The organism is Rhodococcus sp. NPDC003322 (assembly GCF_053589555.1).
Genome location: NZ_JBSFSC010000003.1, coordinates 630,781 through 745,571 on the forward strand (window position 1 = coordinate 630,781; position 114,791 = coordinate 745,571).

At 69.9% G+C, this 114,791-nt stretch carries 101 protein-coding genes and 1 pseudogene (2 of these 102 only partly in view); 57 read left to right on the plus strand and 45 right to left on the minus strand.

Going from position 1 to position 114,791, the window contains the following annotated elements; genetic code table 11:
• From ACWDUM_RS15190 to ACWDUM_RS15205, 4 genes are all read right to left on the minus strand, one after another.
• On the minus strand, positions 1-508 hold the 5' portion of the coding sequence (locus tag ACWDUM_RS15190; RefSeq protein ID WP_450134596.1) for an amino acid ABC transporter permease. It extends 386 nt beyond the left edge of the window; only the first 508 of its 894 coding nucleotides appear in the window; its start codon is at positions 506-508; the stop codon falls past the left edge of the window.
• Positions 505-1,185: an amino acid ABC transporter permease gene (locus tag ACWDUM_RS15195; RefSeq protein ID WP_450114325.1), complete on the minus strand. Its 681-nt coding sequence runs from the start codon at positions 1,183-1,185 to the stop codon at positions 505-507. Before ACWDUM_RS15195 ends, ACWDUM_RS15190 begins: the two co-directional genes overlap by 4 nt.
• A gap of 69 nt (positions 1,186-1,254) precedes the next feature.
• Positions 1,255-2,088 (minus strand): glutamate ABC transporter substrate-binding protein, encoded by an 834-nt coding sequence (locus ACWDUM_RS15200; RefSeq protein WP_450114326.1) that lies wholly within the window; start codon positions 2,086-2,088, stop codon positions 1,255-1,257.
• A 52-nt stretch (positions 2,089-2,140) separates the two neighbouring features.
• The gene (locus tag ACWDUM_RS15205; RefSeq protein WP_450134751.1) at positions 2,141-2,869 is read right to left on the minus strand and encodes an amino acid ABC transporter ATP-binding protein; all 729 of its coding nucleotides are present in this window, start codon (positions 2,867-2,869) and stop codon (positions 2,141-2,143) included.
• Positions 2,870-3,176: 307 nt separating this feature from the next.
• On the opposite strand from ACWDUM_RS15205, the gene ctaD reads away from it, so the two are divergent.
• From ctaD to ACWDUM_RS15230, 5 genes and pseudogenes are all read left to right on the plus strand, one after another.
• Positions 3,177-4,910: an aa3-type cytochrome oxidase subunit I gene (gene ctaD, locus ACWDUM_RS15210; protein ID WP_450114327.1), complete on the plus strand. Its 1,734-nt coding sequence runs from the start codon at positions 3,177-3,179 to the stop codon at positions 4,908-4,910.
• Between the two features lie 193 nt (positions 4,911-5,103).
• Positions 5,104-5,529, plus strand: a pseudogene (locus ACWDUM_RS15215) (group III truncated hemoglobin); the annotation flags it as partial.
• Between the two features lie 61 nt (positions 5,530-5,590).
• Positions 5,591-7,117, plus strand: coding sequence for a tRNA (N6-isopentenyl adenosine(37)-C2)-methylthiotransferase MiaB (miaB, locus tag ACWDUM_RS15220; protein WP_450114328.1), 1,527 nt, complete (start codon positions 5,591-5,593; stop codon positions 7,115-7,117).
• Complete coding sequence (locus ACWDUM_RS15225) at positions 7,114-7,683, plus strand: Rv2732c family membrane protein (RefSeq protein ID WP_450114329.1); 570 nt, start codon at positions 7,114-7,116, stop codon at positions 7,681-7,683. The genes miaB and ACWDUM_RS15225 overlap by 4 nt, the downstream gene beginning before the upstream one ends.
• A 44-nt stretch (positions 7,684-7,727) precedes the next feature.
• Positions 7,728-8,378, plus strand: coding sequence for an IMPACT family protein (locus tag ACWDUM_RS15230; RefSeq protein ID WP_450134597.1), 651 nt, complete (start codon positions 7,728-7,730; stop codon positions 8,376-8,378).
• 64 nt (positions 8,379-8,442) lie between these two features.
• Here ACWDUM_RS15230 and ACWDUM_RS15235 read toward each other — a convergent pair whose 3' ends face one another.
• Positions 8,443-9,798, minus strand: coding sequence for a DUF349 domain-containing protein (locus tag ACWDUM_RS15235; protein WP_450114331.1), 1,356 nt, complete (start codon positions 9,796-9,798; stop codon positions 8,443-8,445).
• A 220-nt stretch (positions 9,799-10,018) separates the two neighbouring features.
• Here ACWDUM_RS15235 and ACWDUM_RS15240 point away from each other — a divergent pair, with 220 nt between their 5' ends.
• The 9 genes from ACWDUM_RS15240 (at position 10,019) to ACWDUM_RS15280 (ending at position 19,977) form a co-directional block, all read left to right on the plus strand.
• Entirely contained in the window at positions 10,019-10,756 is a 738-nt protein-coding gene (locus ACWDUM_RS15240) for a class III extradiol dioxygenase subunit B-like domain-containing protein (protein WP_450134598.1), read from the plus strand.
• A complete protein-coding gene (gene miaA / locus ACWDUM_RS15245; RefSeq protein ID WP_450134599.1) occupies positions 10,744-11,739 on the plus strand; it encodes a tRNA (adenosine(37)-N6)-dimethylallyltransferase MiaA in 996 nt (331 codons plus the stop codon). Before ACWDUM_RS15240 ends, miaA begins: the two co-directional genes overlap by 13 nt.
• Positions 11,736-12,602 (plus strand): TrmH family RNA methyltransferase, encoded by an 867-nt coding sequence (locus ACWDUM_RS15250; protein ID WP_450114334.1) that lies wholly within the window; start codon positions 11,736-11,738, stop codon positions 12,600-12,602. The genes miaA and ACWDUM_RS15250 overlap by 4 nt, the downstream gene beginning before the upstream one ends.
• A gap of 80 nt (positions 12,603-12,682) precedes the next feature.
• Positions 12,683-13,555 carry a diaminopimelate epimerase gene (gene dapF, locus ACWDUM_RS15255; RefSeq protein WP_450134752.1) on the plus strand — a complete coding sequence of 291 codons (873 nt, stop codon included), beginning with the start codon at positions 12,683-12,685 and terminating at the stop codon, positions 13,553-13,555.
• Positions 13,556-13,616: 61 nt separating this feature from the next.
• Entirely contained in the window at positions 13,617-15,059 is a 1,443-nt protein-coding gene (hflX, locus tag ACWDUM_RS15260; protein WP_450114385.1) for a GTPase HflX, read from the plus strand.
• Between the two features lie 53 nt (positions 15,060-15,112).
• Positions 15,113-16,216, plus strand: coding sequence for a hypothetical protein (locus ACWDUM_RS15265; RefSeq protein WP_450134600.1), 1,104 nt, complete (start codon positions 15,113-15,115; stop codon positions 16,214-16,216).
• 93 nt (positions 16,217-16,309) lie between these two features.
• The gene (locus tag ACWDUM_RS15270; RefSeq protein WP_450134601.1) at positions 16,310-17,647 is read left to right on the plus strand and encodes an alpha/beta hydrolase; all 1,338 of its coding nucleotides are present in this window, start codon (positions 16,310-16,312) and stop codon (positions 17,645-17,647) included.
• 77 nt (positions 17,648-17,724) lie between these two features.
• Entirely contained in the window at positions 17,725-18,735 is a 1,011-nt protein-coding gene (locus ACWDUM_RS15275) for a PHP domain-containing protein (RefSeq protein WP_450134602.1), read from the plus strand.
• Between the two features lie 63 nt (positions 18,736-18,798).
• On the plus strand, positions 18,799-19,977 hold the full coding sequence (locus ACWDUM_RS15280; RefSeq protein WP_450134753.1) for an alpha/beta hydrolase: 1,179 nt from the start codon (positions 18,799-18,801) through the stop codon (positions 19,975-19,977).
• A 43-nt stretch (positions 19,978-20,020) separates the two neighbouring features.
• Here ACWDUM_RS15280 and ACWDUM_RS15285 read toward each other — a convergent pair whose 3' ends face one another.
• Positions 20,021-20,659, minus strand: coding sequence for a pyridoxamine 5'-phosphate oxidase family protein (locus tag ACWDUM_RS15285; protein ID WP_450134603.1), 639 nt, complete (start codon positions 20,657-20,659; stop codon positions 20,021-20,023).
• A 166-nt stretch (positions 20,660-20,825) separates the two neighbouring features.
• Here ACWDUM_RS15285 and ACWDUM_RS15290 point away from each other — a divergent pair, with 166 nt between their 5' ends.
• Entirely contained in the window at positions 20,826-22,115 is a 1,290-nt protein-coding gene (locus ACWDUM_RS15290) for a uracil-xanthine permease family protein (RefSeq protein ID WP_450114339.1), read from the plus strand.
• A gap of 7 nt (positions 22,116-22,122) precedes the next feature.
• On the opposite strand, the gene ACWDUM_RS15295 is transcribed toward ACWDUM_RS15290, so the two are convergent.
• A complete protein-coding gene (locus ACWDUM_RS15295; RefSeq protein WP_450134604.1) occupies positions 22,123-23,004 on the minus strand; it encodes an AraC family transcriptional regulator in 882 nt (293 codons plus the stop codon).
• A 162-nt stretch (positions 23,005-23,166) separates the two neighbouring features.
• Between ACWDUM_RS15295 and ACWDUM_RS15300 the strand changes: the two genes are divergently transcribed.
• From ACWDUM_RS15300 to ACWDUM_RS15310, 3 genes are all read left to right on the plus strand, one after another.
• Positions 23,167-24,294, plus strand: a complete 1,128-nt coding sequence (locus tag ACWDUM_RS15300; protein WP_450114341.1) for an NDMA-dependent alcohol dehydrogenase — start codon at positions 23,167-23,169, stop codon at positions 24,292-24,294.
• 105 nt (positions 24,295-24,399) lie between these two features.
• The gene (locus ACWDUM_RS15305; RefSeq protein WP_450134605.1) at positions 24,400-25,812 is read left to right on the plus strand and encodes an aldehyde dehydrogenase family protein; all 1,413 of its coding nucleotides are present in this window, start codon (positions 24,400-24,402) and stop codon (positions 25,810-25,812) included.
• Between the two features lie 206 nt (positions 25,813-26,018).
• Positions 26,019-27,161 (plus strand): acyl-CoA dehydrogenase family protein, encoded by a 1,143-nt coding sequence (locus ACWDUM_RS15310; RefSeq protein WP_450114343.1) that lies wholly within the window; start codon positions 26,019-26,021, stop codon positions 27,159-27,161.
• 76 nt (positions 27,162-27,237) lie between these two features.
• Here the strand turns inward: ACWDUM_RS15310 and lexA are convergent, their stop codons facing one another.
• A complete protein-coding gene (gene lexA, locus ACWDUM_RS15315; RefSeq protein WP_450134606.1) occupies positions 27,238-27,963 on the minus strand; it encodes a transcriptional repressor LexA in 726 nt (241 codons plus the stop codon).
• Between the two features lie 467 nt (positions 27,964-28,430).
• Between lexA and ACWDUM_RS15320 the strand changes: the two genes are divergently transcribed.
• Both ACWDUM_RS15320 and nrdR read left to right on the plus strand, forming a co-directional pair.
• The gene (locus ACWDUM_RS15320) at positions 28,431-28,943 is read left to right on the plus strand and encodes a LysM peptidoglycan-binding domain-containing protein (RefSeq protein WP_450134607.1); all 513 of its coding nucleotides are present in this window, start codon (positions 28,431-28,433) and stop codon (positions 28,941-28,943) included.
• Positions 28,944-29,106: 163 nt separating this feature from the next.
• The gene (nrdR, locus tag ACWDUM_RS15325) at positions 29,107-29,622 is read left to right on the plus strand and encodes a transcriptional regulator NrdR (RefSeq protein ID WP_450114346.1); all 516 of its coding nucleotides are present in this window, start codon (positions 29,107-29,109) and stop codon (positions 29,620-29,622) included.
• An 82-nt stretch (positions 29,623-29,704) separates the two neighbouring features.
• Here nrdR and hrpA read toward each other — a convergent pair whose 3' ends face one another.
• A complete protein-coding gene (hrpA, locus tag ACWDUM_RS15330; RefSeq protein WP_450134608.1) occupies positions 29,705-33,613 on the minus strand; it encodes an ATP-dependent RNA helicase HrpA in 3,909 nt (1,302 codons plus the stop codon).
• Positions 33,614-33,706: 93 nt separating this feature from the next.
• On the opposite strand from hrpA, the gene ACWDUM_RS15335 reads away from it, so the two are divergent.
• Both ACWDUM_RS15335 and ACWDUM_RS15340 read left to right on the plus strand, forming a co-directional pair.
• Entirely contained in the window at positions 33,707-34,387 is a 681-nt protein-coding gene (locus tag ACWDUM_RS15335; protein WP_450134609.1) for a Pr6Pr family membrane protein, read from the plus strand.
• Complete coding sequence (locus tag ACWDUM_RS15340) at positions 34,384-35,610, plus strand: aminotransferase family protein (protein WP_450134610.1); 1,227 nt, start codon at positions 34,384-34,386, stop codon at positions 35,608-35,610. The genes ACWDUM_RS15335 and ACWDUM_RS15340 overlap by 4 nt, the downstream gene beginning before the upstream one ends.
• 35 nt (positions 35,611-35,645) lie before the next feature.
• On the opposite strand, the gene ACWDUM_RS15345 is transcribed toward ACWDUM_RS15340, so the two are convergent.
• A complete protein-coding gene (locus tag ACWDUM_RS15345; protein WP_450134611.1) occupies positions 35,646-35,909 on the minus strand; it encodes a hypothetical protein in 264 nt (87 codons plus the stop codon).
• Between the two features lie 17 nt (positions 35,910-35,926).
• Between ACWDUM_RS15345 and ACWDUM_RS15350 the strand changes: the two genes are divergently transcribed.
• Positions 35,927-36,613, plus strand: coding sequence for a hypothetical protein (locus tag ACWDUM_RS15350; protein ID WP_450134612.1), 687 nt, complete (start codon positions 35,927-35,929; stop codon positions 36,611-36,613).
• A 476-nt stretch (positions 36,614-37,089) separates the two neighbouring features.
• The gene (locus ACWDUM_RS15355) at positions 37,090-37,665 is read left to right on the plus strand and encodes a transglycosylase family protein (protein ID WP_450134613.1); all 576 of its coding nucleotides are present in this window, start codon (positions 37,090-37,092) and stop codon (positions 37,663-37,665) included.
• Positions 37,666-37,699: 34 nt separating this feature from the next.
• Here the strand turns inward: ACWDUM_RS15355 and ACWDUM_RS15360 are convergent, their stop codons facing one another.
• Positions 37,700-38,374, minus strand: a complete 675-nt coding sequence (locus ACWDUM_RS15360; RefSeq protein ID WP_450134614.1) for a PhzF family phenazine biosynthesis protein — start codon at positions 38,372-38,374, stop codon at positions 37,700-37,702.
• Between the two features lie 208 nt (positions 38,375-38,582).
• Here ACWDUM_RS15360 and ACWDUM_RS15365 point away from each other — a divergent pair, with 208 nt between their 5' ends.
• Together ACWDUM_RS15365 and ACWDUM_RS15370 are read left to right on the plus strand one after the other, a co-directional pair.
• Entirely contained in the window at positions 38,583-39,512 is a 930-nt protein-coding gene (locus ACWDUM_RS15365) for a LysR substrate-binding domain-containing protein (RefSeq protein ID WP_450134615.1), read from the plus strand.
• Between the two features lie 233 nt (positions 39,513-39,745).
• Positions 39,746-40,924 (plus strand): acetyl-CoA C-acyltransferase, encoded by a 1,179-nt coding sequence (locus tag ACWDUM_RS15370; RefSeq protein WP_450114358.1) that lies wholly within the window; start codon positions 39,746-39,748, stop codon positions 40,922-40,924.
• A 61-nt stretch (positions 40,925-40,985) separates the two neighbouring features.
• Here ACWDUM_RS15370 and ACWDUM_RS15375 read toward each other — a convergent pair whose 3' ends face one another.
• On the minus strand, positions 40,986-41,741 hold the full coding sequence (locus tag ACWDUM_RS15375; RefSeq protein WP_450134616.1) for a LysR substrate-binding domain-containing protein: 756 nt from the start codon (positions 41,739-41,741) through the stop codon (positions 40,986-40,988).
• A 54-nt stretch (positions 41,742-41,795) separates the two neighbouring features.
• On the opposite strand from ACWDUM_RS15375, the gene ACWDUM_RS15380 reads away from it, so the two are divergent.
• From ACWDUM_RS15380 to ACWDUM_RS15390, 3 genes are all read left to right on the plus strand, one after another.
• Positions 41,796-42,230, plus strand: coding sequence for a DUF5997 family protein (locus tag ACWDUM_RS15380; protein ID WP_450134617.1), 435 nt, complete (start codon positions 41,796-41,798; stop codon positions 42,228-42,230).
• Between the two features lie 132 nt (positions 42,231-42,362).
• On the plus strand, positions 42,363-43,160 hold the full coding sequence (locus tag ACWDUM_RS15385) for a hypothetical protein (protein WP_450134618.1): 798 nt from the start codon (positions 42,363-42,365) through the stop codon (positions 43,158-43,160).
• Between the two features lie 166 nt (positions 43,161-43,326).
• Positions 43,327-43,965, plus strand: coding sequence for a LysM peptidoglycan-binding domain-containing protein (locus ACWDUM_RS15390; RefSeq protein WP_450134619.1), 639 nt, complete (start codon positions 43,327-43,329; stop codon positions 43,963-43,965).
• Between the two features lie 11 nt (positions 43,966-43,976).
• On the opposite strand, the gene ACWDUM_RS15395 is transcribed toward ACWDUM_RS15390, so the two are convergent.
• The 4 genes from ACWDUM_RS15395 to ACWDUM_RS15410 all read right to left on the minus strand — a co-directional run bounded on the left by ACWDUM_RS15395 (position 43,977) and on the right by ACWDUM_RS15410 (position 50,112).
• The gene (locus ACWDUM_RS15395) at positions 43,977-45,398 is read right to left on the minus strand and encodes a cytochrome P450 (protein ID WP_450134620.1); all 1,422 of its coding nucleotides are present in this window, start codon (positions 45,396-45,398) and stop codon (positions 43,977-43,979) included.
• 35 nt (positions 45,399-45,433) lie between these two features.
• The gene (locus tag ACWDUM_RS15400; protein ID WP_450134621.1) at positions 45,434-47,938 is read right to left on the minus strand and encodes a DEAD/DEAH box helicase; all 2,505 of its coding nucleotides are present in this window, start codon (positions 47,936-47,938) and stop codon (positions 45,434-45,436) included.
• Between the two features lie 43 nt (positions 47,939-47,981).
• Positions 47,982-49,019, minus strand: a complete 1,038-nt coding sequence (locus ACWDUM_RS15405) for an alpha/beta fold hydrolase (protein ID WP_450114365.1) — start codon at positions 49,017-49,019, stop codon at positions 47,982-47,984.
• A gap of 130 nt (positions 49,020-49,149) precedes the next feature.
• On the minus strand, positions 49,150-50,112 hold the full coding sequence (locus tag ACWDUM_RS15410) for a proteasome assembly chaperone family protein (protein WP_450134622.1): 963 nt from the start codon (positions 50,110-50,112) through the stop codon (positions 49,150-49,152).
• Positions 50,113-50,355: 243 nt separating this feature from the next.
• Here ACWDUM_RS15410 and ACWDUM_RS15415 point away from each other — a divergent pair, with 243 nt between their 5' ends.
• Complete coding sequence (locus ACWDUM_RS15415) at positions 50,356-51,090, plus strand: sensor domain-containing protein (protein WP_450134623.1); 735 nt, start codon at positions 50,356-50,358, stop codon at positions 51,088-51,090.
• A gap of 106 nt (positions 51,091-51,196) precedes the next feature.
• Positions 51,197-52,249 (plus strand): DUF4192 domain-containing protein, encoded by a 1,053-nt coding sequence (locus ACWDUM_RS15420; protein WP_450134624.1) that lies wholly within the window; start codon positions 51,197-51,199, stop codon positions 52,247-52,249.
• Between the two features lie 21 nt (positions 52,250-52,270).
• Here the strand turns inward: ACWDUM_RS15420 and ACWDUM_RS15425 are convergent, their stop codons facing one another.
• From ACWDUM_RS15425 to ACWDUM_RS15435, 3 genes are all read right to left on the minus strand, one after another.
• Positions 52,271-53,305, minus strand: a complete 1,035-nt coding sequence (locus tag ACWDUM_RS15425; RefSeq protein WP_450134625.1) for a phosphatidylinositol-specific phospholipase C — start codon at positions 53,303-53,305, stop codon at positions 52,271-52,273.
• A gap of 149 nt (positions 53,306-53,454) precedes the next feature.
• Entirely contained in the window at positions 53,455-54,444 is a 990-nt protein-coding gene (gene galE, locus ACWDUM_RS15430; protein ID WP_450134626.1) for a UDP-glucose 4-epimerase GalE, read from the minus strand.
• Between the two features lie 6 nt (positions 54,445-54,450).
• The gene (locus tag ACWDUM_RS15435) at positions 54,451-55,134 is read right to left on the minus strand and encodes an iron dependent repressor, metal binding and dimerization domain protein (protein ID WP_450114388.1); all 684 of its coding nucleotides are present in this window, start codon (positions 55,132-55,134) and stop codon (positions 54,451-54,453) included.
• A gap of 154 nt (positions 55,135-55,288) precedes the next feature.
• Here ACWDUM_RS15435 and ACWDUM_RS15440 point away from each other — a divergent pair, with 154 nt between their 5' ends.
• Both ACWDUM_RS15440 and ACWDUM_RS15445 read left to right on the plus strand, forming a co-directional pair.
• Positions 55,289-56,569, plus strand: a complete 1,281-nt coding sequence (locus ACWDUM_RS15440; protein WP_450134627.1) for an acetoin utilization protein AcuC — start codon at positions 55,289-55,291, stop codon at positions 56,567-56,569.
• A 1-nt stretch (position 56,570) separates the two neighbouring features.
• Entirely contained in the window at positions 56,571-59,255 is a 2,685-nt protein-coding gene (locus tag ACWDUM_RS15445) for a bifunctional acetate--CoA ligase family protein/GNAT family N-acetyltransferase (RefSeq protein WP_450134754.1), read from the plus strand.
• Between the two features lie 133 nt (positions 59,256-59,388).
• Here the strand turns inward: ACWDUM_RS15445 and ACWDUM_RS15450 are convergent, their stop codons facing one another.
• The 3 genes from ACWDUM_RS15450 to ACWDUM_RS15460 all read right to left on the minus strand — a co-directional run bounded on the left by ACWDUM_RS15450 (position 59,389) and on the right by ACWDUM_RS15460 (position 62,390).
• Positions 59,389-60,357: a sigma-70 family RNA polymerase sigma factor gene (locus tag ACWDUM_RS15450; RefSeq protein ID WP_450114372.1), complete on the minus strand. Its 969-nt coding sequence runs from the start codon at positions 60,355-60,357 to the stop codon at positions 59,389-59,391.
• Positions 60,358-60,510: 153 nt separating this feature from the next.
• The gene (locus tag ACWDUM_RS15455; RefSeq protein ID WP_450114373.1) at positions 60,511-61,992 is read right to left on the minus strand and encodes a DUF7782 domain-containing protein; all 1,482 of its coding nucleotides are present in this window, start codon (positions 61,990-61,992) and stop codon (positions 60,511-60,513) included.
• Between the two features lie 35 nt (positions 61,993-62,027).
• Positions 62,028-62,390: a DUF3099 domain-containing protein gene (locus ACWDUM_RS15460; protein ID WP_450114374.1), complete on the minus strand. Its 363-nt coding sequence runs from the start codon at positions 62,388-62,390 to the stop codon at positions 62,028-62,030.
• Positions 62,391-62,470: 80 nt separating this feature from the next.
• Between ACWDUM_RS15460 and ACWDUM_RS15465 the strand changes: the two genes are divergently transcribed.
• Positions 62,471-62,707, plus strand: coding sequence for a DUF3039 domain-containing protein (locus ACWDUM_RS15465; RefSeq protein ID WP_450114375.1), 237 nt, complete (start codon positions 62,471-62,473; stop codon positions 62,705-62,707).
• Here the strand turns inward: ACWDUM_RS15465 and ACWDUM_RS15470 are convergent.
• The gene (locus tag ACWDUM_RS15470) at positions 62,680-63,963 is read right to left on the minus strand and encodes a YihY/virulence factor BrkB family protein (protein ID WP_450134628.1); all 1,284 of its coding nucleotides are present in this window, start codon (positions 63,961-63,963) and stop codon (positions 62,680-62,682) included. The genes ACWDUM_RS15465 and ACWDUM_RS15470 overlap by 28 nt on opposite strands.
• A 218-nt stretch (positions 63,964-64,181) precedes the next feature.
• Between ACWDUM_RS15470 and ACWDUM_RS15475 the strand changes: the two genes are divergently transcribed.
• The gene (locus ACWDUM_RS15475) at positions 64,182-65,912 is read left to right on the plus strand and encodes a DEAD/DEAH box helicase (protein ID WP_450134629.1); all 1,731 of its coding nucleotides are present in this window, start codon (positions 64,182-64,184) and stop codon (positions 65,910-65,912) included.
• A gap of 157 nt (positions 65,913-66,069) precedes the next feature.
• Here ACWDUM_RS15475 and ACWDUM_RS15480 read toward each other — a convergent pair whose 3' ends face one another.
• Positions 66,070-66,270, minus strand: coding sequence for a DUF7455 domain-containing protein (locus tag ACWDUM_RS15480; protein ID WP_450115915.1), 201 nt, complete (start codon positions 66,268-66,270; stop codon positions 66,070-66,072).
• Positions 66,271-66,496: 226 nt separating this feature from the next.
• Between ACWDUM_RS15480 and ACWDUM_RS15485 the strand changes: the two genes are divergently transcribed.
• From ACWDUM_RS15485 to ACWDUM_RS15495, 3 genes are read left to right on the plus strand one after another with little or no spacing between them, the layout of a single operon-like run.
• Positions 66,497-66,829: a DUF952 domain-containing protein gene (locus ACWDUM_RS15485; RefSeq protein WP_450134755.1), complete on the plus strand. Its 333-nt coding sequence runs from the start codon at positions 66,497-66,499 to the stop codon at positions 66,827-66,829.
• 39 nt (positions 66,830-66,868) lie between these two features.
• Positions 66,869-67,351, plus strand: coding sequence for a cation:proton antiporter regulatory subunit (locus ACWDUM_RS15490; protein WP_450115916.1), 483 nt, complete (start codon positions 66,869-66,871; stop codon positions 67,349-67,351).
• A 3-nt stretch (positions 67,352-67,354) separates the two neighbouring features.
• Positions 67,355-68,575 carry a cation:proton antiporter gene (locus ACWDUM_RS15495; RefSeq protein ID WP_450115917.1) on the plus strand — a complete coding sequence of 407 codons (1,221 nt, stop codon included), beginning with the start codon at positions 67,355-67,357 and terminating at the stop codon, positions 68,573-68,575.
• A 4-nt stretch (positions 68,576-68,579) separates the two neighbouring features.
• On the opposite strand, the gene ACWDUM_RS15500 is transcribed toward ACWDUM_RS15495, so the two are convergent.
• Both ACWDUM_RS15500 and ppgK read right to left on the minus strand, forming a co-directional pair.
• Positions 68,580-69,935, minus strand: coding sequence for an RNA polymerase sigma factor (locus tag ACWDUM_RS15500; RefSeq protein ID WP_450134630.1), 1,356 nt, complete (start codon positions 69,933-69,935; stop codon positions 68,580-68,582).
• A gap of 121 nt (positions 69,936-70,056) precedes the next feature.
• A complete protein-coding gene (gene ppgK / locus ACWDUM_RS15505; protein WP_450134631.1) occupies positions 70,057-70,821 on the minus strand; it encodes a polyphosphate--glucose phosphotransferase in 765 nt (254 codons plus the stop codon).
• Positions 70,822-70,962: 141 nt separating this feature from the next.
• On the opposite strand from ppgK, the gene ACWDUM_RS15510 reads away from it, so the two are divergent.
• Positions 70,963-71,796, plus strand: a complete 834-nt coding sequence (locus ACWDUM_RS15510; protein ID WP_450134756.1) for an inositol monophosphatase family protein — start codon at positions 70,963-70,965, stop codon at positions 71,794-71,796.
• A 47-nt stretch (positions 71,797-71,843) separates the two neighbouring features.
• Here ACWDUM_RS15510 and cei read toward each other — a convergent pair whose 3' ends face one another.
• Positions 71,844-72,527, minus strand: coding sequence for an envelope integrity protein Cei (gene cei, locus ACWDUM_RS15515; RefSeq protein WP_450115920.1), 684 nt, complete (start codon positions 72,525-72,527; stop codon positions 71,844-71,846).
• Positions 72,528-72,993: 466 nt separating this feature from the next.
• Here cei and ACWDUM_RS15520 point away from each other — a divergent pair, with 466 nt between their 5' ends.
• Positions 72,994-73,296 carry a DUF4193 domain-containing protein gene (locus ACWDUM_RS15520; RefSeq protein ID WP_387469245.1) on the plus strand — a complete coding sequence of 101 codons (303 nt, stop codon included), beginning with the start codon at positions 72,994-72,996 and terminating at the stop codon, positions 73,294-73,296.
• Between the two features lie 165 nt (positions 73,297-73,461).
• Here ACWDUM_RS15520 and ACWDUM_RS15525 read toward each other — a convergent pair whose 3' ends face one another.
• Positions 73,462-73,926: a DUF3093 domain-containing protein gene (locus ACWDUM_RS15525; RefSeq protein ID WP_450134757.1), complete on the minus strand. Its 465-nt coding sequence runs from the start codon at positions 73,924-73,926 to the stop codon at positions 73,462-73,464.
• Between the two features lie 90 nt (positions 73,927-74,016).
• Here ACWDUM_RS15525 and dut point away from each other — a divergent pair, with 90 nt between their 5' ends.
• On the plus strand, positions 74,017-74,514 hold the full coding sequence (gene dut / locus ACWDUM_RS15530; RefSeq protein WP_450134632.1) for a dUTP diphosphatase: 498 nt from the start codon (positions 74,017-74,019) through the stop codon (positions 74,512-74,514).
• On the plus strand, positions 74,514-75,335 hold the full coding sequence (locus ACWDUM_RS15535) for a DUF3710 domain-containing protein (protein WP_450134633.1): 822 nt from the start codon (positions 74,514-74,516) through the stop codon (positions 75,333-75,335). The genes dut and ACWDUM_RS15535 overlap by 1 nt, the downstream gene beginning before the upstream one ends.
• On the opposite strand, the gene ACWDUM_RS15540 is transcribed toward ACWDUM_RS15535, so the two are convergent.
• Positions 75,332-76,045, minus strand: a complete 714-nt coding sequence (locus ACWDUM_RS15540) for an alpha/beta fold hydrolase (RefSeq protein WP_450134634.1) — start codon at positions 76,043-76,045, stop codon at positions 75,332-75,334. The genes ACWDUM_RS15535 and ACWDUM_RS15540 overlap by 4 nt on opposite strands.
• 139 nt (positions 76,046-76,184) lie before the next feature.
• Between ACWDUM_RS15540 and ACWDUM_RS15545 the strand changes: the two genes are divergently transcribed.
• Both ACWDUM_RS15545 and ACWDUM_RS15550 read left to right on the plus strand, forming a co-directional pair.
• A complete protein-coding gene (locus ACWDUM_RS15545; RefSeq protein ID WP_450115924.1) occupies positions 76,185-76,562 on the plus strand; it encodes an OB-fold nucleic acid binding domain-containing protein in 378 nt (125 codons plus the stop codon).
• Positions 76,563-76,634: 72 nt separating this feature from the next.
• The gene (locus ACWDUM_RS15550; RefSeq protein WP_450134635.1) at positions 76,635-77,333 is read left to right on the plus strand and encodes a DUF3159 domain-containing protein; all 699 of its coding nucleotides are present in this window, start codon (positions 76,635-76,637) and stop codon (positions 77,331-77,333) included.
• Positions 77,334-77,537: 204 nt separating this feature from the next.
• Here the strand turns inward: ACWDUM_RS15550 and ACWDUM_RS15555 are convergent, their stop codons facing one another.
• The 3 genes from ACWDUM_RS15555 to ACWDUM_RS15565 form a co-directional block, all read right to left on the minus strand.
• Positions 77,538-79,079 (minus strand): MFS transporter, encoded by a 1,542-nt coding sequence (locus ACWDUM_RS15555; RefSeq protein ID WP_450134636.1) that lies wholly within the window; start codon positions 79,077-79,079, stop codon positions 77,538-77,540.
• Positions 79,080-79,164: 85 nt separating this feature from the next.
• On the minus strand, positions 79,165-79,827 hold the full coding sequence (locus ACWDUM_RS15560) for a potassium channel family protein (protein ID WP_450115926.1): 663 nt from the start codon (positions 79,825-79,827) through the stop codon (positions 79,165-79,167).
• 67 nt (positions 79,828-79,894) lie between these two features.
• The gene (locus tag ACWDUM_RS15565; RefSeq protein ID WP_450115927.1) at positions 79,895-80,560 is read right to left on the minus strand and encodes a potassium channel family protein; all 666 of its coding nucleotides are present in this window, start codon (positions 80,558-80,560) and stop codon (positions 79,895-79,897) included.
• Between the two features lie 178 nt (positions 80,561-80,738).
• On the opposite strand from ACWDUM_RS15565, the gene ACWDUM_RS15570 reads away from it, so the two are divergent.
• The 4 genes from ACWDUM_RS15570 (at position 80,739) to ACWDUM_RS15585 (ending at position 86,259) form a co-directional block, all read left to right on the plus strand.
• Positions 80,739-82,745: an APC family permease gene (locus tag ACWDUM_RS15570; RefSeq protein ID WP_450134637.1), complete on the plus strand. Its 2,007-nt coding sequence runs from the start codon at positions 80,739-80,741 to the stop codon at positions 82,743-82,745.
• Positions 82,742-84,010, plus strand: a complete 1,269-nt coding sequence (locus ACWDUM_RS15575) for a class I SAM-dependent RNA methyltransferase (protein ID WP_450134638.1) — start codon at positions 82,742-82,744, stop codon at positions 84,008-84,010. The genes ACWDUM_RS15570 and ACWDUM_RS15575 overlap by 4 nt, the downstream gene beginning before the upstream one ends.
• A 180-nt stretch (positions 84,011-84,190) precedes the next feature.
• Positions 84,191-84,679, plus strand: coding sequence for a MarR family winged helix-turn-helix transcriptional regulator (locus tag ACWDUM_RS15580; protein ID WP_450134639.1), 489 nt, complete (start codon positions 84,191-84,193; stop codon positions 84,677-84,679).
• Positions 84,676-86,259 (plus strand): MDR family MFS transporter, encoded by a 1,584-nt coding sequence (locus tag ACWDUM_RS15585; RefSeq protein WP_450134640.1) that lies wholly within the window; start codon positions 84,676-84,678, stop codon positions 86,257-86,259. The genes ACWDUM_RS15580 and ACWDUM_RS15585 overlap by 4 nt, the downstream gene beginning before the upstream one ends.
• Before the next feature lie 51 nt (positions 86,260-86,310).
• On the opposite strand, the gene ACWDUM_RS15590 is transcribed toward ACWDUM_RS15585, so the two are convergent.
• Genes ACWDUM_RS15590 through glsA form a run of 3 tightly spaced genes read right to left on the minus strand, consistent with a single transcriptional unit; the run spans position 86,311 to position 89,995 of the window.
• The gene (locus tag ACWDUM_RS15590; RefSeq protein ID WP_450134641.1) at positions 86,311-87,147 is read right to left on the minus strand and encodes an ABC transporter permease; all 837 of its coding nucleotides are present in this window, start codon (positions 87,145-87,147) and stop codon (positions 86,311-86,313) included.
• On the minus strand, positions 87,144-88,109 hold the full coding sequence (locus ACWDUM_RS15595) for an ATP-binding cassette domain-containing protein (protein ID WP_450134642.1): 966 nt from the start codon (positions 88,107-88,109) through the stop codon (positions 87,144-87,146). Before ACWDUM_RS15595 ends, ACWDUM_RS15590 begins: the two co-directional genes overlap by 4 nt.
• Positions 88,110-88,150: 41 nt before the next feature.
• A complete protein-coding gene (glsA, locus tag ACWDUM_RS15600) occupies positions 88,151-89,995 on the minus strand; it encodes a glutaminase A (RefSeq protein WP_450134643.1) in 1,845 nt (614 codons plus the stop codon).
• 283 nt (positions 89,996-90,278) lie between these two features.
• Between glsA and dxs the strand changes: the two genes are divergently transcribed.
• The gene (gene dxs / locus ACWDUM_RS15605; protein WP_450134644.1) at positions 90,279-92,243 is read left to right on the plus strand and encodes a 1-deoxy-D-xylulose-5-phosphate synthase; all 1,965 of its coding nucleotides are present in this window, start codon (positions 90,279-90,281) and stop codon (positions 92,241-92,243) included.
• A gap of 41 nt (positions 92,244-92,284) precedes the next feature.
• Here dxs and ACWDUM_RS15610 read toward each other — a convergent pair whose 3' ends face one another.
• The 4 genes from ACWDUM_RS15610 to ACWDUM_RS15625 form a co-directional block, all read right to left on the minus strand.
• On the minus strand, positions 92,285-93,730 hold the full coding sequence (locus ACWDUM_RS15610) for a sugar porter family MFS transporter (RefSeq protein ID WP_450134645.1): 1,446 nt from the start codon (positions 93,728-93,730) through the stop codon (positions 92,285-92,287).
• 174 nt (positions 93,731-93,904) lie between these two features.
• The gene (locus ACWDUM_RS15615; protein WP_450115937.1) at positions 93,905-94,969 is read right to left on the minus strand and encodes an alpha/beta hydrolase; all 1,065 of its coding nucleotides are present in this window, start codon (positions 94,967-94,969) and stop codon (positions 93,905-93,907) included.
• 262 nt (positions 94,970-95,231) lie between these two features.
• Positions 95,232-97,337 (minus strand): 3-hydroxyacyl-CoA dehydrogenase NAD-binding domain-containing protein, encoded by a 2,106-nt coding sequence (locus tag ACWDUM_RS15620; protein ID WP_450134646.1) that lies wholly within the window; start codon positions 97,335-97,337, stop codon positions 95,232-95,234.
• A complete protein-coding gene (locus ACWDUM_RS15625) occupies positions 97,338-98,558 on the minus strand; it encodes a thiolase family protein (protein ID WP_450134647.1) in 1,221 nt (406 codons plus the stop codon).
• A 275-nt stretch (positions 98,559-98,833) separates the two neighbouring features.
• Between ACWDUM_RS15625 and ACWDUM_RS15630 the strand changes: the two genes are divergently transcribed.
• A complete protein-coding gene (locus tag ACWDUM_RS15630; RefSeq protein ID WP_450134758.1) occupies positions 98,834-99,595 on the plus strand; it encodes an SGNH/GDSL hydrolase family protein in 762 nt (253 codons plus the stop codon).
• 21 nt (positions 99,596-99,616) lie between these two features.
• Here the strand turns inward: ACWDUM_RS15630 and ACWDUM_RS15635 are convergent, their stop codons facing one another.
• Complete coding sequence (locus ACWDUM_RS15635) at positions 99,617-101,314, minus strand: serine/threonine-protein kinase (RefSeq protein WP_450134648.1); 1,698 nt, start codon at positions 101,312-101,314, stop codon at positions 99,617-99,619.
• 242 nt (positions 101,315-101,556) lie between these two features.
• Here ACWDUM_RS15635 and ACWDUM_RS15640 point away from each other — a divergent pair, with 242 nt between their 5' ends.
• On the plus strand, positions 101,557-102,351 hold the full coding sequence (locus ACWDUM_RS15640) for a thioesterase family protein (RefSeq protein WP_450134649.1): 795 nt from the start codon (positions 101,557-101,559) through the stop codon (positions 102,349-102,351).
• Here the strand turns inward: ACWDUM_RS15640 and ACWDUM_RS15645 are convergent.
• Positions 102,329-102,802: a hypothetical protein gene (locus ACWDUM_RS15645; RefSeq protein WP_450115942.1), complete on the minus strand. Its 474-nt coding sequence runs from the start codon at positions 102,800-102,802 to the stop codon at positions 102,329-102,331. The genes ACWDUM_RS15640 and ACWDUM_RS15645 overlap by 23 nt on opposite strands.
• Positions 102,803-102,888: 86 nt before the next feature.
• A complete protein-coding gene (locus tag ACWDUM_RS15650) occupies positions 102,889-103,653 on the minus strand; it encodes an oxygenase MpaB family protein (protein ID WP_450134759.1) in 765 nt (254 codons plus the stop codon).
• Positions 103,654-103,903: 250 nt separating this feature from the next.
• On the opposite strand from ACWDUM_RS15650, the gene ACWDUM_RS15655 reads away from it, so the two are divergent.
• Positions 103,904-104,527 carry a TetR/AcrR family transcriptional regulator gene (locus ACWDUM_RS15655; protein WP_450134650.1) on the plus strand — a complete coding sequence of 208 codons (624 nt, stop codon included), beginning with the start codon at positions 103,904-103,906 and terminating at the stop codon, positions 104,525-104,527.
• 1 nt (position 104,528) lies between these two features.
• On the opposite strand, the gene ACWDUM_RS15660 is transcribed toward ACWDUM_RS15655, so the two are convergent.
• The 3 genes from ACWDUM_RS15660 to ACWDUM_RS15670 form a co-directional block, all read right to left on the minus strand.
• Positions 104,529-105,815: an HRDC domain-containing protein gene (locus ACWDUM_RS15660; protein WP_450134651.1), complete on the minus strand. Its 1,287-nt coding sequence runs from the start codon at positions 105,813-105,815 to the stop codon at positions 104,529-104,531.
• Between the two features lie 11 nt (positions 105,816-105,826).
• Complete coding sequence (locus tag ACWDUM_RS15665; RefSeq protein ID WP_450134652.1) at positions 105,827-107,272, minus strand: WS/DGAT/MGAT family O-acyltransferase; 1,446 nt, start codon at positions 107,270-107,272, stop codon at positions 105,827-105,829.
• Between the two features lie 66 nt (positions 107,273-107,338).
• Positions 107,339-107,914 carry a DUF3000 domain-containing protein gene (locus ACWDUM_RS15670; RefSeq protein ID WP_450115971.1) on the minus strand — a complete coding sequence of 192 codons (576 nt, stop codon included), beginning with the start codon at positions 107,912-107,914 and terminating at the stop codon, positions 107,339-107,341.
• Positions 107,915-108,220: 306 nt separating this feature from the next.
• Here ACWDUM_RS15670 and hemE point away from each other — a divergent pair, with 306 nt between their 5' ends.
• The 5 genes from hemE to ACWDUM_RS15695 form a co-directional block, all read left to right on the plus strand.
• A complete protein-coding gene (gene hemE, locus ACWDUM_RS15675; RefSeq protein ID WP_450134653.1) occupies positions 108,221-109,318 on the plus strand; it encodes a uroporphyrinogen decarboxylase in 1,098 nt (365 codons plus the stop codon).
• The gene (locus ACWDUM_RS15680) at positions 109,315-110,667 is read left to right on the plus strand and encodes a protoporphyrinogen oxidase (RefSeq protein ID WP_450134654.1); all 1,353 of its coding nucleotides are present in this window, start codon (positions 109,315-109,317) and stop codon (positions 110,665-110,667) included. The genes hemE and ACWDUM_RS15680 overlap by 4 nt, the downstream gene beginning before the upstream one ends.
• 4 nt (positions 110,668-110,671) lie before the next feature.
• Positions 110,672-111,367, plus strand: coding sequence for a hydrogen peroxide-dependent heme synthase (gene hemQ / locus ACWDUM_RS15685; RefSeq protein ID WP_450134655.1), 696 nt, complete (start codon positions 110,672-110,674; stop codon positions 111,365-111,367).
• Between the two features lie 158 nt (positions 111,368-111,525).
• Positions 111,526-112,656, plus strand: coding sequence for an endonuclease/exonuclease/phosphatase family protein (locus ACWDUM_RS15690; RefSeq protein ID WP_450134656.1), 1,131 nt, complete (start codon positions 111,526-111,528; stop codon positions 112,654-112,656).
• Between the two features lie 53 nt (positions 112,657-112,709).
• Positions 112,710-114,791, plus strand: partial view of a molybdopterin-dependent oxidoreductase gene (locus ACWDUM_RS15695; RefSeq protein ID WP_450134760.1) — the 5' portion only. Its footprint extends 195 nt past the window's final position; the window shows 2,082 of its 2,277 coding nt (coding positions 1-2,082); its start codon is at positions 112,710-112,712; its stop codon lies off the right edge, out of view.

Here is a 114,791-nt window from a genome sequence, read left to right on the forward strand (position 1 = left end):
TCCCGGCGCGCACGATCTCGGCGATCACCGAGCCGTTGTAGAGCGTCAGACCCGTCACCACCGCGGCGAGCGCCAGGTACTTCGCCTTGAACACCTGGTAGTCGGCGAACACCTGATAGGCGAAGATCATCAGGATCAGCACCGGGATGGCGCGGAACAGTTCGACGACGAAACCGCACACCGTCCGGACGATCCGGTGGTCCGACAGTCGGCCGACGCCGAGGAGCACACCGAGGATCAATGCGAGCACGATCGAGATGGCCGCGGCGGTGAGCGTGCCGCGGATGCCCGGGAGGAGGTATGTCGTCCAGGACGTCGTCTCGGTGAACGGACTCCACTTCTCCGCCGTCAACTGGCCCTTGGCGTCGAGCGCCCGGTACACCAGATAGCCGACGGCGACGAGGAGCGCCGCCACGGCCACCGAGGCGAGCCGGTGGAGCGTGCGGGCGCGGGGTCCTGGGGCGTCGTAGAGGACGGTCGCCTGAGGGGTTGCTGTCGCCCGGGTCACCGTGCCACCTCCATCCGCTTGCCGAGATAGCCGAACAGCAGACCCATGGGCAGGGTCAGGATCACGAAGCCAAGCGCGAAGATCCCGCCGACCACGAAGATCGCCGCCTCGTTCTCGATCATGGTCTTCATCAGCAGCGACGCCTCCGCCACTCCGATCACCGACGCGATCGTGGTGTTCTTGGTCAGCGCGATCAGGACACTGCCGAGCGGGGCGATCACCGTCCGGAAGGCCTGCGGCAGCACGATCAACCGCAGGTTCTGCCCGAACGTCAGGCCCAGCGACCGGCCCGCCTCGGCCTGGCCGACGTGCACCGTGTTGATGCCTGCGCGGAGCGACTCGCACACGAAGGCCGCCGTGTACACGGCCAGTCCGAGGACGGCGAGTCGGAAGTTGTTGTCCACCAGCGAGGTCGGAGAGTTCTCCGGGGCCAGCCGCACACCCATCGTCTGGTACAGGCCGAACGAGCAGAAGAGGATGATCAGCGTCAGCGGGGTGTTGCGGAAGACGGTCACGTAGGCCGTGCCGAGCCAGCGGGCCACCGGGACGGGGGAGACCCGCATCGCGGCGAGCACCGTGCCGATGACGAGTGCGCCGACCGCGGACAGCGCGGTCAGTTCGATCGTCGTCCAGAACGCGGAGATCAGCTGATCCCCGTACTTGCTGAGCAGGTCCACGTCACTCCCGGGTGCGGCGGCGACGGCCGCGGCCCGGGCATCTCGCCCGGGTCCGCGGCCGTCGGGTGGTCAGTAGCGGTTGACGGTGGGGGGCGCGGGGATCGGGTAGCCGGACGGTCCGACGTTCTTCTCCAGCGCCGCCTGCCAGGAGCCGTCGGCGATCATCGCCTCGATGGCGTCGTTGATCTTGGCGCGGGTCTCGTCGTCACCCTTGGCCAGTCCGACGCCGTAGTTCTCGGTGGTGAACTGGTCGCCGACGACCTTGAGCTGGCCGGGATACTGGGCGGCGTAGCCGGCCAGGATGATCGCGTCGGTGGTCACCGCGTCCACGGCACCGTTGCGCAGCGCCTCGACGCACGCGGAGTAGGTGTCGAACTCCTGCAGCTGCACCTCGTTGGCGTAGGTGTCCTTGACCTTCTGCGCCGGGGTGGAGCCGGTCACCGAGCACAGCTTCTTGCCGCCGTTCAGCGACTCGGGGCCGGTGATGTCGGTGTTGTCGGAGCGCACCAGCAGCGACTGCCCGGTGGTCAGGTACGGGCCGGCGAAGTCGACCTTCTCCTTGCGGGCGTCGGTGATCGAGTAGGTCGCCACCACGTAGTCGACCTCGCCGTTCTGGATCAGCGTCTCGCGCTGCGCGGACGGGGACTCCTTGAAGGTGATCCCGGACGGCTCGACGCCGAGCTTGCCCGCCACATAGGTGGCGACGTCGACGTCGAAACCGCTGAACGTGCCGTCGGGGTTGCGCAGCCCGAGACCGGGCTGGTCGAACTTGATGCCGACCGTGAGCGTTCCCGATTCGGCGCTCTGGCTGGCGCTCTTCTCCTCGTCGCCGCCACAGGCGGTCGCGACGACGGCGACGGCGAGCACTCCGACCCCGACTCGTAGCGCGCGGGTGATCCTCATGTGTTCCTCTCCTTCGGGTCGAGCAGTGGAATTTCGGCGGTGGTCAGTGTGGTCAGTGGCCGAGGATCTTCCCGAGGAAGTCCTTGGCGCGTGGCGATTTCGGTGCGGTGAAGAAGGTGTCCGGGTCGGTGTCCTCGACGATCTGGCCGTCGGCCATGAACAGCACCCGGTCGCCGGCCTTGCGTGCGAACCCCATCTCGTGGGTGACCACGAGCATCGTCATGCCCTCCTTCGCGAGGTTGGTCATCACGTCGAGGACCTCGCTGACCATCTCGGGATCGAGCGCGGAGGTCGGCTCGTCGAACAGCATCACCTTGGGGTTCATCGCCAGCGCGCGGGCGATCGCCACCCGCTGCTGCTGACCGCCCGACAGCTGTGCGGGGTACTTGTCGGCCTGGTTGCCGATCCCGACCCGGTCGAGCAGCTCCACGGCCCGGGCCCTGGCGTCGGTCTTGCTCATCTTCCGCACCTTCACCGGGGCGAGCATGACGTTCTCCAGGATCGTCTTGTGCGCGAACAGGTTGAACGACTGGAACACCATCCCGACGTCGGCGCGCAACGCGGCCAGCGCCCTGCCCTCGGCGGGCAGTTCCCGGCCGTCCACCGCGATGGTGCCCTCGTCGACGGGTTCGAGCCGGTTGATCGTGCGGCACAGCGTCGACTTCCCGGACCCGGAGGGCCCGACCACGATCACCACCTGGCCGGTGGGGACGTCGAGGTTGATGTCGCGGAGAACGTGCAGGTCGCCGAAGTGCTTCTGCACCCCGGTCATCGAGATCATCGTCGGGGAGATGGCGGTCGGCGCGCCCGCGCCCGATACGCCCGCGTTCGTCATAGTGATGGACCCTAGGTGCTGGGCTGGACGAACCCCAGTCTTTGTGTCGACTCGGCCGGTCGGCGTAATGGAACTTTTACCAAGGCAACGAATCGACGCCCGATCCTGCGATCCCTCACGGAACCCGTCGCGAGTCGTTGCGACGGGTGTTTACTGGTTCGAATACGAACAAAGCCTGCCGAGGGGGCTCCATGACGTACGCGAACGCCGAGATCGACCAGATCCACCAGGGCCGCGGATCGGGGTGGCCGGCATGACCGCGGTGTCCCCGAAGCCGAACCTCGAGGCGTCCCGGCCGTTCCCGGCGCGGCTCGGGCCCAAGGGCTCGTACGTCTACCGGATGGTCACCACGACCGACCCGAAGATGCTCGGGGTGCTGTACCTGGTCACGTCGTTCGCGTTCTTCCTCGCCGGCGGTCTGATGGCCCTGCTGATGCGCGCGGAGCTCGCGGTGCCGGGGATGCAGTTCCTGTCGAACGAGCAGTTCAACCAGCTGTTCACCATGCACGGCACGGTGATGCTGCTGCTGTACGCGACGCCGATCGTGTTCGGCTTCGCCAACTACATCCTGCCGCTGCAGATCGGCGCGCCGGACGTCGCGTTCCCGCGGTTGAACGCGCTGAGCTACTGGCTGTACCTGTTCGGGGCCCTCATCGCGATGGCCGGTTTCGTCACCCCCGGTGGCGCCGCCGACTTCGGCTGGACCGCCTACAGTCCGCTCACCGACGCCGTGCACGCGCCCGGTGTCGGCGCCGACATGTGGATCATGGGTCTGGCGGTCGCCGGTGTCGGCACGATCCTCGGTGGCGTGAACATGATCACCACGGTGGTGTGCCTGCGGGCCCCCGGGATGACGATGTTCCGGTTGCCGATCTTCACCTGGAACATCCTCATCACGATGATCCTGGTGCTGCTCGCGTTCCCGATCCTCACGGCCGCACTGATGGGAGTGTTCGCCGACCGACACCTCGGTGCGCACGTGTTCGATCCCGCCAACGGCGGAAACATGTTGTGGCAGCACCTGTTCTGGTTCTTCGGTCATCCCGAGGTGTACATCGTCGCGCTGCCCTTCTTCGGCATCATCACCGAGGTGATCCCGGTGTTCAGCCGCAAGCCCCTCTTCGGATACAGCGGGATGGTGTTCGCGACGATGTCGATCGCCGCCCTGTCGATGGCGGTGTGGGCGCATCACATGTACGCCACCGGCGCGGTGCTGCTGCCGTTCTTCTCGTTCATGACCTTCCTGATCGCCATCCCGACCGGCGTGAAGTTCTTCAACTGGATCGGCACCATGTGGCGCGGCCAGCTGACATTCGAGACGCCGATGCTGTTCTCGGTCGGCTTCATCGTGACCTTCCTCTTCGGCGGTCTGTCGGGCGTCGTGCTCGCCAGCCCGCCGCTCGACTTCCACGTCACCGACTCGTACTTCGTGGTCGCGCACTTCCACTACGTGCTCTTCGGCACCATCGTGTTCGCCACCTACGCCGGCATCTACTTCTGGTTCCCGAAGATCACCGGGCGGATGCTGGACGAGCGGCTCGGCCGGTGGCACTTCTGGCTCACGTTCATCGGCTTCCACACCACCTTCCTGGTGCAGCACTGGCTCGGCGCCGAGGGCATGCCGCGTCGCTACGCGGACTACCTGCCCTCCGACGGGTTCACCACACTCAACGAAGTCTCCACGATCGGCGCGTTCATCCTCGGGGCCTCGACGCTGCCGTTCCTGTGGAACGTCTTCAAGAGCTACCGCTACGGCGAGGTCGTCACGGTCGACGACCCGTGGGGCTTCGGCAACTCGCTCGAATGGGCCACGTCCTGCCCGCCGCCGCGGCACAACTTCACCGAACTGCCCCGGATCCGCTCCGAGCGACCGGCGTTCGAGCTGCACTACCCGCACATGGTCGACCGGATGCGCGCCGAGGCCCACGCCGGGCGCGCCCACGGGTCGACCGCGGTCGCCGAGGTCGCCGCCGGCTCCGCCGACTGAGACAGGAGACCCGCCATGCAAGGCAATCTGCCCGACCTGCCGTACTACGGACTGGACTGGGAGATGTTCTTCCCGACCAACCTGTACGTTGCATTCGTCAAATGGTGGAATCCGCTCTGAGCGTCCGGTGGCGGCGGTCGAGCGGTGGTGTCCGGTGCCGGTGCACGCCGCGGTCCGGGGAAGGGCGACGCCCGTGGCCGGTGACCTCACGACCCGCGCCGAGATCGACGTGCTGCTCCGCCGCTTCTACGGCCGCGCCCTGGTCGACGAGTTGCTCGCGGAACCGTTCACGGAGGTGCGCGAACAGGGACTCGAGTCGCACCTGCCCGTGATGTGCGACTTCTGGGAAACGATCCTGTTCTCCGCAGGCACGTACCGGGGCAGTCTGTTCCGGATCCACCGGCAGGCGTACGAACGGCACCCGTTCGACGGCGCGCATTTCGACCGCTGGCTGCTGCTCTGGCGCGAGGCGGTCGACGAGCTGTACACCGGGCCGGTCGCGGACCGGGCGAAGCTGCAGGGGCAACGGATCGCCACCGCGATGCACCGCCGGCTGGCGGGTCTGCCCAGCCTCGCGGCCGAGGCGGTCCGGACCGGGGCGGCGGCGATGCCGACCGGGGTGGTCGAGGCGGTTCCGGACGCGGTGAGGGGTGCTCCCGGTCAGGCCGTACCCTGGTGGGGTGGACACGATCGACCCCGAGACCTCGACAGCACCCCGTAGCTACGAGGTCCGCACCTTCGGCTGCCAGATGAACGTGCACGACTCGGAGCGGCTGTCCGGTCTGCTCGAGGACGCCGGCTACACCAAGGCCGTGCCCGGCACCGACCCCGACCTGCTGGTGTTCAACACCTGCGCCGTCCGGGAGAACGCCGACAACAAGCTGTACGGCACCCTCGGTCACCTGCGCCCGACGAAGGACGCGCACCCGGGCATGCAGATCGCCGTCGGTGGCTGCCTGGCCCAGAAGGACCGCGACACCGTGGTCAAGAAGGCGCCGTGGGTGGACGTGGTATTCGGTACCCACAACATCGGATCGCTGCCCGCCCTGCTCGACCGGGCGCGGCACAACCAGCAGGCCGAGGTCGAGATCCTGGACTCGCTCGAGGCGTTCCCGTCGACCCTTCCCGCCAAGCGGGAATCCGCCTACGCCGGCTGGGTGTCGATCTCCGTCGGCTGCAACAACACCTGCACGTTCTGCATCGTGCCTGCGCTGCGCGGCAAGGAGGTGGATCGCCGGCCCGGCGACATCCTCGCCGAGGTACAGGCCCTGGTGGACGAGGGCGTGCTGGAGGTGACCCTGCTCGGTCAGAACGTCAACGCCTACGGCGTCTCGTTCGCCGACCCGGAAGCGCCGCGGGACCGAGGCGCGTTCGCGAAGCTGCTGCGCGCCTGCGGCGACATCGAGGGCCTCGAGCGGGTCCGGTTCACGTCTCCGCATCCCGCGGAGTTCACCGACGACGTGATCGAGGCAATGGCCGCCACCCCGAACGTGTGCCCGCAGCTGCACATGCCGCTGCAGTCCGGCTCGGACCGTGTCCTGAAGGCGATGCGGCGGTCGTACCGCAGCACGAAGTTCCTCGGCATCATCGAGAAGGTCCGTGCGGCCATGCCGCACGCCGCGATCACCACCGACATCATCGTCGGCTTCCCAGGCGAAACCGAGGAGGACTTCCAGGCCACCCTCGACGTCGTCAGGCAGGCGCGGTTCACCAGCGCCTTCACCTTCCAGTACTCCAAGCGTCCCGGGACCCCGGCCGCGGAGATGGACGAGCAGCTCCCGAAGGAGGTCGTGCAGGAACGCTACGACCGGCTGATCGAGTTGCAGGAGCAGATCACCCTCGAGGAGAACCAGAAGCTGGTCGGTGTCGAGGTCGAGCTGCTGGTCGCCGCCGGTGAGGGCCGCAAGAACGCGGAGACGCTGCGGATGAGCGGTCGCGCCCGCGACGGCAGGCTGGTGCACTTCCGTCCCGAGGGCCGGCTGGACGGGCAGGTCCGTCCCGGCGACGTGATCACCACCGTCGTCACCGGCGCCGCGCCGCACCACCTGATCGCCGACGGTCCGGTGCTCGGCCACCGGCGGACCCGGGCCGGCGACTCGCACGAACGCGGCATCACCCCGAAGACCCCGCCGATCGGGGTCGGCCTGGGACTCCCGCAGATCGGCGCGCCCGCGCCGCTGCCGACCGTGACCGGATGTGGAGCATGAGCAACAACGAGCCCGACCCCATCGAGCAGTACCGCAAGGACATCGACGCCGCCGAGAAGAAGGTGGCGCGCGAGATCGACCCCGGCATGCGGGCCCTCGTCGTCGCGGTCGGCATCCTCGCGTTGATGGCGACGTTCGCGTTGCCGCACACCGGGGGAGCGAAGGGCTGGGACGTCCTGGTCGGCAACGACGCCGCCCTGGCCGAGGACATCGCCCTCCCGTCGCGGGTGTTCGTCTGGCTGACGCTGGTGTTCGGGATCGTGTTCGGCATGCTCGCGCTGGTGACCCGGCGCTGGGTCCTGGCGTGGATCTCGGTCGCCGGATCGGCGGTGGCCAGCGTGTTCGGCATGCTGGCGATCTGGTCCCGGCAGACCCTCGACGCCTCCTCACCCGGTGGTGGGCCCGGCATCGGCCTGATTCTCGGGTGGGTCCTGATCATGGTGTTGACCTTCCACTGGGTGCACGTGGTGTGGCAGCGCACCGCGCTCCAGCTGGCGGCCGAGGAGGAACGGCGTCGCAAGACCGCGGAGGGTGACCAGAACAACCTCATCTGGGGGGATCGCTGACGGTCCCCGGGCGGGAGTGACGTCGGGCTCGAGGGAGTCGAATCGTGCCTTTCACCCTGCCCGCGGGAGCCGACGTGGTCGTGGAGACCGAGGTCAGGCATTCCCGCTTCATCGCGGCGCTGCGGCGTGTCGACAGCCCGGCCGAGGCGCAGGACTTCCTGGAGGATCAGCGGCGCCTGTATCCCGACGCGCGGCATCACTGCTGGGCCTACGTCACGGGCAACGAGCAGTCGGATCGGGCCGAGCGGTCGGGTGACGACGGCGAACCCGGTGGCACGGCCGGGGTGCCGATGCTCCAGGTGCTCCGGGCTCGGGAGCTGGTGGACGTCGGGGTGGTCGTGACGCGCTACTTCGGCGGGATCAAGCTCGGCGCGGGCGGGCTTGTGCGTGCCTACTCGGGTGCAGTGGCCGCCGCGGTCGACGCGGCTGCCGGGTCGTCACGGTGGCTGAGCCGGGAACGCCTCGAACTGCTGTCCCTCGAGGTCGGCCACGACACCGCGGGCCGGGTCGAGGCGGACCTGCGGGGGCGCGGGGTTGCGGTTGTCGACACCGAGTACGGCGCCAGGGTCACCTTCACTCTCGCGACCCGGGATCCCGAGCACCTGGCGGCCGCAGTCGCGGAACTCACCGCCGGCGCGTCGGAACTCGTCCCGGCGGGCGTCCGCTGGGTGGATTCCGAGCTGCCGCGCCGGTGAGTGAATCTCTCCCCAGGGGGCCCACCCGACCGGGGCGAGATTCACTCACGGACGGCGGTGCCGTCTATCGGTCGCTGACGGCGCCCTCGGCGGCGTCGGCCCATTCCCGCCACTGCTGGGCCTGGGCGAGAGCCTTCTCGGCATCCTTCGTCTTGCCTGCCGCGGTGGCCTTCGCGGCCTGCTCCTCGAACTGCGCGACTCGCTCCCGGAACTGGGCGGCACGTGCCATCGCCTCCGGGTCGGTGCGCCGCCACTGCGAGTCGGCGGCGTCGCGGACCTTCTTCTCGATGGCGTGCAGCCGGCCTTCGAGATCGTGCATCTTCTCGCGGGGGACCTTGCCGATCTCGTCCCACTTCTCCTGCAGGTCCCGCAGGGCGGCGCGGGCGCCGTCGAGGTCCTTGGCCGGGTCGATGTGGACGCTGCCGAGCAGTGCCTCCTTGGCGGTGGCGTTCTCCTCGAACTCGGCGTCCCGCTCGGACGCGGCGGCGTTGCGGTTGCCGAAGAACACGTCCTGTGCCGCCTTGAACCGCTTCCACAGCGCGTCGTCCGCCTCGCGCGGTGCGCGTCCGGCGGCCTTCCACTCGGTGAGCAGATCGCGGAACGCGGATGCGGTCGGACCCCAGTCGGTCGAGTCCTTCAGCTCCTCGGCGCGTTCGCAGAGTTCTTCCTTGCGGGTCTTCGCCGCGGCGCGCTCGCGGTCGAGTTCGGCGAAGTGGGCGCCGCGCCGGCGGTTGAACGCCTCACGGGCCTTCGAGTACCGCTTCCACAGCGCGTCGTCGAGCTTGCGGTCGACACCGCGGATGGACTTCCACTCCTCGAGGATCTCGCGGAGCCGGTCGCCTGCGGCCTTCCACTGGGTGGATTCGGCGCCGATCCGCTCGGCCTCGGCGGCCAGTTCCTCCTTGCGGTGGGTGTGCTCCTCGCGTTCGTGTTCGCGTTCGGCCTTCTCCGCCTCGGCGGCCTCCTGAGAGCCGGCGATGACGGCGTCCAGGCGCTTGGCCAGGGCGTCGATGTCGCCGATGACGGCCGCGGTCGGGAGGGACTCGGCCAGCGCGGCCGCCGCGGTGCGGGTCCGGCGCGCGTCGCCGGAGCCGGAGGTCAGGCGGGCTTCGAGCAGGCTCACCTCGGTGGCCAGGTCGTCGTAGCGGCGGCCGAAGTGGGCCAGCCCCTCGGCGGCGTCGCCGGCCTGCCACGACCCGATCTGGCGCTCGCCGTCCGCGGTCGTGACCCAGGCGGTGCCGTCCTCGTCGACGCGTCCGAATCGGCTCGGATCGCTCGGCGGCGTCACCGCCGGTGCGTGCACGGCGGCGGGGGCAGCGGGTTTCGCGGGACCGGGTTTCGCGGCGCCCGGCTTGGGGGCGCCCGGCTTGGGAGCGCCCGGCTTCGGGGCGCCGGGCTTGGGTGCGCTGCTGTCGGTCATGACTCCTCATCTCTGCCGCGCGTCACGGCTGCCGCTGCCTCGTTCGTCGCACGCCGATCCTCACGTCTGCGCGCGCTGGTCCCATTCAACCCGGAACAAGGTGTCAGGACCATTGAAACAGCTTGGACCGCGAGAGTAGGGATTGCGCGGGATGCGGCGTGCGCGCAAAGGACGGATCTGGTGGTGGAACCGTGACGGGTGGCGACTACCGTTGGCCGGTGTGTTCACCGCCGCAGCCCTGGTCTCCTCCCCGCCCCTGCTGATTCCCGAACTCGCGGGCGCGGCGGCGACGGAGACCGCCGACCTGCGTGCCGCCACCCTCGATGTCGCCGGTGAGCTGGCCGGACTCGCTCCGACGTGGACCGCGATCGGGGTCGGAGCCACGGAGGCCGAGGTTCCCGCCGCGGCACGCGGCACCTTCCGCGGGTACGGCGCCGACGTGCGGGTGGCCCTGGGGGCGGCCGGCGAGCAGGGCGTCGCCGATCCGAATCTGCCGCTCGCCGCGCTGATCGCCGGCTGGCTGCGCGGGGCCGTCCGCTCGGCAAATCCAGGGGCGCCGGGCACCGAGATCGAGACGATCCTGGTCGCCCCCGACACGTCTCCGGTGTACTGCGCCCAACTCGGTGCCCGGTTGCGGAAGCAGCTGGACGCCGACCCGCGCCCGCGCGCTGTCCTGGTCGTCGCCGACGGTGCGAACACGCTGACCCCGAAGGCGCCCGGCGCCTACGACGACCGCGCGCCCGTCGCGCAGGCCGAGCTCGATCACGCGCTCGCGGAGGGCGACGTCGAGTACCTCGCCCAGCTGGACCCCGTCGCCTGTGCCGATCTCGGCATCGCCGGCCGCCCCGCCTGGCAGGTCCTGGCCGCGCTGTTCGGCGGCACGCCGAGGAAGTGCCGCACCGACTACCAGGGCGCCCCGTACGGCGTCGGCTACCACGTGGGGCTGTGGCTGCCGTGACCGACACCTCGAGGCCGATCGCGGTCGTCGGTCCGACCGCGACCGGAAAGTCCGATCTCGGGCTCGCCCTCGCGCAGCGGCTCGGCGGCGAGATCGTCAACATCGATGCGATGCAGCAGTACCGGGGCATGGACATCGGCACGGCCAAGCTGCCGGTCGCCGAGCGGCGGGGCATCCCGCACCACCAGCTCGACGTCCTCGACGTCACCGAGACCGCCACGGTCGCGCGGTACCAGCAGTCCGCCCGCGCCGACGTCGAGGCGATCCTGGCCCGCGGCGCGGTGCCGGTGATCGTGGGCGGGTCGATGATGTACGTGCAGTCGCTGCTCGACGACTGGGCGTTCCCGGCGACCGACCCGCAGGTCCGCGCGAAGTGGGAGGCGGTGCTCGCCGAGCGGGGGGTGGCGGGCGTGCACGCGGAACTGACGCGGGTCGACCCACAGGCCGCCGCGACGATCCTGCCCACCGACGGCCGCCGGATGGTGCGCGCCCTCGAGGTGGTCGAGCTGACCGGGCGCCCGTTCGCCGCGTCGGCCCCCACGATCGGGGAGCCGCGGTGGGGGACGCGCGTGATCGGAGTCGACCGGGACACCGCCGAGCTCGACGAGCGGATCGAGCTGCGGACCCGGCTGATGTTCGAGTCGGGACTCGTCGAGGAGGTCGAGACGCTTGTCGCGGCAGGCCTGCGGGAGGGGGTCACCGCGCCGCGGGCGATCGGCTACGCGCAGGTACTCGCGGCGTTCGACGGCGAGTACGACCTCGACGAGGCCCGGATGCGCACCCTGATCGGCACCCGCCGGTACGTGCGCAGGCAGCGGTCGTGGTTCCGGCGGGACCAGCGCGTGCGGTGGCTGGACGCGGCGAGGCCGGACCTGGTCGACGCGGCCCTGACCGTCGTGCAGGCACCGCCCGTCGTGGAGGCACCGCCCGTCGTGGAGGAGTTGTCGAGCGTGGATGAACAATCGGTCGTGGAGGATCAGTGACGAAGAAGACGGCGCGCCGGACGCCGGGTGGGCAGCCCCGGGTGACGGTGCGCAATGCCCGGTTCCAGCAGTGGCAGTCGTACCTGACCACCCGGGCGAAGCGGACCAAGGCAGGCCGGTTCCTGATCCAGGGCGTCCGGCCGCTGACCCTGGCACTCGACCACGAGTGGCCCGTCGAGACGCTGCTGTTCCGCGTCGACGGCCCGCCGCTGTCCGAATGGGCCCGCGGCGCCCTCGAGCGGTGGTCGGGTGAGACGGTCGGCGTCGCGGGCGAACTGCTTGCCGAACTGGGTGAGAGGTCGGAGTCGGCGCCGGAGCTGATCGCGGTCGCGAAAACCCGGACGCGACCGCTGTCGGCGCTGACATTGCGCCGCGGTGAGCGGGCGCCGCTACTGGTGGTGTTCGACCGGCCGTCGTCGCCCGGCAACCTGGGTACTCTGATCCGCAGCGCCGACGCGTTCGGGGCGGACGCGGTGGTGGTCACCGGGCACGCCACGGACCCGTTCGACCCGCAGTGCGTGCGCGCGTCCACCGGTTCGTTGTTCGCAATGCCGGTGTTCACCGCCGCCGACCCCGACGAAGTGGTCGCCTTCCGCGGCCGCCAGAAGATGGAGATGCAGATCGTGGGCACCGACGAGCACGGCGCTGTCACGATCGCCGACCACGACCTGAGAGGTGGAACGATCCTGGTGATCGGTAACGAGACCCGTGGCATGAGCGCCGCCTGGCGCGGCGCCTGCGACGTCACCGTCAGCATTCCGATCGGTGGTGCCGCGAGTTCCCTCGGCGCGCCGTCGGCCGGTGCGGTGTGCCTGTACGAGGTCACGCGACAGCGGATGACCGCGGTGGGGGGCACCCGATGAACATCGCCGATCACCTGGCTGCGCGGATGAGCCTGTTCGGGGCGGCGGCGACGATGCCCGGCGTGGGTCGCACGGCCGCCATGCAGTTCAGCAAGGGCCACGGGACGGAGAACGACTTCGTCCTGCTGCCCGACCTGGAGGCGACGATCGACCTGACCGAGGCGCGGGTGTCGACGCTCTGCGACCGACGCAGCGGGCTCGGCGCCGACGGGTTGCTGCGGGTCGCGCGGGCGGGCGTGCTGAAGGAGGCCGGGGTGCTGGACGCCCTGCCGAAGGGTGTCGGCGTGGACGACTGGTTCATGGACTACCGCAATGCCGACGGGTCGATCGCCGAGATGTGCGGCAACGGGGTCCGGGTGTTCGCGCACTTCCTGCGCGCGTCAGGGCTCGAACTCGCCGACGAGTTCGTCGTCGGATCCCGGGCAGGTGCGCGCCCGGTCGTGGTGCACGGCCTCGACGGCGCGACCGCCGACGTGACCGTCGACATGGGCGTGGTCAAGGAACTCGGGACCTCCACCGCCACGGTCGCGGGCACCGAGTTCAGCGGTCTCGGCATCGACGTCGGGAACCCGCACCTGGCGTGCGTGGCCGAGGACCTGACCGCCGAGTCGCTGGCGGCACTCGACCTGACGGTCGCCCCCGACTTCGACGCCGACTTCTTCGAGCACGGCGTGAACATCGAGATCCTCACCGCGCTCGCCGACGGCGCCGTGGACATGCGGGTGTACGAGCGCGGGGTGGGGGAGACCCGTTCCTGCGGCACCGGAACCGTCGCCGCGGCGGCCGCGGCGCTGCGCGCCGCAGGCAGGTCCGAGGGCGAGGTCGAGGTCCGGGTACCCGGCGGCGAGGTGCGTGTCGCCGTCAAGTCGGGCAAGGCGACCCTGCGGGGGCCGTCGGTCCTGGTCGCCTCCGGCAGCCTGGACGAGACCTGGTGGTCGTCTCTCGGCGGGTAATGCGGATGCACCGCGGGGGCCGTCCGTGGGACGATGGCGGGGTATGACGAATTCAGACGAAATGACTCACGACACCGACCACCACGATGATCGGCCCGCCGGTGTTTCCGGCCACGATCCGTCGGTGGGTGAGATGCAGCTCGACGAGCGCAGCGCGCTTCGCCGAGTGTCGGGCCTGTCCACCGAGCTCACCGATGTCACCGAGGTCGAGTACCGGCAGCTGCGCCTCGAACGGGTGGTGCTGGTGGGGGTCTGGACCTCCGGCACCGCCACCCAGGCCGAGGCCAGCATGGCCGAACTCGCCGCTCTCGCGGAGACCGCCGGATCGGAGGTCCTCGAAGGCCTCGTCCAGCGCCGCGACAAGCCGGACGCGGCCACGTACATCGGGTCGGGCAAGGCCGGTGAACTGCGCGAGGTGGTTCTCGCGACCGGCGCCGACACCGTCATCGCCGACGGCGAGCTCACTCCCGCTCAGCTCAATGCGCTGGAGAAGGTCGTCAAGGTCAAGGTGATCGACCGCACCGCCCTGATTCTCGACATCTTCGCCCAGCACGCCACGTCCAGCGAAGGCAAGGCGCAGGTCGCGCTGGCGCAGATGCAGTACATGCTGCCGCGGCTGCGCGGCTGGGGCGAGTCGATGTCGCGACAGGCGGGCGGCCGCGCCGGCAAGGACGGCGGCGTGGGAACGCGCGGGCCGGGCGAGACGAAGATCGAGACCGATCGGCGGCGGATCCGTGAGCGGATGGCGAAGCTGCGCCGCGAGATCAAGGAGATGAAGGGTGCCCGCGACACCAAGCGCACCCGGCGGCTGCGCAGCGACATCCCGTCGGTCGCGATCGTCGGATACACCAACGCGGGCAAGTCGAGTCTGCTCAACGCCCTGACCGGCGCCGGCGTCCTGGTACAGGACGCGCTGTTCGCGACCCTGGATCCGACGACCCGCAAGGCAGAGTTCCCGGACGGCCGCGAGTACGTGCTGACCGACACCGTCGGATTCGTCCGCCACCTGCCGACCCAGCTGGTCGAGGCGTTCCGGTCGACGTTGGAGGAGGTGGCGGACGCCGACCTGCTGCTGCACGTCGTCGACGGTTCCGATCCGCTGCCGACCGATCAGATCAAGGCGGTCCGGGAGGTCATCACCGAGGTCCTGCGGGAATCGGACGCCCCGGCACCGCCGGAACTGCTTGTGGTCAACAAGATCGACGCCGCCGACCCGATCACCCTCACCCAGCTGCGCGGCCTCCTGCCGGGCGCGCGGTTCGTCTCCGCCCGGACGGGGGAGGGCATCGAGGATCTGCGGGCCACCCTCGCGAACCTGGTGAGTCCGCCGGAGGTGGAGGTCGAGGTCCTCGTGCCGTACACGCGCGGCGATCTGGTGGCCCGAATTCACTCGGATGGGCGAATTCTCGGCTCAACCCACGAGGTGGAGGGCACACTGATCCAGGCGAAGGTGCCGCCGGCGCTGGCCTCCGCCCTGGAACAGTTCCGTCACAGCGCCGCGTGAGTACCGCGACGGCACCGCCGTCGGAACCCCGCGACGCTGAGGAGAACTCGAGGATGACCGGATCGAACGCCGCGGTGCGGAGACGGATGGCGGCGCTCGCGCTGACGGTGGTGGGGTCGGCGATCCTGACGGCGGCCCCGGCCACCGCCCAGGGTTCGGGCGGCTCGACCGGATCGTCGACGGGGTCCGACGCCGTCGACGCGACGTTCGAGACGCTGTGTACGCCAACCGAGTCCGGCCTCTCCGAGATATCCGGTCTGGCTGCCACCGGCGACAGGATCCATGCGATCGGTGACAGTGGCACCGACGACAGGGTGTGGGTGCTCGACAACCAGTGCCAGGTCATCGACACGGTGCCGGTGCCACCCACCCCGGTCGACGTCGAGGACATGGCCCTGTCCGACGGTCGGCTGTGGCTCTCGGACACCGGCGACAACAACAAGGTGCGCCAGCAGGTGTCGCTGACCGACGTGGACCCTGCAACCGGCGCCGGTGCCATGCACCTGCTCACGTACCCCGACGGCCCGCACGATGCGGAGACGCTGCTCGTCGGCAGGGACGGCCGGCCGGTGATCGTCACCAAGGAGGTGCTCGCGGCCAGCGGGATCTACCGCCCGGCCGGCGGCGCCACCCTCGACCAGCTCGGTCCGGGACCGGCGCCGCTGGAGCGCGTCGGACAGCTCGCCTACGCGCCCACCGACACACCCGGCAGCCCGATGCCGGTCGCGGGGTCGATCCTGATCACCGGCGGCGCGGTCAGCGCCGACGGTCGGGTCGTCGCGGTCCGCACCTACACCGACATCTACCTCTACCCGGCGCCCGACGGCGACATCGTGGCCGCGCTGACAACCGCGACGCCGGTGCGCGTCCCGATGCCGAACCAGCCGCAGGGCGAGGCGATCGCGTTCACGCCGGACGGCGACCTGCTCAGCGCGTCCGAGTCGAACGGCGGTGCGCTGCCTCCGATCCAGATACTGCGCGGGGCGACCGCGCTGGTGCCGCTGCCCGCAGTGCAGCCCCTCATGCAGCCGGTCGCGCAGCCGGTCGCGGCGAGCGCGGGCGGCACGAACACCGGCGCGGTGGTTGCGGCGGGCGTCGGGGTCGGCGCCGCCACGCTCGGAGCCGCCGTGTTGTACCGGGCCCGCCGAGGAGCCTGAACCCGAAACCGGGTCCGCTGCGGTTCGTCCCACCTGCCCGAATCGTCCGCTGTCCGATTCGTTTCGGGGCACCGACCGGCGGATACTGGCGCGGTGCCCGACACTCACGTCCTGCTGCGGTCGCTGTCGCGGCTGTCGCTGATCGGCCCGACGGCCACGGTTGCCGTCACGGTCGCCGCTACGTTTGCGGTCCTTGCGCTCCTCGGGCTCGCGCGCCGGTTGCCGCGGCGGGAACTGCGCCGCGCCGCCGTCGCGGCCCCTCTGGGCGTGGTGATGGTGCTGTCCGCGGTGTGGGCGGCCGGCCGTCCACTTCCGTTGCAGCTCAGCGGTGTCGGGGTCACAGCGGTCGTGCTGGGTGTCACCGGGATGTGCGTGGCGGTCGCGACGGCGGTGTCCGCCGGCTCACGTCGAGTCCTGGTGACTGCGGTGGCGGCTCTTGCGGCCGTGACACTGGCGGGGTCCGCGGTCGCGGTGGTGAACCGGGACAGCGGGCGTTACCCGACCGCGGGTTCACTGCTTGGCCACCGCGCGCCGGCGGCGGTGCGCTACGTCGATTTCGGTGAGGTGCCCGGACCGCAGCAGCGGGTGCAGGCAGGTACCCCGGTGTCGCGGGTCTGGAAGCCGCCGCTGCGCGCCGCCCGGGACGGACTGCTCACGCACGCGCAGATCCCCGGCGGGCGTTCCGGTTTCGCGGCCCGGCCCGCGCTCGTCTACCTGCCGCCGGCATACCTGGACTCGCCGCGGCCGCTGCTGCCGGTGCTGGTGCTCGTCGCCGGTAACCCCGGCCGACCCGAGGACTGGCTCGACATGGCGTTGGCCGAGACGGTGTCCGCATTCGCGGCGGCCCACGACGGGCTGGCGCCGGTGGTGATCGTGCCCGACGCGCTAGGCGGCGACGACGCGCTACCCCTGTGCCTGGACTCACGGCTCGGCAACGTCGAAACCTACCTCGCGGTCGACGTTCCGGAATGGGCGCACACGCAGCTGCAGGTCAGTGCCGACCCCCGGTCGTGGGCGATCGGGGGCTACTCCTACGGTGGCACCTGCTCGGTGCAGCTGGCCGTCAACCGGCCCGACGTCTACCCGACCTTCCTCGACATCTCCGGGCAGGACGAACCGTCCCTCGGCGACCACGCGGAGACGGTTGCCGCGACCTTCGGCGGCGACGAGTCCGCGTTCGCGGCGGTCAGCGCCCGGGACGAGCTGGGACGAGGCGCGGCTCCGGACATCGCGGGGGTGTTCGTGGCGGGTGCGGACGACGACGAGTACGGACCGCAGCAGCGCCGCATGTACGCCGCGGCCCGGGCTGCGGGCCTGGACGTGCGCTACTACGAACTGCCGGGTCCGCACAGCGGTGACGTGTGGGCGCCGGCCTTCGCAGGCGAACTGGGCTGGATCGCGGCTCGTACCCACCTGGTCGCCGACTCCTGAACCACCGCGCGGCAATGTTCTGCCGGACCGGCTCGGCGCGGTGGCAGTCGGGCCGGCGATGCCACAGGATGGACGGCATGGACCCCGTCGAGGCGTTGCGGGAGATCGCGTACTGGCTCGAACGCGGGCGGGCGGAGACGCACCGGGTGCGGGCCTACCGCCGCGCGGCGGACATCGTCGAGGAGCTGTCTCCGCAGCAGCGGGACCGGCTCGGCCGCACGGACACCTGGACGGCCCTCTCCGGCATCGGGCCGAAGACGGCGGCGGTGATCGCGCAGGCGTGGTCCGGGCAGGTGCCGGCGTACCTCACCGAGGTCGAGAACGCCGCCAAGCAGATCGGGGAGGGCGGCCGCGAGCTGCTCGCCGCGCTTCGCGGCGACCTGCACACCCACTCCGACTGGTCGGACGGAGGCAGCCCGATCGCCGAGATGATGCATCGTGCCGCCCTGATCGGGCACGACTACTGCGCGCTGACCGACCACTCGCCGCGGTTGACCGTCGCCAACGGGCTGACCGCCGAGCGGCTGCGCCGCCAACTCGACGTCGTCACCGAACTCAACGCGGAGCTCGCCCCGTTCCGGATCCTGACCGGGATCGAGGTCGACATCCTCGACGACGGCAGCCTCGACCAGGATCCGGACCTGCTCGCCGAGCTGGACGTCGTGGTCGCGAGCGTGCACTCGAAGTTGGCGATGGAGTCCGACGCGATGACCCGGCGGATGGTGCGGGCGGTCGCGAATCCGCTCGTCGACGTGCTCGGGCACTGCACCGGCCGGCTCGTCGAGGGCGGGCGGGGTACCCGGCGCGAGTCCACGTTCAACGCGGAGGTGGTGTTCGAGGCGTGCAGTCGGTTCGACACCGCCGTCGAGATCAACAGCCGTCCCGAACGCCGCGACCCGCCGTCGCGGCTGATCCGGCTCGCCCTCGAACGCGGCTGCCTGTTCGCGATCGACACCGACGCGCACGCGCCCGGCCAACTGGACTTCCAGGGTTACGGCTGCGAGCGCGCGCAGGCCTGCGGAGTGCCGGCGGACCGGATCGTGAACACCTGGCCTGCGGACGAGCTACTGTCCTGGACAGTCGCCTGACCGAATGCCGGGTGACCCTGGTGCCGGTCGCGTCCGGTGACGGCCCCGCCGCGAGAAGGAGCAATCGTGACCGGATCCACCCGCGCTCGTGCCCTCGGCCTCACGCTCGCGGTCGCCGCCGCGCTGTTCGGCGCCGCGCCCGCCCACGCCGTGCCGGAGGCCGCCGCGCCCGGCACCGTCACCTCGACGGCCGCGCTACCGCAGGATCTCTGGTACCCCGGAACCGCCCACGCGGAGAAGCTCACCTACTGGACCACCGGCGCGAACGGTGAGCCCGCGCTCAGCACCGGCGCCGTCTTCCTGCCCGCCGGGCCGGTGCCCGAGGGTGGCTGGCCGGTGATCTCGTGGGCGCACGGCACCGTCGGACTCGGTGACGACTGCGCACCGTCGGTGGCGGGACCGGCTGCCCGCGACCGCGACTTCGCCTACCTGGGGACCTGGCTGTCCCAGGGCTACGCGATCGTCGCCAGCGACTACGCCGGCCTCGGCACACCCGGCACGATGCCCTACCTGGACGGCAAGGCCGAGGCGCACAGCGTCGTGGACATGGTCAAGGCCGGCCGCAACGCACAGCCCGGCCTGTCGAACAGGTGGGTGACCATCGGCCAGTCGCAGGGTGGCGGCGCCGCCATCACGACCGCGCGCCACGCCACCGAATTCGGCGGGCCCACGCTGGACTACCGCGGCGCGGTCGGGACCGGCGTGCCCGCCTACATCGAGAACATCGTCGCGCTCGCCGGGCCGGGGGTGCCGCCGGTCGCGCTGCCCGCAGGCCTCACCGCGTACGCGCTCTACATCCTCGCGGGCCTGAACGCCGCGCACCCCGAGGCGAGCATCCCGTCGCTGCTCAGCGACGAGGGCAGGTCATGGATGGCGAGGGCCGAGACCGAGTGCATCGGGCCGTTCGAGGAGTCGGTGCGCGGCCTGGTGCTCGGGTCGTTGTTCGTGAAGCCGCTCTCGTCGATCCCGAACGTGCACGGACTGCTCACCGACTACATGGGCATTCCCGAAACGGGCTACGACCAGCCGTTCTTCATCGGTCAGGGCCTGCGGGACACCGACATCATCATGCCCTCGACGCTGCAGCTCGGCGCCACGCTCGCCCGTAACGGGGAGCCGGTGACGTTCAAGACCTACCCGACGGACCACAGCGGCACCATGGCCGCGTCCCTGGCCGACACCGTGCCGTTCGTGCGGGAACTCTTCGACGGCACGCCGCCCGCACCGTCGTTCGGCAGCTGACCCTCCGGTCGGCGACCGCGGCGACCGACCGGCGTCGCGGACGTCAGGCCGACGCCGCCGGTGTGACCCGAGGGATCTCGGCGCTGGTGGCCTTCGCGTCGAAGTAGTCGCCGCCCTTGCGGCGGGTGTCGTCGGTGCCCCAGTCCCGTGTCCGTGCCACCGGTGCCATCTGCGGTATGTGCTTGCGGCAGTGGATGTACGCCTCCTCCACGTCGACGACCACCCAGAGTTCGGGGGCGCGTCCACCGGTGTGGTCTTCGGGAAGGTCGGGCACCTGTGCACGCAACTCCGGATCGTCGACGATGCGGGCGCGGCCGTTGACGTGCAGGCCGATGAGGTCGCGCACGAAGTCGATCATCAGGATGCCGACGTGGGGATTCTCCCGAATGTTGCCGAGGCTGGCCATCACCCCGTTGCCGCGGTACTCGGGATAGGCCAGGGTGTGCGCGTCGATGACATGGATGAATCCCGGTGCTCCCGCGCGAAACGACGAATCGCATTCCCCCCGCGCATCCGAGGTCGCGACGAACATCATCTCCTGGCGGCACGTGAACTCGATCATCTCCGGGTTCAGGTGTGCGAGGACCTGATCGGAATAGAACCGTGCCGCGCGTTCGACGGTGCCGTACTCGCGCTGCAGTTCATGTTCGCCGACACTCCCCACCGTGTCACGAATGGTCATGAAACTCCTCGGAACGCTCGGACCCCGCAGGCGCCGGGTGTGGACGCGACAACGCTAGCCGGGCCGTGGACCTGCCGCAGCGGTTCGTCCTTTGCCCACGACGCACGGCGTGTCCGCCGTCGACCTGGCCGTTTCTCGGTTATCGCCCCGTGACAGAATTTGCGTCGTGACCAAGCGAGAAACGGCCCCCGCACGCACCGCCGGACTGGGGTGGAGCCTGCACGGAGATGGCAAGACGATCACCGACGGAGCCGTTGTCGCGCCCGACGAACGACTCAGTTGGCCCCGAACGGTGGGCATCGGGATGCAGCACGTGATCGCCATGTTCGGGGCGACGCTGCTGGTGCCGACGATCACCGGGTTCCCGGTCACCACGACGCTTCTGTTCTCGGGCATCGGCACCGCGCTGTTCCTGCTGATCACCCGCGGACGGGTGCCCAGCTACCTGGGGTCGTCGTTCGCGTTCATCGCCCCGCTCACCGCCGCCGCCGCGGACGGGCCCGCCGCCCAGCTCGGAGCGGTCATGTCCGTCGGCGTGGTGCTGATGCTCGTCGGCCTGGCGGTGAAGCTCGCAGGAGCACGCGTGCTCGACGCGGTGATGCCGCCGATCGTGACCGGAGCCGTGGTCATGCTGATCGGCCTGAACCTGGCCCCGGCGGCGGTCGGGTCCTTCGAGGCCCAGCCGCTGATCGCCGCCGTCACGCTGGTCGCGGTCCTCGTCGTCACCGCGATCGGTCCCGGACTGCTCGGCAGGCTCGGCATTCTTGCGGGCGTGGTGATCGGCTGGGTGTTCGCCGCGGTCACCGGGGGCCTCGCGGAGGACAGGGTGGACGCGTTGCGGGAGGCGGCGTGGATCGGCGTTCCGCACCTGCACGGACCGGAGTTCCGCTGGTCGGTGATCGCGCTCGCGTTGCCCGTCGTGATCGTCCTGATCGCCGAGAACGTCGGTCACGTCAAGGCGGTCTCCGCGATGACCGGACGCAACCTCGACTCGATTGCCGGTGACGCGTTGTTCGCGGACGGCCTCGCGACCACCCTCGCCGGGGCAGGCGGCGGATCGGGCACGACGACCTACGCCGAGAACATCGGCGTGATGGCCGCGACGCGCGTCTACTCGACCGCCGCGTACTGGGTCGCCGCGGCGACCGCGGTGGTCCTCGCGTTCTCGCCGAAGTTCGGTGCCCTGGTGTTCACCGTGCCCGACGGCGTGATCGGCGGCGCGACGCTGGTGCTGTACGGCCTGATCGGCATCCTCGGTGTGCGGATCTGGTCCGACGCGAAGGTCGACTTCACCGATCCGGTGAATCTGACCGTGGTGGCGGCCGCGCTGGTGGCCGGGATCGGCGACCTGACCCTGTCGATCGGGTCCGTCGAACTCGGTGGCATCGCCTGGGGTTCGGTGGGCATCCTCGTCGGCTACCCGCTGATGCGGGCGCTGGCCAGGTGGCGCCGCTGACGGCACCTCACCCGCGCACTCGGTCACCGGCCACGTCCTCGAGCGTCAGGTCCAGTGACGACCGGTCGAGCAGGTGTGCGCGCACCCGCGCGGCCACGCCTGTGTGGTGCAGTCGTTCGGCGCGGATCCGCTCGCACTGCGCGACCAGCAGTTGTGTGGTGTGGGTGTTCGCCATCGGTGGGACCTGGTCGAGATACGCCGCGTCCAGGACCACCTCGCTGCGTGGGTGCCCGAAGGTGACCGGCACGCGGAAGTAGTCGTCGTACACCGCGGTGGAGCCGGGTTCGTCTGTGGCGAGCCGGATCTCGCGCAGCGGCACCTGGTCGCGGCCGGGGAAGATGTCCCGGTGGATCTGCAGGACGGCGGCCATGTCGCGTTCGACGAGGAACCGCCGGATGTCCTCGGGCACGTCGTCCGCCTCGAGGGTCAGCACGTAGCGGTCGTCGGCGTCGATCCGGGCCGTCATCGTGGTGAACGCGAACGTGAGCAGCGCGAAGTGGAGGCCGCGTTCGACGGTCTCGCGCGCGGACGCGGATGCGGTGAAGAGGAATCCGAGGTAGCCGTACGCGGTCAGGCGGTAGAGCCGGCCCAGTTCGACGCCGACGCCGGGCCGGTTGCCCATCGCGGCCACCAGGTTCCGGATCACCGCCACCTCCTGGCACGCCTCGACGAGGATTTCGGGGTCGGTGAGCGCCGCCGCATCGATTCGCGTGCCCCGCAGCAGCGTCTCGACCGGAATGCCCTTGGCGTGGGCCCATTCGCACATGATCGCGACGGACACCACGGTGCGTGGGTGGTCCCACGGGTCGGTGATGGCCGCGATCACCCTGTTCGAGGCCTGCGCCGGTTCCGGTGAGAGTTCGCGCCGGACGGCGGCCCCGGGGATCATTCCGCCAGTTTCACCGACCGTGGTCGCTCCGTCAACGAGGCCGAATCGGGGGTTGGTGGCCGGAACGGTCGCGTTGTGGCCTCGACTGTCCTGGCCGATTCGGAGTGCGCGCTCTACGGTGTCGAACAGGTGAGCCAAGTCACAATCGAACGGAGGCGTTGCATGAAGGTCAAGGCTGCGGTCGTCGAGGAAGTCGGTGCACCCTGGAAGATCTCCGAGGTCGAGTTGGGGGATCCGGTCGCCGGTGAGGTACAGGTGAGGCTCGCCGCATCGGGGCTGTGTCACTCGGACGCGCACGTGGTGGCCGGAAGCAGTCCGGTGCCGTTCATGCCCGTCCTCGGCGGCCACGAGGGTGCCGGTGTGGTCACCAAGGTCGGGCCGGGCGTCAGCGGGATCGAGGAGGGCGACCACGTCGTGCTCGCGTTCATCCCGGCGTGTGGCACCTGCCCGTCGTGCGCGACCGGTCTGCAGAACCTGTGCGACGAAGGCGCCGGGCTGCTGACCGGACAGTCCATCGCGGACAAGACCTTCCGCGTCACCAGGGACGGCCGGCCGGTGATCCAGATGTGCCTGCTCGGCACCTTCGCGCCCTACGTGACGGTCAGCCAGGCATCGGTCGTCAAGATCGAGAAGGACATCCCGCTGGAGACCGCGGCTCTCCTCGGGTGCGGCGTGTCCACCGGCTGGGGGTCGGCGACGGAGATCGGCAACACCCGACCCGGGGACACCGTGGTCGTGATGGGCGTCGGCGGTGTCGGCATCAACGCGGTCCAGGGCGCCAGGTTCGCCGGTGCACGCTTCGTGATCGCGATCGATCCCGTGGACTTCAAGCGCAAGAAGGCACTCGAGTTCGGGGCCACCCACACCTACGCCTCCGTCGCGGAAGCGGCCGCCGAGCTGCCCGAACTCACCTGGGGCGCAATGGCGCAGGTCTCGATCATCACCGTCGGTGAGATCAAGGGCGAACACATTCAGCAGGCTCTGAGCCTGACCGGGAAGGGCGGCCAGGTGGTCGTCACCGGCATGGGTGACTTCAGTCAGTCGACGGTCGATCTCAACCTGTTCGAGCTGACTCTGCTGCAGAAGCGTGTGCAGGGCGCGATCTTCGGCGGCGTCGGACCCCGCACCCAGATACCCAAGCTGCTCGACCTCTACCGCACGGGGCAGCTCAAGCTCGACGAACTCGTCACCACCCGGTACCGCCTCGAGGACATCAATCAGGGCTACCAGGACATGTTCGACGGCAAGAACCTGCGCGGCATCGTCGTCTACTCGGACGACGACCGCTGAGTCCGACGACCGCTGAGCTCGGCGACCACCGAGTTCCGACGAGGGCCGAGCCCCGATCGGCCGCCACCCCCCAGTACAGACGCAGAGAAGCCGGAGCACCTCCCGATGCAGATCCACGACAAGAACTACATCGACGGCAAGTGGACCGTCTCGAGCGGAACGACGCGGATCCCCGTGACGAATCCGGCCAACGACGAGGTGATCGCCGAGGTCGTCGCGGGCACCCGCGCAGACGTCGACGACGCCGTCGCGGCCGCCCGGGCCGCGTTCCCGGCCTGGGCCGCGACGCCGGTGGCGCAGCGCGCCGATCTCCTCGCCGCCGTCGCAGGCAAGCTGGTCGAGCGTGCGGAGGAGATTGCCCGCACGATCTCCACCGAGATGGGATGCCCGATCGCGGTGTCCCGGGCGATTCAGATTCCGCTGCCGATCAACAGCTTCGCCGAGTCCGCGAACATCGTGCGCGACTACCGGTTCGAGAGCGAGTACCGCGGATCCACGATCGCCCGCGAACCGTTCGGTGTGCTCGGAGCGATCACGCCGTGGAACTATCCGCTGCACCAGATCGCGCTGAAGGCCGCGTACGGTCTCGCCGCCGGGAACACCGTCGTCGTCAAGCCCAGCGAGGTCACCCCGCTGTGCGCGATCATCCTCACCGAGATCATCGACGAGGTCGGCTTCCCCCCGGGTGTCTTCAACATCGTGTTCGGTTCGGGTGCCGAGGTCGGCGAGGCGATCGCCGCCCACGACGATGTCGACATCGTCAGCTTCACCGGGTCGACCCGGGCGGGGCGGCGCGTGTCCGAGGTGGCCGCCGGGAACCTCAAGAAGGTCTCGCTCGAACTCGGCGGCAAGAGCCCGAACGTCATCCTCGACGACACCGACCTCGCGACGGCCGTCCCGTCGTCCGTTCGGGCGATGATGATGAACTCGGGTCAGACGTGCACTGCGCTCACCCGCATGCTGGTGCCGCGCGACCGGCTCGCCGAGGTCGAGGCACTGGCGAAGGCGAGTGCCGAGGCGCTGCCGGTCGGGGACCCCGCGGACGAGGGGATCGCGGTCGGTCCGCTGTCCTCGCGTGCCCAGCAGCAGCGGGTGCTCGGCTACATCCGAACCGCGATCGACGAGGGCGCCCGCGTCGTGACCGGCGGTGCGACCGACACCGATGCGCCCGGTGCCTTCGTACGGCCGACGGTGTTCTCGGACGTCACCCCGGACATGACGATCCACCGCGAGGAGATCTTCGGACCGGTGCTCGCGATCGAGGCGTACGACAGCGAGGAGGACGCGATCCGACTGGCCAACGACACCGACTACGGTCTGGCCGGAGCGGTCTGGTCCGGATCCCGGGAGCGCGCGGAGAAGGTGGCTCGCCGGATCCGTGCCGGACAGGTGCAGATCAACGACGGCGCCTTCAACGTCAACGCGCCGTTCGGTGGTTACAAGCAGTCCGGCAACGGCCGCGAGGCAGGTGTGTACGGGCTCGAGGAGTTCCTGGAGGTCAAGGCAATTCAGCGGTGACATGCGGCGGCCGCCGCCGGCGTCGGCCGGCGGCGGTGCGCCGACTGCGTGAGGACCTGCGGTGGAGTCGCGTTCGCGAGCCACCACGACACGAACCCGTGTGGTGGGAGGCCGGTGGCACCAGGGTGCGAGAAGTGTCGTGTCGGTCACAGTTTCTGCTCGTTCGGGTCATCGACCCGCACCGGGTCGAGCCCTAGCCTGGGCGCATGGAACGCACTCTCTTCGAGCCCGAGCACGAACTCTTCCGCGAGTCCTACCGCAAATTCCTCGACCTCGAGGTCGCGCCCCACCACGATGCGTGGGAGGAACAGAACATCGTCGACCGCGAGGTCTGGAAGAAGGCCGGCGAGCAGGGTTTCCTCGGCATGGCGGTGCCGGAGGAGTTCGGCGGCGGCGGGGTTCACGATTTCCGCTACAACGCCATCATCACCGAAGAGACCACTCGCCGCGGCTTCAGCGGCATCGGCTTCATGCTGCACAACGATGTCGTCGCGCCGTACCTGATGGACCTGACCACCGAGGAGCAGAAGCGACGCTGGCTGCCCGGGTTCTGTTCGGGTGAGATCATCACCGCGATCGCGATGACCGAGCCCGGTACCGGATCGGACCTGCAGGGCATCAAGACCCGTGCGGTCAAGGACGGCGACCACTGGATCCTGAACGGCTCCAAGACGTTCATCACCAACGGCATTAACGCCGACCTGGTCGTCGTCGTTGCGCAGACCGACCCGGAAAAGGGTGCGCAGGGGTTCTCCCTGCTGGTCGTCGAACGCGGCATGGACGGCTTCGAACGGGGCCGGAACCTCGACAAGATCGGTCTCAAGGCGCAGGACACCGCCGAGCTGAGCTTCACCGATGTGCGGGTGCCCGCGGCGAACCTGCTCGGCGAGGAGGGGATGGGTTTCATCTACCTGATGAAGAACCTGCCGCAGGAACGCCTCTCGATCGCCGTGGTTGCGGCGGCCGCAATGGAGTCGGTGCTCGAGTCGACGATCCAGTACTGCCGTGACCGGAAGGCGTTCGGAAAGTCGATCGGCAGTTTCCAGAACACCCGGTTCGAGCTCGCCGACCTCGCGACGCAGACCCAGATCGCCCGGGTCTTCGTGGACAAGTCCATCGAACTGCTCAACGAGGGCAAGCTCACCGTCCAGGAGGCCGCCATGGCCAAGTGGTGGACCACCGAGAAGCAGGTCGAGCTGATCGACCGCTGCCTGCAGCTGCACGGTGGCTACGGCTACATGCGGGAGTACCCGATCGCCAAGGCGTACATGGATTCCCGGGTGCAAACCATCTACGGCGGCACCACCGAGATCATGAAGGAGATCATCGGCCGGGGGCTCAACCTGTAGACCGCGAGACCTGTGTGAGGGGCACCATCGGGGCCGTGACGGACATTCGTCACGGCCCCGATGGCTTTCGGCCCACTCAGATCTTGCGCATCACCGTGACGACCTTGCCGAGGATCTGCGCGTCGTTGCCGGGAATCGGCTCGAACAGCTCGTTGTGCGGCATCAGCCACACCTCACCCTTGGTGCGCTTGAACGTCTTCACGGTCGCCTCGCCGTCGATCATTGCGGCGACGATGTCGCCGTTCTCCGCCACCGACTGCTGCCGCACGACGACCCAGTCGCCGTCACAGATCGCGGCGTCGATCATCGATTCGCCGACCACCTTGAGCAGGAACAGTGAGCCCTGGCCGACGAGCTCCCGGGGCAGGGGGAAGACGTCTTCGACCGCCTCCTCCGCGAGGATCGGCCCACCCGCGGCGATGCGCCCGAGGACCGGCACGAAGGCCGGCTTCGGGGCCTCGGACTCGGACTCGGCACCCGCGGTGGACTGCTCGGACCCGGCCCGGTGGCCGGCGGCAGGCACCGGTTCGTCGAGGCCGCGTACGTCCACCGCGCGAGGACGATTCGGATCGCGGCGCAGGAAGCCCTTGCGTTCGAGGGTGCGCAACTGGTGGGCCACTGAGGACGTCGACGTCAACCCGACCGCGTCGCCGATCTCTCGGATGCTGGGCGGGTAGCCGCGTTCGCTGACCGACGAACGGATCACCTCCAGCACACGGCGCTGCCGGTCCGTTAGCCCCGCCGTCGGGTCGGGTCGGCCTGCGCTGGCCGCCGAACCTTCGCGGGAGCTGTCGTCCTTCATGAAGGGCCTCCTCGATGTCGTGCGCGTCGGTGTGTCCTGGTGGGCCCATGCGGTCGGGCCCGGTGCCGGTGGGTGCTGCTTGTGGTGCCTGTGGAGCTTGTGGAGCTGGTGGTGCCTGTGGTGCGCGTGGTGTGGCTGAGCGGGTCGGGTGTGACGCGTGGGCGTGTTGTGGCTTCTGACACGAATCTAGACGCAAATCCCGTGCTTATCAAACATCTGTTCGACATTCCCGCGAAGAATGCGGGACTTTGCCGGAGGCGCGTGGTAGAAATTCGAACATGCGTTCTTTCGAACGGGTGATCGAACGACATGTGGATTGTTCTGACGTATTGACCCAGAGGTACCTGGAGTTCCTTCCAGAGGTACCTGAAGTTCCAGATCAGAGGTACCTGACGTTCCAGTCCAGAGGTGCCTGAAGTACCAGTTCAGGGGTACCTGGAGTACCAGGCAGACAGGCGGAGATTCTCATGAGCGTTGCGATTGACATCGACGGCGTTGCGGGCGGCGACCGGCCGGGGTCCCGCCGGTGGGAGGCGGGCACCCGCCGGGTGGCCGAGCGTCGGGAGAACGAGCGGGCACCGCGACCTCGGCACGGCACCCGGCGGTCCGTCGACACGCGTCGGCCGGGCGGTCGGCCGCTGTCGTACGGGGCGGCCGGGGTTCCGGTCTCTCGGGTCCCGCACGCCCGCACCGGGCAGGAGGTCGGGTGGGGTGCCATGGTGGTGGCCGCGCTGGCGGCGACCCTGGTGGTGTTCGGGTTCTTCGGTCTCGCGCAGTGGACGGCGGGCGACTCGGTGCCGGACCGGACCGAGGTGGTGCAGGTACGTGCCGGCGAGTCCCTCGGCGACGTGGCCGAGCGGGTGGTGCCGGGTGGAGCGGTCGAGCAGGTGGTGGCGCGAATCGCTGAACTGAACGCCTTGTCCGGGTCCGGCTTGTATCCGGGTCAGTCGCTGATCGTGCCGGTGTCGTCGGCGGGCTGAGGAGGGGAACCGCGCAGCCGAGAGCGAGGCGACGGTATTGTCGAACCTTGTTGGCCCCACCACATCCAGTGGATCGCACGGGCCCGGACTGCTGGGGACGCATGACTTCCTCGGGTTTCCCGGGTCGCGCGACCGCCGGCACGGTTCAGACGAAGGATTCGCCATGCATTGCCCGTTCTGCCGGCATCCCGATTCGCGCGTCGTCGACTCGCGGGAGGCGGACGAGGGGCAGGCGATCCGTCGTCGCCGGTCCTGCCCCGAGTGTGGGCGTCGGTTCACCACCGTCGAGACCGCGGTCATGTCCGTGGTCAAACGCAGTGGGGTGACCGAACCGTTCAGCCGTGAGAAGGTCGTTCGCGGTGTGCGGCGTGCCTGCCAGGGTCGCGACGTCGCAGACGACGCGCTCTATCAGTTGGCGCAGAAGGTCGAGGAAGCGGTGCGGGCCGGCGGGTCCGCGGAGATCCCGAGCAACGAGATCGGCCTCGCGATCCTTGGACCGCTACGCGACCTCGACGAGGTCGCGTATCTCCGGTTCGCGTCGGTGTACCGATCCTTCTCGTCCGCCGAGGATTTCGAGCGCGAGATCCAGGACCTGCGGGTGCACCGGGAGGAGTCCGCCAGGGCCGCGGCAGAGGGCCGGTCCGAGGCGGGGGCGTCGGAGAAGCAGGACGTCTCCTAGATCCGATTCCCGCGGATCGGGGTCGGGTCGGAATTCGCCCGGATGCGTCCCGGTGTTCGCCTGCCGGGCCGCCCTGCGGCGCCTACTTGCCGATCGCGGCCATCGCCTTGCGGATCCTCTTGTCCGACACCGGGTACGGCGTGCCCAGGGATTGCGCGAACAATCCCACCCGTAGTTCCTCGATCATCCAGCGGATCGCGTCGACGTCCGGATCGTGGTGCCGGCGCGGATCGAGGCGGGCGAGTAGCTTGCCGTACTCGTCGAACACGGCGTCCAGCACGGTGAGGTTCTGCCGGTCCCGCACTGCCGACCCGGGGAGGGCTTCGAGTCGCACGATCGCGGCGTCGAGGTAGCGGGGCAGCTCGCGTAGCCGCGTGGCGCCGGTGTCGGTGACGAAACCCGGGTACACGAGTGCGTCGACCTGCTCACGGACGTCGTCGGCGGCATCGCCCCGCGCGCCGTCGAGCAGGACCCGAAGCTGCTGTGCTCGTGACAGGATCGGGACGACGAGACGTACCAGGACCGCCACCTCGCGGGACAATTCGGCGCGCACTGCCCGCTGCAGGGTCTCGAAGCCCTCGGGGGTGCGGGGCGGTCCGCCGTGACGCTCGATCAGCGCGTCCACCGCACAGGTCCGACAGTCCTCGACCAGGGCGTCGACGCTGCCGTGCGGATTCTGACTCAGCGCCAGTCGATCCCGGGTGCCGAGTCCGCCGATCGCGGACTTCGTCGGGGTCGGGACCGCGGCGAGCAGCAGTGCCCGGGTGCCCTCCCGCATGGCGCGGCGCTGGGCAGCCGGGGTCGCCAGCACCCGAACGGCGACACCGCCCGACTCGGGGACCAGCGCGGGATAGCCGACCACCTTCTGGCCACCGAGTGTGCGGGTGACGGTGTCCGGCACGGTTCCCAGGGTCTCCGATGTCCACACCGTGGCGGCGGCCCGTTCGGTGGTCGCGGCCGCCTTCGACACCGCCGCGGCGACGCGGGGTGCCTGACCGGCCCGCAGGTCGTCGAGGCTCTTGCTGCGGCCGAGGACCTTGCCGCCCGGGTCGACGGCCGCAAAGGTCATGCGCAGGTGGTCCGGAACGGCGGTGAGGTCGAAGTCCGCCGGGGTGATCGGGGCACCCGCCATCCGGGTCAGCTCCCTGGCGATCGCGACGGTCAACGGCTCGGTCCGGGGCTTGACCACGGACAGAGCCGCCCGCGCGTAGTCCGGTGCCGGGACGACGGTGCGGCGCAACGACTTCGGCAACGTCTTGATCAACGCGGTGACCAGGTCCTCGCGCATTCCGGGCACCAGCCACTCGAACCCGACATTGCGTACCTGTGCGAGCAGCGCGACCGGAATGCGTGCCGTGACGCCGTCGTACTCGGTTCCGGGTTCGAACTGGTAGGTCAGCGGGAACGAGATGTCACCCTGGCGCCAGGTGTTCGGGTAGTCGCCGCCCAGAACGGTGGTGGCCTCGGGGTTGACGACGTTCGCGGCGGTGAACGTCAGCAGGTCGGGGTCGTCCCGTCGCGCCTTCTTCCACCAGGTGTCGAAGTGCCGGGCGGACACCGCTTCCGAGCCGATGCGCTGGTCGTAGAACTCGAACAGCGCCTCGTCGTCGACGAGGATGTCGCGCCGGCGGGCCCTGGTCTCCATCTCCTCGACGTCGTCCAGCAGGGCCCGGTTGGCATGGAAGAACTTGTGCTGCGTCTGCCACTCGCCCTGCACCAGCGCGTGCCGGATGAACAGTTCGCGGGACGCCTCGGGGTCGATCGCCGAGTAGGTGACCGCGCGCTTGGCGACCAGCGGGATGCCGTACAGGGTGACCCGCTCGTACGCCATGGCGCAGGCCCGTTTCGTGGACCAGTGCGGCTCGGAGTAGGTGCGCTTGACGAGATGCGGGGCCATCTTCTCGGCCCATTCCGGCTCGATCCCGGCGGCCATCCGCCCCCACAGGCGTGACGTCTCGACCAGTTCGGCGGCCATCACCCAGCGCGGGGGCTTCTTGAACAGCGACGAGCCCGGGAAGATCGCGAACCGGGCGCCGCGGGCACCGAGGAAGTCCTTCTTCTCGCCCTCGCGCAACCCGATGTGCGAGAGGAGTCCCGCGAGCAGCGCCTGGTGCACGGAGTCGGGGGAGGCTTCCGTGTCGGCGACGGACCAGCCGAGGGAGCGGGTGATCTGCGACAGCTGACCGTGCAGGTCCTGCCACTCGCGGATCCGCAGCCAGTGCAGGTACTCGGCCTTGCACATCTTCCGGAACTGGTTGGAGGAGAGCTCTCTGCGTTGGGTGCGCAGGTACTCCCACAGCTTCGTGTACGCCAGGAAGTCCGACCCGGCGACCGTGAACCGGGCGTGCTTCTCGTCCGCGGCCTGCTGGTGCTCGGCCGGGCGTTCGCGTACGTCCTGGATCGACAGCGCCGAGACGATCACCAGCATCTCGCGCAGGCAGCCGGTGTGGTTGGCCTGCGCGAGCATCCGAGCCATGCGCGGGTCGACCGGGATCTGCGCCAGCTCGCGTCCGACCGGCGTCAGTTCGGCGGGCGCGTCCTTGCGAGCCGGCACCAGGGCGCCCAGTTCCTCGAGCAGCGCGACACCGTCGCGCACGGCCCGCGGATCGGGCTTCTCGACGAACGGGAACGCCTCGATGTCGCCGAGTCCGAGTGCCGTCATCTGCAGCACGACCGACGCCAGGTTGGTGCGCAGGATCTCCGGTTCGGTGAATTCGGGGCGGGACTCGAAGTCCTCCTCCGAGTACAGCCGGATGCAGATGCCGTCTGCGACACGGCCGCAGCGTCCGGCCCGCTGCCGGGCCGACGCCTGCGAGATCTCCTCGATCGGCAGCCGCTGCACCTTGGTGCGCACCGAGTACCGGGAGATGCGGGCGGTTCCCGGATCGACGACGTAGCGGATGCCGGGCACCGTCAGCGACGTCTCGGCGACGTTGGTGGACAGGACGACTCGTCGTCCGCTGTGCTTCTCGAACACCCGGTGCTGCTCGGCTGCGGACAGTCGTGCGTACAGCGGCAGGATGTCCAGGCCGCGGATCCTGCGGTCCCGCAACGCGTCCGCGGTGTCGCGGATCTCCCGCTCGCCGGACAGGAACACCAGGATGTCCCCGTCGCCCTCGGCCATCAGCTCCTCGACGGCCTCGCCGACCGCGTCCACCGGATCCCGGTCGATCGTCTGCTCGCCGACGTGCACGGTCAGCGGGCGGTACCGCATCTCGACGGGAAAGGTTCGGCCGGAGACCTCGACGATCGGGGCGGGTACCCCGTCGACCGCGAAGTGCTCCGCGAACCGCTCCGGGTCGATCGTCGCCGAGGTGATGATCACCTTCAGGTCGGGACGGCGGGGGAGCAGCTGCTTGAGGTAGCCGAGGATGAAGTCGATGTTCAGGCTGCGTTCGTGCGCCTCGTCGATGATCAGCGTGTCGTAGCGGCGCAGCAGCCGGTCGCGCTGGATCTCGGCGAGCAGGATGCCGTCGGTCATCAGTTTGACGAGCGTGCCGTCGGACACCTGGTCGGTGAACCGGACGGTGTAGCCGACCGCGTCCCCGAGCTCGGTGTCCAGTTCCTCCGCGATCCGCTCGGCGACCGTGCGGGCGGCGAGGCGGCGAGGTTGGGTGTGCCCGATCAGGCCGCGGATGCCGCGCCCGAGATCGAGACAGATCTTCGGAATCTGGGTGGTCTTGCCGGAGCCCGTCTCGCCGGCGACGATCACGACCTGGTGCGCCTCGATGGCGGCGGCGATGTCGTCGCGGCGGGCACTGACGGGCAGTGCCTCCGGATAGCTGGTCCGCGGGACACGGGAGCGACGGGTGGCGATCCTTGCCCGGGCGGTGGCGACCTCGGTGGCGACCGCGTCGAGTTGCTCGGCCGAGCGGGCGCGATCGAGACGCCGCCGCAGGCGGTACTCGTCACGGAGGGTCAGGTCGCCCAGCTGTCGCTTGATGTCGCGACGGGAGGGGCCGGGCTGCGCGGCAGGAGATGTGGTGGACATGCTCAGGCCAGGGTATCGAAGCCGAGGCCGTCGATCCCGCGTGGCGTCGAGTCGATCCGGCCGCGTGTCCGCCGCGCGTGCGACTATCTGGCCATGAGTGCAGACCTTCAGGCCACCGCCGGGACGCACCCGGTCGCTCGCGTGCTGCGCCTGGCCTTCGCCGCGCTGGGGCTTCTCGCCCTGATGTGGATTCCCTTGAACAGTGGCGACGACTTCAGTTGGTTCAACTACTTCAGCTACTTCACCGTGCTGAGCAACGTGCTCGCGGTGGTCGTGCTGCTGATCGGCGCGGCGGCGGATCCGCCCGGCCGCGCCTGGCAGTCGTTCCGGGGTGCGGTCACCGTCTACATGGTCATCACCGGAATCGTGTACGCGATCCTGCTCTCGAACATCGACGTCGGCATGCAGGGTCAGTGGACCAACGACATCGTGCATCGGGTGCTGCCGTTGGTGCTGATCGTGGATTGGGTGGTCAACCCGCCGCGGATGCGGATCAGTGACGGCCAGGCGATGACGTGGCTGTGGTTCCCGGTCCTGTACGGCGTGTACACGCTCGTACGCGGCCCGATCGCCGACTGGTACCCGTATCCGTTCATCGATCCCCGGACACAGGGCTATCTGCAGATGACGATCGGGTTGGTGGTCCTGATCGGAGCCTTCGTGCTGATCTGTCTGGCCGTGAATGTCGCCGGGCGCGCCGCCCGCCGGTGGCGATACGGTGAGGGCACACACGAGGCACCCGGCACCGGTGTCGAGAGGAAGGTCGAGGAATGAGCGGTTCGCTCTGGCACGGTTTCGCCGACATGGGCGCGGTTCAACGCGACGGCGCGTTCGTCGTCAGTCGTGGTGAGGGCGCGTACATCTGGGACGAGAACGGCACCCGCTACCTGGACGCGACCGCGGGACTGTGGTTCACCAACGTCGGGCACGGGCGCACGGAGATCGCGGACGCGGTCGCGAAGCAGCTGTCGACGGTGGCGCACTTCTCGAACTTCGGGGACTTCGCACCGGAGACGACGGTCGCGCTCGCGGACAAGCTCGCCGAGATCGCCCCGGTACCCGGCAGCAAGATCTTCTTCACCTCCGGCGGATCCGACTCGGTGGACACCGCTGCGAAGCTGGCCCGCCGCTACTGGAACGAGGTCGGCAAGCCGGGCAAGCGGATCGTCGTCGGCCGGCAGAAGGCCTACCACGGCATGCACGTCGCCGGCACCGCGCTCGCCGGGATCCCGGTGAACCGGGAAGGGTACGGCGAGCTGATGCCCGACACCCGAACGGTGGAGTGGGACAACGCCAAGAGCCTGCTGGAGCTGATCGAGCGGGAGGGCGCGGAGGCCATCGCGGCGTTCTTCTGTGAGCCGATCATCGGCGCAGGCGGGATCTACCTGCCGCCGGAGGGCTATCTCGCCGAGGTCCGCGAGATCTGCCGCGACCACGACATCCTGTTCGTGGTCGACGAGGTGGTCACCGGATTCGGCCGGATCGGCGGATCCTGGTTCGCGTCCACCCGATTCGACCTGCAGCCGGACATGATCACCACGGCGAAGGGCCTGACGTCGGGCTACGTCCCGATGGGTGCGGTGTTCATCGCTCCGCGCGTCGCCGAGCCGTTCTTCGGCGGCGGGGTGTGGTGGCGGCACGGCTACACGTACGGCGGCCACGCCGGTGCGGCCGCTGCCGCGCTGGCCAATCTCGAGATCATCGAGCGGGAGAACCTGCTCGCTGAATCGGCGCGCCTGGAACGGTCGCTGCACGAGCACCTGGCTCCGCTCGCCGACCACCCGCGCGTGCAGGAGGTGCGCAGCGGACTCGGCGCCGTCGCCGCCGTCCAGCTGGCGGACCCGGCGGAGGCGCTGCCGTTCGTGAAAACTCTTCGCGAACACGGCATCTCGGGCCGCGCGGCCGGAGTGGGGGCGATGCAGTTCTCGCCCTCGTTCGTGATGAGCGACGAGCAGGTCGCCGAGATGGCGGCCGGGGTCCGCGCGGCCCTCGGTTAGATGACTACGCCGCCCGTGCGCGGTTTCGGTGGTTGCTACCGCCAGAACCGCGCGCGGGCGGCGAGGCGCCGGAGGCGTTGGCGCAGAGTGGGTTCGACCGGCGCGAGGTCGACCTTGGGGCGCTGCTCGGCGTCGGAGGTCGCCTGCGCGTACCGGGTGTGCAGCTGTGCCCGGACCTCGTCGGGGGTGTATGCGCGCCGCTTGCGTTCGGAGCGCACGGTGAGTGCCCCGGTCGCGGCGACGCCCACGACACCGGCGAGACCGACGACCTTCCACAGGTGCCTTGGTTGCAGTCGCATCGCTCTAACCTAGGGGGATGAGTCGGCGAATGCACGAATCCCAGGTGAGCCTCGACGTGGCGGTGGATGCCACCCGCACCGGGGACATCTGGATCTTCCGGGGGCAGTCCGGCGCCGACCGTGCGATCCAGACCCTGACCAACAGTCCGGTCAATCACGTGGGCATGTCGGTGGTCCTCGACGACATGCCGCCGCTGATGTGGCACGCCGAGCTGGGGCACTCCCTGCAGGACATGTGGACGGGGCGATACCAGCGTGGGGTGCAGCTGCACGACCTGCGGGCGGCGGTGCAGGTGTGGGGCGCGAAGTACGGCCAGCGTGGATGGCTGCGTCAGCTGGAGTCGCCGGTGACCCGGGACCAGGAGGACGAGCTGTTGCGCGTCATCGCCCGACTCAACGGTGCCCCGTTCCCTTCCACCGCGAAGCTCGCCTCGCGGTGGTTCGGTGGCCGGCTGCCCGTGCTGCGTAGGCGGAGGCAGGAGCAGATGGCCGGGCTCGAGAGCGCCTACTGCGCCGAGGTCGTCGCGCAGACCTACGAGTCGATGGGACTGCTGACCGGTCGCCGTAAGACCAACTGGTACGACCCCGGGAGGTTCTGGAGCGGGGATCGGTTGCCGCTCGCCGACGGGGTGCGGCTGGGGGACGAGATCGCGGTTCTGCTCAGTGAGGCGGATCTGGCGGCCGGGCGCGCGCCGAAAGCCTGATCCGACCCGGCCGGCCGACGTGGGCCCACGGGACGCGGCGGCCCGGTCGGCCGGAAATGTCGGGAGTTTGACAGTCGCCCGGGCGTGATTCTTACGCCGGATTTCGATGTCGAACCCGACTCGTTCTGTGACCGGCGCCACTGTTTCGTCGTGTCGGTTGTCACATGTGCGACGAAAACCTTCTGGTTTGTTTCCGGTCGGAACCGCGTGATGCCCTGCGGGGACGCCGTTCTATACCAGTAATTGTGTTGTGCCATCACGCAACACGCCGCTCGTGACCATCTCGTGATCATCGCCTACGGTCGTTTCAGCTCGAAACAACCGGGCTACCGCCGACCCGCTACCGCTCGATCCTGTCCCGCGGGCCGGACGCCACCAACTTCCCCGGGACAGGAGTGGGACGACGAACCGCTCAGGGTGCACCGCGAGTGCGGCCCGGGCCCGTCACGCCGGCGGCAAGGAGAGGATTCATCCGAATGACTCGCTTCACCCCCAAGCGCGCCCTCGGCGCCGTCGCCGCCACCGCTGCTCTCGCCGCCGTCCCGATGGCGCTGAGCGCAGGCACCGCCTCGGCTGCCACCCACAACTGGGACGGCGTCGCGAACTGCGAAAGCAGCGGCAACTGGTCCACCAACACCGGTAACGGCTTCTACGGCGGCCTGCAGTTCACGCAGAGCACCTGGGAGGCGTACGGCGGCTCTGGTCAGGCGAACCACGCCAGCAAGGCCGAGCAGATCCGGGTCGCGGAGAACGTCCTCGCCGGACAGGGTGTCGGTGCGTGGCCCGTGTGCGGTCAGTACCTGACCGCCGGTGTCTCCGACATCGCCGAGCCGGTCGCTCCGGCCCCCGCGCAGACCCCTGTTCAGGAGGTCGCCACCCAGATCGCCGAGTCCGCCCCGGTGCAGACCCTCGGCGCGTCGAGCTACGTCGTCCAGGCCGGGGACACCCTGTCGCGGATCGCCGCCGATCACGGTGTCGACCTGTCGGTGTTCGCCAAGCAGGTGTCGAACATCGACCTGATCTTCCCCGGACAGGTGCTCGCCCTGTCCTGACGCGGTGTTGCCGCTGCGCCGCCCGGTCACCGTCTCAGACGGTCACCGGGCGGTCGCGTTGCACCAGGCCGCCGACCTCGATCCAGCCGTTCGGGGTCAGGCGGGTGAGGATCTTCGACCCGCGTCCCTGGGTGATGTGCAGGTTGCGCCGGAGGTGGTCGGTGATCCGGATGGCCGCGGCGCCGGTCGCCTCGTCCTCGGGGACCCCGAAGTCCGGGGCGAACATCCGCGCCGCGATGGCGCCTTCGCCCGCCCATGCCCACACGTAGTGGTGGCCGTCGGTGAACGACGTCGCGTCGACGGCATGTACGGCCGCGCTGTCGGGTTTGCAGTGCAGCGTGAACTCCGGCGCCCAGTCCGCCTTCGCCCGGACCCAGGTGACGCCGTCGCTGGTGTGCGTCGCGACGGGGCCGGCGGGGACTTCCAGGGTGTCGACCCGCAGTCCCTGCTCGGTCAGCCACCAGGACACGCCGACCGTGGGGTGTCCGGCGAAGGGGAGTTCGGTTGCGGGGGTGAAGATCTGGGCGGTCGTCGCCTCCGCGTTCGGCTGGGGTAGATCGACGAAGACGGTTTCGCTGAACCCGAGCTTCGTCGCCAGCCGTTGCCGGTCCGGCGGCGGCACCTGGGCCGCGTCGACGATGCCGAGCGGATTACCATGGCGCCCATCGTGATCGGTGAACACCCGGACGACTTCTACCTGAATGCTCATCGTCAAACGATACCGCCGTACCGAGTGGCGAAAGGTGCCCTTCGAGTAACGATCTCCGTGCGCGCACCTCGGTGGCGACACGGACCGGACGGTCGTCCCGGTCGTGCTTCGCCGGCGCCCTCGGCCTGGAGGAACGTGTCCCGGGTGCCGGCGGCGGCGCGAAACCGACCGAGAGGTAACGGCGATAGGTTTCGGTACACTGATAGGCGTGTCCGATCAGACGTATCAGCCCACCCTCGCGCAGCTGCGTGCGTTCGTCGCGGTCGCCGAGTATCGCCACTTCGGCACTGCGGCAACCCGCCTCGGCGTGAGTCAGCCCACACTGTCGCAGGCCCTCGCCGCGCTGGAGTCCGGCCTCGGTGTGCAGCTGATCGAGCGCAGTACCCGCCGCGTGCTCGTCACCGCCGCGGGCGCGGCCCTGCTGCCTCAGGCCAAGCAGATCCTCGACGCCGCCGACGGATTCGTCGCCACGGCTGCCGGAGTCGGCCACGCCCTGTCGGGTCCGTTGCGAATCGGGCTGATCCCCACCGTCGCGCCCTATGTGCTTCCGGCGTTGCTGCCCGCGCTGAGCAGTGAGCTTCCCGCCGTCACCCCGCAGGTCGTCGAGGACCAAACCGCGCGGCTGCTGGAGGCGCTGCGCGGCGGCGTGCTGGACGTGGCAATGCTCGCGTTGCCGTCGGAGGCCTCCGGGATGGTTGAAATACCCTTGTACGACGAGGATTTCGTCGTCGTGGTGCCCCGAGGTCACCGGTTGGCGGGGCGCATGGACCTCGCGCCCGGAGTCCTCGACGAGCTGGCCCTGCTGCTGCTCGACGAGGGGCACTGCCTGCGGGACCAGACCCTCGACCTGTGCCGCTCGGTGAATGCGCACCCGATTGCCGGTGACACCCGAGCCACGTCGCTGACCACCGTCGTGCAGTGCGTCGCCGGCGGTCTCGGAGTGACTCTGGTGCCGGAATCGGCGGTCGAGGTGGAGACCGCGCGAGGGGACCTCGCCACCGCGCGGTTCGCCGCGCCCGTGCCGGGCCGCACGATCGGGCTGGTGTTCCGGGCGTCGAGCACTCGCGTGGAGGCATACAGTCGGCTCGCCGACATCGTCCGTTCCGTCGCTCCCGCCGGTGTGGCCCTGCGTCCGTGAGCCGGCCGCTCGTCCGGTTCCCGCCGGACCGCCCCGAGTGCTCCGCCGACGCCGGTCCCCGGGTCGGGAGCGGCCGAACGAGCGGTCCTGCGCGTGGTGGCGAAGAATCCGGGTGGGAAGATCGTCGAACGCGGCCTGCGACCTCCCGTACCCGGGCCCGCAGGCCACCGATCAGGATGTCCGTCGCGTAACGGCGACGGCGTCACGACCCGACAGTTGAAGGAGAGACAGGCGTGAGCACCAGTGTCATCGTGGCGGGGGCCCGGACCCCGATCGGCAAGCTGTCGGGCGCGTTGGCGTCGCTGACGGCGGCGGACCTCGGCGGGCGGGCGATCGCCGCCGCGATCGAGCGCGCAGGCGTCGGGACCGACGGCGTCGACGCCGTGGTCATGGGCACCGTCGTCCAGGCCGGCGTCGGCCCGAACCCGGCGCGTCAAGCGGCGGTCGCGGCGGGGCTGCCGATGACCGTGCCCGCGACCACCGTCAACAACCTCTGCCTGTCCGGGCTCGAGGCGATCATGCAGGCCGACCGGTTGATCGCGACCGGAGCCGCCGACGTCGTCGTGGCCGGCGGCATGGAATCGATGACGAACGCCCCGTACCTGGTGCGCGGCGCCCGGCAGGGCCTCAAGTACGGCTCCACCGGATTCGAGGACGCTCTCGACCGGGACGCGCTGACCTGTGCGTTCGACGGCATCTCCATGGGTGCTTCCACCGAGCGCTACCAGGCGTCGGAGAACATCTCCCGCGCCGAGCAGGACGAGTTCGCGGCCCGCTCGCACCGCCTCGCGGCGGAGGCGACGGAGTCCGGTGCATTCGCGGCCGAGATCGCCCCGGTGGAGATCGCCTCCCGCAAGGGCACCGTCACGGTCGCCGTCGACGAGGGCATCCGCGCCGAGACCACCGTCGACTCGCTCGGCAAGCTGCGCCCGGCGTTCGCGAAGGACGGCACCATCACCGCCGGCGCCTCCTCGCAGCTGTCCGACGGCGCGGCCGCGGTGGTCGTGATGCGCAAGGACCTCGCCGAGGCCCGCGGCATCGAGTGGCTCGCCGAGATCCGCGCGCATGCGCTGGTCGCCGGCCCGGACACCTCGCTGCTGCACCAGCCCGCCAACGCGATCGAGGCCGCGCTCAAGCGCGACGGCGAGACCACCGTCGCCGATCTGGACCTGTTCGAGATCAACGAGGCGTTCGCCGGTGTCTCCATTGCGTCGATGCGCCAGCTCGGTGTCGACGCCGACAAGGTCAACATCCACGGCGGCGCGATCGCGGTCGGACACCCGGTCGGTATGTCCGGCGCGCGAATCGCCCTGTCCCTGGCGCATTCGCTCAAGGCCGCCGGTGGCGGCAAGGGCGCGGCCGCACTGTGCGGCGGTGGCGGCCAGGGTATCGCCATGATCCTGTCCGTGTAAGCAGCTGCGCTGCCTGTCGCGCTCGTGGTGGCTCCCGTCACCACGAGCGCGCACAGGCGCGTCAGCGCCTGCCGCGTTTGGCGGCGGGCTTTCCCTTGCCGCCCTTGGTGTTTCGCTGGACCGGCACCTTGCCCGCCTCGACACGGGCCGCTCGTTTGGCGGCCGCCTTCTGCGACGCGGTGCGTTTGGGTGCCGGTTCGTCGGCGCCGCGGCCGCGAGACGAGTTGGCGCTGCGCCCACGCACGATGCCGACGAACTCCTCGACGAGCTCGGTGGTCCGGTCGGCAGGCCAGGCCAGGGCGACCGGGGAGACCGGGGCGTCGGTGACGGTCCGGTAGGTCAGGTCCTTGCGATGATGCAGCCGCGCCAGGGACTGCGGCACCACCAGCACGCCGACACCGGCCGCGACGAGTTCGACACCCTCGGCCGTCGTGTCGGGACGGTGCTGCGCGGCGGTGCCCGGCCGGGTCGGCCACTCGAGCACATCGTCGTGCGGGTGCAGCAGGATCTCATCGGCCAGATCCACCGCGGAGACCTCGTCGGCGGCGGTGATCACATGGTCCTTCGGCACCACGACCACCGGGGTCTCCTCGTAGAGAGCGATCACACTCAGACCGTCGCGATCGACGGGCAGACGCACCAGCCCGGCGTCCGCGCCGCCCGAACGCAGCAGGTCCGGGGCCTCGGCGGCGGTCACGGTGACCAGCTCCAGGGGGACATCGGGCAGGCGTTCGCCCCAGATGCGCACCCACTTGGCCGGGGTGACGCCGGGCACGTACGCGAGCCGGAACGGAGTGGGTACGGCGGGCTCGGTCATTCCGCCAGGCTACCGGGCCGCCGCGGTCGTGACGGCGCTCGATAGGCTGGACCCATGAGTGCGCAGAAGACACCCCAGACGATGAAGCCGGCCACCGCCGCGAAGAAGCTGGACGTGTACCTCGAGGCCACCCCCGCCGACTTCCGGGAGGGTGCCGTGTCCCGGGAGCAGCTTGCGGAACTGCGCACCAACCCGCCGCAGTGGCTGCAGGACCTGCGCGCCAACGGCCCGCACCCGAAGAACGTGGTCGCCGCCAAGCTCGGCGTCTCGATCGCCGGACTCGTCCGTGGCGGCGTCACCGAGGCCCTGACCACCGAGCAGATCGATGCCCTGCTCGGTGACCAGCCGGACTGGCTGGTCGCCGAGCGCGCGAACCTGGTCGAGGTCCGCAAGGACGAGAAGCGGATTCGCGAGCAGCAGATGGCGCAGCGGGAGGCGTCGAACCGCAAGCAGCGCAATGCCAAGCCGATCCTGCACCCGCAGGACTGAAGGCGGCACCGCGTAACGCGTGGCGACGCGAACGCGATGGGCTGATCGGTGTCCGGGGGAGCACCCGGACACGCCTGATTTGGACGTCACCACTGCTGATGAGGAGCGCCACGCGTGTCGAACCCGCATGACATGAGTTCGGATCCAACCGTCATCATCCCGCGTGTGGACCCGGCTCAGGTTCCCTCGCCGACCCCCGAACCGGGCACCGGCTCGGGCCGACGGGGGAAGGCGATCGCCGCCGGAGCCTCCGTCGCCGCCCTGGTGATCGGCGCGTTCGCGGGTTACCTCGTGGGCTCGAACGGGTCGGACACCGAGACCGCGACGCCGGTCGCGGCAACCACCGTCGTTCCGACGACCACCGCTGCCGCTCCGGTACCGGGACCAGGACAGTTCCTCGCGGCGTCCGGCACCGTCGACACGATCGCGGGCAACACGTTCGTTCTCAAGACCGCGGACGGCACCAAGGTCACCGTCGGCACCACCGGCACGACGCGCATCATCACACTGAAGGGCGACACCCTCGGTGATCTCGAGGTCGGTGACTCCGCAGTCGTCCAGGGCGCGCAGTCCGGCACCGACTTCGCCGCCGACCTGGTGATCGCCGGCGCTCTGCCCGGACTCGTCCCGACCACCGCCGCGGCCGCGACCCCGGAACCGGAGCCCGAACCCGTCGCAGCACAGCCGGCGCCGCGACAGCAGTCCGCCGCACCCGTCGTGACCGAGGCGCCGACGCAGCCGACCCAGACCCAGAGTCCTGCCGCACCCGCACCCGCACCCGCACCCGCGCCCGAGGCCGACGACGAGATCGGCCCGAGCGGCGGCTACGGTCCGCAGGGCGACTACGGGCCGAGCGGCAACTACGGCCCGAAGGGCGACTACGGACCAAAGGGTGACTACGGACCGAAGGGCGACTACGGCCCGAACTGATCGGGTCGCATGCGCAGTCGGGTAGTCCGCTACTCGTGTCAGACCGTCGAGCGCGACCTAGCGTCGGTCCTGCTGATGGGCGCACACGAAGCGAAGCACCGCCCGAACCGGTCACCTCGGCCGGTCCGCCCGGGCGGGACGGCTTCCCGACGCGGAAGGATCCGCCATGATGGCGAAGCACGAGGTAGTCCAGGGAGACACGCTCTCGACGCTGGCCGAGAGGTACTACGGCGATGCTCGGCTGTTCCGGGTGATCGCGGTGGCCAACCACCTGCAGGACCCCGACCTGATCCTGGTCGGCCAGGAGCTCGTTGTCCCGTATGTCACCTACCGGCACCGGGTGGTGGCCGGTGACACCAAATCCGGGCTGGCCGCGAAGTTCTCCCACGACACCGCCATGCGCGGCGTGATCGAGATCGCCAATCACGCCGCGCAGAGGGACATCAGGGTGGGCGAGTGGCTGCTCATCCCCGACCTGGGTGATGTCGGGCACCACACCCTGGTCGCCGGCGAGACGCTCCAGGACCTGGCGCTTCGCTGGTACGGCGAGGCGAATCTGTGGCCGATCATCTCCATCGCCAATCACCTCGAGGACGAACCACCCCTGGGGACCGTGCTGATCCAGCCTCGGCTGAACGGACGGCACACCGTGGTCGCTGGTGACACCCTGTCGCAACTCGCGCTGGAAACGTACGGTCCCGGCGACCTCGACACCAAGGTGGCCCTCGTCGCGGCCGCGAATCTGATTCCCGACCCGAACCTGATCCGCGTCGGGCAGGTTCTCTTCTTCCCGTCGACGAACTGACGGAACGCCCCTCACCGAGCGTGTGCGGACTTCGATCCCACGCGGCGGGTGACCGCCATCCGGAACCCCTCCGGCTTGAACGTCAGCTGTTCGCGCACGTCGAGGGTGTAGGCGGGGTCGGCTGTGAATTCGTAGCGGTGCAGGATGGTGGCGAGCGCGAGAATCATTTCGTGGTATGCGAACTGCCTGCCGATGCATGCCCGGATTCCGGTGCCGAACGGCTTGTACCCGTGGCCGGGCCGCGCGCGGACCTGCTCCGGCAGGAACCGGTCCGGCCGGAACTCGCCGGCGTCGTCACCCCACACCGCCGGATCGCGATGGACCCGCTGCAACACCACCATCAGCATCTGCCCCTTCTCGAAGGGGTAGCGGCCGCCGAGGACGGTGTCCTGCTTGGCTTCCCGGAAGTACCCGGGAGCCGTCGGCCACAGCCGCAGCGTCTCGTCGAGAACCCGGCGGACGGCCCGGAGCTTCGCCACCTCCTCGAACCGGACGGGGATGCCGGGCTGCGCCGACATCGGCGCAGCCCACAGCGCGTCGACCTCCGCGCGCGCCCGAGCCGCCTCCTCCGGATGCCGCGCGAGCAGGTACAGCGCGAAAGCCAATGCGGACGAGCTGGTTTCGTGTCCGGCGACGAGGAACGTGAGGATCTGGTTGCGCATGTTGACGGCGTCGAGGCGCTCTCCGGTCGCCGGGTCCCGCGTGGCGAGCATCAGGTCGAGCAGGTCGTGGGGCTCGTCGTGGGGCCGGGCCTGCCGGTCCGCGACGACATCGTCGACGACCGTGAACATGTGCTCGATGTCGCCGCGGTGGTCGCGAGCGCGGCCCGTGACGCGGTCGTACAGGGCACGTCCGGGCACGGGGACACCCTGCTTCTGCACGTACCCGAGCGCACGGTTCATCGCCTGGACGAACGGGTCGAGGTCGGCGCGGTCGAACGAGCCGAAGCGGTAACCGAACCCGCAGCGGCCGATCGTCTCGAGTGTCAGTTTCGTCATCTCGGCCGCCACGTCGAGATCACCGGGGGCCGAGTCCCACGCCGCGCACATCTCGTCGACGACGTCGACCATCGTGTCGTGATAGGAGCGCATCGCGGCCTGGGTGAACGCCGGTGCGAGGATCGCATGCGCCTTCGCCCAGTTGGGTTCGTCGTTGTAGGCGGTGAACAACCCGTCCGAGACGATGGGGCGCAGCAACTGCAGCGGTCGTGCGACCGCCTTCTGCCACACGGAATCGTCGTTCACCTCGGCCGCGAGGTCGGCCCCGCCGACGAACGTCAGACGCAGACCCAGGATGCGGCGCTGGTAGATCGGCCCGAGCAGATCGAGCATCCGCGCGGTCTTCTGCATCGGCCGTACCGGGTCGAGCCCGAGCACGTCACCGAGTATCGGTACCCGCCGCGGCGGATGCGGTGGTCGCAGAACCCCCGACATGACATTCCCCCTCTTCGTGCGGAGTGAAACTCCCCTCACCCCTCGATCACTTCGAACTCGTCGAAGACGACCTCGCCTGCGGCGTCGGATTCGGCGAGGTTGACCTCGCCGACAAGGGCCCAGCCGTGATCGCCGTTCGGGTCGGCGAGGGTCTGCCGCACGCGCCACAGCTCGGCCTCCCGCGACACCGTGAACAGTTGCGGGCCACGGGCGTCGGGGCCGGTGCCGATCTCGTCGTACTCGTCGAAGTACAGCTCCATCAGCTCCGACCAGTCCTGCTCCTCGAGCCCGTCACCCAGCTCGGCCAGCAGGTCCCATCGGTGGCGGGACGCCAGCTCCACTCGCTTGAACATCGCATTGCGGACCATGACGGTGAACGCGCGGACATTGGCCGTGACCGGGCGCGGGATGTCTGCACCGAACGCGACCTGCTGGTCGTCGGACTCGACACCCGGGTTGGTGAGCTGCTCCCACTCGTCGAGCAGCGACGAGTCGACCTGGCGGATCAGCTCGCCGAGCCACTCGACGATGTCCTCGAACTCCTCGGTGCGTGCGGAATCGGGGACCGTCTGCCGCAGAGCGCGGTACGCGTCGGCGAGGTAGCGCAGCACCAGGCCCTCGGACCGGGCGAGGCCGTAGTGGCTGACGAGTTCGGCGAAGGTCATGGTCTTCTCGATCATGTCCCGCACCACCGACTTCGGGGACAGCGCGAACTCCGACACCCACGGGTGCCCGCCCCGGTACGTCTCGAACGCCGGGTACAGCAGCTCCTCGAGCGGCTTCGGCCAGGTGATGTCCTCGAGGAGTTCCATCCGCTCCTCGTACTCGATGCCGTCGGCCTTCATCTGCTGCACGGCCTCACCGCGGGCGGCGTGCTGCTGCGCCATCAGGATCTGCCGCGGGTCGTCGAGGGTGGACTCGATCACCGACACCACGTCGAGCGCGTAGGTGACGGAATCGACGTCGAGCAGTTCGATGGCCGCGAGCGCGAACGGTGACAGCGGCTGGTTGAGCGCGAAGTCGCGCTGCAGGTCGACGGTCAGCCGCGCCCACGAGCCGTTCTCGTCCGGCTCGTCCAGCTGCTCGACGATCCCGGCCTGCAGCAGGCCGCGGTAGAGGGCGATCGCGCGACGGATGTGCTTGCGCTGCTGCGGCCGCGCCTCGTGGTTGTCCTCGAGCAGGTGTCGCATCGCGGTGAAACAGTTGCCGGGCCGGGCGATCACGTTGAGCAGCATCGAGTTCGACACCCGGAACCGGGAGGTGAGCTGCTCCGGGGAGGCGGCGACGAGACGTTCGAACGTCGGCTCACCCCACGAGACGAAGCCCTCCGGCGGCTTCTTGCGCTGAATCTTCTTGAGCTTCTTCGGATCGTCACCGGCCTTGAGGACGAGGCGGTGGTTCTCGATCTCGTGCTCGGGCGCCTGAACCACGACGGTGCCCATGGTGTCGAACCCGGCGCGGCCGGCGCGGCCGGCGATCTGATGGAACTCGCGCGCACGCAGGTGCCGGGTGCGGGTGCCGTCGAACTTCGTCAGCCCGGTCATCAGGACGGTGCGGATCGGGACGTTGATGCCGACGCCGAGGGTGTCGGTGCCGCAGATGACCTTGAGCAGGCCGTCCTGCGCGAGCCGTTCGATCAGGCGCCGGTACTTCGGCAGCATGCCCGCGTGGTGCACGCCGATGCCGTGCCGGACCAACCGAGACAGCGTCTTGCCGAAGCCCGTGGTGAACCGGAATCCGCCGATCGCGTCGGCGATCGCGGCCTTCTCCTCCTTGCTGCACATGTTGACGCTCGTCAACGCCTGCGCGCGTTCGAGGGCGGCGGCCTGCGTGAAGTGCACGACGTACACCGGCGCCTGGTGCGTGGTGACCAGTTCCTCGATCGTCTCGCCGATCGGCGTCCTCGCGTACGAGAAGGTCAGCGGCACCGGCCTTTCGGTGCCCCCGACCACCGTGGTGGGCCGGCCGGTGCGGCGGGTGAGGTCGTCCGAGAAGAACGACACGTCGCCGAGGGTCGCGGACATCAGCAGGAACTGGGCGTTCGGCAGTTCGATCAGCGGCACCTGCCACGCCCAGCCACGGTCCGGTTCGGAGTAGTAGTGGAACTCGTCCATCACGACCTGACCGATGTCCGAGTCCGCGCCCTGCCGCAGCGCCAGGTTCGCGACGATCTCCGCGGTCGCGCACACGATCGGCGCCGACGAGTTCACCGACGCGTCGCCGGTCATCATGCCGACGTTCTCGGCGCCGAACACTTCGCACAGCGCGAAGAACTTCTCGCTCACCAGAGCCTTGATCGGCGCGGTGTAGAAGGTGCGCCTGCCGTCCGCGAGCGCGGCGAAGTGCGCACCGATCGCGACCATCGACTTGCCCGACCCGGTCGGGGTGGACAGGATGACGTTCGCGCCCGAGACGATCTCGATCAGCGACTCCTCCTGCGCGGGATACAGCGTCAGCCCACGCTCCGATGCCCAGCCGGCAAAGGCGTCGAAGAGGGAGTCGGCATCGGGGGAGTCGGGGACCAGATCGGAGAGCAGCACCGATACAGGCTATTCGAGAAGGTGGACCCGGGGTGCCCTGGTGTCAGGTGGCGCTGCGTTCGTCGGCGCCCATCGCGTCGAGAACCGCCTCGCGGGTCGCGCTGGGACCGGTGATCTGCGATTCGCCGACCCCGTCCGCGAGCATCTGCCTCCACCTGTCGTGGTCGAATTCCATCGGCCGGGTGGTGGCGACGAAGTCCTCGATCACGCGCAGGAACCGGATCGGGTCGTCGTGGAACGGGAAGTGCCCGCTGCCGGGGAAGATCTCCAGGCGGGAGTGGGGGAGCGCGGAGTGTGCGAGGTGGGCGTGACTGACCGGGATGACGGCGTCGCGGTCGCCCCAGATGATCTGGACGGGCAGGTCGGCGGTCAGGTAACAGCGGTCGAGCATGGTGACGACCTGACCGCGCCAGTCGACGACGGCCCGCAGGGTGCGCAGGAACGCCTCCCGGGCGGTGGGGTCGGGCAGGTCGCGCAGCACCCGGACCAGGTCGGGTGTGTCGTGGAAGAGCGCGGCGCCCTTGAACGGTCCCCGATACAGGTGGTCCGCCACCTGGCCGAGCGCCCCGACCAGCGTGAGTGCCCCGGGGATCTGCAGCAGGCGCAGCGCCTCGTTGGCGATCGGGAGGGCCGCGAACCGCAGCGCCGGGTTGACGTCCTTGGTGACGCCGCCCGGGGAGACCACCACGAGGCGTTCGATCATCTGCGGGAACTGGTACGCGAACTGCAGGGCGACGCCGCCGCCGAGCGAGTGACCGACCACCGTCGCCCGGTCGAACCCGAGGACCGTCAGCAGGTCCCGCATGCCGTTGGCGTACGCGGCGATCGAGTAGTCGGCGCGCGGCTTGTCGGAACGCCCGTGGCCAAGCAGATCCGGCGCGATCACGGTGAAGTTCTTCGCCAGGTGAGGGATGACCTCGTTCCACGTGGCCGAGTTGTCACCGATGCCGTGGATCAGGAGCAGCGCCGGCCCGCTGCCGGCCATCCGGAACGCACGCCGGTATCCGTGAATGGTCCGGAACGCGAGGCGGGGTTCGGTGTCGGGCACCGGACGCAATGCGCGGGTTCGGTCTCCGCCCATGGGTCACTCCTGTCGTTCGTCGGCTCCGTACCCCTGACAACAGGGTGTTTCGTTGGCCGACCTACCGAGCGATGATTTGGACGATCGTATAGATGAACTCCTCTGTGCGCCGGATAACTGTAAAACGGATTTACAGGTCGCGCCCGCCGGGCCCGTCCCCGAGGCCGGGCCCCTCGTCGTTGCCGTCGAGTTGGGCGAGGAAGCGCTCGAACTCGGCACCGAGTTCGTCGCCGCTGGGCAGTTCGCTGTCGGTTGCCAGCAGGCTGGACTGCTGTTCCTGCGCGGTCACGTACGTGTCGTACTGGCGTTCCAGCGCGCGCACCACGGACTCGACCTCTTCGTTCCCCGTGACCTGGGCGTCGACCTGCTCTCGGACCCGTGCGGCGGCCTCGCCGAGCGCCGCCAGCGGCAGCGTCAGCTCGCCGGCCTCGCCGACGTGTTCGAGCAGGGTCTCCGCGGCCGCCGGGTAGTCGGCCTGCGCCAGGTAGTGCGGAACGTGCACCGAGTACCCCATCGACTCGTGCCCGTGCTGGGACATCCGGAGTTCGAGCAGCGACGACGCGCTCCCGGGGATGCGCAGGTCGCCCGGCCAGCCCTGGTTCTCACCGATCAGGTCCGGGTTCGCCGAGTGCGCAGTCACGCCGAGGGGGCGGGTGTGCGGGACCGCCATCGGGATCGCGTTCAGCCCGATGGTGCGGCGCACGCCGAGCTGTTCGGCCAGCAGCCGCACCGCGGTGGTGAAGCGCTCCCACTTGAGGTCCGGTTCCATGCCGGCCAGCAGCAGGAACGGGATGCCCTCGGTGTCCTTGACGGCATAGAGATTCAGTTCCGGGGCGTCGTAGTCCGTGAAGTGGTTCGACTTGAACGTCATCGTCGGCCTGCGCGACCGGTAGTCGATCAGCTCGTCCACGGCGAACGAGGCGACGAGTTCGGTCTCGAGGCTCTCGCGGAGGTGGGTCGTGGCGAGCTTCACCGCGTGACCGGCGTCGGAGAACCCTTCCAGCCCGTGCACCAGGACCGGGCCGCGGCCGTCGTTGGCAGACACCACCGGGGCCGGGAACTCCAGCTCGTACATGCCCGACTGCTCGTCCATCGTTCACAACCCCTTCGCGTCTTCGTTGTCGACCAGTGTCCCTTACCGGTCGGCGGGGCGCGTCACCCCCGGGTCTCGCGCCCACACTCGCCTCGATCAACGTGACGGGCGGGCACATCATTCCCTGTTCGTTGCCGGTTTCGGTGTTCGCTGTCGGCGGACGCGCCGTGGCCTTCGGCGGCGACCGGTCGTCGAGCTGGCAGAGTTGGGGCACACGCCCGCGATCGCCGAGAGGACCTTGTCGTGACACGCCGAATCCTGGTGGCCGGAGCCGCCGCCGTCACCCTCGCCGTCGCCGGGTGCTCGTCGAACGTCTCGGGGGTTGCGGAACCGGTCGGGGGAGCCGCCGTCGTCTCCGGAGGCACCGCCGCCCCGAAGGCCGGCGGCGCGTCGACCGATCGGATCGCGGCGCCGCTGTCGTCGATGCTCTTGACGCCCGAGAACTTTCCGCAGCCGTACCAGGCGATCATGCTGCCGGAACAGGCGGTCGAGCAGGCCGCCGCCGACCTCGACGGGATCCCCGCCGGTGCGAAGGTGGACCCTGCCGGCTGCAAGCCTCCGCCGCAGAACTTCGGTCCCGACGCCACCGCCCTGGTCGTCGGCACCGACAACGCCGCCCGGGCCACCATCTCCATCGAGCTGACCCGCGTCGACGCGCCCCTGTCGGACCGCGCCGCCGAGATCGACCGGTGTCTCGAGGTGACCACCACGAAGAACGGGGCGTCCGCGAAGGTCACCACCGTCGTGCTGCCCGCCCCGCCGCTGAACGCCGACGACACCCTCGCCCTGCGGCAGACCGTCTCCTCCGGCAATGGCGACCAGTCGGTGACCCAGTCGATGCTGCGGCTCTTCGCTCAGGTCGACGACGTGCGGATCTCCGCCACCTACATGTCGTTCGGGGACGGCGCCCCCGATTCGGCGACGCTCGACCTGCTGTTCACCGAGGCGGTCCAGAAGGTCAACGCGGCCGCGAAGTAAAGCCGCGCGCGCGGGATTGGGGACGGCACGCGAATCCGTCCACAGGCCGGGCGAATTCGGCCATCGCGGACCGGTTGGCGTCGCGGCCGTCGGGGACGGTTCGTGCATGGCAACCATGTACCCGAACAGTCCGCACGGACGGGTTCACCTCAGCGACCCCGCAGACCTGATCGCCGCCGTCCCCGCGCTGCTCGGTTTCCGGCCGCACCGCTCCCTCGTGGTGATCTGCCTGGGAGGCGTCCCGGCGACGGTGCAGGCCGTGATGCGACACGACCTCACGGGCACCGCCTCGAACTGCGACCGCCTGTCCGTGGACCGTCTCGCGGCGCTGTGCGAACGAGCCGGCGCCGCCTCCGTGATCGTCGTGGTCGTCGACGATCGAGCGCACGGCGACGGTCCGATCCACGACCTGCACCACGCCCTCGTCGACCTCCTCTCCGCGTCCCTCGCCGAGGTCGGCGTCGCGCTGGCCGGCGCTCACGCGGTCACCGGCATCGAAACCGGTGCGCAGTGGTGGGGTCTGCTCGGAGATCCGCGCCACGGCACCGTTCCCGACCCGACCGCGTCGGCGGTGGCCGTGGCCCAGGTGATCCGCGGCCGCCCGATTCGCGCGTCGCGGCTCGAACTCGAACGAATCCTCGAGCCGCGCCCGCGCGCGGACCGGGACCGCCTCGCACGCCTCCTGGCATTGGCCCGGCATCCGACGTCGCGGGCGCGGCCGCGGTCCGTCCGCTCCACGCTCGAAGACGTGCTCGCGCGCATCGCCTCCTCCGACGGAGCCCTCTCCGACGAGGGGGTCGCCGCGATCGCCGTCGCTCTGGAGGCACCGGCCGTGCGCGACTCGGTGCTCGCGCTCGCGGTCACCGAACTCGCCGATGCCGCCGAACGGGCATGGATCGTCATGGCCCGGGCACTGTCCGGGCCCGCCCGCGCCGAACCGGCCGCGCTGCTCGGGTTCAGCGCCTACGCCCGCGGTGACGGACCACTCGCCGGGGTGGCCCTCACCGCCGCCCTCGACGCAGACCCCGGGCATCGCCTCGCCGGGCTCCTCGACGACGCCCTGCACGGCGGTATTCGTCCGGACGTGATCGTCGACCTCGCCCGGACCGGCCGCGACGTCGCCCGGACCCTCGGCGTGACCCTGCCGCCGGCCGCGTGAGCGCGAGTGGCGGCGGAGGGACTACCGGAAGTTCCGGGACACCAGCGCGTCCACCAGATCGGCCGTGGGGAAGTCGGCCATCACCGCGCCGGTCCGCCCTGCCGGATTCGCGGTGAGGAAGGCCTCCGTGTGGTCGAGGATCCCGATGACACCGGGCCCGCCCCGCGCCACGGTGACCGGAACGGTCCCCGTCGCGAGTGCGACCGGATTTCCGGTTGCGCTGAGGTGGTTGACGAAGAAGGTGGCCGGAGAGCCGGACGCGGCCCGCTCGAACTGCCCCCGCACCAGTTCCCACTTGCGGTCGACCTCGCCGAGTCCGGCGAGCTCGTAGGTGTCCTGGATGTCGGTGCCTGCGCCGCCCCAGCGCGGACCGTACGAGGCCGAGCCCGGGAAGTCCTGGATCACGACGATCTTGCCGCGCACCGCACCGAGAGCCGGGAAACCACTTCCGGCGGGAGCATGCCACAGGTGTTGCCGGAGCCGGTCACGCGTCTCGGGATTCTCGTCGATGTACCAGTTCAACGTGTCCTCGTAACCGCGGGTGTTCTCGGCTGCCGTGTACTCCTCCTTGAGTCTCATCACGACGGCCTCGGTCGGGTGATCGCGCAGGAAATCCGTCACCTGCACAACGACATTCGTGAAGTTGGTGTGCAGGTACTCGACCCCGTGATGGATCGGGAACACGTCCCGGAAATGGCGGGTCCGAACGTCGAGGACCCGGATTCCGGCCCGCAACTGGGTCGGGAGATCGTGGTCCTGGGTGAGGGCGAACACCGACGCCCCCATCGCCATCGTGTCGTGGGTTCCGGGCAGCGACAGCTCCGACAACCCGACGTCGTCGGGAAGCCCGCCCATCCAGTCCGGATTCTCGGCCCGATCGAGCCCGCTGTCGGCGACCGAGCCGGAGGAACTGCCCAGTGCCGGCGTACTGCCGGAATCGGCGGAACCGGTGGTGGCCGCGGCGAGCGGCGCCGGAATCAGGAGGAGTGCGGTGACGAGGGCGAACAGTGAACGCCTCGCGCGCCCTGCACGCACAACCCGGAGGTGCACCGCCACAGCAGATCCGTCCTTTGCTCACGCGCATCGACAGGGAGCCGTCGACGGCTCACGAACGGAGTGCAGCATCGCACGTCGGCTCGCGGCGCGGTCGGGATCGCGAGATACGGCACCGCACGGGCCGGTGTGCGCGGCCCGTGCGGTGTCTGTCAGCTCCGCCCTGCGGCGTGCGAACGATCGCCGAGAGCCTGGAGATAGGCCCAGGCGTCCGAGACGATCTCGTCGAGGTCGGTGTGCTGCGGCTTCCACCCGAGTTCGGCGATCGCCTTCTCGCTCGACGCGACCAGGACCGCCGGGTCGCCGGCACGCCGGGGTGCGTCCTCCGACGCGATCGGAAGACCCGTCACCCGCCGGCACGCCGTGATCACCTCGCGCACACTGAAACCCGCGCCGCTGCCGAGGTTGTAGACGGAATGCGTTCCGGCGGTGGCGTGGTCGAGCGCGAGCAGGTGCGCGTCCGCGAGGTCGAGGACGTGGATGTAGTCGCGCACCGCGGTGCCGTCGGGCGTCGGCCAGTCGGTGCCGAACACCGATATCTTCTCGCGCTGGCCCAATGCCACCTGGAGCACCAGGGGGATGAGATGCGTTTCCACCACCCGGTTCTCGCCCGCGCCCCGGTACGCGCCCGCGACGTTGAAGTAGCGCAGGCTCGTCGCGGCCAGACCGTAGGCGTTCGAGTACGAGGTGATCGCGTGGTCGATCGCCAGTTTCGTGGCGCCGTACGGATTGGTCGGCCGCGTCGGATCGTCCTCGGTGATCGGGGTGCGGTCCGGTTCCCCGTAGGTGGCCGCCGTCGACGAGAACACCAACCGCGGGGTGCCCGACGCCCGCATCGCCTCCAACAGCGCCAACGTCGTGACCACGTTGCCCTGCCAGTACTTGGCCGGTTCGAGCACCGACTCCCCGACCAGCGACTGTGCCGCGAAATGCAGCACGCCGTCGAACCCGGGATCGCGGCTGAGCACCTGTGCCGCCGCGGTCGCGACATCGCCCTCGACGAACTCGGCGCCGACCGGGACCGCGTCGGCGTTACCGGTCGACAGGTCGTCGACGACGACCACATCGTGACCGCGTTCGAGCAACACGGTCGCGCACACACTGCCCACGTAACCGGCACCGCCGGTGACCAGAAGTCGCACCTGGAATCAGACCTGCTTGACCTGGACGGCGTGCGCCATCTCCGCGGGCAGATCGACACCCTCGTGACCCGGGACGGTGATCGTCACCGAATCCGGGTGGGTCTCGACCGTCACGCGGGCATTGGGCACCACGCCCGCATCGCGCAGCTGTCCGATGATCTCGGGGTCCGACTGCACGTGCTCGGCGAGCCTGCGCACCACCACCGCTGTGGGCTGACCCGGCGGCACCTCGGTGAGCCGGATCAGTGTCTCGGCGCCCTCGTCGGCATCCAGGCCGAGCTGCGCGAGACCCGGGATCGGGTTGCCGTACGGGGAGGTCGTCGGGTTGTTGAGCACCTTCACCAGACGGCGCTCCACCTCCTCGCTCATCACGTGCTCCCAGCGGCACGCCTCCGCATGCACCTGATCCCACTCGAGGCCGATCACGTCGACCAGCAACCGCTCGGCGAGCCGGTGCTTGCGCATCACCGCGACCGCGAGATCGCGGCCCTTCTCGGTCAGTTCCAGGTGCCGGTCACCGGCGACAAGCAGCAGTCCGTCCCGCTCCATGCGGGCCACGGTCTGGCTGACGGTCGGGCCACTCTGCTCGAGTCGCTCTGCGATCCGGGCCCGCAGTGGCACAACGCCTTCTTCTTCAAGGTCGTAAATCGTCCGGAGGTACATCTCCGTGGTGTCGACCAGATCCTTCACGCTCACGCCCCTTCGTTCGCGGTGATTCTACCGGGGGGATCCGACGAATCGTTGCCACACGCGCTGAGCGTGCGACTCACACCACACGCGGCACGTGGTGTACAACGCCGTGCGCCGCTCGCGCCTTCCCACCGAGCGCCAGTAGCGTGACCTCATGGCCGACAAGTCCCCTCCTCTCACCCCGCATCGCGGCGCCGACGGCGTCGTCGTGTGGAGCCCGGACTATCTGAACTATCGGTGGAGTGCGGACCACCCGATGAATCCCACCCGCCTGGACCTGACCATGTCCCTGGCCCGGGGGCTGGGGCTGATCGAGGGCGCCGAGATCGTCGCCCCCGACCCGGCGAGCGACGCGGACCTGTTGCGGGTCCACACCCCCGGGTACGTCGCGGCCGTCAAGGCCGCCGGGGAAGGCCCCGCGCAGGGCCTCGCGGACGCGCGCGCCGAGGGGGAGGCCGCCCCGCACGGACTCGGCAGCGAGGACAATCCGATCTTCCCGCACATGCACGAGGCGAGCGCGATCCTGGCCGGGGGCACGCTCGCCGCCGCCCGCGAGGTCGCCGCCGGGCGCACCCGGCGGGCGGTGAGCATCGGGGGCGGCATGCACCACGCGATGGCCGACTGGGCGTCCGGGTTCTGCGTCTACAACGACGCGGCGATCGCGATCTCGTGGTTGCTGGACAACGGATTCGACCGGATCGCCTACATCGACGTCGACGCCCACCACGGCGACGGGGTGCAGCACGCCTTCCTCGGCGATCCGCGTGTGCTGACCGTGTCCATCCATCAGCACCCGGCCACCCTGTGGCCCAACACCGGCTGGTCCAGCGAGGTGGGATCCGGTGCCGGGGAGGGCACCTCCGTCAACGTGCCGGTGTTGCCGGGAACCGTGGACTCGGTGTGGCTGAGGGCATTTCACGCGATCGTGCCCGCCGCGGTCGCAGCGTTCAAACCCCAGATCGTCATCAGCCAGTGCGGCGTGGACAGTCACCGGGAGGATCCGCTCGCGGACCTCTCGCTGACCGTGGACGGCCAGCGTGCCGCGTTCCGTGCGATGCGCGACCTCGCCGACCGGTACGCCGACGGACGCTGGATCGCCGTCGGCGGCGGTGGCTACGGACTCGTGCGGGTGGTGCCGCGTGCCTGGACCCACCTGATCGCGACCGCGCTCGACCGCGACCTGGATCCGACGGTGGCCGTCCCCGCGGCCTGGAGGGAGCGGGTCGCGGCGATGGCGCCGGGCGTCGACCTGCCGACCACCATGACCGACGGCGGGGTGACCGACCACCTGCCGTGGGACGGTCCCGGCGGCACCCCCGAGACGGGCGTGAACACCGTCGACCGGGCACTGGTCCGCGTCGACGCCGCCATCATCGCCACCCGCAGGGCCAGCTTCCCGCTGCTGGGCCTGGACCCGGAGGACCCCCGTGACTGACATCACCAACCCCGACTCGACCCCGCAGCCGATCCGGCCCGCCTTTCCGTCCCACTGGATCGCGGACGTGCTCGCCACCGACGGCGGCGCCGTGCACCTGCGTCCGATCACCCCGGAGGACGCGGACCGGCTGGTCGCGTTCCACGCCAAGCTGTCCGAGCGGACCCGGTACCTGCGCTACTTCGGGCCGTACCCGACGATGTCGAACCGGGACATCGTGCACTTCACCACCGTCGACCACCACAATCGGGTGGCGTTCGTCGCGATCCTCGGCGACGAGATCATCGCCGTCGGCCGGTACGAGCGACTGCTCGAGGTCGGGGACGGAAAGTCGGCCGAGGTGGCGTTCGTCGTCGCCGACGAACACCAGGGCCGCGGCCTCGGCCCGATCCTGCTCGAACACCTCGCCGGCGCGGCCGCCGAGAACGGCCTGACCATGTTCGTCGCCGAGGTCCTCGCCGAGAACCGCAACATGGTCTCCGTGTTCCGGGAGGCCGGTTACCAGGTCAGCCGCAGCTTCGACGGCGGGGTGCTGCGACTAGAATTCGCCATCGACCCGACCGAGGCGCTGCTGACCGTCCGCAACGCCCGGGAGCGGGCCGCCGAGGCGCGCAGCGTGCGCAACCTGCTCAGTCCGCAGTCGGTGGCGGTGATCGGCGCGTCCACCGACAACGGCAAGGTCGGCAACGCGGTCCTGCGCAACCTGCTCGAGGCCGGGTTCACGGGGCCGGTCTACCCGGTCAACGCCGAACACCGGTCGGTGCGCGGAGTGCGGGCGTACCCCTCGGTGCGGGACATCCCCGACGACGTGGACCTCGCGGTGGTCGCCGTGCCCGCCGAGGCGATCGACTCCGTCCTCGACGACTGCCTCGCCAAGGGCGTCAAGGCGCTCGTCGTCGTGTCCTCGGGGTTCAGCGAGACCGGGTCCGACGGCTACACCTCCGAGCGCAGGCTCGTGCACGCCGCCCGCGCCCACGGCATGCGGCTGGTCGGCCCGAACGCGCTCGGTGTCGCCAACACCAACCCCGCGGTGCAGTTGAACGCGACCCTGGCGCCGGTGCTTCCGCACGGCGGCAAGGTGGGATTCTTCTGTCAGTCCGGCGCCCTCGGCATCGCGATTCTCGACGAGGCGGCCCAGCGCCGCATCGGGTTGTCCACTTTCGTCTCCGCCGGCAACCGCGCCGACGTCTCCGGCAACGACCTGCTCCAGTACTGGGACACCGACCCGGAGACCGAGGTCGTGCTGCTGTACCTGGAGTCGTTCGGCAACCCGCGCAAGTTCTCGCGGATCGCGCGGCGGGTCGCCCGCAACAAACCGGTCGTCGCGGTCAAGTCCGGCCGGCATGCCGTCCCGCCCGCGCTGAAGGCGAACGCCGTCGAGATCGACGACCCGATCGTCTCCGACCTGTTCGCGCAGGCGGGTGTCGTGCAGGTGGGGTCGATCGCCCAACTCTTCGACTGCGCGGTGCTTTTCGGCTACCAACCGCTGCCCGCGGGACCGCGGCTCTCGGTGGTCGGCAACTCGTCGGCGCTCGGCGTGCTGGCCGTGGACGCCGCACGCTCCCAGGGGTTGGAGGCGGGCGATCCCGTTGATCTCGGAGCACAGGCCGGTCCGGAGGAGTTCGCGGGCGCGGTCAGCGCGGCGATCGAGGATCCCGACGTGGATTCGGTGATCGCGGTGTTCGTGCCGCCGGTCGCGATGGACCCGGAGCCCTACGCCAAGGCGGTGCGCGACGCCGCCCGCGACTCCGGCAAGCCGATCGTGACCACTTTCCTTGCTGCCGAGGGTATTCCGGACGTGCTCGCGGTGCTCGGCCCGGACAGCAACCCGGTCCGCGGCTCGGTGCCGTCGTATCCGGAACCCGAGCGGGCGGCGTTGGCGCTGGCGCGGGCGTGGCGCTACGCGCAATGGCGCGACAAACCGATCTCGCAGGTGGTGCGGCCCGACGGCATCGACGCCGCCCGCGCCGCCGAACTGGTGGACTCGTGGCTGGCGGACAGCGGCGGCGAGGGGCGGTGGCTGACCGACTTCGAGGCAGCGGAACTTCTGGCGTGCTACGGCGTCGCGATCGCCCAGTTCGCCGCCGCGTCCAGCGAGGCGCAGGCGGTCGCCGCGGCCGAGGCCCTCGGCTATCCGGTCGCGGTGAAGGCCACCCGTGAGCAGTGGCGGCACCGCCCCGACCTCGGCGGGGTGCGCCTCGACCTCGACACCGAGGACGCCGTGCGCCGGGCCTACCGCGACCTCGCGGCGGCATCGGGGGACCCGCTGCTGTACGTGCAGAAGATGGCGACGAAGGGATTCGGCTGCGCCATCGGCGTGCAGGACGACCCGTCGTTCGGGTCGCTGATCTCGTTCGGGCTCGCCGGTGTGATCTCCGACCTGCTCGGGGACCGCGCCTACCGGGTGCTGCCGCTGACCGAGGAGGAGGCCGGCGAACTCATCGACGCGCCGAAGGCCGCACCGCTGCTTGCCGGCTACCGCGGCGGGCCGGGAGTGAACAGGGCGGCGCTGGTGGATCTGTTGCAGCGGATCTCGGCGCTGGGGGACGACCTGCCCGAGGTGCGGGAACTGGTCTGCGAGCCGGTCCTGGCGAGCGAGAGCGGCGCCGAGATCACCGACTCGCGGGTTCGGATCGGACCCGAACCGAGCACCCGCGTCGACCTGGGGCCGCGCCGCCTGCGCTGAGCCACCCACGTCCGGCGGAGCAGGCCCACGGACACGGACGTGGGCCCCGGACACAGACGCGCCGGCCGATCCGTCGCTCCCGAGGGGGGAAGGAGCTTCGGATCGACCGGCGCTGGTTCGTGGGGGAGTGACGTCAGCTGGCGTAGGACCGCAGGCGGTCGGCCCGCTCGCCCTGACGCAGCTTGCCCATCACCTCGCGCTCGATCTGCCGGACCCGCTCACGGGAGAGGCCGAAGATCTTGCCGATCTGATCGAGCGTGCGCGGCTGGCCGTCGTCGAGCCCGTACCGCAACCGGATCACCTGCTGCTCACGCTCGTCGAGCGTGGCGAGCACGCTGCGAACGTCGCTGTGCAGCAGTCCGGCGATGACGGCATTCTCCGCGGACGTCGCCTCGGAGTCCTCGATGAAGTCGCCGAGCGGCGCCTCCTCGTCGGTGCCGACCGGCATGTCCAGGCTCACCGGGTCGCGGCTGTGGTCGAGCAGGTCCGCGATCTTCGCGGCGGGGATGCCCGATTCCTCCGACAGTTCCTCGTCGGTCGCCTCCCGGCCGAGCTGCTGGTGCAGTTCCCGCTTGATCCGGGCCAGCTTGTTCACCTGCTCGACCAGGTGGACGGGCAGCCGGATCGTGCGGGACTGGTCCGCCATGCCGCGCGTGATCGCCTGACGGATCCACCAGGTGGCATACGTCGAGAACTTGAAGCCCTTCGCGTAGTCGAACTTCTCCATCGCGCGGATCAGGCCCAGGTTGCCCTCCTGGATCAGGTCCAGCAGCGGCATCCCGCGGCCGGTGTACCGCTTGGCCAGGGAGACGACCAGACGCAGGTTGGCCTCCAGCAGGTGACTGCGGGCCTTCTCGCCGTCGCGGACGATGGCGGCCAGGTCGCGCTTCTTGTTGGCCGTCAGGCGCTTCCCGGTCTCCAGCACGTGCGCGGCATACAGTCCCGCCTCGATCCGCTTCGCAAGCTCGACCTCATCCGCGGCGGTCAGCAGCGCAGTACGCCCGATCCCGTTCAGGTAGACACGTACCAGGTCTGCGGCCGGGGACTGGGCATCCAGATCCTCGGGAGTCGGGCGCGCTCGGCGGGTGGTGGGGCTCGTCATGACCTGCCTCCTCATCGGTGGTCTCTCATGTGGTTCAACGCCCCGCCACCAGGCAAAGTTCCCGAGCGATCTCCGTCACATCGCCGCTGACCTGCAGGTTCCCGCCACTCGACCTGAGAAGTTACTGAGAAGAACGATCGCCGGGAACCGGCTTCACATTCCCACCGGGAGCACCAGACCGTGCCGGACCAATCCGTGCACGAGTGCGGCCGCCGAACCCGCGAGCGGATCGGCGTCCTCGCCGTGCGCGGCGGCGAGCAGTTCGACCAGTTCCCCCAACGCCAGCCCGTCCGGACGCATTCCACCCAGCAACGCCGCCGCGAGCTCGTCCACCTCGTGCTGCCACGCCGGACCGTCGCCCCGGTGCAGCCGCGCCACGACCTGCTGCCACCCCTCCTCACCCGGCAGGTACACCCGCTCGAGGGCAGTGGCCGGCGCGACCTCGAACCGCTCCGCGAGGACGTCCCGGTCCCGCAACCACGCCGCCCGGTCGAGGTAGCCGAGTGCCTCGTCGCCCAGCGGATCGCTGTAACCGTGCCGCAGGTCCTCGGCCAGCACGTCCGACGGGGCATCGGTGCGGCGCAGGTACACGAACCCGAACCCGATTCCCTCGACATCGCTGTCGGCGAAGTGCGCCAGCCACGACTCGGCCTGCGCGGCGGTCGCCGGATCCCGCGGGTCCAGCCCAGCGTCACGCATCCACGTCCCCACGTACAGCGCGGGATCCGCGACGTCGCGCTGCACGATCCACGCGTCGACACCGTGAGCAGGCAGCCACGACGCGACCCGCGACCGCCAGTCCTCCCCGGCGACGTGCACCCACGACGCCAGCATCGACGCGGTCCCGCCCGGATTCAGGTGGTCGATCGCCCGCGAGATCATCAGCTCGCTCGCCCCGTCGAGGTCCAGGCCCGAGTCCCGGTAGGTGTGCTCGACCCGGGCCCGCCCGACCACGAACGGCGGATTCGCGACGACCCGATCGAACGTCCGCCCCGCGACCGGCTCGAACCACGACCCCGGCAACAGTTCGACGTCCACACCGTTGAGCGCGAACGTCGCCGCCGACAGGTCCAGCGCCCGCAGGTTGATGTCCGTGGCCGTCACCGCCCGGGCGTACCCGGCGGCGTGCAACGCCTGGATGCCGCAGCCCGTGCCGACGTCGAGCACCGTTCCGGTCCCGGCCGTCGGGGTGCCGCGCAGCAGCGACAGCGACGCATGCCCGACCCCGAGAACATGGTCGGGGGCCGTGGTCCGCGGCCGCATGCTGCCGTCCAGGTCGGAGATCACCCAGCGGTTGCCCTGCCCGAGATCCATCGGCCGCAGGTCCAGCGCCGGCCGCACCAGGTCACCGTCGCGTTCGAGCAGCCCCGCCGCGACCGCATGGTCGAGATCCACCGGCGCGAGCGCCGCCGCGACCTCGCTCGCCGGGCAGTCGTCGCCGAGCAGGAACAACCGGACCAGCACCCCCAGTTCGCCGGCGTCCCGGGTGGCGCGGCGAACCGGCACCGGTTCGCTTCGGCCCAGAGCCGCGTGCGCATCGTCGCCGAGTGCCTCCAGGACGGCGTCGGCGGTGTAGTCGGTGCGGTGCAGGGCCTCGCGCAGCGGGCCACACAGGGAGAGGAGGTCGCGGTTCACGCGGCCATTGTCTCAGTGGGGACGGCGGCTGCCCGTCAGCCCTCGATCGTGCGATGGTCCGTGGACTCGATCGCCGGTCCCGCGACCGGCTTGTGGTCGAATCGGCGCGGCTCGTCGGCGCGCCGCGGCGGCCGGTCGTTCGCGACGAGGACGGCGATCCACGGCAGCGGAATCGACGCACCGATGATCAGCAGGCTGATCCACCCGTTGCCCCACGCGCTGTACGCGATCGCAGCGAGCACCAGTGCGGGGATCCGGATCCCCATCATGATCGTGTACTTGCGGATACGGGCCCGCTGCTGCTCGTCGAACGACTGTGCCGCATCGGTGATCAGAATCGGGTTCCGCGAGCTCTCGTCGCCCTGGTCCTGCGGGGGGATGGCTGAACTCGAAGACATGACTCCAGCGTCCCACTCGCAGAGCCCAGATGCACCACCGGGGGCTCGCCGGACTCCCAGGGATGCGTCATCATGGACGAGTGAGCACTGTGACCAAGGAACGTCCCGACACCACGACCGACGAGTCCACCGACGACGACGTCCCCAAGTACTTCCACTACGTCAAGAAGAACAAGATCGCCGAGAGCGCGGTCATGGGCACCCACGTCGTCGCCCTGTGCGGCGAGGTGTTCCCGGTGACCAAGTCGCCGAAGCCCGGATCCCCGGTGTGCCCCGACTGCAAGAAGATCTACGACGGGCTCCGGCCGGGCGAATGAGTCGCCTCGCCCACGGGCGAGTGAGTCGCCTCGCCGACGGGCGATCGAGCCGGCTCGCCGACGGGCGAGTGAGTCGCCTCGCCGACGGGCGAGGGAGTCGCCTCGCTCGCGAGCAGGTGGGGCGGCTCGGGTAGGTCGCACATGTCCGGATGTTCGGGGTCGGCGGCCTCGTGCCTGCCCCGATCCGGGTTCACGATGCGGATGGGTGCCGTGGCCAGCCGCCGGGTCAGGCTCGGGACCGAGCCGTCGGCGGCCGGGGCCGAGGCCGCCTGTGACGCGAGCCACTCCCGCATCTGCTCGATCCGGGTGGCCCGAGCCGGCCAGAACTCCTGGATCGTCGCGTTGAACTGGGCGCCCAGCACCACCGCGAACCCCAGGAAGAACGTGAACAGCAGGAACGCGATCGGAGCCGCCAGCGCCCCGTACGTGTAGCCGGTACCGGTCACCCACGTCAGATAGTGGCGCAGCACCGTGCTCGCCGCCATGAAGAACACCCCCGCGAGCAGCGAACCGCCGAGCAGGCGATGCCACGGCAGCGACTTCGGCAGCGCCACCTTGTACAGCGTGGTCAGGCCGGCGATCAGCAGCAGTCCGACCGCCGGATAGTAGAACGCGTCGACCATGCGGGAACCGACGTCGTACCACGACGCGGGCATCACCCGGCCGATCATCGTCGGCCCGAGCGCCACCAGCGGCAACACGAACACCGCCACGATGAGGAACATCACGTACAACAGCAGCGCGAAGATCCGCTGCCACACCGGATGGCGGGCGTCCTTCTGCCCGTGCGCCTCGACGATCGAGTCGACGAACGTCGAGATCGCCGACGAGCCCGCCCACAACGACAGCAGGAAGCCTGCGGAGATGATCTCGGGGCGCCCCCGACCGAGCACATCCGACACCGTCGGCGAGATCAGCTGGTCGACGACGTTCTCACTGAACGCGGACCGGCTGAAGGTGATGATCTTCGACTCGATGATCCGCACCGTGTCGGGGCCGAACAAGCCGCCGACGTAGCCGATACTCCCGAGCAGACCCAGCAGCAGCGGTGGCAGCGACAGCGTCTGCCAGAACGCGGCCGTCGCGGCCTTCCCGAAGATCGAGTCCCCCCAAGCCTTGACCGCGGTGCGGCGGATCACCAGCCAGGCCTTCCACAGCGGGTGCCGGTCCGGGATGTGGTCCGCGTGGTGGGTGGGCAGATCCGACGGCGCCCCCGGGACCTCGCCCGGGTGCTGGGGGCCGATCGGTTCGCTCATGATGCTTCCAGCATCCCTGACGAGCGGGTGCTGGTCCGCACCGGTGGCGTCCGTGTCGCGAAGGCAACACCGGTCGCCCACCCGTCGGTGTTGCCTTCGCGACACCTCCGGTCGCACGGGCCATCGGATGCAGAGAACGTCGGCGGGGGGCGTTAGGCTCGTCCGGCAGTCTTCACGGTCGAGATCGACCCCACAGTCGAGAAGGAGCGGACGCGACAGTGCTCACGGGTAACACCGAATCACCAGCCCCCGCACCCGTCGCCAACCTCCGAGCCTGGCAGCGGCGTGCGCTGACGAAGTACCTGGCAACGAAGCCGAGGGACTTCCTCGCGGTGGCGACCCCAGGCGCAGGCAAGACCACCTTCGCGCTGCGGGTCGCCGCGGAACTGCTCGGGGACCGGACCGTCGACGAGATCACCGTCGTCGCGCCGACCGAACACCTCAAGCACCAGTGGGCCGAGTCCGCCGCCCGGATGGGCATCGCGCTGGACTCCAACTTCTCCAACTCGACCGGTCAGACCTCCGCCGACTACCACGGCGTCGTCGTCACCTACGCACAGGTGGCGTCGCATCCGACGAAGCACCGGGTGCGTACCGAGAACCGCCGCACCCTGGTCATCCTCGACGAGATCCACCACGGCGGTGACGCCAAGAGCTGGGGTGACGCGATCCGCGAGGCGTACGAACCGGCGACCCGCCGGCTGGCGCTGACCGGTACCCCGTTCCGCAGTGACGACTCCGCGATCCCGTTCGTCCAGTACGAGCCGGACAACGAGGGACTGATGCGGTCCAAGGCCGATCATGCCTACGGATACTCCGACGCCCTCGCCGACGGCGTCGTGCGTCCCGTGGTGTTCCTCGCGTACTCCGGCGAGGCGCGTTGGCGCAACAACGCCGGTGAGGAATTCGCCGCGCGCCTCGGCGAGCCGCTGTCCGCCGAACAGACCGCGCGGGCCTGGCGGACCGCCCTCGACCCGAACGGTGACTGGATCCCCGCGGTCCTCGCCGCCGCGAACACCCGGCTCCAGCAGTTGCGATCCGATGGCATGCACGACGCCGGCGGCCTCGTCATCGCCACCGATCAGACCGTCGCGCGCGCCTACGCGAAGATCCTGGAATCGCTCACCGGGCGGGCGCCGACCGTCGTGCTCTCCGACGACCCCACCGCCTCGAAGCGGATCGCCGAGTTCAGCAGCAACACCGAGCCGTGGATGGTCGCGGTCCGGATGGTGTCCGAGGGCGTCGACGTGCCGCGCCTCGCGGTCGGGGTGTACGCGACCAGCGCGTCGACCCCGCTGTTCTTCGCGCAGGCGATCGGCCGCTTCGTGCGGTCCCGCAAGAAGGGGGAGACGGCCAGCGTCTTCGTGCCGTCCGTGCCCGTCCTGCTCGACCTGGCCAGCCAGCTCGAGGTCCAGCGCGACCACATCCTCGGCAAGCCGCACCGCGAGAAGGACGGCCTCGACGACGAACTGATCGCCGACGCGAACAAGCAGAAGGACGAGCTCGGCGAGGAGGAGAAGGCGTTCACGTCCCTCGGCGCCGACGCCGAACTCGACCAGGTGATCTACGACGGCTCCTCGTTCGGCACCGCGACCTTCGCCGGCAGCGACGAGGAAGCCGACTACCTGGGACTGCCGGGTCTCCTCGACGCCGACCAGATGCGGGCGCTGCTGCGGGAACGGCAGGCGGGCCAGCTCGACAAGTCGAAGGCATCCGCACCGGCGGCGCCGGTCCCTCCGCCCGTCGTAGCCGACCGCGCAGGGTCGGCCGCCAAGCTCGCCGAGCTGCGCAAGGAACTCAACGGGCTGGTCGCGATGACCCACCACCGCACCGGCAAGCCGCACGGCTGGATCCACGGCGAACTGCGCCGGGTGTGCGGGGGACCTCCGACCGCCATCGCGACCGTCGATCAGCTCACCGAACGGATCGCCACGCTGCGACGCTGGTGACCGCACCGCGGTCGTGGCGGTCGTGACCGCGCCGCACCGCGGCGGTGGTGACCCGCCGCTGCACCGACCGCCGGACACGCGGAAGGGCCCGCACCACATGGTGCGGGCCCTTCCGGTCGAATGGGGGTCTGAGGTCAGGCCGCCCGGTTCTGACGGCCTAGATCGCTGCCTCGTCGATGGCGCCGGAGACGATGGTGGCGTTCATCGCGCGGAGTCGATCCTCGTGCTCGTTGGCGTGATGCTGGCAGAAGAGGAGTTCTCCACCAGTGGCGAGCACCGCGCGGACGCGAGCTCCGGCACCACACCGGTCGCACCGGTCGGCTGCGGTCAACGGGGGGCTGGTCAGTGTTCCGGGCATGACTCCTCCGTACTGGCTCCCGGTGCGACCCGGGACCCCTGGGGGCTGGTCCGCCGCGTCGGGTGACGCGGTGGCATCACTCTGTCAGACGTTTGGCGTTCGGACGATGTTCCCGACGGTGTTTCTTTGTGGTTTCACTAACAGAAAACACGGCCGGACCGGTGATGCAGGTCACCGAACGGGCGCGGGATAGGGTCTGTCCGTGACGGACCCGACCCTCGTACACATGTGCACCGCAGCCGAGTGGGAGCAATCCCGGACCGCCGGTGTGCGTGTCCCGGACTCGTTCGCCGAGGACGGGTTCGTGCACCTGTCGACGCCGCAGCAGGTGCACCTGCCCGCGAACCGTCTGTTCGCCGGGCGCGACGATCTGGTCCTGCTGTACCTCGACGCGACCGGGCTCGGCGCCGAGGTTCGCTGGGAACCCGGGGTGCCGACCGATCCGGCGTCGATGCGGTTCCCTCACCTGTACGGCCCGCTCCCCGTCGCCGCGGTCATCGCGGTCGCGCCGTACCGGCCGGGCCCGGACGGCACGTTCGGAACACCCCCGAATCCATGACCTGCGACCGGAAACTCGTTCCAGCGCTACCGTTGAGACATGAACGTGGAAGTGACCCCACTGCCCGGGATCGGGATCCGCAAGGACTTCGAACTCTCCACCGGGCGACGCGTCGGCGTGGTGACGCTGCGCGACGGCGGGACCGACCTGATCGTCTCGAAGAAGGACGATCCCGACGCCTGCCAGGCCTCGGTGCGGTTGACCGACGACGAGGCGGCCGTGCTGGCGAATCTGCTCGGGGCGCCGCAGCTGGTGTCGCAGCTGCGGGAGGAGCACCGGGACCTGCCCGGCATCACCACCCGGCAACTCCCGATCACCGAGGAGTCACCGTTCGACGGCCGCACACTGGGGGAGACCGCGATGCGGAGCCGGACCGGGGTGTCGGTGGTGGCCGTGATGCGGGCCGGCCAGGCGTACCCGTCGCCGAATCCGGATTTCAATCTGACCGAGGGCGACCTGCTGGTCGCAGTCGGCACTTCCGACGGCCTGGACGCCGCCACCAAGATCCTGCACCACGGGTGAGCCGTGGATAGCACCGCGCTCGCGCTCGTCGAGCTGGGTGCGGTCTTCTTCGTCCTCGGTGTGCTCGGTCGCCTCGCCGGCCGCGTCGGCATGTCGCCGGTTCCGCTGTACCTCGTCGGAGGTCTGTGCTTCGGGCAGGGCGGATTCATCACGCTCGGCGACATCAGCGGCTTCGGCCACCTGGCGAGCGAGATCGGCGTCGTTCTGTTGCTGCTGCTGCTCGGACTCGAGTACTCCGCGTCGGAACTGATGACCGGGCTGCGCAAGTCGTGGATGGCCGGCGTCCTCGACCTGGTCCTCAACGCAGCTCCCGGTGTGGCCGTCGCGCTGCTGCTCGGCTGGGGTCCGGTCGGCGCGCTCGTGATGGCCGGTGTCACCTACATCTCGTCGTCCGGCATCGTGGCCAAGGTACTCAGCGACCTCGGTCGGCTCGGCAACCGCGAAACCCCGGTGGTGCTCTCGATCCTGGTGTTCGAGGATCTGACGATGGCGGTCTACCTGCCGATCCTCACCGCGATCCTGGCCGGGGTCGGTCTCGTCGGGGGAGTGAAGGCGCTGGTCGTCGCCCTGCTGATGCTGGCGCTCGTACTGACGGTCGCGCTGCGTTACGGCCACGTGGTGTCCGCGATCGTGGACGCCAAGGACCGCGAGGTGTTCCTGCTCAAACTGCTCGGTGCGGCGCTGCTCGTGGCGGGGTTCGCGTCCTCGCTGCAGGTGTCGGCGGCGGTCGGGGCGTTCCTGCTCGGCATCGCGATCTCGGGGGCGACCGCCCGCAACGCGGCCCAGGTCCTCGAGCCGTTGCGGGACCTGTTCGCGGCGATGTTCTTCGTGGTGTTCGGTCTCAACACCGACCCCGCGACCGTCCCGCCGGTGCTCGGCTGGGCGGCGGCGCTGGCGGTGGTCACCACGGTGACGAAGATCGTCACCGGGGCGTGGGCCGCCCGCAGGCAGGGCGTCGCCCTGATGGGTCAGTCCCGCGCCGGGGCCGCGCTGGTCGCCCGCGGCGAGTTCTCGATCGTCATCGCCGGTCTCGCCGTCTCCGCGGGTGCCGTCGAGGGGGAGATCGCGGCGCTCGCGACCGCGTACGTCCTCCTGATGGCTGTGCTCGGACCGGTCGCCGCCCGGATCGTCGAACCGGTCACCCGGTTGCTCGTGCCCCGGCTACGCGAACGGCCGTCGGCTCAGGAGCCGACGGCCGTTCCGGACGAGACGGGCGAGATCTGACGATCTAGTCGAGGTAGTCGCGCAGCACCTGCGAGCGCGACGGGTGGCGCAGCTTCGACATGGTCTTCGACTCGATCTGCCGGATCCGCTCGCGGGTGACGCCGTAGACCTGGCCGATCTCGTCGAGGGTGCGGGGCTGGCCGTCGGTCAGGCCGAACCGCAACCGCACGACGCCGGCCTCGCGCTCGGACAACGTGTCGAGGACCGACTGCAGCTGATCCTGCAGCAGCGTGAACGACACCGCGTCGACCGCGACGACGGCCTCGGAGTCCTCGATGAAGTCGCCGAGCTGGCTGTCGCCCTCGTCGCCGATGGTCTGGTCCAGGGAGATCGGCTCGCGCGCGTACTGCTGGATCTCCAGCACCTTCTCCGGCGTGATGTCCATCTCCTTCGCGAGCTCCTCGGGAGTGGGCTCGCGGCCCAGGTCCTGGAGCAGCTCACGCTGGATACGGCCGAGCTTGTTGATCACCTCGACCATGTGCACGGGGATGCGGATGGTGCGGGCCTGGTCGGCCATCGCGCGGGTGATCGCCTGCCGGATCCACCAGGTGGCGTACGTGGAGAACTTGTAGCCCTTGGTGTAGTCGAACTTCTCGACCGCGCGGATCAGGCCGAGGTTGCCCTCCTGGATCAGGTCCAGGAACGCCATGCCGCGGCCGGTGTAGCGCTTGGCCAGCGACACGACGAGGCGCAGGTTGGCCTCGAGCAGGTGGTTCTTCGCCCGGTTGCCGTCGCGGCAGATCCAGTTCATGTCGCGGCGCTGCGCGGCGGGGAGCTTCTCGCCCTTCTCGGCGTGCTCCTGCATCAGCTGGGTCGCGTACAGGCCGGCCTCGATGCGCTTGGCGAGCTCGACCTCCTCCTCGGCGTTGAGGAGCGCGACCTTGCCGATCTGCTTGAGGTACGCGCGCACCGAGTCGGCGGAGGCGGTGAGCTCGGCGTCCTTGCGGGCCTGCCGCAGCGCCTCGGACTCCTCCTCGTCCCAGACGAAGTCGCCGGACGCCTTGTCCTTCTCGGACGGCTCCTCGGTCGCCTCGTCCTCCTCGACGGTGACCTCCTCGACGACCTCGTCGGTCAGGTCGCCCTCGGGCACGTCGAGATCGCCGATGTCGCCGTCGTCGAGACCCTCGTCCATCGCATCGGGGTCGCCGGCCTTGGCGGTCGCCTTCTTGGCACCCGCCTTCTTGGCGGCGGTCTTCTTGGCAGGGGCCTTCTTCGCGGCCGCCTTCTTGGCAGGGGCCTTCTTCGCGGCCACCTTCTTCGCAGGGGCCTTCTTCGCCGCCGCCTTCTTCGCGGGAGCGGTACCGGTGACCTCCGCTTCGGTCGCGGAGTCGGAGGTCGGACTGGTTTCGGTGGCGGCCACGTACGCCCTTTCGTGACGGAGTCGTGCGGCGTCACGCCAGAGTGGATTTCCGGCGGAGAGGTCAGTTGATTTCGGCCGGCTTGGACGTCGGCCTCACCATTGTAACTATCGTCGCGGGGAGCTACGTTCCGATGCTGGTCACAGCGGCGAGAGCGGCCCCCGCGATACCCGCCGTGTTCTGCAGCGACGCCGCGACGACCGGTGTTCTGTTGGTCAGGTGGGGGATCCACTTCTCGGCCTTGCGGCTGATTCCGCCGCCCGCGATGAACAGGTCCGGCCACAGCAGGTCCTCGTAGCGGGTGAGCACCCGGGAGACCTCCTTCGCCCACTCCTTGTACGACAGGTCCTTGGTCTCCTTGGCCGCGGACGAGGCCCGGTGCTCGGCCTCCTTGCCGTCCACCTCCATGTGCCCGAACTCGGTGTTCGGCAGCAGCACGCCGTGGTTGAGAATCGCCGAGCCGATGCCGGTGCCGAACGTGAGCAGCACGACGACGCCGTCCACGTCCTTGCCCGCGCCGTACCGGTCCTCGGCGACCCCGGCGGCGTCGGCGTCGTTGAGCACGGTGACGGCGCGGCCACCGAGCGCTCCGGAGAACAGGGCGTTGGCGTCGGTCCCGATCCACGTCCCGTCGATGTTGGCGGCGGTGCGCGCGACGCCCGCCGTGACGACGGCGGGCAGTGTGATCCCGACCGGTCCGTCCCATCCGGCCTGCCGCACGATGTCGGCGACGGTCGCGGCGACGGCGGTGGGCGTGGCCGGCTGCGGGGTGAGGATCTTGATCCGGTCACCGATCAACTGGCCGGTGTCCAGGTCCACCACACCGCCCTTGACGCCGCTGCCCCCGACGTCGATGCCGAAACCCCGATTCGCCCGCTGCGTCGTCATGCCGGTCACGATAGTGGTTGTGGGTGCTGCGTGACGGGAACCGGTGAGGCACCATGGGGCGTGCCGCTTTTCGCCGATCATCCCGCAGTCCGTGCCCACCTCGACGCCGTTGTCACACAGGCCCCCGACGACCCGGCCGCGTTGCGCGCGGTGGCGGTTCGGGTCGCGGTCGAGGCGGCCGAGCACGTCGCGCGCCGCCGTCCGGAGGTCTTCGCAGCGGTAGGTGACGAGGCCGCCTCCGACGCCGTGACCACGAAGAGCACCCCCACCGATCCGGTGACCGTCGTGGACACCGAGACCGAGGACGTGATCCGGGCGCGGCTGGCCGAGATCCGTCCCGGTGACGCGGTGCTGGGGGAGGAGGGTGGGCGCGACGGCGGCCCGGCCGGAGTGCGCTGGGTCGTCGACCCCATCGACGGCACCGTCAACTTCCTGTACGGGATCCCTGCGTACTCGATCTCCGTCGCCGCCCAGATCGACGGCGTGTCCGTCGCGGGCGCGGTGGTCGACGTCGCGGCGGGTGCGGTCTACTCGGCCGCCCGTGGTCTGGGCGCAACGCTCCACGAGGCCGACGGCACGGCGCACCGACTGCGCTGCACCACCGTCACCGAGGTGTCGATGTCGTTGCTTGCGACCGGCTTCGGGTACGCGCAGGGCCGCCGTCGCCGGCAGGGCGAACTGGTCGCCGCGCTGCTGCCCCGCGTTCGCGACATCCGCCGGATCGGGTCTGCCGCGCTGGACCTGTGCATGGTTGCGGCGGGTCGGGTCGACGCACACTTCGAGCACGGTCTGAGCCCGTGGGACTGGGCCGCAGGCGCGCTCGTCGCGGAGGAGGCCGGTGCCGTGGTGCGGTTGCCGTCGGCGGAGTCCAGCGGCGACGAGGGTGCGATCGTGGTGGCCGCCGCCCCGGGGGTCGCGAGGGCGTTGGATGCGCTGTTCGCGGAGGTGGGGGCGCTCGACCCGATCCCGGTGTAGCGGCGGCCGCCGAGGTCGGCACAGGCGGTGCGAAGCGGCCGCCGAGATCAGCAGTGCGCGGCGCGCGCGGCCTTGAGGAGGTCGATGTCCACCGCGCCGGCGCCGCCGGGGGCGGCGGTCTTCAGCGAGGAGAGGACCTCTTCGGCGTCGGTGTTCGGCTGGAGCTTGCGGAAGTACGTGCCCAGTGCGAGGTCGACGATGTCGTCGCTGCGGCCGTCCTGGATCAATTCCGCGCACGGCATGGCCAGCCACAGGGCGCTGGCGGCCGCGAGGCCGTTCGATCCGAACCGGATCTGACCCTGGCACTGCATGTTCTGGTCGACGTAGACCGGGTCGTTGCCGGACTGTACGTCCGGTGCGGAGGCGAAGCCGTAGTCGCTGAGCTGGGACGCCACGTCCGCGGCCTGGCCGCGCTCACCGTTCGCGTTGAAGACCCGGACGCGGGTGGAGGCGAGCGGGGCCGGCTCGACGTCGAGCAGCGTCGTCGCGGACACCGGCTCGCCCAGCGGCTGCGGTTCGGGCTCGTTCGGGTCGAGCGGACCGGACACGGACGGCGGGTTGCACACGACCGGGGCGGACAGCTCCTCCGGCTTGGTCAGGATCCGGAACCACACCACGGCGCCGAGGACGGCGAGCACCGCGATGAGGGCGATCACCGGCAGTGCCCGGCGGTACGGGTAGGGCTTGCCGTTGGGGCCCGTGGAGCTGCCCTCGGTGATCAGTGAAACCACGTTGCGTCCTGACCTCTCGCTGTTCGGGTGCTGCTGCGTGCGCACAGCGTAGTGAAGGGCGGTGCCGGGTTGCGACACCGGAGGTCAGGCGGCGTGGGCGTGGTCGGCGGCGACGGCCTGCGCCGCGCGCGGCGTGTCGCGGTGTGACGGATGTCCTCCCGGCCCGGAATGTCCAGGGCCGCCGAGGTGTTTGTGACGATTGCCGGACGATTTTCGGGCCACGGGGAAATGGACCGAGACATTTTCGCCGAGTTCGGCTATTGTCTGCCCGCCTGATCGTGACAGGACGATGGTCGCGGAGGTGTGCAAGTTTCAGAGAATGTGAGGCGAATCATATTTTCTGTTGCTAACTTCCGGGCACGAATTTTCGTTCTGCCGCGTTGTGCAGCGAGGCTGCAACAGGCGGCGCGCCCACCGGGGCGTGGGGACGGGGACAGATGACGAGAGAGGACGAGGGGAACACGAGATGGCAACCGACTACGACGCACCGAGGCGTTCGGAATCCGACGAGGTGTCGGAGGACTCGCTGGAGGAGTTGAAGGCGCGGCGAAACGAGGCCCAGTCCGCGGTCGTCGACGTCGACGAGTCGGATACGGCGGAATCCTTCGAACTGCCGGGCGCCGACCTGTCCGGCGAGGAGCTGTCGGTTCGTGTGGTGCCGAAGCAGGCGGACGAGTTCACGTGCTCGAGCTGCTTCCTGGTGCACCACAGGAGCCGGCTGGCCAGCGAGGCCAACGGCGTCATGATCTGCATGGACTGCGCCGCCTGACGGTGCAGTACTGCGGCCGCGCAACCCGCTCGCGACCGAGCCCGTGGAGGCTCGGCCGGCGGTGAGGTGCGGCGGTGTCGCGCACCGACCCCGCGCCCGGACGAGCAAGCGCCCGGTCCGACCTGGATATCCGGTTCGGACCGGGCGCTCGTCGTTCGGGTACGGCTACGACGCGGTGGTCTTCCAGCCCAGTGCCGCGGCCAGCTCGTGCGGGCGGCGGGTGCTGACCAGCCAGTACGGTGTCGGATCGTCCGGATCGTCGAGCAGGATCAGCAGCATCGGCTTGACCCAGGTGCGGTTCTGCACGAACGCGGCCGGATCGAGCTGGCGGCCGAGCGCGGCGGACTTCGCCGACGGCGGCACCACCGCCACCCGGGAGATCACGTCGACGGGCAGGTGGGCGCGCCCGATCTGCAGCTCGCCCGGACCGCCGTCGGCGCCGGGCGTGACCTCGACCCGCCATCTGCTCAGCCACAGCAGGCCCCACACGGGGAAGGGGAGCAGCAGCACGTACGGCACCCAGGCGAGGATGCTCGGCGCTCCCATGTGCACCTCGGCCGCGAGCAGGCCGGCGACCGCCAGACCCGCAACCCACCACCACAGCGGGACCCAGAGCCGCTCGGAATAGATCGGTGGTGCGGTGGCGGCCGTGTTGTGGACGGACGTCGATTCGTGGTTCCCAGGTCGGGGGTTCGCAGACACACACTCAGAGTAGTCTCGGTGCACGTGAGCGATCTTCCTGCCGTCGAGCTGCTACGCCTCGACCCCGAGATACCACTGCCGCGACGTGCCCACGAGGGTGACGCCGGCGTCGACCTCTGCTCGACCGTCGACGTGACCCTCGAGCCCGGCGAGCGGGCCCTGGTGGGCACCGGCATCGCCGTGGCGCTGCCGCTGGGGACGGTGGGATTGATCCATCCCCGCTCCGGCCTGGCCGCGAAGTCGGGGCTGTCGGTGGTGAACACCCCCGGAACGGTGGACGCCGGATACCGCGGGGAGATCAAGGTCTGCCTGATCAATCACGACACCCGCACCCCGATCGACATCCGCCGAGGCGACCGGATCGCGCAGCTGCTGGTGCAGCGCGTCGAATTGGTGACGTTCATGGAGGTCGACTCGCTCGACGACACGAGCCGAGGCGCGGGTGGACACGGTTCGAGCGGTGGGCATGCGCTGCTGCACGCGGCGGCGGGCCCGGCCGAGGAAGAGGCACGCTGATGTTCGGACGGAAGAAGAAGGACGCCGCGGCGGCCGACGAGTCGTACTCGGCGAATGTCCCGGTGGACGACACCGACCCCACGGCCGTCACCGACGAGTTCCCGGCGCTCGGCACCGAGGATCGCGGTCCCTATGACGTGAACGACCTGGACGTCGATCCGGCCGAGGGGCGCCTGGACCTGGGCTCGGTTCTCGTTCCGGTGCCCGACGGCGGCCAGATCCAGGTGGAGATGGCGCCCGACGGGTCACCGCAGGCGGTGCACCTGGTGACGCAGCACGGCCGGATCACCGTGGCCGCGTACGCCGCCCCGAAGTCTCCGGGGCAGTGGCGCGAGGTGACCGCCGACCTGGCCGACTCGCTGCGCACCGACAACGCGCAGGTGACGGTCCAGGGCGGACCATGGGGGCGCGAACTTCACGCGGTGACGCCCAATGCCGACCTGCGGTTCATCGGCATCGACGGGTACCGCTGGATGATCCGCTGTGTCGCGGCCGGGCCCGCCGGCTCCGCCGGTGCGGACGCACCCCTCGCGCAGATCGCGCGGGAGGTGCTGCGTGAGACCGTCGTCCGCCGCGGCGACGAACCGCACCCGGTGCGGACCCCGCTGCCGGTGATCCTGCCGCAGGTGCTGGCCGAGCAGTTGGTTGCCGCCCAGCAGCAGCAGGTCCTGGCGCAGCAGCAGGCCGCGGAGCAGCAGGCCGTGGCGCAGCAGCAGGCGGCCGAGGCCGCGGCGCTCGCCCAGCAGGAACGGGACGCGACGCCGCCGGAGCATCGACCCGGCGGTTCCGGCTCGGCGATGCAGCAGATGGACCGAAACTAGCTCCGCTGGCCGGCCGCCTCCAGGAGCGCGTTCAGGCAGTTCCGGCCGAGGACGGCGGGATCGGCGCCGACCTGGTCGAGGGTGACGGTGTGGAGGGCGGCGTCCGGGAGGATCCGCGTCCACAGTTGTGCGACCTCGATCGGGTGCACGGCGTCGTCGATCGCGGCGCAGATGCCGACGGGTACCGCGGTGTGCGCCATCTCGTCCTCGGTGAGGCCGTGGTACCCGGCGGCCTCGTCGAGTGCGAGTGGCAGGTGCGGCCACTGCGACCGCCAGGAGCGTTCCAGTTCCCCGCCCAGCCACGCGGGTGAGGTTTCGATCATCGCGCTGGTGACGGCCTCGAGTCCGTCGGCGCGGAGCCGGGTTGCGGTGAACGTGGCGCTCATCGCGGCGGGGGCATCGGTGGGGTCACCGGTCCACGCGGGCAGTGCCGCGAGGACGCCCACCGCGCGGTCCGGGTGTCGCGTCGCCCACTCCAGCGCGACCGAGGCGCCGATCGAGATCCCCGCGGCGAGCACGCGGCCGTGTTCGGCGGCGGCATTGAGCGCGTCGAGATAGCTGCCGACCACCCGGCGAGGGTCGGGATCGACGGCAACGACATGGACTCCGACCTGCGACAACGCGCCGGTGAAGGCGCGCGCGGCGAAGTCGGCATCGGACCCGGTTCCGGGTAGGGCCACCGCGACCGGTGGCAGCGTCAGCTGTGCCATACGTCGATAGTGCACGGCCGTCCGTGGACGGTCTGCAGGCGGTCTTGTTGACCGGTTCGGAAGTGGGTCTACAGTGGCGATCACACAGACCTACAAGCGGGGCGAGGGATCGCACCGTACCTGCTCGGAGGAGCGCGCAATGGCACTCGCGGCCAACGGATATTTCCGACGACTGTCCCGGCGGCTGACCGGAGATCTCGACGAACTCGACGCGGAGGAGATGGCGGAGTCCTCGCAGGCGTCGGGGGCCCAGCGGGCCAGTGACTGCCGGCACGGCGAGGAGGTGACGATGCAGGGCCGCTTGCGCAGTGTGGAGTCCTGTTCCAAGTCGTCGAGCGCCACCGTGCAGGCGGAATTGTTCGACGGCACCGATCCGGTGACGCTGGTGTGGATCGGCCGCCGCCGGATCGCCGGGATCGAGACCGGAAAGAAGCTGCTGGTCCGAGGCAGGCTCGGGGACCGCAACGGGCAGAAGGTCATTTACAACCCCTACTACGAACTGCTCGGCGACTCGTAGGAGCTTCCGCAGGTGGAATGCTCCGGGTGACGGCCGGTGCCCACCTCGATCGCGATGTGGCACCCTCGTGTGGTGACCGACAGGCAGCAGCCCACCATCCTCGAACAGCTCGGCGGTATCAGCGGGCTCGTCTACTCGACGCTGCCGATCGTGGCGTTCGTCCCGGTGAACAGTTTCTTCGGCCTGACCGCGGCGATCTGGGCCGCGCTCGGGGTCGCGGCGGCGGTGCTGGTGTGGCGGCTGGTCGTGCGTGGCACCGTGCAACCGGCGATCTCGGGTTTCATCGGGGTCGGGATCTGCGCGTTCATCGCACACCGGACCGGTGACGCGAAGGGTTACTTCCTGTTCGGGATCTACACGTCGCTGCTGTACGCGGGCGCCTTCGTGGTGTCGATTCTCGTGCGGTGGCCGCTGGTCGGCGTGGTGTGGGGCTTCCTCAACGGGCACGGCAACAGCTGGCGTCGGTCGCGGGCGGCGATCCGGGCCTACGACATCGCCACCCTGGCGTGGGCGGTGGTCTTCGGTGCCCGGTACCTCGTGCAGTCGCAGCTCTACGACACCGATCACACCGGGTGGCTCGCAGTGACCCGGATCGGGATGGGCTGGCCGCTGACGGCGCTGGTTCTGCTGGTGACCGTCTGGGCGGTGCGCAGGGCGGACCAGGCGGTCGATGCGGAGGCACTGGACGCGGACACGCTCGACGACGCCGGGGTCGACGACGGGGCGGTGGACGCGAACCCGCAGGATTCGGATCGGGACACCCGTTCGTAGCTTCGGATCGACCTTCGATGCGTTATGGAACTGCGGGGAAATTGTTATCTTCTGCGCGATTTTTCATTCGAATGGATGAATTCCCGATATTAGTACGCCGTCGAAATGTCTTTGTCCGTTAGCGGACCGATTGCGCGGAAATCAGGCAAATCCGAAGTGCCGTAATTCCTGTGAAAGGCGAAGTATCTGTCCGCTTCGTCGGGATCAGCCCACGCCGGGTCGCTCGGCAGGGTGTCCGGTCTCGGGACCCGGTCGCAGCGACAGCGTCACCGCCGCGATTATCGCGCAGACCACTGCCACCGCCGTGGTCACCCACAGCACGGCGTCCAGGCCGTCGACGAATGCGCCGTTCGCCGACCGCAACAGCTGTGGGAGGTCGAGTCGGCGGGCGATTTCGTCGGCGGCGGGCACACCCTGACGTGCCCGCTCGGCGAGCGGCTGAGGGAGCGCTCCGGTGTCCAGATTCGCCCGGTAGACGGAGTTCAGAACGGTGCCGAGGACGGCGACCCCGATCGTCCCGCCGGCCTGGCGCAATGCCTGGAGCAGCGCCGCTCCGGATCCGGCCCGCTCCTCGGACAGGGCACCGACGGCGGCGGCCATGATCACCGGCAGTGCCAGCCCGAGCCCGAGTCCCGCGACGGTGAACCAGGTGGCGACCAGGCCGTAGCCGGTGTCCGCCCCGGTGACGGTGCCGAGGGCGGCGCCACCGGCCAGGACCCCGAAGCCGAGTGCGGCGACCGCACCGGGGCCGAGGTGGTTGCCCAGGGCGTCGCCGATCCGGGCGCCTGCCGCGAGTCCTGCGATCAGCGGCAGGAGTTTGACCCCGGTGGTCAGGGCGTCGTTGCCCTGGACGGACTGCAGCAGTTGCGGCAGCGCGAAGAACAGACCGAACATCACCAGGGTCATCAGGGTCGAGAGCGTTGCACCCCAGGTGAATTCGCGAACGGTGAAGAGCGAGGGGTCGACGAGGGGATGGGCCGCGATGCGGAGCCGAACCGCGAATGCGGCCAGCAGTGCCGCCGCGACCGCCAGAGCGCAGAGGGTTACCGCATCGGACCATCCGGAGGTGCCCGCTCGCGTCAATCCGTAGGTGAGGGCGAACAGTCCCGTGCTGGCCAGTCCGGCACCGGGCAGGTCGAACGGAATCTTCTGCTTGGACCGGGACTCCGGCACCAGGGCCGCGACCGCCACGACCCCGACACACACCAGCGGCAGGTTGATCAGGAACACCGACCCCCACCAGAAGTGCTGCAGCAGCCAGCCGCCGACCAACGGGCCGAGAGGGAGTCCGACGGCCGTCGCGGTGACCCACACCGACAACGCCCGGGCCTGCTCGCGGCGGCCGGGGAAGAGCACCGGCAGTACCGCGAGCGACATCGGCATCATCACGGCCGCGGCCAGGCCGAGGAGCGACCGGGCGGCGATCAGCTGCCCGGCGGTGCCGGCGAAGGCGCAGAGCAGTGACGCGACACCGAACAGAGTCATCGCGCCGACGAGCAGGCGTTTGCGGCCGACCCGGTCGCCGATCGCACCGGCAGGTAGCAGCGCCGCGGCCATCACGAGCGTGTAAGAGGACACGAACCACTGCAACTGTTCGGTGCTCGCGCCCAGGTCGACGGCGAGCGTGGGGAGCGCCACCACGAGAACGGTGGTGTCCAGTCCGATGGTGAGCATCGCAACGGCGAGCGCCGAGAGCGCCCACCAGCGACGGCGCGTGGAGACGGAGTTCTTCGATGTGACGACCATGACGGTCACCTCGAAACGAGAGCTGCAACCCGTTGACGGTAACCCCTGGGAAAATCCGTCGACAAGGGCCCGGTGGCCGGCCCGCTCAGCGGGTCAGGCCGACCGCCTCGCGCAGTTCGTCCTCCACCTCGACCGAGGCCACGAAAACCAGTTCGTCGCCGCCCTCGATCGGGTCGTCGGGCTGAGGCACGATCACCCGGCCGCCGCGGATGATCGTGACCAGCGCGGCGTCGCGAGGCAGTTGCATCCGGCGCACGGGCTTGCCCGCCAGTGCGGTGTCGGGAGGCAGGGTGATCTCCACCAGGTTCGCCTGACCCTGCCGGAATGTCATCAGCCGCACCAGATCTCCGACCGAGACCGCCTCCTCGACCAGCGAGGCGAGCATCCGCGGCGTCGACACCGCGACGTCGACACCCCAGGACTCGTCGAACAGCCACTCGTTGCGGGGATCGTTCACCCGGGCCACGACGCGCTGGACCGCGAACTCGGTCTTGGCGAGCAGGCTGACCACGATGTTGGCCTTGTCGTCGCCGGTGGCGGCGATCACCACGTCGTACGACTCGAGTTTGGCGGCCTCGAGCAGCCCGAGTTCACAGGCGTCGGCATGCACCCAGTGCGCCTCCGGAATCGCCTCCGGGTCGACGTGCTCGAGTTTGCGCTCCAGCAGCATGACGTGGTGGTCTCCGCGGACCAGTTCGCGGGCGATCGAACGGCCGACGGCGCCGGCTCCGGCAATTGCGACTCTCATCGGGTACATCCGATCGGGTAGTGGTGAGCGGTCCCGCTCGCGGGTACTCGGGACGGTGTCGGTGGTCTCACTCGTCCGCCGGCGGGGGAGTCGTCGCGAGGGCCACGGCCTCGGCGACGGTGCCGGACACGGCGGCGATGTACACCTGGTCGTCCGCCTGGATCACCGTCTTGAGGTTCGGCAGTACGCCGGTGCCGAAGCGGATGAGGAACGCGACACGGGAACCGGTGAACTCCTCGAGTTCGGTGACCTTGTGCCCGACCCAGTCCTCGTGCAGGTCGAGCTCTGCGACCGCGACGGTGCCCGTCGGATCCCGCCACTTCGCGGTGTGCGACTCGAGTGTCAGGTGGTGCAGGAACCGGTCCGTCGTCCACGGCACCGTGGCCACCGTCGGGATGCCCAGCCGCTCGTACACCGCTGCGCGTTTGGCGTCGTAGATCCGTGCGACCACCCGGTTGACGCCGAAGGTCTCCCGGGCCACGCGCGCGGAGATGATGTTCGAGTTGTCGCCCGAGGACACCGCGGCGAATGCCTCGGCCCGCTCGATTCCCGCCTTGATCAGCACGTCGCGGTCGAAGCCCATGCCGACGACCCGCTGCCCGGTGAACTCCGGGTCGAGGCGCCGGAACGCCTCCGGGTCGCGGTCGATGATCGCGACCTCGTGGCCGATCCGGTTCAGCCCGGCCGCGAGGGCCGATCCGACCCGGCCGCACCCCATCACGACTACGTACACCGCTGGCCCCTCCGCTCCGGTCTCGACGGAGCTGTCTCTCGTGCCGTGCACACGGCACCGCTTCCTTGTGAACCCGAACGGTACCGCTCCTGATCGGCGGGTGCCCGCACGCGTGCCGAAATCTGCGGTGTTCGGTGCGGATGGCGCCGGATCGGTGCCGACGGCTTACGCTTTGGCGGTGTCAAAGCTCTCGACCGCTGCGAAGCGGCTGTTGGTGGGTAGACCGTTCCGGAGCGACAAGCTGGGGCACACCCTGCTGCCCAAGCGGATCGCGCTCCCGGTCTTCGCATCCGATGCGATGTCCTCGGTGGCCTATGCGCCGGAGGAGATCTTCCTGGTCCTGTCGGTGGCCGGCATCTCCGCATACGCGTTCACCCCGTGGATCGGGCTCGCGGTCTGCGTGGTGATGGCCGTCGTCGTCGCCAGCTACCGGCAGAACGTGCACGCCTACCCGTCCGGCGGCGGCGACTATGAGGTCGCGACCGTCAACCTCGGCCCGAACGCCGGCCTCACCGTCGGCAGCGCCCTGATGGTCGACTACGTGCTCACCGTCGCGGTGTCGATCTCGTCGGCGGCATCGAACATCGGATCGGCGGTCCCGTTCGTCGCGACGCACAAGGTGCTGTTCGCGGTCGCGGCGATCGTGCTGCTGACCGCGATGAACCTGCGCGGGATCCGGGAATCGGGGACCGCGTTCGCGATTCCGACCTATGCGTTCATCGTCGGAATGTTCGCGATGCTCGGCTGGGGGTTGTTCCGGATCTACGTGCTCGGCGAGGACGTGCGCGCGGTGTCGTCCGGATTCGAACTCGCTGCGGAGGACTCGCACTTGTACGGGATCGCGTTCGCCTTCCTGATCGCTCGCGCCTTCTCGTCCGGATGCGCGGCGCTGACCGGTGTCGAGGCGATCTCCAACGGAGTACCGGCGTTCCGGAAACCGAAGTCCCGCAACGCGGCGACCACGCTGCTGTTGCTCGGCACCTTCGCCATCACACTGCTGATGGGCATCATCATCCTGGCCCAGAAGATCGGTGTCGTGTACGCGCACGATCCGGCCACCCAGCTCATCGGAGCGCCCGCGGACTACCACCAGAAGACGCTGATCGCGCAGATCGCGGAGGCGGTGTTCTCGGGCTTCCCGATCGGGTTCTTCTTCATCGCGATCGTCACCGCCCTGATCCTCGTCCTGGCCGCGAACACCGCCTTCAACGGCTTCCCGGTCCTGGGTTCGATTCTCGCGCAGGACCGCTACCTGCCGCGTCAGCTTCACACGCGCGGCGACCGTCTCGCGTTCAGCAACGGCATCCTCTTCCTCTCCGGCGCGGCGATCGCATTCGTGGTGCTGTTCGGCGCCGAGGTCACCAAGCTGATCCAGCTCTACATCGTGGGCGTCTTCGTCTCGTTTGTGCTCAGTCAGACGGGCATGATCCGGCACTGGACCCGGCACCTGAGGGACGAGACCGATCCCGCACAGCGGCGGCACATGCAGCGCTCGCGGGTGATCAACTCGATCGGCCTGGCGATGACCGGTGCGGTGCTGGTGATCGTGCTGCTCACCAAGTTCGCGGCCGGTGCCTGGATCGCGATCGTCGCGATGGTCGCGATCTTCGTGCTGATGAAGTCCATTCGGCGGCACTACGACAGCGTCGCCGCCGAACTCGAGGAGCAGGAGTGGGACGGGGTGCTCCCCAGCCGTACCCACTCGATCGTGCTGGTCTCGAAGATGCACATGCCGACGATGCGCGCACTGGCCTACGCCCGTGCCACCCGCCCCGACACGCTCGAGGCGGTGACCGTCAACGTCGACGAACCGGACACCCGCGCGCTGGTGCGCGAATGGGAGAAGAGTGACATCACGGTGCCGCTCAAGGTGATCGAGTCGCCCTACCGGGAGATCACCAAGCCGGTGCTTGACTACGTCCGCCGGGTGCGCCGGGATTCACCCCGCGACGTGGTGACCGTCTTCATCCCCGAGTACGTCGTCGGCCACTGGTGGGAGACGATCCTGCACAACCAGAGTGCACTGCGGCTCAAGAGCCGGCTGCTGTTCCAGCCCGGTGTGATGGTGACGTCGGTGCCGTGGCAGCTGACCTCGTCCGAACGGGTCAAGCGCTACACCGTGCCGACCGGCCCCGGCGGGACCCGACGCGGATTCGACGCGCCCGAAGGAAACGTGAAGCAGTGAGCGAGAACTGGTACGGCCGGGAGCTCGAGGTCACGCTGGGCAATCCGGGTCACGGCGGGTTCTGCGTGGCCCGGTACGAGGGCCGCGTCGTGTTCGTCCGGCACGGGCTGCCGGGCGAGGTGGTGCGGGCCCGCGTCACCGAGGACCGCGGGGGTTCCTACTGCCGGGCCGACGCGGTGGAGATCATCTCGGCTTCGGCCGATCGCGTCGATCCGTTGTGCCCGATCTCCGGGCCCGGCGGCGCGGGCTGCTGTGATCTGTCCCACGCGACCCTGTCCGCGCAGCGGGCGATGAAATCGTCGGTGGTCGCCGAACAACTGCACCGTCTCGCCGGGGTCGAGCGCGACGTCGAGGTCGAGGAGCTGCCGGGAACCGGGGCAGGCGCCGGTTGGCGCACCCGGCTGCGGCTCGCTGTCGACGCCGACGGCCGCGCCGGCTTCCACGGCTATCGCAGCTCGGACGTGATCACGAATCTCGCCTGCCCGCAACCAGTTTCGGGTGTCTACGACGGGTTGGCCGAGCGGTCCTGGCGTCCCGGTGGCGAACTGCAGGTCACCGTGGACGCGGCGGGAGACCGGCACGTGGTCGAGATCGAACCGGCCCAGGTGAGCCGCACCGGCCGTCGGAGCCCCGGCAGGCGCGGCGCGACCGCCCGCAGGGCGGCGACGGCCCGGCCGCGCCGCGAACACGTGGTACTCGGGAGCGGGCGCGCCGTGCAGCGTGTCGGTGACCGGGAGTGGGAGCTGTCGGCGACCGGATTCTGGCAGGCGCATCGCGGGGCGGCGCAGCGGTACTCGGAGGTGGTCGCCGAATGGTCGGGGCTCGGCGCAGGTGACACCGCCTGGGACCTGTACGGCGGGGTCGGTGTGTTCGCCGCCGCGCTCGCGGGGCAGGTGGGGGAGCGCGGCACGGTCGTCTCGGTGGAGTCGAGCCGCGGAGCCGTCGAGGACGGCAGGCGCGCGCTGTCGGATCTGCCGCAGGTCCGGCTGGAGTCGTCGCGGGTGGAGAACCTGGTCACCGCGCTCCCGGGCCCGGTGTCGACGGTCGTCCTCGACCCGCCGAGGTCCGGCGCGGGCCGCGCAGTGATCGAGGCCGTCGCGTCCGCCGGGCCGCACACGATCGTGCACATCGGCTGCGATCCCGCGGCCTTCGGCCGTGACGTCGGCCTCTATCTGGGGCAGGGGTACCGGCTCGCGCAGGTGCGGGCCTTCGACGCCTTCCCCCTCACCCATCACATGGAGTGCATCGCGCTGCTGCAGCGCTGAGGGTCCGCGCTGCGGCGTGCTGCGCCTCGCGGGCCCGGACGTGTGGCCTCCGCCGGCGGGTGGGTTGTGAATCACACCCCGGCGACCCCGCCTCTACTTGCTTGCATAATGCAATCAATATATACTTGCATAACGCAAGCATATTAAAGTTGGTTTTACTTTTCCTGGGGGCTTCCCGTCATGACCGTGCAGACCACCACCGCGCAAGACCTGGTGGAGGAGGTGTTCCTCTTCGGTCGTACCCTGCGCAACCTGCTCGGCAACGCCGACGAATCCGGGCTGCCGCCCGCATTGCTCGGCGTCCTGCACGTTCTCGCGGGTTCCGCGCCGTGCAGGCAGAACGAGCTCGCCGTGAACCTGTGCGTCAGTCAGTCGTCGCTCAGCAGGCAGATCGCCGACCTCGTCGACGCGGGTCTCGTCGAACGCCGCACCGACCCGGCCGACGGTCGGGCCTCGTTGGTGCAGCTGTCCGACGCCGGAGTCCGGTTCCTCGCCGACAACAGGGAACTGCGAGCCGCCCGTCTCCGGCGGATGCTCGCGGACTGGAGTCAGGGCGAGGCCGAAGACGCCTTGGCCGCGCTGCGGCACCTCAAACAGACCTTCTCGTCACCGGCTCGGACCCCCGTGACCGGCGCCACCGCACCACTCAAAGGGGGATCTCGCGCATGACCACCACCGAATCCACCGTCGGGCACCACGCCCCGCCGGAGCAGCTGATGACACACCGGGAGATCCTCGAGGTGCTCGCCGGGCTGCTCGCCGCCCTGTTCACGGCGTTGATCAGTTCGACCATCGTGTCCACGGCGCTGCCCACGATCATCGGTGACCTCAACGGCAGCCAGACCCAGTACGCGTGGGTGATCACCACCTCGCTGCTCGCCACCGCGGCGTCCACGCCGATCTGGGGCAAGCTTTCGGATCTGTACAACAAGAAGTTGCTGGTCCAGTCCTCGATCGTCATCTTCGTCATCGGGTCCGTCATCGCCGGCCTGTCGTCGACGGTGCCGATCCTCCTCGGTGCCCGGGTGATCCAGGGCATCGGCATGGGTGGTCTGACCGCGCTGGTCGTCGCCATCATCGGAACGATCATCCCGCCGCGCGATCGCGGTCGGTACTCGGGCTACATGGGTGCCGTCATGGCGGTGTCGATGGCGGGCGGGCCGGTGCTCGGCGGTGTGATCGCGGACAGCCTCGGCTGGCGCTGGTGCTTCTTCGTGTGCGTGCCGCTCGCGGTCGTCGCCCTGTTCCTGCTGCAGAAGACGCTGCACATCGACACCACTCGCGTCGAGGGCGTGAAGATCGACTGGCTCGGTGCCACCCTGTTGACCGCGGGCGTGTCCGTGCTGCTCATCTGGGTGTCGTTCGCGGGTAAGGCCACCTACTACGACTGGATCTCCACCGAGTCCGCGCTGATGGTCGGTGCCGGCCTGCTGCTGCTGATCGCGACCGTCGTGGTGGAGAGCAAGGCATCGTCGCCGATCATCCCGCTCAAGATCGTCGTCGAGCGGACCACAGCTCTCGCGATCATCGCGTCGGTGGCCGTCGGCATCGGTCTGTTCGGTGCCACCACCTTCCTCACCCAGTACTTCCAGACCGCGCGTGGCTTCTCGCCGACGGAAGCGGGCCTCCTGACCATCCCGATGGTGCTCGGCATGCTCACCGGCTCCGTGGTGTCGGGTCAGCTGATCACCCGGTTCGGCAAATGGAAGGGATTTGTCGTCGCGGGTGCCACGCTGCAGGTGATCGGCTTCGCGTTGCTCTCGACCGTCGATCACGAGACCGCGATCCCGGTGATCGGCCTGATGATCGCGCTGCTCGGCCTCGGCACCGGCATGCTGATGCAGAACGTGGTGCTCGCGGTACAGAACACGGTGAGCGTCCACAACGTCGGCGCGGCGTCGAGCGTGGTCGCGTTCTTCCGCACGTTCGGCGGTGCGATCGGTGTCTCGGTGCTCGGTTCGGTCCTGGCCACCCGGGTCACGGAGCTGACGGCCGCCGGCTTCGCGAAGCTCGGCATCGACTCGCACACCCCGGGCGGCGGCGGGAACCTCAATCTCGCCACCCTTCCCGAGCCGGTGCGTGAGGTGATCCGGGCCTCCTACGGCGACGCGACGGGCCGGATCTTCCTGATCGCCGCCGTCGTCTCCGTGGTGACGCTGATCGCGGTGAGTCTGCTGCCGAACAAGCCGCTGCGCACCACGATCGACCTGAAGCCGTCCGAGGCGGATCAGGAGTACGCCAAGGTGTAGAGCGCACACGAAAGGCCCGGTCCCACAGCAGGGACCGGGCCTTTCGCGTGCTCAGGACTTGCGGTTGTACAGCCGCATCGTGATCGGCCCGAAGACGATCACGAAGCCGGCGCACCAGGCCAGCACTACGCCCAGCTGCGCGGCGCTCACGTCACCGGCCATCAGCCCGCGGATCGCGGTGACCAGGTGACTGATCGGGTTCACGTTCACGAACGACTGCAGCCAGCCCGGCATCGTCGACGGGTCGACGAAGATGTTGGACGCGAAGGTGAGCGGGAACAGGATGAACATCGACACGCCCATCACCGCCTGCTCGGTGCGCATCAACATCGCGAACATCGTCCAGACCCACGACATCGAGAACGAGAACAGCAGCAGCAACGCCACGGAGGCGACCACCCCGACCACCCCGCCCGCGGGCCGGAACCCGAGGATCAGGCCGAGCACCATCACGATCACCGACGCGATCGTGTAGCGGACGAGATCGCCGAGCAGGGCGCCCACCAGCGGGGCCGGCCGCCAGATCGGCAGCGACCGGAATCGGTCGAAGACGCCCTTCGCGATGTCCTTGTTCAACGTCAGCCCGGTGTACATCGTGATCATCACGACCGTCTGCACCAGGATGCCGGGGATCAGGAACTGCACGTACGCCTCGGTCGAGCCGGCCAGCGCGCCGCCGAACAGGTACGTGAACATCAGCGTGAACATGATCGGGAACATGGTCACGTCGAACAGTTGCTCGGGGACGTGCTTGATCTTCAGCAGGGCCCGCCACCCGAAGGACAGCGACGCCGCCACCGCGCCGGAGCGCTTCGGCCGGGGTCCGTCGAGGGCAAGGGCGGCGCTCACCGCGGCGGCGGGTGAGGTGGTGACTGTGGTGGTCGTCATGCCGGGGTTTCCTCGAGGTCGGAGTCGGCGGGCCGGCCGGTCAGGGCGAGGAACACCTCGTCGAGGCTCGGCTGCCCGAGGGCGAAGGTGGTGACCGTGATCCCGGCTTCGTTCAGCGCGGGCAGGGCGCGGGCGACGCGCTCGCTGTCGTCGATGCGGGCGGTCAGTGCGGCGGGATCGGATTCGACGGTGACGTCGACGCCGAGCGCCGCCCTGAGCACGTCGGCGGCGTCGGCGCGTCGGTTCGGGTCCGCGACCCGCACGTGCAGGGCACCGGACCCCACGGACGCCTTCAACTCGCCGGTGGTGCCCTCGGCGATGACGCGCCCGTGGTCGATCACCGCCACCCGGTCCGCCAACTGGTCGGCCTCGTCGAGGTACTGCGTGGTCAGCAACACGGTGGTGCCGCCCGCGACGAGTGCGCGCACGATCTCCCAGACCTGGTTGCGGCTGCGGGGATCGAGACCTGTGGTCGGTTCGTCCAGGAAGATCAGTTCCGGGGTGACGAGGATCGAGGCGGCGATGTCGAGTCGGCGCCGCATGCCGCCGGAGTAGTTCTTCACCTGTCTGCCGCCCGCCTCCGACAGTTCGAAGGCGGCCAGCAGCTGGTCGGCGCGGGCGCGGGCGGCGGATCGGGAGAAGCCGTACAGGCGGGAGAGCAGGACGAGGTTCTCGGTGCCGGTCAGGTCCTCGTCGAGCGATGCGAACTGCCCGGTCAGGGCGACCTTGCTGCGGACGGTGTCGGCCTCGCGGACCACGTCGTGTCCGAGGACCCGGGCGGTCCCGCCGTCGATGTCGAGGAGGGTGGCCAGCATGCGGATGGTGGTGGTCTTGCCTGCACCGTTCGGGCCGAGTACGCCGTAGACGCCGCCGCGGGGAACGGCGAGGTCGACGCCGTCGACCGCGACGTTGCTGCCGAAGCGTTTGACGAGTCCCTTGGTGTCGATCGCGAGGTCGGACATGGGGTTCAGACTGTCCGATTTCGGCGGACCGGGCAACGCAATTACAGAATGACGGCGTCGCCCGGCGCGGTGTCTCCTTGCACGGAAATGCCGCGAATCGCCGAATCGAGCTGCGCATACGCGCCGGTCACCAGCCGGTTCAGGATGGACAGTTTCAGGGTCGGCGCGGCATCGGTGAGCTTCGCGAACCGGCCGGGGCCCATCACCGCGATGCGGGCCGGTGTGTCGGCACGGACGTCGTTGAGGAAGGTGCGGCCGGTCAACGTGGGAATCTCCCCGAACGTCATGCCGGGAGCGAGCGTGGAGATCCTTTTCCCGGTGCCGTTCGGTCCGGCGACCACGGTGCTGATCCGTCCGGACAGGATCAGCGCGATCCCGATGCCCTCGTCGCCGCGGTGGACGATGGTGTGCCCGCCGGGCACGTCGACGAAATCGAGTTCGGCTCGCACCAGCTCGAGCTGGTGCTCGTCGAGGTCTGCGAGCAGCGGATGGTCCGTGAGCTCGATGGACTCGGGGATACGGCCCGCGGCGCAGTGCCGGTCCAGCACCACGGTCTCCGCCCATTCCAGAGCGCTGTCGAGGTCGACGAAGACCCGGCCCTGTCCGGACGGGTCGAGGCTGGAAGCGGTGTTCCCGAGGTGGCTGTCGGGATCGACGAAGGCGCAGGGCAGGCCTCGGGTATCGAGGTCGGTGCGCATCTCGGTGAGCATGCGGCGCGCGACGTCACCGACCTCGTCGACGCGACGAAGGTCGACGACCAGGGCCTCCAGGTCCTGTACGCGCTCACTGATGGCCCGGACCGCGGACTCGGCGCCCGCGAACAGCAGGTCCCCGTGCAGTTCGTAGATGCGCGTCCGTCGACCGTCTCGATCGAGTGTCGCCCGCTCGGCATCGGTGCGACGCTGCCGCGACGGCGCCTCCGCGACGGTGTAGCTGGACCGGATCGCCGACCGGGCCGCGCGGGTGACGTGCAGGAAGTGCAGTTCGAGAGACTTCGACAACTCGCGGCACACCTGGACCCCGCGCACGCTGTTCCCGTGCGAGTCCAGACGAGGGGAGTGCACGGCGATGCCGATCTGGCCCGGCAGCACCGCGAGCACCCCGCCGCCGACCCCGCTCTTCGCGGGCAGTCCGACCTGGGTGATCCACTCTCCGGCCGCGTCGTACATGCCGCAGGACGTCATCACCGAGAGCACCTGCTCGACGTGGGCGGGGGACAGGGCGACGCGGCCGGTCCGCGGGTGGGTGCCGTTGTTCGCCAGGGTCGCCGCGATCAACGCGAGGTCGCGGCAGGTGACGTTGATCGAACACTGCCGGAAGTACAGGTCGACCGCCTCGTCGGGATCGTCGGCGATGATGCCGAACGAACGCAGCATGTGGCCGATCGCCCGGTTGCGGTGCCCGGTTCGTGCCTCCGACGTGTAGACGGCCTCGTCGACTGTCAGCTCCCGCCCCGCGTATGCCGAGTAGCAGCGGCGGATCCGCTCGAACCGCGCGGCCGGGTCGGCACCGGCGATCAGGGACGCGGCGGTGATCGCACCCGCGTTGATCATCGGGTTGCGGGGCCGTTCGGTGACGGGGTCGAGGCTGATCTCGTTGAAGGGCTCTCCGGACGGTTCGACGTCGATCTTGGCGGCGACGGCGTCCGGGCCGTTGTCGGCGAGGGCGAGTCCGTAGGTGAGTGGTTTGGAGATCGACTGGATGGTGAACTCGAGGTTCGACGCTCCCACCTCGTAGACGTGGCCGTCGGTGGTGGCCACACACAGTGAGAACGTGTCCGGCGGCACCTCGGCCAGTTCGGGGATGTAGTCGGCGAGGGCGCCGGCCCGGTTGCCCAGACACCGCTCGTACACCTCGCCGATGATCGTGTCCACGACAGTGCGCATGCGGACCAGGTTGTCACTCCCGGCCGCGCCGTGCAGGTCGAGCCCGTCCCGGGCCGGGCAGGTCGAGACCGTCCCGGGCCGTGCAGGTCGGGAGACCCTCCCGGGCGGCGCGACCTGTGAGGTGACTCACCGCGGAAGGCATAATGGACCAGGCAGCGCGGCCGCACGACAGCGTCCGACGGTATGCCTGGCGGTGTTCGGATACCGGGCTCCGTAGACTGACCGGGTCGACCGGTGGTCGGTCGGCGGGTTGTTGCGCAGTACTGCGGAGGGAGCGATCTCGTTGGGTGTTCTTTCTCGAGTTCAGACGCCCGGTGATCTTCGTGGTCTGACCCTCGCCGAGATGCGTGAGCTCGCCGCCGAGGTGCGCGAGTTCCTGGTGCAGAAGGTGTCCGCGACGGGCGGGCACCTGGGACCGAACCTCGGCGTGGTCGAGCTGACCCTCGCGGTGCACCGGGTCTTCGACTCGCCGAAGGACGCGGTGCTCTTCGACACCGGCCACCAGGCATACGTGCACAAGATCGTGACGGGTCGCCGGGACGGGTTCGACTCGCTCCGCAAGCAGGGTGGCCTGTCGGGTTACCCGTGCCGGGCGGAGTCCGAACACGATTGGGTCGAGTCCTCCCACGCGTCGGCGGCGCTGTCGTACGCGGACGGGCTGGCGAAGGCGTTCGCGCTCACCGGACAGGACCGACACGTCGTTGCCGTCGTCGGTGACGGTGCGCTGACCGGTGGCATGTGCTGGGAGGCCCTGAACAACATCGCCGCGGGCAGGGACCGCTCGGTCGTCATCGTGATCAACGACAACGGTCGCTCGTACGCGCCGACCATCGGTGGCCTCGCCGACCATCTCGCGGCGCTGCGGCTGCAGCCCGGCTACGAGAAGGTCCTCGACAACAGTCGGAGAATGGTCAAGAAGGTGCCGTGGATCGGCCGCGCCGCATACCAGTTCCTGCACGGCATGAAGGCCGGCATCAAGGACATCGTCAGCCCGCAGGTGATGTTCACCGATCTCGGGATCAAGTACCTGGGCCCGGTGGACGGCCACGATCAGGCGGCGATGGAGTCGGCGCTGCGGCGGGCCAAGGACTTCGGCGGCCCGGTGCTCGTGCACGCCGTCACCCGCAAGGGCATGGGATACGCGCCGGCCGAGAACCACAAGGCCGACCAGATGCACGCGACCGGAGTAATCGATCCCCGGACGGGTCGCTCGACCAGCGCCCCGGTCCAGGACTGGACTTCGGTGTTCTCCGACGAGCTGATCGCTCGGGCGCGGACACGCGAGGACGTCGTCGCGATCACCGCTGCGATGCCCGGCCCGACCGGCCTGGCCGCGTTCGGCGAGGCGTTCCCGAACCGGATGTTCGACGTCGGGATCGCCGAACAGCACGCGGTCACGTCCGCTGCGGGCCTGGCACTCGGTGGCCTGCACCCGGTGGTCGCCGTGTACTCGACATTCCTCAACCGCGCCTTCGACCAGTTGCTGATGGACGCCGCACTGCTCAAGCAGCCGGTCACGCTGGTCCTCGACCGCGCCGGCGTCACCGGCCCCGACGGCGCCAGCCACAACGGCATGTGGGACTTCTCGCTGCTGGGGATCGTGCCGGGCATGCGGGCGGCCGCGCCGCGGGACGCCGCCACCCTGCGGGAGGAGCTCGGTGAGGCACTCGCGGTCTCGGACGGCCCGACGGCCGTGCGGTTCCCGAAGGGCGCGGTCGGCGACGACATCCCGGCGCTCGAGCGGATCGACGGGGTCGACGTGCTGGCGATGCCACCATCGCGGCGCGATGACGTGTCACCGCAGCGGCGCGGCGACGTGCTGATCGTGGCGGTGGGCTCCTTCGCCGCGATGGCGCTGGAGACCGCGAACAGACTGGCGCAGCAGGGCATCTCGGCCGCGGTCGTCGACCCCCGGTGGGTGTTGCCGGTGCCGCGTCCGGTCGTCGAGATGGGCCGCGACTTCTCGATGGTCGTCACCGTCGAGGACAGCGGTGTGCACGGCGGCATCGGTTCGGCGGTCTCCGCAGCGTTGCGGGCCGCGGGCATCGACACCCCCGCACGCGACGTCGGCGTTCCGCAGCGGTTCCTCGACCACGCCTCGCGGGACCAGGTGCTCGCCGAGGTCGGCCTGACCGCTCAGGACCTCGCCCGCCAGATCACCGGCTGGGTGGCCGGGCTCCGTTCCGAGGAGGACGCGCCGGCCGCCCCGAACGCCGCGGACAGCGACATCGTCACCCCGAAGCCGTGACCGGGAGTGCCGGGGTCGCGTGACGGCCCCGGCACCCGGCCTCAGCCGGCGGCTTCGAGTGTGCGGCCGCGGGTTTCGGCCACGAGCTTCCACACCACGAAGAAAGAGATCGCGGCCATGACCGCGTAGGCGCCGTAGGTGAGCGAGAGGTTCCAGTCGGCCAGGGCGGGGAACGTCGCGGAGACCAGGAAGTTCGCCACCCAGTTGGCCGCGGTCGCGATGCCGACGGCCGCCGCGCGTACCCGGTTCGGGAACATCTCGCTGATCAGCACCCACACCACGGGGCCCCAGGAGAAGGCGAAGAAGAACACGAACGCGTTGGCCGCGATCAGCGCTACGGTGCCGTTGGCGCCGGTCAGGGTCGCCACCGAGTCGCCCTCGGCGTCGGTGGTCACAACCGCGGAGTTGAAGCAGATCGCGGCGGTCGCCAGGGAGACGGCCATGCCGACCGAACCGATCAGCAGCAGCGGCCTTCGCCCGATCCTGTCGATCACGGCGATCGCGACGAAGGTGCCGACGATGTTGACCAGTGCACTGACGACGCTGATCAGCAGCGACCGGTCCTCACCGAAACCGACCGCCTCCCACAGGGTTGCCGAGTAGTAGAAGATCACGTTGATGCCGACGAACTGTTGCAGCGCGGCGAGCGCGATGCCGACCCACACCAGCGGCGCGACACCAAGCGGCTTCGAGAACAGTTGGCGCAGTGTGGTCTTGGTGCGGTGCTCGCTGAGCGAGGCGCGGATCTCGCCGATCCGGGCGGTGACGACATCGTCCCCGCCACCTTCCAGATTCGCGAGGATCTTCCGCGCCGCGTCCTCGCGTCCGCGCAGCACCAGGAACCGGGGCGACTCGGGGATGGTGAAGCTCATCAGCAGGTAGAGAAGGGCGGGTACCGCTTCGAGGGCCAGCATCCACTGCCACGCCTCGATGCCGGCCAGGTGTTCCCGGGCCCCGCCGGCGGCCTGGTTGAGTGCGTAGTTGACGAGCTGCGAAATCGCGATGCCGAGCACGATGGCCAGCTGGTACATCGACCCGAGCCGGCCGCGGATCGCCGCGGGGGCGATCTCCGCGATGTACGCCGGTGCGATCACGGATGCGAAGCCGACCGCCACACCACCGACCACTCGCCACGCGGTCAGGTCGTAGATGCTGAAGGGGAACGCCGAGCCGAGCGCGCCGACGAGGAAGAGGATCGCCGCCAGCTGCATGACCCTGATCCGGCCGAGCCGGTCGGCGATGTCGCCGGCGATCCAGGCGCCGAGTGCGGCGCCGAGCAGCGTCAGCGAGACGGTCAGACCCGTTCCGCCGGCACCGATGTCGTACTTGTCGCGGATCGCGCCGACCGCGCCGTTGATCACTGCGGTGTCGTAGCCGAAGAGGAATCCGCCCAGTGCCGCCGCGGCGGCGATCATCAGCGCGTGCCCGACGGCGGCCCTCGCGGCCCCGGATCCCGTGCCGCCGAAGGCGGTGTCGCTCGTTGCCATGTCAGCCCCCAGACTCTCGGCCTGAATGCCTCCGGGCCGACGCGCCGTTGCGTCGTGACACACCCGCAGCATTCTGACGCTACTGCGAATCCGGCTCGTGCGCGCGGTGGCCACGCGACTGCGCCCCGGGGCCGAGTCTCCCGGGGCGCAGTCGCGGATCGACGTGTCGCGAAATCAGCCGATGTTGGCGGACAGGTCGGGAATCATCCGGTTGACCTGGTCCTCCCAGTTCTTCCAGTTGTGCACGCCGGTGGCGGGGTAGTCGTAGTGGGCGTTCGCGCCACCGAGGGTCGACATCCGGACCTCGAACGCGCGGGTGTTGGCCAGCGCCAACGCCTCGAGGGGCACCGACTGCACGATGCCGAGGGCGTCGCTCACGTCGCCCGCGCCGGGGACGCCGCTGCCGGAGGCGATCCACAGCCGGGTGTTGTTCACCTTCAGCATCGGCGCGAAGACGAAGGGGTCCATCCGCAGCCACTGCGGTCCCCATGGGGGCGCCATCGCGTCGATGTTGAAGCCGCCGGCCGAGATCATCGCGGCGCGCAGCGCCTCCCGCATGCCCGGAGCGGAGTTGTTGAGGAACCCGGAGTACGACCCGGCGAAGCTGAACTGCTGCGGGTGGTACGCGGCCAGGGTCAGGGCCGCGCTGCCGCCCATCGAGAGACCGAACACACCGTTGCGGTTCGAGCTGAAGCCCAGCCGGGAACCCAGTGCGTCGGGAAGCTGCTGCGTGAGGAAGGTCTCCCACCGGTACGTGTTGGCCTTGCCGTCGACGTTGCCTCCGGCATCCGAGCTGCCCAGCGCCGACGACCCGCCCGAACTGCCGGTGGAGGACCCGAGATCGCCCGGGCCCCATGTGCTCGGCGCGTTCCAGTCCGCGTAGAAGCTGGACTGGCCGCCGACCGGCATCACGACGTTGATGTTCGCCGCGGTCAGGGCCCGTGCGACGTTGGTTTCGATCTCCCAGCCGTTGAGATCGTCGCGGGCCCGCATGCCGTCGAGGGCGTACACCACGCGATCGGTGTTGCCGTTGGCCGCGCGGAAGATGCGTGACTTGATGTCCCCCATGTCGGATCTGACCCAGAAGTCGAAACCGAAGTTCGGGTCGTATGCCGCGTTCGCGGTGCCCACTGGACCTGCTACCGACGCCCCGAGCGGTAGCACGATCGCCATGGACACCAACACCGAGCGTTTGAGCCAGGACCCGGCTCTTCCGCCCTTCACTTGTCTGACTCGCATCCCTTTACTGGCCTTTCGTCCGTGCGGCCGTGCACAGCCGCAGGTTCACGGGTTCGTGCACTGTATCGCGGTGTGCGCGCGGTGACGGCCGGACGACACGATCGTGATGCAATCGGTGACAGGGCCCGTTGCAGTTCGCCGCCACGCCGATGCGGGGAAGATCGCAGGTCGCAGGTGTGCCCGGGAGAGCGTGCACACACCGGCGGGCGCGGCACGGGAGAAACCCGTCGCCGCGCCCGCCGATGCGGTCTCGCGCTGCCGGTCAGACGCTGGCAACACCCTTGGCCAGGAACCGCTTGCCGTTGACGGCCTCGGAGGTGCCGGTGCGGTCCAGGTACGGGGTGATGCCGCCGTTCCAGAAGCCGAAGCCGCCACCGAGGATCAGGCACAGGTCGATGTCCTCGGGGGCCGCGACGACACCCTCGTCGAGCATGATCGCGATCTCCTCGGCGAACGCGCGCCGGGTGCGCTCGAGGACTTCCTCCGCGGTCGACGGCTTGTCGCCCTGCGGCCACAGTGCGGCGACCTCGGGGTCGACGACCTGTCCCTCCGGACCGTAGGTCCACACGCCGGGCTTGCGGGCCTCGACGAGGGCCTCGAGCCCGGGGGAGGACTTGAACCGGTCGGGGTACGCGGCCTGCAGGGTCTCGCCGGTGTGCAGCGCGACGGCCGGTCCGACGAGGGCGAGCAGGGTGAACGGGCTCATCGGCATACCGAGTTCGGCGACCGCGTTGTCCGCGACCTCGAACGGGGTGCCCTCGTCGACGGCGGTCATGACCTCGCCGAGGGTGCGGGTGACGAGCCGGTTGAACACGAACCCGGGCTTGTCGGCGCACAGCACCGCGGACTTGCGCAGCGTCTTGGCGGTCGCGAACGCGGTTGCGAGGGTGGCGTCATCGGTCTTCTCACCCTTGATGACCTCGAGCAGCGGCAGCACCGCGACCGGGTTGAAGAAGTGGAAGCCCACGACCCGCTCCGGGTGCTTCAGGTCCGAGGCCATCTCGGTGATGGACAGCGAGGAGGTGTTGGTCGCCAGGACGGTCTCGGGGGCCACGTGCTCCTCGAGTTCGGCGAACACCTTCTTCTTGACGTCCATGTTCTCGAAGACGGCCTCGATGACGAAGTCGGTCTTCGCGAACGCGGCCTTGTCCAGCGAGCCGGAGACGAGCGCCTTGAGGCGGTTCGCGGCGTCGGGGGACAGCCGGCCCTTGCCCTGGAGCTTGTCGATCTCGGCGTGCACGTAGCCGACGCCCTTGTCGATGCGCTCCTGGTCGATGTCGGTGAGGATCACCGGCACCTTGAGCTGCTTGACGAACAGCATCGCGAGCTGGCTGGCCATGAGGCCGGCGCCGACGATGCCGACCCCGGAGATCTTGCGGGCCAGGGACTTGTCCGGTGCTCCGGCCGGCCGCTTGGCGCGGGAGTTGACGAGGTTGAACGCGTACAGGCCGGCGCGCAGTTCGTCGGTCATGAGCAGGTCCGCCAGGGCCTCGTCCTCGGCCGCGAAACCGGCGTCGAGGGTCGCCGGGTCGGTGAGGTCGATGGACCGGGCGGCGTCGAGCAGTGCGACGGTGCGCACGGCGCCGGGGGCGTTGTTCTTGGTCTTGCCGGCGACGATCGCCTGCGCGCGGGCGATGGCCTCGTCCCAGCCGGCGCCGCGGTCGATCTCGGGGCGGGCGGGGACGATCTCTCCGGCGAGGACCTTCGCCGCCCAGGCGAGGGACTGCTCGAGGAAGTCGGCGGAACCGAGCACGACGTCGGCGAGTCCGAGCTTGGCGGCCTGGGCCGCATTGATCGTCTTGCCGTTGTTCAGCGGGTTCTCGACGGCGATGGTCACGGCGTTCGCGGGCCCGACGACGTTCGGCAGCAGCTGGGTTCCACCCCATCCGGGGACCAGGCCGAGCATGGCCTCGGGCAGGCCGAGGGCGGGCACGTTGTCGGCGTAGGTGCGGTAGTGGCAGTGCAGGCCGACCTCGAGGCCGCCGCCGAGCGCGAGGCCGTTCACGAACCCGAAGGTCGGGACGGTGGACTCGCGCAGCCGGCGGAACACCTTGTGGCCCAGACGGCCGAGTTCGAGGCCCTGCTCGCGGGAGCTGATCGACGGGACGCCCTTGAGGTCGGCACCGGCGGCGAAGATGAACGGCTTGCCGGTGACGGCGATGGCGGCCGGGTTGGCGGCGAACGCCTCGTCGAGCGCGGCGTCGAACGCGAGCAGGCCGCGCGGGCCGAAGGAGTTCGGCTTGGTGTGGTCGAAGCCGTTGTCGAGGGTGATCAGCGCGACGGGGCCCTCGATGCCGGGGACCGAGACCAGCTTGGTGTAGGCGTTGGTCACGACCTCGTCGGCGAAAGCGCTTGTGATGTCGGTCATTTACTTGGCTCCCGCCTGGTAATCAGCGTGGTTGGGGTTCTCCCAGATGACGGTTCCGCCCATGCCGAGGCCGATGCACATGGTGGTCAGGCCGTAGCGGACGTCGGGGTTCTGCGCGAACTGACGCGAGAGCTGCGTCATCAGGCGCACACCCGAGGATGCGAGCGGGTGGCCGCATGCGATGGCGCCGCCCCACTGGTTGACGCGCGGGTCGTCGTCGGCGATGCCGAAGTGCTCGAGGAACGCGAGCACCTGCACGGCGAACGCCTCGTTGATCTCGAACAGGCCGATGTCCTCGATCTTCAGGCCAGTGCGGGCGAGCAGCTTCTCGGTCGCCGGGACCGGGCCGATGCCCATCACGGCGGGATCGACGCCCTGGAACGCGAAGCCGACCATCCGCATGCCGACCGGCAGGCCGAGCTCGGCGGCGGTGTCCTCGCCGGCGAGGATGCAGGCGGTGGCGCCGTCGTTCAGTCCCGCGGCGTTACCGGCGGTGATCCGGCCCGCGGGGCGGAACGGGGTCTTGAGCGCGGCGAGGTCCTCGATCGTGGTTCCGGGACGCGGCGGCTCGTCCTCGGTGGCCAGGCCCCAGCCGTTCGCGGCCCGGGTGGCGACCGGCGTCAGGGTGTCGGCGATGAAGCCGGCCTTCTTCGCGGCGTCGTACTTGTTCTGTGAGGCAACCGCGTAGGCGTCGGTGCGCTCCTTGGTGATCGACGGGAACCGGTCGTGCAGGTTCTCGGCGGTGTTGCCCATCACCAGGGCGGACGGGTCGACAAGCTTGTCGGTCATGAACCGCGGGTTCGGGTCGGCGCCCTCACCCATCGGGTGGCGGCCCATGTGCTCGACGCCGCCGGCGATGACGACGTCGTACTGGCCGAAGCCGATGCCGGACGCGGTGGTGGTGACGGCGGTCATCGCGCCCGCGCACATGCGGTCGATCGCGAAGCCGGGCACGGTCTCGGGCAGGCCCGCGAGGATGGCGGAGGTGCGGCCGATGGTCAGGCCCTGGTCGCCGGTCTGCGTGGTGGCGGCGACGGCCACCTCGTCGATGCGCTCGGGCGGCAGCTGCGGATTGCGGCGCAGCAGCTCACGGATCGCCTTGACGACCAGGTCGTCGGCGCGGGTCTCGGCGTAGATGCCCTTGGCCCCGGCCTTGCCGAACGGGGTGCGGATGCCGTCGACGAAGACGACGCCCCGCCCCTGCGAAGTGGATGGAGACACGCTGATTCCTCCTGGTGGAGACTGCTCACCGCCAAGGTCCGGGGTGAGGCTCGGGTTGCCCTCGTAGCGAGTCGTCCCGCATTCGCTACCGGTCAGTAACTTACCCTACGTCAATACCGCGGGTACCGACACTGGGGAGGTGTCGGGGTGGTGTCCCACTGCTCGCGCGGGCGCCGGCCGGTTGCCGGTGGGCCGTTCACCCGTGATTCGCCTCGCTACCGCTGGGTAAGGTTGCTCGTCGAGCATCGGTTCGACGAGGGGAAGGTGGCGCAGTGGTGTTCACCAGATACGTCGCGATCGGCGACAGCCAGAGCGAGGGGCTGAACGACGGCGACGACGACGGCGGCTACCGCGGCTGGGCGGATCGGCTGGCCGAACGGATCGCCGTGTTCGAACCGGACGTCCGCTACGCGAACCTCGCGATCCGAGGCCGGTTGGCCCGGCAGGTGCGGGAGGAGCAGCTCGCACCCGCCCTGGCGATGCAGCCGGACCTGGCATCCGTCGTGGCCGGCGTGAACGACCTGCTTCGCCCGAAGTTCGATCCCGCCGCGGTCGCCGCGGAACTGGAGATCGCGTACTCGGCGCTGAGCGCCGCCGGCGCACGCGTGCTCACCATGGCGTTCCCGACGCTCGGCGCCGGAATGCCGGGCGGCGGCGCGATCATGGCGCGGATCTCGGCGTTGAACACACAGATCCGGGCGGCGGCCGGCCGCCACGGCGTCGTGGTTGTCGACCTCGAGGCGTACCCGGTGTCCACGGATCCGCGGCTGTGGAGCTGGGACAGGCTGCACCTCAACGAGGCCGGACACGACCGGCTGTCCGCCGCCGCGGCGAGCGCGCTCGGCCTCCCCGGTGCCGATCTGAGCTGGCAGGAGGACCTGGGGCCGTTGCCGCCGAGGGCGCTGCCCGACCGGGTGCGCGGCGACGTCGAGTGGGCCGTGCGATTCCTCGGTCCGTGGCTCGGGCGGCGCCTGCGCGGCACCTCCTCTGGAGCGGGCCGGACAGCGAAACGGCCGCAGCTGACGCCGGTGCGGTGAATCCGGGCGGTGCCGCCCTGGTCAGTTGGCCGAGTACCGGTACTCGAGCACCGGCTCACGAGCGAGCACGTCCCCGCGTTCCGTGATCGTCAGCGCGGTCGGGTCGAGGGCGTACTTCACCGACCGGTTGGTGACCGTGAAGCCGTCGTCGGTCGCCTTGGGGTCGTCCAGTTCGATCTCCGACCCGTCGTGGTCGCGTCGGCCCATGTAGTAGTAGCGCCCCGCGTCGGTCCGGCAGACCACGATCGTGGACTCGTCCGTCCTCGCCACCACGACCGCCGGGTCGGTGCGGTTGCAGCGCGGACCGCTGCCGTCGGTGAACCCCTGCGCGTCCGCACCGTCGACGTGGCCGACGAAGTCCATCGGCGCGCCCGCGGCCTCCGACGACTTGGCCGCCTGACCGGGCGGCACCTTCTTGGTGGTCGTGGTGGTGGTGGCCTTCGTGGTCGTCGCCGGTGCCGGGACGAGGACCGTCTCGGTGTGTGTCGGCGCGGCGGTGGTCGTGACCGGCGCCGGCGGCGCCGAACTCGCGGTGACCGACGATGCCGACGCGGCGTCCGGACCGCGGTCACCGAGCAGCCATGCGGTGGCTCCGGCCGCCGCGAGGGCGGCGACCGCCGCACCGGCCGCAACCGGAACCAGCAGTCGGCGAGGACGAGTCGGGGTTGCAGTCGCCGGCGCGACGGTCGTCATGGTCGGTGCGACGGCCGTCCCGGCCGGCGTGACAGTGGTCACGGTCGGTGCGACGGTCGTCGGGGGCGCCGGCGTCGACAGATGGGTTGTCGGCGTCGGCACCGCGACGGTGGCGGGGGCACCGCCGATCAGCGCGGTGTTTGTGGCAGCGGCCAGAGCGCCCGACGACGGGAACCGATCCGTGGGGTTCTTCGCCATCGCCCGCGCGATCACCGCGTCGAGGGCGGGCGGCAGGTCCGGGCGCACCGCCGTGACCCGAGGCGCGGGCAGGTTCAGGTGCGCGTGCACGAGATGGGCGGTGTCGGATCCGGGAAACGGCAGCTGCCCCGTCAGCAGGTGGTACAGCGTGCACCCGAGTGCGTACTGGTCGCTGCGCCCGTCCAGCGTACGGCCCTCGAGTTGTTCCGGCGACGCGTACTGAAGGCTCGCAACGACCGTGCCGGTGCGGGTCAGGGCGGTGGCCTCGAGGCTCTTCGCGATCCCGAAGTCGGCCAGCAGAGCTCGCTCCGGGTCGCCGGGCCGAGGCGTGGTCAACAGGATGTTCGCCGGCTTGACGTCGCGGTGCAGCACCCCGTGCGTGTGGGCGTGGTCCAGGGCGCGGGCGATGTCCGCGACGATCGCGACCGCGCGCGCGGCGGGCATCGGCCCCCGGCGCAGTGGCGTCGCCGCATCGGTGCCGTCCACGTACTGCATCGAGATCCAAAGCTGCTCGTCTCCACCACGCGGGTCGCGTTCCGCTCCACCACGCGGGTCGCGTTCCGCTCCACCACGCGGGTCGCGTTCCGCTCCACCACGCGGGTCGCGTTCCGCTCCACGGTCGTAGACGGTGACGATGTTCGGGTGGTCGAGCCGCGCCGTGTGATCGGCCTCGCGCAGGAAACGGTCCCGGCCCTCCGGGTCGCGGGTCAGCGCGGGGTCGGGGAGTTTCAGCGCGACCAGACGCGGCAGGCTCGGATGCGCCGCCAGGTACACGCTGCCCATGCCGCCGGAGCCGAGTCGCCGCTCGATCCGGTACCCGGCGAACACACTGCCCGGCTGTAGTTCTCGCGCGCTGATGCTCCACCCCTGACCTGGTCCGTGCAAACGTCGGTCAGCATATCCGGGCGGGTCGAGACCCTCGGCGGACGTGCGTCACCGGACCGGGGGACCGGAGCCGGAACCGGCCCGCCGCCGTTCGGTTTCGCGGACCGCCCTTCCGGGTCCCCGGAGCCCGGTAGCCTCGGGATCCCTGTGTCCGAGTGGCTGATCCGGGAGGGGAGTCGGGGCGAATGGTCAGTTTCTTCACCAGGCAAGGCGATCTGCTGGTCGCGGAGAGGTTGGCGGTCAGTCATTGGGCGCCGACGCAGTTGGGTGGGCACGCCGTGTGCGGTCTGCTTGCCCGGCAGCTCGAAACCCATTGTCCTGCCGGATTCGTCCCGGCCCGGATGACGGTGGACCTCTTCCGGCCCGTGTTGAACGCTCCGATCGAGGTGCGCAGCGAAGTCGTGCGTGAGGGGACGCGGATCGCCGTTGCGGATGCCTCGATCGTTCAGGACGAGCAGGTACGGGCGCGTGCGTCGGTGGTGTTCCTGACTCCCGGTGCGGAGCCGGCCGGCCGGGTGTGGAGCGCCGCGCCGGACCTGCCGGTGCCACCGGAAGGGTGTGTGTCCCCGCACGGTGCCCCGCCGCTCTTCAAGAGTGGTGGTCGTGACTGGTCGCCCGACTACGCCGCGAACCAGAACGCGGACCGCAAGACCTCGTGGCACAGTCTTCCTCCGCTGGTGGCAGGGGAACCGATCTCGCCGTTCCAGCGCGCCGCGGTGCTCGGCGACACGACGAACCAGGTGTGCCACTGGGGTTCGCACGGTGCCGGCTACATCAACACGGACATGACGCTGACGCTGTCGCGACTGCCCGTCGGCTTCGAGCTCGGTCTCCGCGCCGACAACGCCGTCGCGGCCGACGGCGTCTCGATCGGCACCGCGACCCTCTACGACCGCACCGGACCGCTGGGGACCTGTGTCGTCACCGCGTTGTCCAACGCCCGCAGGCAGATCGATTTCACGGCGCCGAGGCCGGTCTGAGGTCCGCCGTGGAACCGCCTGTCGCGGCGGCCAAACGGTGATGGAAGGTGGCGAGAAGGACGGCACCCACCGCCACGGGCAGAAAGTACGGGTAGACGACCACCACCGGAGTGGTGGACGGGCCGATGGTGTTCATCAGCGCCAGCGCCCCCAGCAGCGGGCAACCGGCGAGACCAGCGGCGGCGGCCCAGGCGACGGCGCGCCGGGGGACCGCGGCCGGGGCCAGGCAGAGGACGACGGGGACGGCGAGCACGGCGATCAGACCGAAGCCGAAGTAGGCCAGCGCCGAGGCCGCGCACTCGGCGGGGGACTCGATTCCTCCGGGGTTGCCGACGGCGAAGTGGCCGAGTTCGCAATCGGTGAACTGCAGCATCGGCTCGCGTGCGACCACGACGCCGAGGACGGCCGCGAGGATCGCGAGGACCACCCATTCGGCGCGCAGCAGGATCATTCGGCGATCCTGCCACGGCGCCGCACGGGACGGTCAGATCGACGCGCGTCTCTGCGGTCGTCGGACCAGCGCGCGTCTCCCGGTCGTCAGACCAACGCGCGACCGGTGCGGATCCGCCACCGCAGATCGGCCATCAGGTAGTTGTAGGGGAACTCGCGAACGATGCCGGGCAGGAGCCGGTTGACGGTCGCGATCGCCTTCATCAGGCGATCGAATCGGTGCTGGTCCCGGCTCGTCCACGAATAGTGCATCTGGTCGCGGAACTCCTGCGGGAGAAAGCCTTTGGTGATGAATAGATTGAGCGGTCCGAGCAGCTTCGCGAGGATCGGGTTGGCGAATCCGGCGCGGGCGATGATGTCGAGGTGGGCGCGAACAGCGTCGTCGATGGACACCTTCTTCATCGCCTCGGTCCAGTACTCCTCGAACGCGTCCCGATTCTCGGGCCACATCTCCTGTTTGACCTGCAGTGTCGTCCCGAACACTGCGCCCCGCTGGTAGTAGTACTCGCGCTCGGCGGGGGTGTACTCGCCGCGCAGGACGCGATGGGTGTCCTCGAATCCGCGGTAGATGCAGGCCGCGACCCACAATTGCAGCTCCGGATCGAACGCGTTGTACTCGACCGGGCTGTCCTCGCTGGACCGGACCTGTGCGTGCGCGCGGTTGACGCCGCGGCGGTAGAGCCGCTTCTCGTCGTCGGTACCCATCGACGCCACCGCGAGATACTGCAGCGTGGTGCGGCTGCGTTTGATCGGATGGTCGAACAGGCGCCCCGACTCGACCTTGCTCTCCATCACGCCGTAGCCGACGCCGGGCCACGAGAGTTGCATGATGACGTTCGCCGCGCCGGCCATCAGGGACACGCCGTCGACCTGGGCGAGCACGGGCCCGCCGTCGATCGCCCGCACGGCGGCGCTTCCCCCGGTCGCGGACCGGGCGGACGCGTCCTGCGCCTGCGTTCCCTGTGTCGACGAATCGTCGCCGGTCACATCCCCATCAGACTGCTCCAGCACCGACATCTGCCCCTCCAGACCGTTCGATTCTCCGCTATCTGATCACGACCGTACTCACATATATGTGGTGCGTCCAGCGGTCGGTGGAAAGATGATCGCCATGACGTCGTCGGCGCGGGTCTACGCGGGAGTGGAGGGCGATCAGCGCCGCGCCGAGCGGCGCGCCCAGCTGATCGAGGCGGGTCTCGACCTGCTCGGTGGGCCGGAAGGGGAGTCGACGCTGTCGGTGCGCGGTGTCTGTAGGCACGCCGGCCTCGCGACCAGGTACTTCTACGAGTCCTTCGCCGACCGTGACGCCCTGACGGTGGCGGTGTACGACCACGCCACCTCGCGCATCGCCGAGTCCACGCTGGAGGCGGTCGCCGGTGCGCCGAAGCAGGAGCGGGCACTGGTGCGCGCCGGCGTCGCGACCATCGTCCGCGAGATCTCCGAGGATCCGCGCCTGGGCAGGCTCGTGTTCTCCGGCCCGGTCACGTCCGTTCTGGCACAGCGGCGGCTGGAATCGGCCCGGATGTTCGTCGGACTGACCACCGCTCAGGCGGTGGACTTCTACGACCTGCGGTCGGGTGCCGACGTCGACCTGGCCGCCCACTTCGTCGTCGGGGGCCTGGCGCAGATCCTGACAGCGTGGCTCGACGGCAATCTCGACGTCGAGGCCGATGTGCTCGTGGACCGGTGCACCGACCTGATGCTGGCCGTCGGCACCCTGGTGTAGCTCAGCGCCCGGCTGTGTCCCGGTCCACGCTGAGGGCGTGTGCGAGAACCGGTGTGGTCAGCTCGCGCTGCCACGGTCGGGCGTCACCTTCGGCCAGCGCGGCGTCGACGAATTCCTCCAGAGCCGAGGTGCTTTCGCCGCGGTGGTCGGCCGGGTCGAAGTCCCAGCACAGCCGGCGGACCAGCTCCGGGGTCAGCAGGTTCTCGACGGGTACGTGCACCCGCTCGCTCAGCGCGGACATCTCGCTGCGGGCCGCGGTGAGTCGATCGGCGGCTTCGGGGTGCTTGCGGGCCCAGCGATTGGCCGGCGGTGGACCGGTGAACGGTTGGGTGAGGGGCGGCAGGTCCGCCTCGGGCAGCGCGCGGGCCCGTTCCAGCGCCTGCAGCCACACCCGCGAGGACCGGCGCTGGCGAGGGCCGCCGAAGACCGGCAGTGCGCGCAGGGCGTCCACCGACCTCGGATTCGCGCTCGCGGCCGCGACGATCGCCGAATCGGGCAGGATCCGGCCCGGAGCGATGTCCCGTCGGCTCGCGATCTCGTCGCGTGCCTGCCACAGTTCCCGAACCGCGGCGAGCTGCCGGGGTGACTTGAGGGAGTGGATCTGCGAGGTGCGACGCCAGCGGTCTGACTTCGGCTTCGGCGGACCGGCGAGGCGAACGTGCTCGAATTCCTGTGCCGCCCATGCGGCTTTTCCCTGGGCATCGAGCTCGGCGGCCATCGCGTCACGCAACTCCACCAGCACCTCGACGTCGAGAGCCGCGTAGTTGAGCCACGATTCGGGCAGCGGTCGGCGGGACCAGTCGTCGGCGCCGTGCCCCTTGCGCAGTTCGAGGCCCAGCATCCGTTCGACGATCGCTGCCAGCCCGACCCGATCGAAGCCGGCGAGCCGCCCGGCGAGCTCGGTGTCGTAGAGGATGGCCGGGCGCAGGCCGAGCTCCGCCATCCCGGGCAGGTCCTGATCGGCGGAGTGCAGCACCCATTCGAGCGGATTGATCGCCTCGGCGAGCGGGCCGAGATCGGCGGCGATCGGGATCGGGTCGACCAGCACGGTACCGGCACCCGCGCGCCGGAACTGCAGCAGGTAGGCACGATTGGAGTAGCGGAAGCCCGAGGCACGTTCGGCGTCGACGGCGAGCGGCCCGGTGCCTGCCGCGAGGCGGGCTGCCGCCTCGGCGGCCATCCGGGGAGAGTCGACGACCTCGGGCAGTCCGTCCGCCGGGGTCAGGAGGGGGACCGCGGCGTGCGGGGGCTCGGGGTCGCTCGACCCGGACGTGGACGACTCAGCCATGGACAGTGACTTTACGGCTCCACGGTTCGAGGCTGCTGGAGGGTCGTTTTTCGGGGTCGCTTCCGGGATTTCGCGCGCGCCGCGGCGGCCAGGTCGTCGAGTGCCGGCTCGAACGCGTCGGCGAGGTCCCACAGGTGCGGGGCAAGTTCCCGGCACGAGGTCAGACCCACGTTGAGGCTGCCGTCGAGCGACATCACCGTCACGTTCAGGCCGTTGCCGTGGAAGATCGGGCCGAGCGGATACATCGCGGTGATCCGGGCCCCGAGGAGATACAGGGGGACCGACGGTCCGGGCACGTTGGAGGTGATCAGGTTGGTGACCACCGGATGACGCTCCGCGAGACGCAGCGATGCGTACGCCCGCATCACGCCGCCGAACAGGGTGGGGGCCGCGAACTGGGACCAGTCCTGCAGCAGTGTCGCGCCGAGCGACGCGTTGTGCGACTTGACCATCGTGTTGTGGCTGTTGGTCTGCATCAGCCGCTCCACCGGATCGGCGATCTGGGTGCCCAGCTGGGTGAACATCCCCGAGAGCTGGTTGGTGCCCGGCCGATCGGAGAGATCGTGGACGGACACCGGCACCATCGCCACCAGCGAGCTGTCCGGCAGTTCGTCGCGGGCCTCGAGGTAGCGGCGCAGCGCCCCGCCGACCATCGCCGTGACCACGTCGTTGACCTTGACGTCGAAGGTGTTCTTGACCAGCTTCACCTTCTCGAGGTCGAGTTGCGCCCAAGCGACGGTGCGGTGCCCGGTGATCGCGCTGTTGAAGGAGGTTCGCGGCGCCGTGAACGGCGCGGGCATCGCCTCGCCGCGGCGTGCCCGGCGGATCCACTTGGGCAGCAACGTGACTCCGCCCGGCAGTGCCCGCACCACCTTCAACGGCCGGGTGGCGAACCCGATCAGCCCGCTGACCGCCAGGTCGAGGGTGCCGCCGGGCCCCGCGCCGCGCTGCTCCGGGTCGGGTTCGGGCCGGGGCGCGTCGGGGGTCAGGCTGCACAGCTGGGCGAGCACCATCGCGGCGGTGACGCCGTCGACGTTGGCGTGGTGCATCTTCGTCATCAGCGCGACCGACCCGTCCGCGACGCCTTCGATCACCCACATCTCCCACAACGGGATCGTGCGATCCATCTGCTGACTGGCGATGTGGCCGCACAGTTCCTCGAGTTCGTCGCGACCGCCCGGCGCGGGTACCGCCACCCGGTGCAGGTGCCGGTCGATGTCGAAGTCGGTGTCGTCGATCCAGGCCGGATGGTCGAGGTTGAACGGCGAGTCGTACAGCTTGCGGCGGAAACTCGGCATGTCGCGCAGGCGATCCGCCAGTTCGGCCTTGAAGGCGGGATAGCTGTAGCCGCCGGGGACGGTCGAGACGTCGAGGATCACAAGGCCGCACACGTGTAGCAACTGCGTGGGTGTCTCGAGGTAGAGGAACGTGGAATCCAGACCGCTCAGTCTCTCCATCGGTACATGCTAAAGCGGGTGCCGGCGTGTGGACCGGCGAACGGACAGGCGGTGACCGATGCCACCTCAGCGACCGAGCTGGGTGATCCCGGCCGGGGGCAGGCCCGCTGCGGCTGCGAGTACCTCGCAGAACGCCTCGACGTGCGGGGCGAGCGATGCGGTCGCGGCAGTCCAGGACGCGCGCAGTTCGAGTTGGTGCGCCCGCGGGGGTCCGGCGATGTCGCCGTAGCGGACCGAACTGGTCGCGGTGACCGTGCCGCCGAGCGCGGTCACGTGCTCGTGGTGGGCGTCGAGCGCGTCGACCAGCCAACTCCACGCCACCTCCGGCAGCAGCGGGTCGGCGGCGAGGTCCGCTTCGAGATCGGCCTGGATGTATGCGACGAGCCGCATCGTGCCGTTCCATGCCTCGTCCCCGGCCGGGTCGTACAGCAGGATCAGCCGGCCGAACGCGTCACCCTCGGATTCCTCGGAGACGATGTCGGAGTCCGGGTGCCGGACCTCCGCGCCGATCGCGTAGCTGTACGGGGCCAGCCGCTGGGGCGGGCGGATGGGGCCGATCTCGATCTGCGGATGGACCGATGCCGTGTGCATCGACTCGACGGCGCTGCGGAACTGCGCTGGCTCGGCGTTGGGTCCGGACATGGTCACCAGTCGGACGGTAGACCGGTCCCGACGGGCCGCGCGGTAGGCGCGCCGGTCCGGGGGTGAGCCCCGGCAAATAAAACTGTCGTCTGACAGGTATTGCGGAAAAGATTCGGGCCGAGACGTGCGGTAATAGAGCGTAGCGTGCGATCGAAGATCGGACCCGAGGTCCAACAGTGGAGGTGCGTCGAGGCGCCACCGTGCACCGTCGCGCCGGTCGAGTGGGCCGCCGTCTTTGGGTGTCGCACGCGGGCGTCTGGCAGCATGGCCACCACAGGACGAATCGGGCGACGAGCGTTGGGACACATGAGCGATCTGGAAGACACGAATTCGGCGATGGCCACCGGGGCGCGGTATCCGTACCGCAGGCGCCTGACCGACGCACCGCTCCTGGCGGCCGCATCGGGTCGCCGGCCCGTCCACCGTCCGGTGTGGTTCATGCGTCAGGCCGGGCGTTCCCTGCCCGAGTACCGCGAGATCCGCGCAGGCATCGGCATGCTCGAATCGTGCTTCAACCCCGAACTGGTCTGTGAGATCACCATGCAGCCGGTCCGCAGGCACAAGGTCGACGCCGCGATCCTGTTCTCCGACATCGTGGTTCCGCTCAAGGCCGCCGGGGTCGATCTCGACATCGTCGCCGGCACCGGCCCGGTCGTGGCGAACCCGGTGCGCACCGCGTCCGACGTCGCGGCGTTGCCTCGGCTGCGTCCGGAGGAGGTCGGCGCGGTCACCGAGGCCATCTCGCTGCTCACCACCGAACTCGGCGGCACCCCGCTGATCGGGTTCGCGGGCGCGCCGTTCACGCTGGCGTCGTACCTCGTGGAAGGCGGCCCGAGCCGCAACCACGAGCGCACCAAGGCGTTGATGCACTCCGACCCGAAGACCTGGCACGCGCTGCTCGGCGCCCTCGCCGACACCACCATCGCCTTCCTCAAGGCGCAGCTGCACGCCGGCGTCGACGCGATCCAGCTGTTCGACTCGTGGGCCGGAGCGCTGTCGCTGGCCGACTACCGCACGTTCGTGCTCCCGCACTCGCAGCGGGTGTTCGCCGAGATCGCCGAGGCCGGGGTGCCGCGCATCCACTTCGGGGTCGGCACCGGCGAACTGCTCGGGGTGATGGGGGAGGCCGGCGCCGACGTCGTCGGCGTCGACTGGCGGGTCCCGCTCGATGAGGCCGTCCGGCGGGTCGGACCGGGGAAGGGGCTGCAGGGCAACCTCGACCCGGCCGTGCTGTTCGCGGGCTGGCCCGCGATCGAGAAGGAGGTGCGCCGCATCGCCGGGGAGGCCGACCGGGCCCTCGCGGCCGGCGCCACCGGGCACATCTTCAACCTCGGCCACGGCGTGCTGCCCGACACCGATCCGGCGGTCCTGACCGACGTCGTGGAGCTGGTGCATTCGCTGTGACCACCGTTGCGGTCGTCGGGGGCGGCATTTCCGGACTCGCCGCGGCGTACCGGCTCCGGACCCGGCTCGGCCCGGACGCCCGGATCCTGGTGCTGGAGGAGTCCGACCGGTTCGGCGGAAAGCTGCGCACCGTCCCGATCGCCGGTGACCCGGTCGACGTCGGCGCCGAGGCGTTCATCGCGCGCAGGCCCGAGGTGCCCGCGCTGCTCGCCGAACTCGGCCTGACCGATCAGGTCGAGAATCCTTCGGGAGCGCGACCGCTGCTCTGGGCGGACGGCCGGCTGCACCCGCTGCCGACCGGCACGCTGATGGGCATTCCCGCGCGGGCCGATTCGCTGGCCGGTCTGGTCGACGCCGCCACGCTGGCCCGGATCGAGGGCGAACCGTCCACGCCGCTGCAGTGGGACCGCGGCAGCGACGTCTCGGTCGCGGCCCTCGTCGGCGCCCGCTTCGGTGAACAGGTGGTGCGCAGGTCCGTCGACCCACTGCTCGGTGGGGTGTACTCGGGCCTGTCCGACACCGCGAGTGTCCGGGCCGCGGTCCCGGCGCTCGCCGCGGCACTCGACGCGGGCGCGACGAGCCTGACCGAGGCCGTCCGGACGGCATTGCCGCCCCAGTCGGACGCGCCGGTGTTCGGCACGCTGCGCGGTGGCTACGGGGTGCTGCTCGACGCCCTGCGGACGGCGTCGGGTGCCGAGTTCCTCGATCGCACCCCCGCGACCGGCTTGCGTCCCGCGGGCGACCGCTGGTCGCTGGATCCGGTCGGGGAGGTGGACGGGGTGATCGTGGCACTGCCCGCGGACCGGGCCGCCACCCTGCTCGCGGACGCGGCATCGGAGGCGTCCGCGCAGGCCGCCCGCATCCCGCTCGCGTCGTCCGTCGTCGTCGCCCTTGCGCTGCCGAAAACAGCTGCGCTGCCGGAGAACTCGGGGATCCTCGTCGCGACGGGAGAGGATCTCGCGGCGAAGGCGTTCACGCTGTCGTCGCGCAAGTGGCCGCACCTGGCGCAGCGCGAGGTGACGCTCGCCCGCGCGTCCTTCGGCCGGTTCGGTGACGCGGCGATCGTCGACGCGGACGACGACCAGCTGATCACCCTCGCCCGCGCCGACCTGGCGACCGTCACCGGGGTCACCGACCAACCGGTCGCCGCGTTCGTCCAGCGGTGGCACGGAGGGCTCCCGCAGTACCGCGCCGGGCACCTGGAGATCGTCGACCGCCTGGAGGCGGCGATCGCGGGAGTCGACGGCATCGAGATCGCGGGCGCGATGCTGCACGGCGTCGGCGTGCCTGCCTGTGTCGCCTCCGCCACCACGGCGGCGACGCGGCTCGCGGCGCGGGTGGCAGGATAGGGCCATGGCACGCCTCGATTACGACAAGCTCAATTCCACCCTGCGCTACGCGATGTTCTCGGTGTTCCAGGTCCAGCCCGGTGTCCTCGGTGACGACCGCGCCGCCGCGGTGAAGAACGCCCAGGACTTCTTCGACTCGTTCGAGGACACGGACGTCGTCGTCCGTGGCATCTACGACGTCGCCGGCGTGCGCGCCGACGCGGACTTCATGATCTGGACCCACGCGGAGAAGCTCGAGGATCTGCAGAAGCTGTACGCCGACTTCCGGCGGACCACCGACCTGGGCCAGGCGAGCGACCCGGTCTGGTCGAATGTCGCACTGCACCGTCCGGCCGAGTTCAACAAGAGTCACGTCCCCGCGTTCATCGCCGGCGAGGATCCGGGCAACTACATCTGCGTGTACCCGTTCGTCCGGTCCTACGAGTGGTACCTGCTGCCCGAGGCGGAACGCCGCACGATGCTCGCCGATCACGGGAAGGCCGGACGCGGCTACCCGGACGTGCGCGCCAACACCGTGCCCGCGTTCGCGCTCGGCGACTACGAGTGGATCCTCGCGTTCGAGGCTCCCGAACTCGACCGGATCGTCGACCTGATGCGTGACCTGCGCGCCACCGAGGCCCGCATGCACGTGCGCGAGGAGACGCCGTTCTTCACCGGCCCGCGCGTGTCGGTCGAGCAGCTGGTCAACTCCCTGCCCTGAGGGACGCCCCGGCGGCCGGGACGGATGGATGCCGTTTCCGGCCGCGCCAGGGCCGTGATGTGACATTCTCCGTGGTGGAACGACGGCGGTACCCCACCTGCATGGGCTGAGGTGCCGTCGTCGGGTGTACAGGGCAGGCCACCACGGAGGGACCCACCATGTCGCATCGCTTCTCCCAGGTCACCAGGCGATTGAGCGTCGTTCTCGCTCTCGCCGCAGTGTTCACCGCCGTGGCACCGGCGGCGGCCGCACCGAACAACGGCACCCCGCCGGGCGAGCCGAACAACAAGAAGGTCACCGTGATGACCAGGAATCTGTACCTGGGCACGGGGCTGACCGACATCGTGACCGCGACGACGTTCCCACAGTTCGTCGAGGCGGTCACCAGGGCCCGGCAGAACGTGATCGACACCGACTTCCCGGCGCGCGCCGAGGCGCTGGCGACCGAGATCCAGCGCAGCGGCCCCGATCTGGTCGGGCTCCAGGAGGTCTCGCTCTGGCGGACCCAGACGCCGTCGGACCTCAACGGGCCGAACGCGACCACCCCGTTCCAGGACTTCCTCGCGATCCTGCAGACCGAACTCGCCGAACGCGGCCTGTCCTACACCGCGGTCGCGACGTCGACCAACGCGGACGTCGAGGCCCCGTACCTGGACCCGGCCGCGCCGGTGAATCCCGCGGTCGGCCTGCCGCTGTCGGACATCCGGCTCACCGACCGCGACGTGATCCTGGCCCGCTCCGGGGTGGCCACGTCGAACCCGCAGAACGGCCACTACGCCGCGCAGCTCACCGTGCCCACCGCGGCCGGTAGGCCGGTGACCTTCACCCGCGGCTGGACCTCCGTCGACGCGACCGTGAACGGGGCCGCGTTCCGGTTCTTCAACACCCACCTCGAGACCGAGTCCCCGGCGCCGGCCATCCAGGTCGCGCAGGGCGCCGAGGCGCTCGGAATCGTCAACTCGAGTCCGCTGCCGGTGATCGCCGTCGGCGACTACAACTCCGATGCCGCGGGCACGACGACGCCCACCTACGCGAACCTGATCGCCGGAGGTCTCGTCGACGCGTGGCCCGCCGCCAACCGCTCGGCGGCCGGACAGACCTGCTGCCAGAACGAGCTGCTGACGAACCCGGTCTCGGAGAACGGCACCCGGATCGATCTGGTCCTGACCAAGGGCGACTGGCAGGCCAAGAATGCGACGTTGGTCGGCGCGGAGCCGTTCCGCGCCTCACCGGCGCCGCTGTGGGCGTCCGATCACGCCGGCGTGGTGGCCGAGCTCAAGCTGAAATAGGGGCCGGTGGCACACTGGCCACCGTGACTTCGGAGCCGGTACGGCGCCAGCAGATGGCGCACTGGGGGATGTTCGAGGCGGAAGCCGTCGACGGTGACGTCATCGCCGTGCACCCGTTCGCCGGTGACGCCGACCCGTCGCCGCTGCTGGCCAACGCGATCGGCTCGGTGCGGCACCGGTCCCGGGTCGCCGGGCCTGCGGTGCGCCGCGGCTGGCTGGAACGGGGCCCGGGGCCGTCCGATCGGCGTGGTGCCGACGAGTTCGTCGCCGTGTCCTGGGCGGAGCTGACCGAGCTGCTTTCCGGGGAACTGCGGCGGGTGGTCGACACCCACGGCAACCGCGCGATCTACGGCGGCTCGTACGGCTGGTCGTCGCCCGGCCGGTTCCATCATGCGCAGAGCCAGGTGCACCGGTTCCTGAAGATGCTCGGCGGCTACACCCGCTCCGAGAACAGCTACTCCCTCGGCGCCACCGGCGTGATCATGCCGAGGGTGATCGGCACCCACTGGAAACTGTTCGCCCGCGCCACCAACTGGGACGTCATCGCCCGTGAGACCGACCTGATGGTGTGCTTCGGTGGCGTGCCACTCAAGAACACCGCCGTCAACGACGGCGGCACCAGCAACCACCCGACCCGCGGCGCACTGGACGCGCTGCGCGCCCGCGGCGGTGAGATCGTCTCGATCAGCCCGCTGCGCGACGACATGCACGGTGCGGCGCGGTGGCTGGCGCCGCGGCCCGGCAGCGATGTGGCGATCATGCTGGCGCTGGGCCATGTGCTGGCCACCGAGGGGCTGGCGGACCGGGCGTTCCTCGACCGCTACACCGTCGGCTACGACAAGTTCGAGGACTATCTGCTGGGCCGCAGCGACGGCGTCGCCAAGGATCCCGCGTGGGCGGCGGCGCTGTCCGGCCTGCCCGCGCAGACCATCGTGGACCTCGCGCGCCGGATGGCCGCCGGCCGCACCCTGGTGACGGTGACGTGGTCGCTGCAGCGGGTCCGGCACGGCGAACAGGCACCCTGGGCGGGCGTCACCCTGGCCGCGATGCTCGGCCAGATCGGCCTGCCCGGAGGCGGCTTCGGACACGGCTACGGCTCGATGAACGAGCCCGGCCTCGCCCCGGTGCCGTACCCGCTGCCCACCCTGTTCCAAGGCCAGAATCCGGTGCCGGATTCGATTCCGGTGGCCGCGATCTCGGACCTGCTGCTGAACCCGGGGCAGGAGTACGACTACAACGGCGAACGGCGCACCTTCCCGGACATCCGGCTCGTCTACTGGGCCGGCGGGAATCCGTTCCACCACCACCAGGACCTCGGCCGGTTGCGCCGGGCTCTGGCCCGGCCCGACACGATCGTCGTCCACGATCCCTACTGGACGCCGATGGCCCGTCATGCCGACATCGTGGTCCCCTCGACCACCGCGCTCGAACGCGACGATCTCTCGTGCACCCGCAACGACCCGCTGCTGGTGGCGATGCAGGCCGCCACGCCGAGGTATGCCGACGCGCGTGACGACTACGACACCTTCTCCGCGTTGGCGCACCGGCTCGGGTTCGGGCACCGCTTCACCGAGGGCCGCACGTCGGGGGAGTGGCTCGAGCACCTCTACGAGCAGTGGCGCGGCTTCGTCCTCGCGGACGGCGGTGAGGCACCCGGGTACGACGAGTTCCGGTCCCGCGGTCACGTGGAGATGCGCACCGAGGACGGCCTGACGCTGCTCGAGGACTTCCGCGCCGATCCGGATCGCAACGCGCTGCGTACCCCGAGCGGGAAGATCGAGATCTTCTCCGTCGACATCGACGGCTTCGGATACGACGACTGCGCCGGGCACCCCACCTGGTACGAGCCGCAGGAATGGCTCGGCGGTGAGCGCGCGGCGACCTATCCGCTGCATCTGATCGCGAACCAGCCGCGCACCCGCCTGCACAGCCAGCTCGACCACGGGCGTACCAGTCAGGCGTCGAAGATTCGCGGGCGAGAGCCGATCCGGATGCATCCCGATGCGGCGGACGCGCGGGGTGTCGCCGCAGGCGACGTGGTGCGGGTGTTCAACGACCGCGGCGCGTGCCTGGCGGGTGTCGTGCTCGACGCCGAGATGCTGCCGGACGTGGTGCAGCTGTCGACGGGGGCCTGG

Excerpts from the sequence above, each read along its gene's own strand:
- ACWDUM_RS15410 (WP_450134622.1), bottom strand. The coding sequence starts at position 50,112 with ATGGACGAGCAGTCGGGCATGTACGAGCTGGAGTTCCCGGCCCCGGTG.
- ACWDUM_RS15655 (WP_450134650.1), top strand. The coding sequence starts at position 103,904 with ATGATCGCCATGACGTCGTCGGCGCGGGTCTACGCGGGAGTGGAGGGC.
- ACWDUM_RS15585 (WP_450134640.1), top strand. The coding sequence starts at position 84,676 with ATGACCACCACCGAATCCACCGTCGGGCACCACGCCCCGCCGGAGCAG.
- ACWDUM_RS15535 (WP_450134633.1), top strand. The coding sequence starts at position 74,514 with ATGTTCGGACGGAAGAAGAAGGACGCCGCGGCGGCCGACGAGTCGTAC.
- ACWDUM_RS15360 (WP_450134614.1), bottom strand. The coding sequence starts at position 38,374 with ATGAGCATTCAGGTAGAAGTCGTCCGGGTGTTCACCGATCACGATGGG.
- ACWDUM_RS15300 (WP_450114341.1), top strand. The coding sequence starts at position 23,167 with ATGAAGGTCAAGGCTGCGGTCGTCGAGGAAGTCGGTGCACCCTGGAAG.
- ACWDUM_RS15470 (WP_450134628.1), bottom strand. The coding sequence starts at position 63,963 with ATGAGCGAACCGATCGGCCCCCAGCACCCGGGCGAGGTCCCGGGGGCG.
- ACWDUM_RS15340 (WP_450134610.1), top strand. The coding sequence starts at position 34,384 with ATGAGCGGTTCGCTCTGGCACGGTTTCGCCGACATGGGCGCGGTTCAA.
- hflX (WP_450114385.1), top strand. The coding sequence starts at position 13,617 with ATGACTCACGACACCGACCACCACGATGATCGGCCCGCCGGTGTTTCC.
- ACWDUM_RS15395 (WP_450134620.1), bottom strand. The coding sequence starts at position 45,398 with ATGTCGGGGGTTCTGCGACCACCGCATCCGCCGCGGCGGGTACCGATA.
- ACWDUM_RS15540 (WP_450134634.1), bottom strand. The coding sequence starts at position 76,045 with ATGGCACAGCTGACGCTGCCACCGGTCGCGGTGGCCCTACCCGGAACC.
- ACWDUM_RS15405 (WP_450114365.1), bottom strand. The coding sequence starts at position 49,019 with ATGGGCGGAGACCGAACCCGCGCATTGCGTCCGGTGCCCGACACCGAA.
- ACWDUM_RS15205 (WP_450134751.1), bottom strand. The coding sequence starts at position 2,869 with ATGATCTCGATGACCGGGGTGCAGAAGCACTTCGGCGACCTGCACGTT.
- ACWDUM_RS15320 (WP_450134607.1), top strand. The coding sequence starts at position 28,431 with ATGAGCGTTGCGATTGACATCGACGGCGTTGCGGGCGGCGACCGGCCG.
- ACWDUM_RS15380 (WP_450134617.1), top strand. The coding sequence starts at position 41,796 with ATGAGTGCGCAGAAGACACCCCAGACGATGAAGCCGGCCACCGCCGCG.
- ACWDUM_RS15295 (WP_450134604.1), bottom strand. The coding sequence starts at position 23,004 with ATGATCCCCGGGGCCGCCGTCCGGCGCGAACTCTCACCGGAACCGGCG.
- ACWDUM_RS15450 (WP_450114372.1), bottom strand. The coding sequence starts at position 60,357 with ATGACGAGCCCCACCACCCGCCGAGCGCGCCCGACTCCCGAGGATCTG.
- glsA (WP_450134643.1), bottom strand. The coding sequence starts at position 89,995 with ATGCGCACTGTCGTGGACACGATCATCGGCGAGGTGTACGAGCGGTGT.
- hemE (WP_450134653.1), top strand. The coding sequence starts at position 108,221 with ATGAGCGATCTGGAAGACACGAATTCGGCGATGGCCACCGGGGCGCGG.
- ACWDUM_RS15480 (WP_450115915.1), bottom strand. The coding sequence starts at position 66,270 with ATGCCCGGAACACTGACCAGCCCCCCGTTGACCGCAGCCGACCGGTGC.
- ACWDUM_RS15355 (WP_450134613.1), top strand. The coding sequence starts at position 37,090 with ATGACTCGCTTCACCCCCAAGCGCGCCCTCGGCGCCGTCGCCGCCACC.
- ACWDUM_RS15485 (WP_450134755.1), top strand. The coding sequence starts at position 66,497 with ATGTGCACCGCAGCCGAGTGGGAGCAATCCCGGACCGCCGGTGTGCGT.
- ACWDUM_RS15335 (WP_450134609.1), top strand. The coding sequence starts at position 33,707 with ATGAGTGCAGACCTTCAGGCCACCGCCGGGACGCACCCGGTCGCTCGC.
- ACWDUM_RS15460 (WP_450114374.1), bottom strand. The coding sequence starts at position 62,390 with ATGTCTTCGAGTTCAGCCATCCCCCCGCAGGACCAGGGCGACGAGAGC.
- ACWDUM_RS15590 (WP_450134641.1), bottom strand. The coding sequence starts at position 87,147 with ATGACGACCACCACAGTCACCACCTCACCCGCCGCCGCGGTGAGCGCC.
- ACWDUM_RS15580 (WP_450134639.1), top strand. The coding sequence starts at position 84,191 with ATGACCGTGCAGACCACCACCGCGCAAGACCTGGTGGAGGAGGTGTTC.
- ACWDUM_RS15490 (WP_450115916.1), top strand. The coding sequence starts at position 66,869 with ATGAACGTGGAAGTGACCCCACTGCCCGGGATCGGGATCCGCAAGGAC.
- ppgK (WP_450134631.1), bottom strand. The coding sequence starts at position 70,821 with ATGACGACGCAGCGGGCGAATCGGGGTTTCGGCATCGACGTCGGGGGC.
- hemQ (WP_450134655.1), top strand. The coding sequence starts at position 110,672 with ATGGCACGCCTCGATTACGACAAGCTCAATTCCACCCTGCGCTACGCG.
- lexA (WP_450134606.1), bottom strand. The coding sequence starts at position 27,963 with ATGAAGGACGACAGCTCCCGCGAAGGTTCGGCGGCCAGCGCAGGCCGA.
- ACWDUM_RS15545 (WP_450115924.1), top strand. The coding sequence starts at position 76,185 with ATGGCACTCGCGGCCAACGGATATTTCCGACGACTGTCCCGGCGGCTG.
- ACWDUM_RS15595 (WP_450134642.1), bottom strand. The coding sequence starts at position 88,109 with ATGTCCGACCTCGCGATCGACACCAAGGGACTCGTCAAACGCTTCGGC.
- ctaD (WP_450114327.1), top strand. The coding sequence starts at position 3,177 with ATGACCGCGGTGTCCCCGAAGCCGAACCTCGAGGCGTCCCGGCCGTTC.
- ACWDUM_RS15520 (WP_387469245.1), top strand. The coding sequence starts at position 72,994 with ATGGCAACCGACTACGACGCACCGAGGCGTTCGGAATCCGACGAGGTG.
- ACWDUM_RS15265 (WP_450134600.1), top strand. The coding sequence starts at position 15,113 with ATGACCGGATCGAACGCCGCGGTGCGGAGACGGATGGCGGCGCTCGCG.
- ACWDUM_RS15225 (WP_450114329.1), top strand. The coding sequence starts at position 7,114 with ATGAGCAACAACGAGCCCGACCCCATCGAGCAGTACCGCAAGGACATC.
- ACWDUM_RS15200 (WP_450114326.1), bottom strand. The coding sequence starts at position 2,088 with ATGAGGATCACCCGCGCGCTACGAGTCGGGGTCGGAGTGCTCGCCGTC.
- ACWDUM_RS15620 (WP_450134646.1), bottom strand. The coding sequence starts at position 97,337 with ATGACCGACATCACAAGCGCTTTCGCCGACGAGGTCGTGACCAACGCC.
- ACWDUM_RS15310 (WP_450114343.1), top strand. The coding sequence starts at position 26,019 with ATGGAACGCACTCTCTTCGAGCCCGAGCACGAACTCTTCCGCGAGTCC.
- hrpA (WP_450134608.1), bottom strand. The coding sequence starts at position 33,613 with ATGTCCACCACATCTCCTGCCGCGCAGCCCGGCCCCTCCCGTCGCGAC.
- ACWDUM_RS15640 (WP_450134649.1), top strand. The coding sequence starts at position 101,557 with ATGGTCAGTTTCTTCACCAGGCAAGGCGATCTGCTGGTCGCGGAGAGG.
- ACWDUM_RS15385 (WP_450134618.1), top strand. The coding sequence starts at position 42,363 with ATGAGTTCGGATCCAACCGTCATCATCCCGCGTGTGGACCCGGCTCAG.
- ACWDUM_RS15610 (WP_450134645.1), bottom strand. The coding sequence starts at position 93,730 with ATGGCAACGAGCGACACCGCCTTCGGCGGCACGGGATCCGGGGCCGCG.
- ACWDUM_RS15670 (WP_450115971.1), bottom strand. The coding sequence starts at position 107,914 with ATGTCCGGACCCAACGCCGAGCCAGCGCAGTTCCGCAGCGCCGTCGAG.
- ACWDUM_RS15275 (WP_450134602.1), top strand. The coding sequence starts at position 17,725 with ATGGACCCCGTCGAGGCGTTGCGGGAGATCGCGTACTGGCTCGAACGC.
- nrdR (WP_450114346.1), top strand. The coding sequence starts at position 29,107 with ATGCATTGCCCGTTCTGCCGGCATCCCGATTCGCGCGTCGTCGACTCG.
- ACWDUM_RS15555 (WP_450134636.1), bottom strand. The coding sequence starts at position 79,079 with ATGGTCGTCACATCGAAGAACTCCGTCTCCACGCGCCGTCGCTGGTGG.
- ACWDUM_RS15350 (WP_450134612.1), top strand. The coding sequence starts at position 35,927 with ATGAGTCGGCGAATGCACGAATCCCAGGTGAGCCTCGACGTGGCGGTG.
- ACWDUM_RS15285 (WP_450134603.1), bottom strand. The coding sequence starts at position 20,659 with ATGACCATTCGTGACACGGTGGGGAGTGTCGGCGAACATGAACTGCAG.
- ACWDUM_RS15235 (WP_450114331.1), bottom strand. The coding sequence starts at position 9,798 with ATGACCGACAGCAGCGCACCCAAGCCCGGCGCCCCGAAGCCGGGCGCT.
- ACWDUM_RS15420 (WP_450134624.1), top strand. The coding sequence starts at position 51,197 with ATGGCAACCATGTACCCGAACAGTCCGCACGGACGGGTTCACCTCAGC.
- ACWDUM_RS15390 (WP_450134619.1), top strand. The coding sequence starts at position 43,327 with ATGATGGCGAAGCACGAGGTAGTCCAGGGAGACACGCTCTCGACGCTG.
- ACWDUM_RS15660 (WP_450134651.1), bottom strand. The coding sequence starts at position 105,815 with ATGGCTGAGTCGTCCACGTCCGGGTCGAGCGACCCCGAGCCCCCGCAC.
- ACWDUM_RS15690 (WP_450134656.1), top strand. The coding sequence starts at position 111,526 with ATGTCGCATCGCTTCTCCCAGGTCACCAGGCGATTGAGCGTCGTTCTC.
- ACWDUM_RS15665 (WP_450134652.1), bottom strand. The coding sequence starts at position 107,272 with ATGGAGAGACTGAGCGGTCTGGATTCCACGTTCCTCTACCTCGAGACA.
- ACWDUM_RS15375 (WP_450134616.1), bottom strand. The coding sequence starts at position 41,741 with ATGACCGAGCCCGCCGTACCCACTCCGTTCCGGCTCGCGTACGTGCCC.
- dapF (WP_450134752.1), top strand. The coding sequence starts at position 12,683 with ATGCAGTTCAGCAAGGGCCACGGGACGGAGAACGACTTCGTCCTGCTG.
- ACWDUM_RS15345 (WP_450134611.1), bottom strand. The coding sequence starts at position 35,909 with ATGCGACTGCAACCAAGGCACCTGTGGAAGGTCGTCGGTCTCGCCGGT.
- ACWDUM_RS15560 (WP_450115926.1), bottom strand. The coding sequence starts at position 79,827 with ATGAGAGTCGCAATTGCCGGAGCCGGCGCCGTCGGCCGTTCGATCGCC.
- ACWDUM_RS15440 (WP_450134627.1), top strand. The coding sequence starts at position 55,289 with ATGGCCGACAAGTCCCCTCCTCTCACCCCGCATCGCGGCGCCGACGGC.
- ACWDUM_RS15650 (WP_450134759.1), bottom strand. The coding sequence starts at position 103,653 with ATGGCCGGCGCGGCGAACGTCATCATGCAACTCTCGTGGCCCGGCGTC.
- ACWDUM_RS15305 (WP_450134605.1), top strand. The coding sequence starts at position 24,400 with ATGCAGATCCACGACAAGAACTACATCGACGGCAAGTGGACCGTCTCG.
- ACWDUM_RS15615 (WP_450115937.1), bottom strand. The coding sequence starts at position 94,969 with ATGCGAGTCAGACAAGTGAAGGGCGGAAGAGCCGGGTCCTGGCTCAAA.
- ACWDUM_RS15645 (WP_450115942.1), bottom strand. The coding sequence starts at position 102,802 with ATGATCCTGCTGCGCGCCGAATGGGTGGTCCTCGCGATCCTCGCGGCC.